Here is a 113,354-nt window from a genome sequence, read left to right as displayed (position 1 = left end):
GCGAGCAGCGCCTGCGCGGTCCGCTCGTCGCCGGACATGAACACCGACTGCGCGCGGTGGAAGCTGTCGAGCACCGCCTGGTGCAGCCGGCTCAGCTCGGCCGCGCCGTCGTGCGAGAAGCTCAGCTGGCCGCGCACCTTCTTGCCGGCCAGCTCCATCAGGTTCTTGTCGACGATGTCGCCGATGTGCTCCATGTTGATGACGAAGCCGATGATCGCCATCGCCCGTGCCGCATCCTGCGGCGACAGGCTTTCGCGGGTGATGTCGGTCACGTAGAGCTTGATCGCCTCGTGCAGCCGGTCGACGGCGTTGTCGCGACGGGCGATGTCGGCAATCCGCTGCCGGTCGTCGCCGAGCAGTGCCGGCATGCTGGCCCGCAGCATGTCTTCGACGATGTCGGCCATGTGCAGCGCTTCGCGCGTCGCGCAGGTCAGCGCCAGCGAGGGTGTGGCGATGGCCGACGGGTCGAGGTAGTGCGGCGCATCGGGCTGGTCGGCGGTGCCGTGCTGGTCCGGAAACACGCGTTCGAGCAGTTTCGACACCGGCTTGAGCAGGCCGATGAAGACCAGCGCGATGCCGAGGTTGAGCAGGGTGTGGAAATCGGCCACCAGCGCGCCCGGGTCGGGCCACAGCCGCCCCAGCGCGTGCGCAAGGGGGCCGACCGCCGTCAGCAGCACCAGGCAGCTGCCGCCGCGCAGCAGCAGGTTGCCGGCCGGCAGCCGGCGGCGCAGGTTGTCGTTGCCCTTGTTGCCCTCGAACCACGGATTGAGCGCACTGCCGATGTTGGCGCCGAGCACCATGGCCAGCGCGGTGCTGGCCGGGATCGCGTGCGAGCCGGCGAGCGACATCACCAGCAGCACGGTCGGGATGCTCGAATGCGCCAGCCAGGTCAGCAGCGCGGCGATGAATGCGTTCGGCAGCGGCTGGTCGGCCAGCACGTCGAGGATGGCGCGCATCGCCGGCGCGGCTTCGGCCGGCTGCATGGTTTCGACCAGCAGCCGCAGCGCCAGCAGCATCAGGCCGATGCCGATGAAGGCGCGGCCGAAATCGCGCGTCTGCGAGCCCTTGCCCCGCTCGAACATGAACAGCCCGGCGATCAGGCACAGCGGCGAAACCCAGCCCAGATGCAGCGAGAAGGCCTGGACGATCAGCGTCGAACCGAGATTGGCACCGAGCATGATCGCCAGTCCGGCAATCGGCGTCAGCACCCGGCGCGCGGCAAACGAGGTCGCCAGCAGGCCGGTGGCGGTGCTGCTCTGCAGTACCGTGGTGATCGCCATCCCGGCGAACAGCGCACGCCAGCGGCTGCCGAGACTGCGGCCCATCAGCTGTCGCAACGACGCGCCGAGGGCGCGCATGAAGCCGGTTTCGACCATGTGCAGCCCCCAGGTCAGGAGGGCGACACCACCGGCAAGATGAAGCAGAACGGTCATCATGCTCGTTCTCCCCAGCCCGGAATGCGGCATCCCGGAAGGGCAGCCCGGCCTTTGTCCTGCCCGGCCGGTGCTGCGTTCTAATTGCGCTTATGTCACCAGTCTTGACCATGGCCGCCGGTTTGGTCGCCCGGCAGCGTCAATTCGGCCAGACGGACGTCGGCGGCTGCGGCACCTGCGCAACACGTCCTGCCGGGCGAGCGGGATTCAGGCCGGGCGGCGGGACCATCCGAACGGCTGCTTCCAGCGCTCGCTGAGCAGTACGCCGGCCAGCGTCAGCACGCCGCCGACAAGGTGATACCACGCCAGCCTTTCGTGCAGGACCGGCGTCGCGGCGATCAGCGCGGTGAACACCGGCGACAGGTTGAACAGCAGGGTAGTGCGGCTGGGACCGGCCTTCGCGACGCCGGTCATCCACAGCAGCGGTGCCAGCATCGACGCGAACAGCCCGGCGTACAGCACCAGCGGAATGTTGGCGGCCGAGAGCCCGGCCTTGGGCGAGGCGAGGTAGAGCGGGAACAGCAGCACCACGGCGACCAGCACCTGCAGGTACAGCAGCAGCAGCGACGGCAGCCGGATCTGCCACTTCTTCAGCAGCACGCTGTAGAGCGCGTACGCCAGCGTGGCGATCAGCATCAGCGCGTCGCCGCTGCCGACGCCGTGGTGCAGCAGCGCCGCGCTGCTGCCGCCGGAAACGACGATCAGCACGCCGGCGAACGAAACCACCGAGCCGGTGATCGCGCCCAGCGTCAGCTGCTGGCCGAGCAGGGCGATCGCCAGCGCCAGCGCCATCATCGGCATCAGCGACAGGATGATGCCCATATTCGTTGCCGAGGTACTGTGCGCGGCATAGTAGGCGAGGCTCTGGTAAACGACCATGCCCAGTAGCCCGAGCACGACGATGCGCCCGGCCTGCGCCCGGACCGCTGCGCGGTGCTGGAGCAGCGGGCGCAGCATGAAGGGCGTGAACAGCAGCGCGGCGAGCAGCCAGCGGTAGAAACCGATTTCGGCCGGCATGATCGCGCCGGCTGCGAGCTTGTTGACCACGGTGTTGGCGGCCCAGATCAGCACGGCCAGAACGGGGAGGAGGAGGGGCATGGCTTCACCTTGCGACGTATTGCCATGGATTGTCCGCCTGTCTGCCTGTCCGCATATACTGAGAACCGGACAGATCATCCGCGTATCCGGACAGCATGGCCCACCAGTATTCACCCCGCCGCGATTTCGACCATTTGCCGTATCCGGTGTGCTTCCGCTTCGATGCGCTGGCCGCCGATACCGAATGCGAGCTGCATCACCATGCCTGGGGGCAGCTCAACTACGCCGAGCGCGGCGTGATGCAGATCGACGTCGGCGGGCAGCGCTTCATCTCGCCGCCGCAGTACACCGTGTGGCTGCCGCCCGGCGTCGTGCACGGCACCTACAACCAGCAGCCGGTGCTGTACCGCGCGCTCGATCTCGATCCGTCGCTGTGCGGCGCCTTGCCGGCGCAGCCGTGCATGCTGGCGATCAGCGCGGTACTGCGGGCCATCCTCATCGACTTCGCCGAACGCCAGGTTGCCGTGCCGGACAGCGACGCCGACCGCCGGCTGGCGCAGGTTGTCGTCGACCAGCTTGGCCGCGCGCGGGTCGAGCCGCGCTACCTGCCGCTGGCCAGCACGCCGTCGCTGCAGCAGGTGCTCGCCGCGCTGCAGCGCGAGCCCGGCGACAACCGCACTGCCTCGGAATGGGCCGAAACGGTCCACCTGACCGAGCGCACGCTGGCGCGGTACTGCCAGCGCGAACTGGGAATGAGTCTGGGCGAGTGGCGGCAGCGCCTGCGCTTCCTGCACGCGATCGAGCTGCTCGACAAGGGGCGCAGCGTTCAGGCGATCGCGCTCGACCTCGGCTACAGCACGAGTTCGGCGTTCATCGCGATGTTCCAGCGTCAGGCCGGTACCACGCCCGAGCAGTACCGGCGCGAATTGCCGGGCACATGAAAAACGGCCCCGTCCGGGGCCGCTGGTGTACGAGGTGGGGCGGGCTCAGAAACCGAGTCGCTGGCAGATCGTGCTGACCGCGCCGGCGGCGTTCAGCGTGTAGAAGTGCAGCCCCGGCGCGCCTTGCGACAGCACCCGGTCGGACAGCTCGGTGACGAAATCGAGGCCGAAGGCGCGGATCGACGCCGAATCGTCGCCGAACGAGGCCAGCCGCAGCTTGAGCCAGCGCGGGATTTCCGCGCCGCACATGTCGGAGAAGCGCGACAGCTGGCTGAAGTTCTGGATCGGCATGATGCCGGGGACGATGGGGATGGTGACGCCGCGGCTCTGCACTTCGTCGACGAAGCGGAAGTAGGCGTCGGCGTTGAAGAAGTACTGGGTGATCGCCGCGTCGGCGCCGGCGTTGACCTTGCCGACGAAGGCGCGCAGGTCGGCCTCGGCGCTTTGCGCCTGCGGGTGGTACTCCGGGTAGGCGGCAACTTCGATGTGAAACCAGTCACCGTGCTGTTCGCGGATGAAGGCGACGAGTTCGTTGGCGTAGCGGAATTCGCCGACGTCGACCATGCCCGACGGAATGTCGCCGCGCAGCGCGACGATGCGGCGGATGCCGTGTTCGCGGTAGCTCGTCAGCAGCTCGGCAATGGTCGCGCGGGTCGAGCCGATGCACGACAGGTGCGGCGCGGCCTGATGGCCTTCGGACTGGATTTCGAATACCGCGTTGCGCGTGCCGTCCTGCGTGGTGCCGCCGGCGCCGAAGGTCACCGAGAAGAACTCGGGCTTGAACTGGGCGAGCTGGCGGCGGGTGTTGCGCAGTTTCTCGACGCCTTCGGGCGTCTTGGACGGGAAGAATTCGAAGCTGATCGGCGGGCGGGTCATGGCATGGTTTCGGTAAACGGTCCCGGCCATCTTACCATTGCCCCGCCGGCCTTTACCTGCCGGGTACGTGCATTCGGCTCATGTCGGCGTGAGCTTGACGGGCGGTGGCGCGAGTTCCCCGGTCGTCCCGCCGACGGCATCGGCACGTTGCGGCGTACGCTTGGGTTGCTGCCGCAGCCGTGCGCGCCGCCGCGCACAGCACCAGGGTAAGGGACGCTTCATATCCATGCTCCGAGCAGGGGAGAGATCAACACCATGGCGATGCCGGCCATCGTCATGGTCAGGCTGGCGACGACCCCTTCTTCGTCGCCGATTTCACGTGCTTTGGCCGTGCCGGCGCCGTGGCTGGCGGCGCCGAACATTGCACCGCGTGCCATGCGGGAGCGCAGCGGCAAGAACCGCATCACCGTTTCGCCGATCGCCATGCCGAACACGCCGGTGACGACGACGAAGAGCGAGGTCAGCTCGCGCGAGCCGCCGAAGGCATCGGTGGCGACGACGGCGAACGGCGTCGAGACCGAACGCGACAGCAGGCTGTGGGTGACTTCGTCGGGCAGCCGGAACAGCCTTGAAAGCAGATACGACGAGCCGATGCCGAGCACGATGCCGGCGATCACGCCGATCGTCAGCGTCAGCGGATTGCGGCGGATGATCTCGCGCTGGTCGTAGATCGGTACGGCGAAGGCGATCGTCGTCGGCCCGAGCAGCCAGACCAGCCAGCGGGCGTCGGCGTTGTAGACCGGATAGGGGATGCCGGCGAGCAGCACGATGGCGCCGAGGATCAGCGGCGCGAGCAGGATCGGCGCGAACCAGATCCTGCGGTGGCGGCGGTACAGCCATTTGCAGCCGTAATAGACGGCAATGGTCAGGACGAAACTGATCAGCGCGAGGGGCGAGGAGGACATCACAGGACTCCGGCCAGTTCGCGGCGGCGCGATTTGGCCCGGATGCGGCGGCGGTGCTCCCAGCGGAACACGATGTCGACGACCAGCGCGGTACCGGCCATGACGATCAGTGTACCGAGGCCGATCACCGCAATCAGCGGCAGGCCTTCGGCCTTGAACAGCGTGCCGAACTGGACCACGGCGATGCACGGCGGAATGAAGAACAGCAGCATCTCGGCCAGCAGCCATTCGGCGCCGCGGCGGACGGTGTCGGCCCGCATCAGGCCGCTCATCAGCAGCGCCAGCACCACGCCGAGCCCGATCACGCTGCCCGGAATCGGCGAATGCACGGCGCGGGCAAACCAGTCGGTGGCGAACCAGATGGCAAAGATCAGCAACAGTTGGGCCAGCAGCCGGAACAGGCTGGCGGCGCGCGAGGTAGCCATGACGGCCTCCCTGAGTACACAGCCCGCAGTGTAGGCCTGCGCGTTGATTACAAGGATGAATTATCCTTATGAAATCAATGCCGATTTGGAATGATCTGCGATGGAACTGCGAACCCTGCGCGCCTTTGCCGAAGTCGCCCGTTGCGCCAGCTTCACCCTCGCGGCTGAAAAGCTGTGCGTGACGCAGCCGACAGTGAGCAAGCTGGTGCGCCAGCTCGAGGACGAACTGGGCCAGACGCTGCTGGTGCGCGACGGCAAGCGGCCGCGGCTGACCGACGCCGGCAGCGTGGTGCTCGGTTATGCCGAACGGCTGCTCGGCGACGCCGCGCAGTTGCGCGCCGAACTCGACGGGCTGTCGGGGCTGGCGCGCGGCGAGCTGCGCATCGGCGTGCCGTCGCTCGGCGGCCGGGTGTTCGTCGCGCTGATCAGCGAGTTCAAACGCAAGTATCCGGGGGTCGAGCTCAAGCTGTTCGAGGACGGCGCGATCGCGATCGAGGCCGCGCTGCTGGCCGGTGAACTCGAACTCGGCGGCCTGCTGCATCCGATCGACGATCCGCGCTACCGGACGCTGACGCTGGTGCGCGACCGGCTGGCGCTGATTGCGCCCGAGCGCTCGGCGTGGGCACACCGGCCGGTGGTGGCGCTGGCCGACCTCGCCGACGAACCGTTCATCCTGTTCACGCCGGGTTTTGCGCTCAACGACCGCATCACCGGCGCGTGCGCCGCGGCGGGTTTCGCGCCGCAGGTCGCCGGCCGCAGTGGTCAGCCCGGGCTGATCGCGGCAATGGTGCGCGGTGGCATCGGCATCGCGCTGCTGCCGGCGTCCGAAATCGCCGCGTCGGCCCAGGAAGGGCTGACCGTCTGCACGCTCGAAGCCGATATCCCGTGGGAGATCGCGCTGGCGTGGCCGCGCGATGCCTACCTGTCGCACGCTGCACGTGCCTGGCTGGCGCTGGCGCAGGCGCGTTACGGCTGACGCACGTCGGTCAGAGCGAGGTTGACCGGGGCATCGGAGAAGCGCGCGGCGCGGGCATCGCGCAGCCCCGGCCGGACCTCGGTCAGCACGCCGTAGAGCTCGGGGCGCCGGCCCTGCATCCAGCGCCGGCCCGAACACAGCGGCAGCAGGCCGAGGTCGAGCTCGGCTTCGACCAGTGCATCGGCGGCGGCCCACGTCTCGGCAAGGATGCGGCCGTACGGGTCGAGCACCATCGCGTTGCCGGTCCGCACCTCGTCGTCGTCCTCGCCGACGCCGTTGGCGAACACGATGAACAGGCCGTTGTCGTGCGCGCGTGCCGGCAGCCAGCGCAGCAGCCATTCGCGCCCGTTCGGGCCGCGGAATGCCGCCTCGATCGCGGCCGGATCGGCGTGGCGGTTGCGCCAGACCGGCAATGGAATCTTCTTCATCGCATGCGGGCTGCGCGAATCGGTGCCGCCGGTCTGGTGCGGTGCGAGCAGTACCGTCGCGCCGAGCAGCGCGGTGGCGCGGGCGTTCTCGACCAGATTGTTGTCCCAGCAGATCAGCACGCCGACGCGCACGCCCCACGGCGTATCGAACACCGTGTAGCGGTCGCCGCTGGCGATCGCCGGATGCTCGAACGCGTGCAGCTTGCGGTGGCAGTGCACCTGGCCGTCGGGCAGGCAGACCGCGTAGGCGTTGTAGAGCCGGCCGTCGTCGCCGCGCTCGATGAAGCCGGCGCCGATGCCGATGCCGTGCCGGAGCGCCAGCGCCCGGACGGCGGAGACCGACGGGCCGTCCAGCGGTTCGGCCAGCGCGGCGACGGCTGCTGCGTCGAGCCTGGGCACGTGCCAGTAGCCGGTGATGCACATTTCCGGCAGGGCGAGCAGCTGCACGCCGCGGCGGGCGGCCTCAAGCGCGAAGTCGGCAATGCGGCCGAGGTTGTAGGTCTTGTCGTTGGCGCGATGCTGGAACTGCACCGCGGCGACGCACAGCGTTTCGGTCATGGTGGGGACTCCGGTACATGCCGGCGGGCCGGCGACACCGACGATTTAAGCACCGTGCGCGCGCGCCGGATAATGATGGATTTTCCGGTTGGTGATAACCTGAAGGAATGGAAATCCGTCTGCTTCGCGCCTTTGTCGTTCTCGCCGACTGCCTGCATTACGGTCAGGCCGCGAGCCGGCTGTGCCTGACCCAGCCGGCGCTGACCAAGCAGATCCGCGTGCTCGAAGACCGGCTCGGCGCGCCGCTCCTCGTTCGCGGCCGGCACGGTGCGGCGCTGACCGGTTTTGGCGCCGACTTCCTCGGCGAAGCGCGCGAGCTGCTGGGCCGTGCCGATGCGCTCGACGAACGTGCTCGGCGGATGGTCCGTGGCGAAGCGGGGCGGCTGGCCATCGGTTTCGGTCTGTCCAGCCTGCAACTGGCGCCGCAGCACATCGCCGCCTTCCGCCGTCATCATCCGGACGTCGAGATCGGTCTCGAGGACATGTCGTCGGCCGAGCAGGTCGAGCGCTTGCTGGACGGCCGCCTGCAGCTCGGCTTCGTGCGGCTGCCGGTCGTCGCACCGCTGGCCAGCCTGCCGCTGCTGACCGACAGGCTGGTGCTGGCCGTCGGCGACGGCGTCGATCCGCTGCGACCGCCAACCCTGTTGCGGCTGGCACGCCATCGGGGCCCGGGGCTCGCCGGCGAGGTCGACCGTCTGCTCGACCACTGGGCCGGGCAGGGCTACGTGCCATCGGCCGTCCATGAAGCCGGCGACATCCAGACCCTGCTGGCGCTCGCCGCGGCCGGCATCGGTGCCGCGCTGGTACCCGAGAGCGCGGTGCGCATCCTGCCGCCGGGCGTACGCATCGTACGGCCGGGCACCGACCTGGTCTGGCAGACCGGTCTGGCCTGGCTGCCGCAGGCCGGCAGCCCGTTGCGTGACCGTTTCATCGCGCTGCTGCGCTAGCCGCCGGCCTGCCTATACTGCAGGGCAACAAGTACAGGGGGAGATTGCCATGTCGCTGCCGGATGGTTCGTCCCGCGGAATGCGGGCCAGTGCGCCGTCGGTGCCCCACTTCGTCGGTGCCGGCCTGCGCAGCGAAGAAATCGCCGACCATGCGCAACTGGCGCTGCAGAGCCTGCCGACGCTGGTGACGCTGGTGGCGCGCTCGACCGACCCGCTCGGTTACAAGTACGGCCTCGGTGCACTGAACCTGCCCGAGCCGCTGTCGCGCCAGCTCGGCCGCATGGCCGCGGAAAACCCCGAGCTCTACCAGCACCACCTGATCATCGTCATCCTTGCCGACTATCTGGCGAACGGGTTGCAGCTGTCGGCGTCCGACCGCGCGGCGCTGATGATTGCAGCGCTGTTCCACGACGTCGGCCTGATCGGCCTCGACAGCCTGATTCCGGCGGCCGGCGATCCGGAAGCGATGCGCGTCATCGACGATCACCCGCAGATGGCCGCACTGCTGCTGCGCCGCAGCCCCGAGGTGCCCGAGGCCGCGGTGCTGGCGGTGCTGCAGCATCATGAGCGCGTCGACGGCAGCGGCTATCCGGCGCACGGCACGCACCGGGCGCTGCATCCGCTGGGCGAGTTGCTGGCGGTGGCCGAGGCCGTCGGTTCGGTGCTGCCCAAGCGCCGGCCGGCCGCGATGCTGATCTGGTTGCGGCTGATCCGGAACAGCTTCCGGACCGAGGCCATCGACCTGCTGGCCCGCAGCCTGCAGGGCATCGTCGTGCCGGGGCACAGCCAGCCGTCCGAGGCACGGCTGCTGGTGCTGTCAGAGCAGCTGGGCGGTCAGGCGGCCCTGTTCGACAACTGGCTGGTTCAGCGCAGCCGTCTGGAGGCGCTGACGCTGCCCGACTTCGTCATCGACCGTCTCGACCGCATCTACGGCATGCTGGCGCAGCTGGGGATCGACCTGCACCGGATCGAGCTGGCGCTCGACTACGCGATCGACGATGAACAGGTCGCGCAGGAGCTGCTGGCGCTGGCGCAGGAGGTCGACTGGCAGCTCGGCGACCTGTTGCGCGACATCCAGCGCCACGACCTGCCGCAGGCGGCGAGCTGGCCGGCATGGCGGATCGAACTCGAGGCACTGACGCAGCGCGTCCGCACCGCGCGCGGCGACCACACCGCGCGCCCCTGATCTAGCGCCGGCCGAAGCGGCGCCGTCCGTCGCCCTTGCCGGGCTGCTGGCGGCGGTGCTGCTGGTTCTGCTGCTGCAGCATCAGGTCGATCTTCTCCGACGTCGTCTTCATCAGCGACTGTGCCAGTTCCTCGTGCGGGAAGGTATCGGCCATCCGGTAGCCGAGCCATGCGTACGCCGCATACAGCTTGCAGCTGTCCTCGAGGTACTGCAGCGCGTTGCGGCCGCCGATGCCTTCGATCCGCAGCAGCGGCGACGGTTTGCCGTCGGCGCGGTCGCGCGCCCAGTCCATCAGCGCGTTTTCCAGCATCGGAATCTTGGTCGACACCGGGCACAGGCTGAAGGTGTAGCGGTCTTCGAGCGACAGCTTGAGCGTATCGAGCCAGCGCGCCTTTTCCATCTGGTCGCTCAGGTTGGCCGGGACGAAGAACTCGTCGTGGACGTTGATGTGCTTGGTGAACAGCTCGAGCAGCGCGAACAGCCTGGTCTGGCCGGTGGCCTTGGAGATCTGCTGCAGGTAGTCGAGGTTGGGTGCGACGAAGAAACCGGTCGCCGGCAGCGGCTCGATCTTTTCGCGCAGCAGCTCGGCGATGACCTTGTGCGTGCGGGCGTCGAAACCGGCGACGAAACCGGCCTCGTGCGCGCCGAAGCGGCCGGCGCGGCCGGCGATCTGCTTGGCCAGCGCCGCGGTGATCGTGCCTTCGCTATAGCCGTCCCACTTGTTCGACGTGGTGAAGATCACCCGGCGCGCCGGCGTGTTCAGCCCCATGCCGATCGCGTCGGTACCGACGACGATCTTGGTGTCGCCGGACACGAAACGTTCGGCCTGCGCCTGCCGGACTTCCGGCGAGAGGTTGCCGTAGATCGCCGAAACGGCGAAACCCTCGGCGATCGCCTGGTCGCGCCAGTTCAGTACCTCGCGACGCGAGAACGCGATCAGCACGTCGCCGGGCTTGAGGTTCTTCAGCGAGCCGAGCGGCTGCGGGTCCATTTTCAGCGGCGACTTGCGCTCGAGCTTGCGGATTTCGAGCGTGCCGCCGATGCGGTGAACCAGCGATTCGATCGCCTGCTGCGCCTCGAGCGCGCCGAGCAGGTAGACGGTGTTGGCCGGCACGCCGCAGACGGCGGCGGTCCATGCCGCGCCCCGATCCGGGTCGTCGAGCAGCTGGATTTCGTCGATGACGGCGACGTCGATCGGCTTGTTCGGGTTGAACATCTCGACGGTGCTGGCGACGTGGGTCGCGCCCGGATGCAGTTTGCGCTGCTCGCCGGTGATCAGGCTGACAGCGACGCCGGCATCGAGCAGGCGCTGGTAGTTCTCCAGCGCCAGCAGCCGCAGCGGTGCGAGGTAGGCACCGGACTTCGCCTGGGCCAGATGCTCCATCGCCGCGTGCGTCTTGCCCGAGTTGGTCGGGCCGAGCACGGCGATGAAATGCCGCGGCATCGCCTGCGCCTTGGTGAACGACTCCGGGTACAGCGACAGGTTGACGGCGTTGCGGGTCTTTTCGGCCTGCCGCGTCGCCGCGTGCGTGCCCTGCTGGGCCTCGATCCGCGCCAGCGCGACCTTGCAGCGGTCGCTGGCGCGCTCGTACTTGGCCTGCAGTGCGTTCAGCGCCCCGGTCGGGTCGATCTCGCACTCGGTCGCGATGTCGATCACCGCATCGGCACACTCGATCAGCGCGGCTTCGAGCGTCTGCAGCGCGCCGGCGTTCCAGCGTTCCTGCAGCAGCGCGAGCTTGGCCGTCGTCGTCAGCTTGCGCCACTTGGCGGTCTTGCCGAGGAAGCCGGCGTCGGGTACCAGATGGTAGGGAATGCTGCGGTCGCCGACGACGATCTCGCCATGGACCGACACCGCGTAGCTGCCGTCGGTGGTCACCAGCGTGGCACGGCAGACGTGCAGGTAGTCGTTGAGGGCGTTGCTGCTGTCTTCGGTCGTTTCGATGTCGGTCATGAGTGTGTCGTTGGCCGACCCGTACGGGGTCGGTGATTCAAAAGGGACGGATCAGCGGCGCTTGCGCAGCACCACGCTGAGGTTGTTCGCGGGCATGGCGACCACGTCGTCGAGCACGAAGCCCGCGTCAAAGGCGGCGCCGATCACGGCTTCAAGGTCGCGAACGCCCCATTCAGGGTTGCGGGCGCGCAGTTGGGCGTCGAAGTCCGCGTTGCTTGGCGCGGTGTGCGCGCCGTCGCGGCGGTAGGGGCCGTACAGGTAGACCGGGCTGCCGGGATCGAGCACGCGGGCGGCACCGGCAAACAGCGCCAGCGTCGCCGGCCACGGCGAGATGTGGATCATGTTGATGCACACCAGCGCCTGCGCCCGAGCAATGCCCCAGTCGGCCGCCATCACGTCGAGTGCCAGCGGCGGTGGCAGCGCGACGCCGGCATGACCGGCCCACGCGGCGATCGAGGCACGCGACGGCGCGTCGGGGTCGCTGGTCTGCCAGCGCAGTTGCGGCAGCGCGGCGGCGAAGTGTACCGCGTGCTCGCCGCTGCCGCTGGCGATTTCCAGCACCGTGCCCGACGCCGGAAGCACGCGTTGCAGCACCGCAAGAATCGCGTCGCGGTTGCGGCCGGTGGCGGGGGCGTAAAGGCGGGCGTCGGAATCGGTCATCGAGTGTCCTTGGCAAGGTACCGGTTGGCCGGTATCGGGCATACTCGGCGCTTGATCATCAAAGGCGGTCGAGCGATGGATTTGTACCAGCAATTGCAGGATGTTACCGATCCGAATTCGTTTCTGGCCTTTGCCCGGGCCCTGCTGGCCGATCGTCAGGCCGATCCGGCGCAGTGGCAGCACCAGACGATCGAGGATTTCCTCGGTGCGGCGTTGAACTGGGCCGAGTCGACCCAGCTCGGCAGGATTCAGGGCCTTGCCGAGGTCTCGCCATGGAAGCGCTGCGCGGTGTTCCTCTACTCCGGCAAGGTCTGCGACTAGCCGGTCCGCTTACTGGAACGCGACCTCGGCGAAACTGCGCAGTTTGCGGCTGTGCAACTGGTCGACGCCCTGATCGCGCAACAGCTCCATCGCGCGGATGCCGATGCGCAGGTGCTGGTCGACGCGTTCGCGGTAGAAATGGTTGGCCATGCCCGGCAGCTTGATCTCGCCGTGCAGCGGTTTGTCCGACACGCACAGCAAGGTGCCGTACGGCACGCGGAAGCGGAAGCCGTTGGCGGCGATCGTCGCGCTTTCCATGTCGAGCGCGACGGCGCGGCTCTGGCTGAAACGGCGCTGCGGCGCATTGTCGGGCAGCAGCTCCCAGTTGCGATTGTCGGTGCTGGCGACGGTACCGGTGCGCATCACGCGTTTCAGCTCGGCACCGTGGATCTGCGTGACGTCGGAGACGGCCGCCTGCAGTGCAACCTGGATTTCGGCCAGCGCCGGAATCGGCACCCACAGCGGCAGGTCCTGGTCGAGCACGTGGTCCTCGCGCACATAGCCGTGGGCGAGGACGTAGTCGCCGAGCTGCTGCGTCTGCCGCAGGCCGGCGCAGTGGCCGAGCATGATCCACGCATGCGGGCGCAGCACGGCGATATGGTCGGTTGCAGTCTTGGCGTTGGCCGGGCCGACGCCGATATTGACCATGGTGATGCCGCTGTGGTCGGCGCGGATCAGGTGGTAGGCCGGCATCTGCGGCAGCCGCGGCGGCGCCACGCCGAGCGCGTCGGCGGCCTCGGCCGAGAGTCCGGTACGACGGGTAATCACGTTGCCGGGCTCGACGAAGGCGATGTATTCGCTGTCCGGGTCGCTCATCGCCTCGAGGCCGAGGCGGATGAATTCGTCGATGTAGAACTGGTAGTTGGTGAACAGCACGAAGTTCTGGAAATGCTCGGGCTGCGTGCCCGTGTAATGCCGGAGCCGGTGCAGCGAGTAATCGACGCGCGGCGCGGTGAACAGCGACAGCGGCTGCGGCTCGCCGGCGGCCGGCTCGTAGGTGCCGTTGGCGATGCCGTCGTCCATCGCCGACAGATCGGGCAGGTCGAACACGTCGCGCATCAGCTGGCGGCGCTCGAGCGTCAGGCTGCCTTCGATGTGGTCGTTTTCGGCAAACGAGAAATGCACCGGGATCGGCTGGTTGCTGACACCGATCTCGAGCTCGACACCGTGGTTCTGCAGCAGCAGCGCAAACTGCTCGTGATAGTAGTGATCGAACAGGTCCGGGCGGGTCAGCGTGGTTTCGTAACGACCCGGGCCGGCAACGAAACCGAAAGCCAGATGCAGTCCGTCCACCGGATGCAGGCGCGACACGGTGTCGGTCTGCAGCCGCACGTAGGGATAGCAGGCGCGGACGTGGCCCGGCAGCGTTTCGCCGGCGACGAAGCGCGCCATTGCGTCACGCAGGTGGGCAAGGCTGGATTCGTAGACCAGACGGACCTGCGCCAGCGCGGCGTCGGCGTCGGTATGGCGGGTCGGGGCGATGAATTCGGGCTGGTGGAACATGGGCGTTCGTCCGGTGCGGGGCGTAGGAATTCGGAATGCGTCTCTTCCCCGATTCTGGCACGGCTGCGTCGCAAGCGTGTGACGCGGACGCAGAAAAGGGGCCGAAGCCCCTTTTTGATTTTGCTCACGACGACGCCAGACAGCGTCGGGCGAGCGAGCCAAAGCAGCCCGTGTTCACCCGAAGCGCAGAAACCGGAGTGGACGTTAAGTCCATGAGGATTTCGAGCATCGGATGGACGCGAGATGCGCAGGCGCAGCCGCCCGGGATCAGTAGCGGTAGTGGGCCGGCTTGAACGGGCCGTTCTTCGGTACGTTGATGTACGCGGCCTGCTCGTCGGTCAGCACCGTCAGCTTGGCGCCGATGCGGCCCAGGTGCAGGCGGGCGACCATTTCGTCGAGGTGCTTCGGCAGCACGTAGACGCCGACCGGATACTGCTCGCGCTTGGTGAACAGTTCGATCTGTGCCAGCACCTGGTTGGCGAACGAGTTCGACATCACGAAGCTCGGGTGGCCGGTGGCGCAACCGAGGTTCACGAGGCGGCCTTCGGCCAGCAGGATGATGCGCTTGCCGTCTTCGAACTCGATGTGGTCGACCTGCGGCTTGATGTTGTCCCAGTTGTACTGGCGCAGCGACGCGACTTCGATTTCCGAATCGAAGTGGCCGATGTTGCAGACGATGGCGTTGTGCTTCATCGCCTTCATGTGGCCGTGGGTGATCACGCCGACGTTGCCGGTGGTGGTGACGAAGATGTCGCCCTGCGACGCAACTTCGTCCATCAGCACGACGCGGTAGCCTTCCATGGCCGCCTGCAGCGCGCAGATCGGGTCGACTTCGGTGACCCATACGGTGGCGCCGAGGCCGCGCAGCGATTGCGCGCAGCCCTTGCCCACGTCGCCGTAGCCCAGCACGATCGCGACCTTGCCGGCGATCATCACGTCGGTGGCGCGCTTGATGCCGTCGACCAGCGATTCGCGGCAGCCGTACAGGTTGTCGAACTTGGACTTGGTGACCGAGTCGTTGACGTTGATTGCCGGGAAGGCCAGCTGGCCCTTCTCGTGCATCTGGTACAGGCGATGCACGCCGGTGGTGGTTTCCTCGGTCACGCCCTGGATGTGCGCCAGACGGGTCGAGTACCACTTCGGATCCTTGGCGATCTGCGCCTTGATCGCCGCGTACAGCACGGTTTCTTCTTCGTTGGTCGGATTGGCGACCAGCGACAGGTCGCTCTCGGCGCGCGCGCCGAGGTGCAGCAGCAGCGTGGCATCGCCGCCGTCGTCGAGGATCATGTTGGCGTATTCACCGCCTTCGAAGTCGAAGATGCGGTGGGTGAAGTCCCAGTACTCTTCCAGCGTTTCACCCTTGTAGGCGAACACCGGTGTGCCGGCGGCGGCAATGGCAGCGGCGGCGTGGTCCTGGGTCGAGAAGATGTTGCACGACACCCAGCGGACCTTGGCGCCGAGCGCCTGCAGCGCTTCGATCAGCACGCCGGTCTGGATGGTCATGTGGATGCTGCCGGCGATGCGCGCACCCTTCAGCGGCTGCGCGGCACCGAACTGCTCGCGCACGGCCATCAGGCCCGGCATTTCGGTTTCGGCGATGTTCAGTTCCTTGCGGCCCCAGGCGGCAAGGGACAGGTCGGCAACGTGAAAGTCTTTGAATTCGGCCACGGTAGAGTCCTTCGTGTGGCCGGGAGGGATGCGGCTCACCCGCAATCCCCGTGCCCGGCACGGGTTGGTCAGGTGAGCGCCGTTGGATTCGTTCCGAGCCTGGCCCTGAACCCGTACATCAAGCGGCTGCGCCTTTGCGTTTTGTTTCCGTCCGGTGCTCGGAATCCGCATGGACCTCATGTCCATTCCGGTTCCTGCGCTTCGGGCGTGAACAAACCGCGTCGGCTCGCTCGCTTGCTGGATCGGGTTCCGCAGAGGGTCGCAGCGCTCCTCGGAAGGGCTTGAATTCTATCGGCTTTTGACGAACCCGTCAGCCGTCGGAGTTCGGTGCTGCGGGCGCGCTGCCCAGCGGCAGCCGGGTGACCAGCACCTGGTCGATCCGGTAATGGTCGATGTCGACGACCTCGAAACGGTAGCCGCGGCAGTCGATCGCCTCGGCCTTTTTGGGGATCTTCTTCAGCAGGTACATCAAGAGACCGGCGACGGTTTCGTAGTTTTCCTCGTCGGGCAGATCGTCGATTTCGAGCACGGCCTTGAGGTCGGTGATCGGCGTGACGCCGTCGACCAGCCACGAACTGTCGTCGCGGCGGACGATCTGGTCCTGCTGGCTGAGGTCGGTGACGCTGCCGATCAGGTGGCGGATCACGTCGTTGAGCGTGAAGATGCCGACCACCAGCGCGTACTCGTTGATGACGACGGCGAAGTCCTCGTGCGTTTCCTTGAAGCGGTCGAGTGCTTCGGACAGCGAAATCGTGTCGGGCACCAGCAGTACGCTTTTCACTGCAACCTGGCGCAGCCCGGCCTGCAGCGCCTCGGGCGCGCTCTTCAGCACGTGCTGCAGCAGGTCCTTGGCGTCGACATAGGCGTAGACGCTGTCGATGCCGTCCTTGCACAGCAGGAACTTGGCGTGCGGCTCGTCGGTGATCTTCTGGCGGATGACGTCGTTGCTGTCGGTATCGGTGAAAAAGATCACCTGTTCGCGCGCGGTCATCACCGACGTGACGAAGCGCTCGCCCAGTTCGAACATGTTTTCGATGAACAGGTGTTCCTTGCGCTGCAGGGTGCCGGCCTCCGCACCGGCGTCGACCAGTGCGACGATCTCGTCGGAGGTGATCGACTCGACCCGCTGCGTCGGCACCTTGAAGACCCGGAAAATCAGGTTGGCGATGCCGTCGAACAGCCAGACCAGCGGCCGCAGCACCGTCGTGCATACCAGCATGGGCCGGATGATGCGCACCGCCATCTGCTCGGGCTGGAGCATGCCGAGGCGCTTCGGGATCAGGTCGGCGAACTGGATGAACAGCCCGGTGGTGACGAGGAAGGACAGCAGGAAGGACAGCGTCGTCGACAGCTGTGCTTCGAGACCGAGCGTCAGGAACCACGCGTGCAGGTGCGGCGCGAACGTGGCGTCGCCGACGATACCGCCGAGGATGGCCACGGCGTTGACGCCGACCTGCACCACCGTGAAGAAGTCGCCGGGTTTCTCCTGCAGCGCCGTGACCAGCGCCGCGTTGCTGTCGCCTTCATCGGCCATCATCTGCAGCCGGAACTTGCGCGACGCGGCGAGGGCGATTTCGGAAATCGAGAAGAAGGCGCTGATGGTCACCAGCGCCAGCAGCAGGAAGAATCCGCTCGTCAAACTCATCGGTAGGTCCTGGTTGGCCCGGCGAACGCTCGCCGGTAACAGTATGCCGGTATTGTGCCGGCTTCATGACCGGGCCGCAGCCTTGCACCGGGCTTGTCGGCTGTGCTGTCCGGCGAATCTTGTCGGTAATTTTTCCGAAATATGGATTGCAGCCAGTCTATTGTTAAATTTCACCCACAGCTCAACAGGAGGCTCGATATGAAGCTCAAATGGTTGTTCCCGGTTGCACTCGTCGGCGCTTTGGTTGCTCAACCGGTGCTGGCCGAGGCGGTCAGCGACCAGGCCAAGCCGGAGGCCGATGCCAAGTCGCCGGCAGCGCAGCGCGCCAAGATCCGCGAGTTGGCCAACGACACGCTGGCTCAAATCTACAAGGCACACCCGGAAGCCGAGGCGACCATCGCCAAGTCCGCCGGTTATGCGGTGTTCGATACCGGTGGCGCGATGATCCTGTTCGCCGGCGCGGGCGGCGGCAGCGGCGTGGCAGTGAGCCTGCCGTCGAAGCATGAGACCTTCATGGGCGTTGCCCAGGCCAAGGCCGGTCTCGGCCTCGGCATCAAGAACTCGCGGCTGGTGCTGGTGTTCACGAGCCCGAAGGCATTCAACAAGTTCGTGACCTCGGGCTGGGCGTTCAGCGGTGATGCGACCGCGGCGGCCAAGGCCAACGACAAGGGACTCGGCCTGACCGGCGCGAGCATGATTGCGAAGGACGTCTTCGCCTACCAGTTCACCGAAAACGGCCTCACCGCCGAGGCGACGGTGGCGGGCAGCAAGTACTACGTCGACAAGAAACTGAACGCGGGCAAGTAAAGCGGACAGGTATTCATACCGCCGGCGGCCGTGAATTTGGCCAGCCGGCGGCGCATGCTGCTGCGATAGTATGGTTGCATTAATCAACCAATAAGGGTGAGAGATGCGCCGTATCCATATCGCTGCACTGTGCGGTCTGCTGATCGCCGGTCAGGCCAACGCGGGCCTGTTCGGGGACGACAAGAGTCCCGAAACGCAGCGCAGCGAACTCAAGCAGATGGCGTCGCAAACGCTGACGCAGCTTTACAAGACCTACCCCTCGTCGAAGGCGGTCATCGCGCGCAGCGCCGGTTACGCGGTCTTCGACAATTTCAGCGCCAAGATCATGCTGGCCGGCGGCAACAGCGGCCAAGGCATCGCCGTCAACCGCGGTACCGGCCACGTGACCTATATGGACATGCTTGGCGCGCAGGCCGGTTTGGGGCTGGGGGCCAAGAGCTATCGTCAGGTCTTCGTGTTCAAGAGCAAGAGCGCATTGAACGAATTCATCCGCTCCGGCTGGCAATTCGGTGCCCAGGCCAATGCGTCGGCCAAGGCCGACAATCAGGGCGCGGATGCCGCGGGCGCGACCAGCGTGGCGCCGGGAGTGTGGATGTACCAGATGACCGAGACCGGCCTCGCCGCCGAAGCGACGCTGACCGGGTCGAAGTATTCGGTCGATGACGAGCTGAACTGAGCCGTCGGACTCAAGGCGTCTCAGTAGCGTGCGCAGGCCGGGTCGACGTCGTCGGCCCAGGCGGCCATCCCGCCATCCAGATTGATCAGCTGGCTGAAGCCGTTGCGCTCGAGAAAGCCGGCAACCTGGTAGCTGCGCATGCCGTGATGGCAGATCACCACCGTCGGTGCGTCCGGATCGAGTTCGAGCTGGCGCGACGGAATCTCGCCCATCGGCATGTGCGTGATTCCGGCCAGACTGCAGATGCCGACCTCCCAGCCTTCGCGCACGTCGAGCAGCACCGGGCGGGCGCGGCTGTCGTCGGCGAGCCATTGGGCGAGTTGTTGCGGGGACAGGTGTTGCATGACGCGGATCTCGGTGCGGATTGAACCGGCCGATTCTGCCATAGCCGCCGCCACGCCGGGCGCCGTTTGGCGGCGCCGGCTCAGGTGCCGAGAAGGCGCCCGGCGGCCCGCCAGCCCCACCACGCCGCCTCCTCGAAAACCGAATAGCCCGACAGGTCGCTGTGCGCGAACAGGAGGCGGCCGTCGGCTGCGGCCAAAGCCTGTGTACCGGCGTTACCGAGAAAGCCCGGCCGCGGTGACGGCATCGCGTGACCGCGCAGCGTGATCTCGACCGCGCCGGCGTTGCGCGCCAGCTTCCAGCCGTAGACCTCCGCCAGATCGCTGGCGGCGAGGTCGTAAAGTTCGTCGGCACTGGCGCCGGCCAGCCAGCGTCGCACGTCGCGCGGCTCGCCATCGGCCAGCGCATGGTAGGCGGTGAACACGGTGCGTTCGGGGCGTGCTGCGCGGATCAGCTGGTGCGTTGCGACCACGTAGCCCAGGCCCTTGCCCTGATAGACGACATTGTCCCACGCCAGCGTCTCGCCGGTTTTCTCGGACGGGAAGTGGTCCATTGCGAAGTTGGCGACCAGCCACGGTGCATGCTCGGGCGTGTGGATGGACGGATCGAAGCCATCTCCGGCCAGGCCCTCGACAACGCGGCCGGCGACGAACAGCGGCATCGCGATCACCGCGCAGCGCGCGCGGATGCGGATTAGCCGGCCGTTCTGCCAGACCAGCGCTTCGACATGGTCACGCCGCTCTCTGACGCGCACGACGCTGCCGGCCAGGGTGCGCTGCGGTGTGACCGCGGCGAGCAGATGCCTTGCCGGCGTGTTCAGTCCGTCGGCCCACGTCAGCACTGCGGCATCGTCGCCGTTGCGCGCGCGGCCGGTGCGGCTTGCGAAATAGTGCAGTCCGGCCCACGCCGAAGTGTGGGCGAGACCGGTGCCGAAATCGTCGCGGCAACAGTAGTCGAGGTACCACAGCAAACTCGGCGCCGTGTAGCCGTTGCGTGCGAGCCAGTGTGCGAAGTTCTCGGCATCGAGTGCACGCCACTCCGCGTCCCGTGACGAGAGCGCCAGCGGGATCTCGAACAAGCGCCGGCCGTCGCGGCCCAGGTGGTGCTTCAGCGATTCGGTATAGGCGTAAAAGCGCTGCTGCTCGGCGATCTCGCTCGGCGGGATGCCGTGATGCGGCTGCACGCCCTCCTGCCAGCGGCCGTTGATCCACAGCCGCGATTCGGGCGCATGGACCAGTGCGGATTCGTCGTAGTCGGGCGCTGCGGCGAAGGCGTCGTCGGCGAGCTTCATCTCTGACAGCAGCGTGCGGACATGTATCGAGGCGGCGGTCGGCAGCGGCAGATAGTGCGCGCCGGTCGGGCACGGGACGTCACCGAACCGGCTGGCGGCGGCATTGCCGAACGGTTCGGGGCCGGTGACCAGGACGAAATCGCCGAAGCCTTCGCGCGCCAGCCGCCAGCCGGCGGTCAACCCGGCGATGCCGCTGCCGAGGATCGCCACTTCGGTACGGATTTCACCGGAAACGGGTTGACCGGGGGGCGGCAGCGCGCGGCGATCGCGCAGCGCGTGGCCGGTGTCCATGCCGGGCCGGGCGATGCGGATGTCGGGCCGGAAGAGCGAACGGCCATCGAAGCGGCAGCCTGGCAGACCGGCGGCCAGGCCGGCGGCGAGCCCGGCCTGCAGAAAGACGCGGCGCTTCATGGCCAGCCGGTCCTAGCGCTGCACATTGCGCCAGTCCTGCTCGAAGTAATGGACCAGCGACTGGGTGTTGAGCCGGTTCGGCTGGATGCCGGGCGGCGGCTGCATGTCGGGCGGGAAGTCGAACATCAGCCGGATCGCCGCCGGGTTCAGGTAGCGCGTCGGCACCGGAATCCGTTCGGGTGGCGCGTAACCGGGCTGCGCGCCGGCGATGATGAAGCCCCACTCGCCGAACGATGGCACGTAGGTGTGGTACGGCCAGGTGTGGAAACCAGCATCCTTCAGCGTCGCATCGATGCACCAGAAGCTGCGCGGCGCGAAGTACGGTGATGTCGACTGCACGACGATGGCGCCGTGTTCGGCAACGTGGCGCTTCAAGAGCCGGTAGAACGGCACCGAGTACAGCTTGCCGAGCGCGAAATTGCTCGGATCGGGGAAGTCGACGATCACTGCGTCATAGACCTGGTCGTGGTTTTCGAGCCAGCGGCCGGCGTCGTCGTTGACCACGTGGACGCGCGGATTTTTCAGCGCGCCCTGGTTCAGCGCGGTCAGCGCCGGCGCGGTGGCGAACAGCGTCGTCATCGCCGGATCGAGGTCGACCAGCGTGACGGATTCGATCTGCTTGTACTTGAGCAGCTCGCGCGCGGCCAGCCCGTCGCCGCCGCCGAGCACCAGCACGCGCTTCGCCCACGGCAGCGTGGCCATCAGTGGGTGGACCAGCGCTTCGTGGTAACGGAACTCGTCGCGGCTGGAGAACTGCAGGTTGCCGTTGATGTGCAGCCGCAGGTCGTCGTGCCAGCGGGTGATCACCAGCCGCTGGTAGGGCGTGGTTTCGGCGTGGACGATTTCGTCGCCGAACAGGCCTTTCTCCGACCACTGCACCAGCCGGTCGGCGACGGCGAAGCCCGCGACCAGCAGCGCCAGTACGACGAAGGCACGGGTGAGCTGCGCGCGCAGCCCCGGCAGTTCGCGCCGGAAGGCGTACGCGGTCCAGATCGCCACGCCGACGTTGCAGATGCCGAACAGCAGGCCGGCGCGCGCCAGCCCGAGCTTGGGCGCCAGCACCAGTGGAAACAGCAGCGACACCGCCAGCGCGCCGAGGTAGTCGAAGGTCAGTACCCGGCTGACGAGCTCGCGGAATTCGGCCTGACGCTGGTTGAGCACCCGCATCACCAGCGGGATTTCCATGCCGACCAGCGTGCCGATGATCAGCACCAGCGCGTACAGCACGGTGCGGAACGGCGCGGCCAGCCAGCTGAAGACGAGGAACAGCGCCAGTGCCGCGAGGCCGCCGATCAGGCCGACCAGAAGCTCGATGTCGATGAAGCGCGCCAGGCTGTCCTCGTCCTTCACATACTGGGAGAGGTGGGAGCCGATACCCATCGCGAACAGGTAGGCGCCGATGATCGACGAAAACTGCAGGATCGAATCGCCGAGCAGGTAGCTGGCGAGCGCGCCGGCGATCAGCTCGTAGGCGAGTCCGCACGAGGCGACGACGAAAACCGAAAGAATGAGCAGGCGATCCAACACGGCACCGGAATGATGATGAATTGCTTTGGTTTGACGTAAACTTCACGCCTGTTTCAGCAAGGATGCGCGCATGCTACCGCTGTACTCGTATTTGATCTATCTGCTCTCCGGGCTGGCGCTGGTGGCGCTGTTCGCAGCGATCTACGTGCGGGTGACGCCGTTCGCCGAAATCGCGCTGATCCGCCAGGGCTGTCTGGCCGCGGCGCTGTCGTTCGGCGGTGCGCTGCTCGGCTTCACGCTCACCGTCGCGGCCAGCGCGGTCATCCACGCCAGCTATCCGATGTTCCTGCTCTGGGCCGCGATGGCGGCGCTGGTGCAGCTGGTCGCCTACATCGCGCTCTCGAAACTGCTGCCGAACATGAACCAGGCGCTGATCGAAAACAACGTCGCCATGGGCGCCCTGATGGGTACCGTCTCGCTGGTGGTCGGCATTCTCAACGCCGCCTGCCTCTCGTAATCCACTTCCGCAACGAACCGTTCAACGAGGTCCGACCATGTCACTGGGCTCTTTCATCAAGAAGCAGTTTATCGACATCCTGCAGTGGAACGAGGACAGCGACGGCGTGCTGGCCTGGCGTTACCCGATGGCGGATTTCGAAATCCAGTACGGCGCCAGCCTGACGGTGCGCGAGTCGCAGGCGGCGGTGTTCGTCAACGAAGGCCAGATTGCCGACGTGTTCGCCGCCGGCATGTACAAGCTGACGACGCAGACGCTGCCGGTGCTGACCTACCTGAAGAACTGGGACAAGCTGTTCGAATCCCCGTTCAAGAGCGATGTCTACTTCTTCAGCACCCGCGTCCAGCTCGGCCGCAAATGGGGCACGCCGCAGCCGATCACGATCCGCGACGCGGATTTCGGCATGGTGCGGATGCGCGCCTTCGGCATCTATTCGTACAAGCTGGTCGACCCGAAGCTGTTCTTCACCGCGATCAGCGGCACGCGCGAAGCGTATACGCGCGACGAGCTGGAAACCCAGCTGCGCAACCTCGTCGTGTCGACGATGACCAGCACGCTCGGTGCCAGCGGCATTCCCTTCCTCGACATGGCGGCCAACCAGGCGCTGATGGGGCAGAAGATCGCCGAGGCACTGGCGCCGACGTTCGCGCAGTACGGCCTCGCGCTCGACAATTTCGCGGTCGAGAACGTCTCGCTGCCGGAAGAGCTGCAGAAGGCGATCGACACCCGGATCAGCATGGGCATGGTCGGCGACCTGCAGAAGTTCACCCAGTACCAGACCGCGCAGAGCATTCCGCTGGCGGCGCAGAACGAAGGCGGTCTGGCCGGCATCGGTGCCGGGCTGGCGGCCGGTGTCGGTGTCGGTCAGGTGATGACCGACGCGATGCGTGGCGCGCTCAACCCGCAGACCGGTGTCGCAGCAGGGGCCGTGGCCGGTGCCGCGACCGCAGGCGCGGCGGCTGCGGGTGTTGCGGCCGACGATCCGCAAGCCAAGCTCGCCAAGCTCAAGGGCCTGCTCGATCAGGGGCTGATTTCGCAGGCCGACTACGACAGCGCCAAGGCCGAAGTGCTGAAGAAACTGATCGGCTGATGTATCGCGTCGCTTGCCCCTCGTGCGGTGCCGAGGTCGTCTTCCGTTCGACGATCTCGGTGATGGCCGTCTGCGAGTATTGCCGCACCGTGGTGCTGCGCGATGCCGACGCCGTGCGCGAGCAGGGCAGACTGGCCAACGTGCTCGAAGATGCATCGCCGCTGCAGATCGGCAGCAGCGGCGTCTGGCAGGGCCGGCATTTCGCGCTGGTCGGCCGGATCCAGCTGCGTTACGACGCCGGTTTCTGGAACGAGTGGTACGCGCTGTTCGACGACGGCAGTGCCGGCTGGCTGGCCGAGGCCGGCGGGCAGTACGTGTTCACGTTGGCCGTCAGCGACGCGACCGACATCCCGAATTTCGAGAACCTGCGCGTCGGCGCGATCTACCGCTACGGCGGCAATAGCTACACGATGTCTGACGTGCGCGGTGCGCGCTGCACCGGCGGCCAAGGCGAGCTGCCCTTCGTCGTCGGTGACGGCTGGGAAGCCAGGGTCGCCGATGCACGCTGCCGCGAGCGTTTCCTGACACTCGACTATTCGGACGAAAAGCCGCAGGTTTACGTCGGCACCGCCGCGCCGCTCGACACGCTGAACATGCAGCTGCTGCGCGACGACGACACCATCGTTGCCGCCGCCGGACGCCTGCGCGGCACGCCGCAGACGCTGGCCTGCCCGAGCTGTGGCAGCCCGCTCGAATTCCCGGCCGGTATCGCGACCCAGCTCGTTTGTCCGGCGTGCCATGCCGAGGTCGACTGCAGCAGCGACACCGCGACCTTGATTGCCAAACGCGGCGAACTCGCCAGGGTGGTGACGACGCTGGCGATCGGCGACGTCGGCACCATCGCCGGCCGGAAATGGACCGTGATCGGCCTGCTGCGCTGTCGCGAGGCCGACGATGTGACGTCGGTATGGACCGAATACCTGCTCTACCACCCGAGCGCCGGGCTGCAGTGGCTGGTCGAGGCGGAAGAGGGCTGGGACCAGGTCCGGGTGATGGACATCTGGCCCGAATCGGCGAGCATGGAACAGGCGGTGTACAAGGGCGAGCATTTCCGTCACCTGTACGATTACGCATCGGTCGTGACCTTCGCTGCCGGTGCGTTCAACTGGCGCGCCGCCGTCGGCGACAAGACCTGGATTTCGGACTACGAGCGCAACGGCGTCAAGCTGACGCGCGAATCGGGCGCGAAGGAAATGGGCTGGTCGCGCAGCGAGCGCGTCACGGCCCAGCTCGTCGGCCAGTGGTTCGGCAAGCCGGCGCTGGCGAACCGGCCGCGCGCCGGCATGGCGACCGGCGCGGGTATGACGGTCGGTGACCGTGAGTCGCTGCGCCGCCCGGCCATCTGGGCGATGGCGATTTTTCTGCTGATCAATCTGCCCATCCTGATCACATCGGGTTTTGACGACGACGTGATCATGGTCGGCTTTGTCGCGATGATCCTGCTGTGGATCCCGGCCAACCAGGATTTCGACGGCTGACCCATGTCCCGATTCGCATACATCGTTTACTGCCTGATCGTCATCGCCGTGTCGACGCTGATCAACCTGTCGATGACCGACGAGGGCGGGCGCAGCAGCCGCGGCTGGGGCAGTGGCGGCTATTCCGGTGGTGGCTCGTCGTACAGCGGCGGGCACAAGTGAGCGCCGCGATTGGCCAGCATCTGCTGGCCGACCTGCACGGGGTGGTCCCGGCGCTGCTGAGCGATGCGACGAGGGTCGAGTCGGCGCTGCGTGAGGCCGCGCGGGCGGCCGGTGCAACGGTGCTGTTCGGCCATGTCCATCCGTTCGGCGACGGTCTCGGCGTGACCGGCGTGCTGCTGCTGATGGAGTCGCACATCTCGATCCACACCTGGCCCGAGCACGGTTTTGCCGCTGTCGACGTGTTCATGTGCGGCGACGCCCGGCCCGAGCTGGCGCTGGCGAGCCTGGCGGCGTCCTTCACCCCGGCCCGCTGCATCCGGCGGCTGGTGCCGCGCGGTCAGCCGCCGTCACCTTGATCCCGGTCGTGGCGGTTTCGCCGCCACGACGGATAATGTCGGCATGAACGTCAGCGCGTCCCCTCTCCCGACCGAAGCCGCCTCGCAGGCTGCGCGCCGCAGCACGCTGGCCAGCGTCGTCGTCAACATCGGCCTGAGTCTTGTCCAGATCGTGGTCGGCGTGTTCGCGCATTCGCAGGCGCTGATTGCCGACGGCCTGCACTCGCTGTCGGACCTCGTGTCCGACTTCGTCGTGCTGTTCGCCAACCGTTACAGCGGCAAGGCGCCCGATGCCGACCATCAGTACGGCCACCAGCGCTATGAAAACGCCGCATCCTTTGTCATCGGCGCGATCCTGCTCGCGGTCGGTGCCGGCATGCTCTGGTCGGCGCTGCAAAAGCTGCAGACGCCGGCACTGATTCCGCAGGTGCATCTGGTCGCGCTGTGGGTCGCGCTGGGGGCGCTCGCAGCCAAGGAGCTGCTGTTCCGCTACATGCTCGCCGTGGCTCAGCGGGTGCGTTCGAGCCTGCTGGCCGCCAACGCCTGGCATGCGCGCTCGGACGCGGCGTCATCGCTGGTCGTCGCGATCGGCATCGTCGGCAATCTGGCGGGCCTGAAGCTGCTCGACCCGATCGCTGCGCTGATCGTCGGTTTCATGGTCGGCCGGATGGGCTGGACGTTCGCGTGGCGGTCGCTGCACGAGCTGATGGACCACGCCGCCGACGCCGGCGACATCGAGCGGATCCGCGCCATCGCCGCCGCGACGCCCGGGGTGCAGGGCGTGCACGATCTGCGCACGCGCAAGATGGGTGACATGATCCTCGTCGACGTGCACCTCGAGATCGACGGGTCGATCAGCGTCAGTGCCGGCCATGCGATCGCCGTTGCCGCGCGCGAGCGGATCATGGCGGCGCTGCCGGTGCTCGACGTGATGACCCATGTCGATCCGGCCGGACCGGCTACAGCAACGATGCCAGCAACCCGACGGTAAGCGTCAGGCAGAGCAGGTCGAAATGCCGTCCGCCGCGCGTATACAGGGTCGGGGCGGGCAGGGCCGCAGGCAGCGGTGCCGAGACCGACGTGATCGCCGCCGTGCTGGCGGTTTCGGCCACGATGCGGCCGTACGGATCGCTGATCGTCAGCAGGCCGTTGCGGGCGCTGCGCAGTACCGGCAAGCCGCATTCGATCCCGCGCAGCACCGCGAGGCGCGCACGCACCCAGGCGTCGACATCGAAGTCCCAGGCCGGCACGACCAGCATTCTTGCGGTCGGTGGCGCGTAGCTGCGGGTGCTGGCGGCAAAGAAGACGTCACGGCAGACCGCCAGTGCGATGCCGTTGCCGGTGATCAGGGGCGTGCTACCGGGGTGCACTCCGTCTTCGAGCCCCGGAACCAGAAAGCGCTTGGCGTAATCGCGGACCTGCCCGTCGGCGGTATAGACGCGGGCAATGTTGCGAGTCCGGTGACCGTCCGATGCTTCAAGCCCGGCGACGATGACGCTGTGACGATCTGCAGCGAGGGCGAGCAAGATCCGGTCGACCTCGCCGGTTGCCGCAAACCGTTTTTCAGGGAGTACGACCAGACCGTGTGCCGGCATACCGGTAATCGCAGAAGTGTAGGAGTCCAGCATCCGTGCATCGTCGGCGTCGCTGGCCAACAGGGTGACCGCGGGTGCTTGCTGCGGCGAGGCGCGGCGCAAGCGGGCGATCCCGTAACCAGCGAGAGCGGCCAGAGTGGCCGACGACAGGAGCAGCCCCGTCGGCGTCGCGCCAAGGCAGAGCACCCGCAGCACCTCGACCAGCCAGGCCGAGCCGAGCCCCAGCGTGAACACGACGCCATGCAGGCCGGACAGCGCGGCGATCTGCAGCAAGGGGGTGGCAGCAGCCTGACTGGTCGCCAGCGTCAGTGCGTCGCCGTGAGGCGAGACGCGTGCAATCACCGCTTCGAGCGACACGAGCGCCAGCGGCCAGGCGAAGACCGCCAGCGGTGGAGGCAGTGCGGCGGCGAGTCCCCGGGTGATCCAGCACAGCAGGGCCAGACCGGCGGCCAGCACCAGCCAGGTCGTCGCAACCGCACGTGCGGGCAGGACCAGCCGGAAAAACCGGAGATGGCCGCCGTAACCGATCAAGCCGGTCAGCAGGCCGGCAAGCGTCAGCGTCCACGGATCGAGCCACGGCAGCAACAGCAGCAAGGGGACCGGTGCGCACCAGCCGAGCCAGACGACGGGACGAAGTCCCCATGCCCGGCGGATGGCCAGACCGCTGCCCGTGGCGGCAAGCAGCGCCAGTACCGGGGAAAGCGGGTAGAGGAGGTGGTGTGGCATCGCGGCACTCGGCGGGCGGGATGCGCCATCGTGGACCCGCGACGATCAGCCTGCCTGATCGCGCTTGCGCAAGCGGATGCAAAAACGGGATGGCGTTGCCATCCCGTTTTGCTGGGGCAGAGACCGGATCAGAGACCGGCGTCGGCGCGCAGGGCTTCGGCCTTGTCGGTGCGTTCCCAGGTGAAGTCCGGCTCTTCGCGGCCGAAGTGGCCGTAGGCGGCCGTACGGGTGTACACCGGGCGCAGCAGGTCGAGCATCTGCACGATGCCCTTCGGGCGCAGGTCGAAGTGGCGCTCGATCAGTTTGACGATCTGCTCGTTCGACAGCTTCGACGTGCCCCAGGTATCGACCATGATCGACACCGGCTTCGAAACGCCGATCGCGTACGACACCTGCACCATGCACTGCTTGGCAATGCCGGCGGCGACGATGTTCTTCGCGACGTAGCGGCCGGCGTAGGCGGCCGAGCGGTCGACCTTGGACGGATCCTTGCCGGAGAACGCGCCACCGCCGTGCGGTGCTGCGCCGCCGTAGGTGTCGACGATGATCTTGCGGCCGGTCAGGCCGCAGTCACCCATCGGGCCGCCGATGACGAAACGGCCGGTCGGGTTGACGAGGTACTTCGGGTTCTGCAGCCACTCGGACGGCATCACCGGCTTGATGATTTCCTCGATCACGGCTTCGGACAGCTGGGCGTGCGAGACATCCGGGTGATGCTGGGTCGACAGCACGATGGTGTCGACGCCGATGACGGCACCGGTTTCCGCGTCGTACTTCAGCGTGACCTGCGACTTGGCGTCCGGGCGCAGCCACGGCAGGCGGCCGTCCTTGCGCAGTTCGGACTGGCGCTGTACCAGACGGTGCGCGTAGTAGATCGACGCAGGCATCAGCTGCGGTGTTTCGTCGCAGGCGTAACCGAACATCAGGCCCTGGTCGCCGGCACCCTGGTCCAGGTCGAGGCCGGCCCCCTCGTCGACACCCTGGGCGATGTCCGGGCTCTGCTTGTCGTAGGCCACCAGCACGGCGCAGGTCTTGTAGTCGAAGCCGATGTCGCTGTGGTCGTAGCCGATGCGCTTGATCGTGTCGCGCGCGATCTGGATGTAGTCGATATTGGCGGTGGTGGTGATCTCGCCGGCGAGCACGACGAGGCCGGTGTTGACCAGCGTTTCGGCGGCGACACGGGCGTGCTTGTCCTGCGTCAGGATCGCGTCGAGGATCGAGTCGGAGATCTGGTCGGCGACCTTATCGGGATGGCCTTCAGAGACCGATTCGGATGTAAACAGGAATTCTTTCATGGGCCTCTGGGCTCCTAAGTCATGTCGGGCATGCAGCAAAGCCGATAAAATCGTTGCTGCAGATCATCAATGGACATTACATGCTGCTGAAATTGCTTCGCCCTCTTGCCTGGCTGCCTTTGTGGTTTTTTCACGGCATCGGCATGGTGGCCGGCTGGCTGGCCTGGGCGGCGGATTCGACGTACCGGCGGCGACTGGCGGAAAACCTGCGCCAGTCCGGGCTTTCGAAAAATGACAGACATTATAACCGATTACTTCGGTCAAGTATTGTGCAGCACGGCATGGCCGGCGCCGAGATGCTGGTGCACTGGTTGCGGCCGGCCGAGAAGGTTGCGCAGCTGGTGGTCGAGCGCCGCGGCTGGGACCATGTCGAGACCGCGCTCGCAAATCCCAAGCCCATCCTGTTCGTTTCGCCCCATCTGGGCGCGATCGAGGCCTGCGGCATCCATCTGGCAATGCGCATCCCGCGCCAGCTCGCCGCCTTGTACCGTCCACCGAAGATCAAGGTGCTCGAACCCTTGATGCTGGCATCGCGCGACCGGGAGAACGGCCTGGCCGCGCCGGCCAACGCCAAGGGCGTGCGGCTGCTGCTGAAGACGCTCAAGGCCGGCCAGACCGCGTACATGCTGCCTGATCAGGCGCCGGGCGCCGGTGACGGCGTGTGGGCGCCGTTCTTCGGCCAGCCGGCGTACACGATGACCCTGTTGCCGAAGCTGGCGCGCCAGTTCGATGCCACGGTGCTGATGTGTTTTGCCGAACGGCTGACCTGGGGGCGCGGCTACCGCATGCATGTCGTGCCGTTGCCGGCACTGAGCGGTGAACCGGTTGCGGATGCGACCACCGTCAACGCGGCGATCGAGGACCTGATCGCGCGTGCGCCGGCGCAATACCTGTGGAGCTACAACCGCTACAAGCGGCCGGCAGGTGCGCCGAAGCCGGGAGAGGAGAACGCATGAGCGAGCCGACCACCTGGCACACGCTGTCGCTGCCCGCCAAATTGCTGGCGGTACTGTTCTGGCTGCTGCGCTGGCTGCCGATGCCGCTGATCCGTCTCAAGGGCGCCGTGCTTGGCGAACTGATGTACTGGCTGATCCCGGGCCGGCGCAAGGTCGGGCTGATCAACCTGCGCCTGTGCTTCCCGGACTGGCCGGAAGCGCGCCGTCGCGCCACGCTGCGCGAGCACTACCGGGTGTTCTGTACCTGCCTGCTGGCCTACGGCAAGCTCTGGTTCGGCCCGGAAAAGCTGGTCCGCAATCTGGTCCGGCGCGAGGGTTACGAGCACTATCTGGCGGTGAAGGACCAGCCGGTGATCCTGCTGGCGCCGCACTTTCTGGGGCTCGACTACGGCGGCATCCTGCACACCGCGGACCACTGGGGGGCCAGCGTCTATACGTCGACGCACGACAATCCGTTCGACCAGCTGCTGCGGCTGGGGCGGTCGCGTTTCGGTGCGCCGCTCCTGATCCGTCGCAACGACGGCATCCGGCCCATCGTCAAGGCGCTGAAGCAGGGCGCGCCGCTGTACTACCTGCCGGACCAGGATCTCGGCCGCAAGGAGTCGATCTTCGTGCCGTTCTTCGGCATCCAGACCGCGACGGTCCCGGGCCTGCCGCGACTGGCGCAGCTCGGCAAGGCTGTGGTCGTGCCGATGGTGACCACGCTCGAAGGCAATCATTTCGTCACGCGTTATTACCCGGCCTGGACCGATTATCCCGGTGACGATGTCGAGGCCGATACCCGCCGGATGAACGCCTTCATCGAGCAGCGCATCCGCGACTTCCCGGCGCAGTACTACTGGCTGCACCGGCGCTTCAAGACCCGGCCGCGCGGCGAGCCCGACCTGTACGGCCGCAAGGGCCCGCAGGACTGAGCGCAACGAATGCCCCAAGGGCACTTCCTGCCGGGCGCAAATCCTGCTGGCTGCGTTGTGCTTGCTTGCCGTACCTGGTTGTACTGTCTGCGCTTCGCACGCCTTGCCTGTACCGCTGCGCCGGATTTTGTTCGCATGCCCTGCATGCTGTATTGCTGACTGATGTGACTGAGCCGCCACGGTCGGAGCGACCGCCGTCTGTCCGGTCGACGAACGCGTTATGCTGTCTTCCTTGTTCAGAGGAGAGGCAGCATGACAAAAGCAAACAAGACGGCGCTGGTGATCGGTGGCGGCGCACCGAACATGCCGCTGATGGCCGGCGCGCTGTGCGCGATGCTGCGGCAGCGGGTCGGTTTCGACGTGATCTCGACCTCGGGTGCCGGCGCGCTGGTCGGTCTGCTGTACGCTGCGCCCAAAGCGGCCTCGCCGATCGCCGCGCTCGCGGGCATGGTCGAGATGGGCATTTCCGATGCGCTGTACCGCGCTTTTCCGGTCAACTTCAAGGTCTTCAACAAGCCGGGCCAGCTCGCCGAACTGTTCCGCGAGGGATTGAAGGCCTCGCCGTATGCGCAGATGGTCGAGCGGATGGCCGACGTCAGTCCGGGTTTCCGGCTCTGGAGCGACTGGCAGCAACTGCTGTGGGCGACGGCGACGCCGAGCGATCTGAGCGCCGACAGTCTGGGCCTGTGCGCGCACGTGCCCTTCGTCGAGGATGTCGTCGATTTCAACCGCTTGCGCTCGTATGAAAAGCCGATCTACCTGAATGCTTACAACGTCGACCGGCACGAGATGGCGCAATGGCGCGGTCAGGAGATCGACGTGGCGCATTTCCGCGCTGCGCTGTCCTTTCCCTTCCTGTATCCGCCGACCGAAATCGACGGTGAACGCTATATCGAAGGTGCGGCGCTCGACACGCTGAATTTCAAGGCGCTGATCGGCGACGACGCCAGCGATCCGGACATCGACACCATCGTCGTGTTCGACGTGCTCGGGGCCGACCGGCTGCTGCGCGCACCGCGCGACCTCTACGACGCCTGGGTGATGTCGATCATCACGCCGCTGACCGAAATCGCCAAGGACGACCTGAAGCTGTTCGAACTGGTGCACAACCGCAATGCCGACGGCAGCGAGAAGCGCGCGCTGCTGCGGGTGCCGCTGTTGTCGCCGGATCTGCCGGCCGAACGCTGGGAGCGGATGTTCGACTGGTCGTATTCGAACATGCACACACTGTTCCGCATCGGCTTCGACGCCGGGCTGGGCTTCTGCCGGGAGCATGCGGTGCGGCTGGGTATCGATTACGACGACAGCGTGCCGTCGTTGCCGGAGGACTGGACGCTGGCCGATGTCGAAGGCGATGGCCAGCGCGTCACGCGGCAGGCGGCCGAGCAGCACTTGCGCGCCTGAAGCGCCTGATCCGTTTCAGTCGGTGAGCGAGCCAAAGCAGTTTGCCGTCGCCCGAAGCGCAGGAACCGGAATGGACATGTGGTCCATGAGGACGACCCGAAGGTAGCCCCTTGCGGGGTTCCGAGCGCCGGACGGCGGCAAAATGTGCAGGCGTAGCCACCGAATGAACTGGATTTCAGCTGCCGGCGATGAAGGTGCGTACCCCCGAACCGATGAACTGGATGCCGACGCAGATCAGCACGAACCCCATCAGCCGGGCCATCACCTCCTGGCCGGAGCGGCCCAGCCGCTCGGAAATCATCGTCGACGAGCGCAGCGTCATCCACATCACCAGGCTGGAGACCGCGATCGCGGCCAGCGTCAGCGCGAACGTCACCGCCTTGCCGGTCAATGTCGGTTTTTCGACGATTTCGGTCGACAGGCCGATGACGACGGCGATCGTCCCCGGGCCGGCGATCGCCGGCATCGCCAGCGGGAAGAAGGCGTAGTCGTTGCGGTTGCGCGTCCCGGCCGCTTTGGGTGCCATGCCCGGGTCCTGCAGGTGGTAGAGCATCCGGTATCCGAGCAGGCCGATGACGATGCCGCCGGCAACCCGCAGCGCGCCGTAGGAGATGCCGAAGACCGAGAGGATGACGTTGCCGGCGATCAGGCACACCGTCATGATCAGGAAGGCGATCCAGCTGGCGCGGATGGCCTGGTGCTGGCGGCGCGGTTCGCTCATGTTCTGCGTCAGCGAAATGAACATCGGGATTTTCGACAGCGGATTGGTCATCGTGACCAGGCTGATCAGCGCGCCGAAGAAGAACTGCCAGTGCAACTGCATGACCGGACTCGCGGGAGTGAGCTGACTGCATGATAGGGCGGTCCGCGACGACTGGCAGCCGGGGCAAACTACCTATTGCTTTGCATCAAGCCGTCAGCGCCGCATCAGGACGATCAGTCCGTCACCGAGCGGCAGGAAGGCGTGGGAAACGCGTTCGTCGTCGCGCAGCGCGGTGTTGAGGTCGCGGATGACGCCCGCGCCCGGCGCTTCGTCGTCGCGCACCGTGACCACGTCGCCACCGAGCAGCATGTTGTCGAGCAGGATCAGCCCGCCGGGTCGCACCAGCTGCAGCGCACGCGCGTAGTAGTCCGGATACGCGGGCTTGTCGGCGTCGATCAGCATGCAGTCGAATTGCCCGGCCTGGCCGTCCGCCAGCAGCGCGTCGAGCGTGCGCAGTGCCGGCTGCAGCACCAGCTCGATCCGTCCGGCGACGCCGGCGGCCTCCCAGTGCGTGCGGGCGATGCGCGTGAAGGTGTCGCTGACATCGCAGGCGGTGACATGTCCGGCTTCGCCCATCGCCAGTGCCGCGGCAAGCGCGCTGTAGCCGGTGAAGGTGCCGACTTCGAGATAGCGGCGTGCACCGATCAGCTGCAACAGCAGCATCAGCAATTGCCCCTGTTCGGGGGCGAGTTGCATCTTGGCCAACCGGTGTCCGGACGTGGCCTCGCGCAGCCGGGCCAGCGGCGCCGGCTCGCGCTGCATTGCGGTGACATAGCCGGCCAGTGCCGGGTCGAGCGACAGCGTCTGCCGGGTCATGCGCCGGGAGTCACGAATCCAGCTGAACGGCCAGCGCGCGCAGCTCGTCCGAGTCGCTGGTGTCGCACATCGCCTCGATCAGCGGCGCCAGTGCGGCGACGTCGGTACCCAGCACCTGCTGCTTCACCTTCAGCAACTGGGTCGGCAGCATCGAGAAACGCCGCAGGCCGAGCCCGAGCAGCAGTCGGGTCAACGCCGGGTCGCCGGCCATTTCGCCGCACATCGATACCGGCTTGCCGACGGCGTTGGCGGTGTCGATGATCAGCGACAGCAGCTTGACCACGGCCGGGTGCAGCGGGTCGTACAGGTGCGAGACGGTGTCATCGTTGCGGTCGACCGCCAGCGAGTACTGGATCAGGTCGTTGGTACCGATCGAGATGAAGTCGAGGTGCTTGAGCAGGCCGCGCACCGTCAGTGCGGCCGCCGGGACCTCGATCATGCCGCCGAGCTCGATCTCTTGGTCGAAGGCGACGCCCTCGGCACGCAACTGCGCCTTCACTTCCTCGAGATGGCGCCGGGTCTGCCTGACTTCGGCGATCGTCGAAATCATCGGGATCAGCAGCTTGATCTTGCCGAAGGCCGACGCCCGCAGCAGCGCCCTCAGCTGGATGCGGAACATCGACGGCTCGGCCATGCACAGCCGGATGCCGGTGAGCCCGAGCGCCGGGTTCGGTGCATCGGTGTCTTCCTGCCAGGTGGCGATCTTGTCCTTGCCGAGGTCGACCGTACGGATGATGACCGGCATGCCGGCCATGTTCTGCGCGACCGTCTTGTACGCCTCGAACTGTTCCTCTTCGCTCGGCAGCGTCTCTTCCTTGAGGAACAGGAATTCGGAGCGGAACAGGCCGATCCCGGTGGCGCCGTTGGTCAACGCCAGCCCGGTGTCTTCGGGCAGCTCGATATTGGCGAACAGTTCGACTTCGACGCCGTCGCGCGTTACCGGCACGCTGGCGCGGATGTCCTGCAGCGCCGACTGCTTCTGCAGCCATTCCTGCTGGCGGGTCCGGTATTCGGTGAGGATCAGCTCGTCCGGATCGACGATGACGAAGCCGTTGACGCCGTCGACGATCAGCATCTCGCCTTCGCGGATCAGCCCGCGTGCGTGCTTGAGCGCCAGCACCGACGGCAGGTCGAGGCTGCGGGCGAGAATGGCTGTGTGCGAGGTCGGGCCGCCGACGTCGGTGATGAAGGCGACGTAGCTGGTGTCCTTGAACAGCACCATGTCGGCCGGACTGAGGTCGTGTGCGACGAGGATGCTGTCCCGCGCTTGCGAGACCAGCAGGTGCGCGGCCGGATCGTGGCCGGCCAGCGCCTTGAAGATCCGTTCGGCGACCTGGATCACGTCGGTGCGCCGCTCGCGCAGGTATTCCTCTTCGATCTCGTCGAACTGTGCCAGCAAGGTGTCGAGCTGCTGCTTCAGCGCCCACTCGGCGTTGCAGCGCTGCGTCTCGATCAGCTCGCGCGGCTCCTTCGACAGGGTGTGGTCGTTCAGCAACATCAGGTGCAGCGACAGGAAGGCGCCCAGCTCGGTCGGGGCGTTCTCGGGGATGCTGCCCCAGAGCATTTCCAGCTCCTTGCGGGTCAGCCGGATCGCGTCGTCGAAGCGGGCCAGCTCGGCCGGCACCTGTGCGTCGTCGAGCAGGTACTGGGCGATCTCGATGTCGGTGTGCGACATCAGGTGGGCGTGACCGATGGCGATGCCACCGCCGATGCCGATGCCGTGTAGCGTGAGGCTCATGCTCGTCTCCAGCAGGCGGTTTATTCGCCCTCGCCGAACTTGTCGGCGATCAGCTCGGTCAGCGCGGTCATGGCTTCCATCTCGTCGGGGCCATTGCTGGTTTCCAGCGTCACGGTACTGCCCTTGGCGGCAGCGAGCATCATCACGCCCATGATCGACTTGGCATTGACGCGGCGGGCATTGCGGGTAATCCAGACTTCACACTGGAAACGGCTGGCAAGCTGGGTGAGCTTGCTGGAGGCGCGGGCATGCAGCCCGAGCTTGTTGACGATGAGCACGTCCTGAACCGGCATTTTTTCTTGCTCTCCTTGGGGGTCAGTGCGATTCGGGCAACATGTAGAGCACGCCTTCGAGGCCGCCGGTGATCGCCTTGCTGACGACGACTTCGAGGGGCTGGTGGCAGTAGGTGAGCGCGCGGACCAGCATCGGCAGGTTGACGCCGGCGACGGCTTCGATGCGGCCGGGCGTGATCAGCCGGTTGGCGACATTGGACGGCGTGCCGCCGTAGATGTCGGTCAGCAGCAGAACGCCCGAGCCGTCGTCGAGCTGTTCGATGATTTCGCGCGCGCGCAGTACGACGGTATCCGGATCGTCGGCCTTGCTGACTGCGAGCTGGGCCAGATTGGGCAGGGGGCGCCCCATGATGTGCTGGGCGCAGGCGTACAGGGCGTCGCCGAGCGTCACGTGGGTCACGATGATGATGCCGATCATGCGGAGCTGCTTCCTATCTTGGCGTCAGGCCGGACAATCCGATGTTATAACCCAAATCGGCATGCTGCCGCGATAGGGCCGGCCCGAATCAGCGCAGCCGGTACAGGTGCGGCGGTTTGACCAGCCAGTTGAGGCGGGCCTGCAGTTCCGGCGTGACATAGACGCTGCCGTCGCTGGCGACGATCAGCACGTCGCTGATGCCGAAGCGCTGCGCATAGTGGCGCGCGGTGGCAATGCCGCCGATGAAGACCGGTTTGGTCGCCACGTCCGAGATCGTCCCGGCGTCGCGCGACGCCGGCGCCAGCACCGTTGCGGCCTGCATCGTCTGCGCCGGCGCCCCGGTCCGCGGGTCGATCAGGTGGCTGTAGCGTTTGCCGTCCTTGAGGAAGTAACGCTGGTAGTCGCCCGAAGTGCCGATCGCCTCGCCGTCGCGCAAGGCCAGCGTCGCCATCGCCTGCGGTTCGCGCGGGTGCTGCAGGCCGATCGTCCACGGCGCATCGCCCTTCTTGCCGAGCGCGAGCACGTTGCCGCCGATGTTCAGCAGCGCGTTGTAGATCCGGTTCTTGCGCAGGTAGGCCGCTTCGCGGTCGAGCGCCCAGCCTTTGGCGAAGCCGCCAAGGTCGAGTGCGACGCCGGGATTGCGGCTGGCGACGACGCCGCCCTCAAGAAAGTCGACGTCGGCGAGCGACGGTTTGCGCTCGAGCAGCAGCGCCAGCGTGACCGGATCGGGGGTGACCGGCGAGAAGGTGTCGCGATGGAAGCCCCAGGCGGTGATCAGACCGCCGATGGCCGGATTGAACAGCCCGTCCGAGCGCGCTTCAAAGTCCCTGGCCTGCCTGAGGAGGGCGATCAGCTCGGCATCGGCCTCGCCGGGTTCGCCGCGGCCGAAGTGCGCGTTCAGCCGGGTGATTTCGGACGGCTGCCAAGCGTGCAGCTTGGCGTTGAGCCGGTCGAGGTCGGCCAGTACCGCGCCGGCGTGCCGGGCTGCGGTGTCGTGCGGCAGCCCCCAGATCGAAATCTCGACCCGGGTCCCGAAGACATAGCCTTCCTGCGTGTAGAGCGGGTCTTCGCCGCAGCCGCCGAGCAGCAGCGTGGCTGCCAGCAAGGCGAGTGCGGCGAGGCGGCGCATCAGCCGGCGACCCGCCGTTCGAGTGCGTCGATGAACAGCGCGCCGACGTCGATGCCACTCTGGTCGCTGATTTCGCGGAAGCAGGTCGGGCTGGTGACGTTGATCTCGGTGACATGCTTGCCGATCACGTCGAGACCAACGAGCAGCAGCCCCTGCGCCGCAAGCTTGGGGCCGAGCGCTTCGGCGATCTCGCGGTCGTGGCCCGAGAGCGGCCGGGCGACGCCGGTGCCGCCGACAGCGAGGTTGCCGCGGGTTTCGCCTTCCTTGGGAATGCGTGCCAGACACCAGTCGACCGGCTTGCCGTCGATCAGCAGGATGCGCTTGTCACCGTCCTTGATCGCCGGCAGGTAGCGCTGCGCCATGATGGTGCGGCGGCCGTTGTCGGTCAGCGTTTCGATGATGCTGCCGATGTTCGGATCCTCGCGGCGCAACCGGAAGATGCCCATGCCGCCCATGCCGTCGAGCGGCTTGAGGATGATGTCGTGCTGGTCGGCCAGAAACGCGCGCAGGTCGTCGTCGCGCTGGGTGACCAGCGTATCGATGGTGAACTCGGGGTGCTTGAGGATTGCGAGCTTTTCGTTGTAGTCGCGCAGCGTCTGGCCGGGATTGAACACCCGTGCACCCTGCGTTTCGGCCAGACTCAGCAGGTGCGTGTTGTACAGGTACTGCTGGTCGAACGGCGGATCCTTGCGCATGATCACTGCGTCGAATTCGCTCAGCCGCGCACGCACGGCTTCGCCCGAAACGAACCAGTGCTTGTATTCCTGGGTTGCGGAGAACGTGAACGGCTGTGCGGTGATCTCGACGTGACCGCGACTGACGCGCAGGTCGTCGGCGAGCGCGGTGTGGATTTCATAACCGCGCCGTGCCGCCTCGCGCAGCATCACGTAGGTCGAATCCTTGTGGATCTTGAACCCGGCGAGCGGATCGGCAATGACGAGCAGGCGCATGCTGGTTTCCTTTCAGACGGCGATAGCGACGGCGACTTCGGGAGCCGTGGTTTCCAGTTCGTGGGCGGCGGCGAGCAAGGCCAGCCGCGCGACGACGCCGTAGGCATAGAAGCGGTTGGCGGTGCAGTCGGGCGAGCCGTCGCAATCCGGGGTCGACAGCGCCTGGGCAAATGCCAGCGGCACGAAATGCGCGCCCGGTGCGTTGAGGTTCTCGTCGATGCCGCGTTCGGTATGCACGCGGTAGAAACCGCCGATGACGAAGCGGTCGAGCATGTAGACCACCGGTTCGGCGATCGCGTCGTCGATCTGCTCGAAGGTCGGCACGCCTTCCTGGACGATGACGTCGTGGACCTGCAGGCCTTCCTTGATCACCGACATCTTGTTGCGTGCCTTGCGGTTCAGGCCCAGCAGCTCTTCGCCCGACTTCACGCTCATGATGCCCATGCCGTAGGTGCCGGCATCGGCCTTGACGATGACGAACGGTGTCTGGTCGATGCCGTGCTCGGCGTACTTGGCGCGGATCTTCGCCAGCATCTCGTCGACGGCCGCAGCCAGCCGGTCCTCGCCTTCACGGGCCTGGAAGTCCAGGCCGCCGACACGGGCGAAGTAGGGGTTGATCACCCACGGATCGATGCCGATCAGCCTGGCGAATTCGTCGACGACGCGGTCGTACTCGGCGAAGTGCGCGGTCTTGCGCCGGGTGTACCAGCCGGCGTGCAGCGGCGGCAGCAGGGTCTGTTCGATGCCCTGCAGGATCGCCGGTACACCGGCCGACAGGTCGTTGTTCAGCAGCACCACACAGGGGTCGAAGTCGGCCAGGCCGATCCGGTCACCCTTGCGCACCAGCGGTTCGAGCACGATGCCGCTGCCGTTGGCGAGCTCGAACACCGTCGGTTCGGTGATTTCGGGGTTGAGCGTGCCGATGCGCACCTTCAACCCGGCCTGGCGCAGGATCTTGGCCAGCGCGGCGACGTTCTGCAGGTAGAACTGGTTGCGGGTATGGTTTTCCGGGATCAGCAGCAGGCGCTTGGCGTCGGGGCAGAAGCTCTCGAGCGCGCTCATCGCCGCCTGCACTGCCAGCGGGTGGAAATCGGGGTTCAGGTTGTTGAAGCCGCCGGGGTAGAGGTTCATGTCGACCGGGGCGAGCTTGTAGCCGGCGTTGCGCAGGTCGACCGAGCCGTAGAACGGCGGCGTGTACTCCTGCCACTGATTGCGGAACCAGTGTTCGATTTCGGACTGGGATTCGAGGATGCGGCGCTCGAGTTCCTGAAGCGGGCCGCTCAGCGCGGTCGTGAGGTGGGGGACGCTCATTGCGGCGACGAGTCCTGTGCAAGCATCATTCAGATGCCAGCATATGGGGACATTGATCGCAGAATCAACCACCCGTCGGTCATCCCGGCCGCCATCGGGGTGCTTGCCCCATCGTTCAGGGCCGGCGAGCCGGTCCGGCCTGCCGCGTGCGGCGGGTGGAGGCCGCCGCCGTCCGCTCGCGGATGCGGCCGGAGGTCGTTGCGACGTTCTCCGGTGGCGCCTTGCCCCCGCCCGCCGGCGCCTTCAGCGCCTGCGCGTAGAAACACAACGGGTCCATGACCTGCCGGGTCTTCGGTGTCTCCCAGCTGCAGGCGCTGATGCCGTGCAGCCCGGTACAGGACATGCCGCGGCGATCACGCCGGGATTACAGCCAGCCCTTGCGCTTGAAGAACCAGTAAGGGGCGATGCCCGAGAGGATCATCAGCGCGATCGCGAACGGGTAGCCGAGCTCCCAGTTCAGCTCGGGCATCATCTGGAAGTTCATCCCGTAGGTCGACGCGATCACTGTCGGCGGCAGGAACACGACCGCGGCGATCGAGAAGATCTTGATGATCTTGCTCTGCGCCAGATTGATCAGCCCCATCACCGCGTCCATCAGGAAGTTGATCTTGTCGAACAGGAAGGCGGTGTGGTTGTTCAGCGATTCAAGGTCACGCAGGATCTCGCGCAGGTCGGTTTCCTGCTCGTGGTTGAGCGAGCGGCTGCGCAGCAGGAAGGACAGCGAGCGGCGGGTATCCATCAGGTCCAGCCGCACCTTGCCGTTGATGTCTTCCTGCTGGGCGATGTCGGACACCGTTTCGGCCATGCCCTCGTCGTTGAGCGCGTCGCTGCCCTTGAGCACGCGGGCGCTGACGCTCTCGAGCCGGGTGTAGACGCCTTCGAGCACGTCGGCGTCGTATTCGACCGCGACCGCATAGATGCCGAGCAGCACGTCCTCGGCATTTTCGACAAAGCCCGGCTGGACGCGTGCGCGCAGCCGGAACAGCCGGAACACCGCGAGTTCTTCCTGACGCATCGTCAGCAGGCGGCCGCGGTTGAGCAGGAAGGACACGGTGACGTTGGCCGCGCCTTCGCTGTCCTGGTGCAGGAAGTAGGAATTGAGGTGCAGGCCGGCGTGGTCGACATAGCAGCGCGCCGATTCCTCGATGTCCTCGAGATCTTCGTCCTCGGGCAGCTCGTAACGGAACACCGATTCGACCAGATCGCGTTCGGCATCGGACGGATCGACGAGGTCGACCCAGAACACTTCGGGGCGGGCGAGGTCGGCCGCGGACTCGATCGGAACCTGGATCAGGCGGCCTTGCGACAGTACGAAAGCAGACAGCACGGCGGCTCCCTCCGGTTGAATCGACAAGCCGCGCGATTATAAGCGTACTGGCGCAGCTGCATGGCGTTTTCGCCTGCGTGCCGGCGTGGAAAAAGTGCGGCTGCGCGGCCGCGCCGACGCGTCGGCCGGCCTCGGCAGGACGGGACATGCCGATCTGCTACACTCGGCGCGCGGATTCCCGGACTACTGTCGCATGAGTAACGTCAGCCGAAAGACACAGGAAAATTTTCAGGAAACGCTGCAGCAGATCGAACGGCTGCTGCAACGGCACCGGCTGATCGAGGGCATGGTGCACAAGCAGTCGATGGCCAAGCACGATCTGGTCGAACAGCTGGTGCACAAGCAGAACCTCGCCGAGCTGTCGCTCAGGCTCGACCGGCTGCACCCGGCCGACATCGCCAAGGTGCTCGAGGCGCTGCCGCGCGCCGACCGGCTGACGGTGTGGGAGCTGGTGCGCGCCGAACGCGACGGCGAGATCCTGCTCGAAGTCTCCGACGCGGTGCGCGAGTCGCTGCTCGAGGGCATGGACAGCGGCGAGATCATCGCCGCTGCCGGCACGCTTGACGCCGACGACCTCGCCGATCTCGCGCCCGACCTGCCCGAGCACGTGCTGTCCGAAGTCATGGGCGCACTCGAACCGGCCGAGCGCGCGCAGGTGCAGAGCGCGCTGTCCTACCGCGACGACGAGGTCGGCTCGGTGATGGACTTCGACATGGTGACGATCCGCGCCGACGTCAGTCTGGCGGCGGTGCTCCGTTATCTGCGCCGCTTTGCCGCGCTGCCGGAGAACACCGACAAGCTCTTCGTCGTCGACCGCGAACGCACGCTGCTCGGCGTGCTGTCGCTGGAAAAACTGCTGCTCAATCCGCCACGTCGCCAGGTCGGCGAGGTGATGGCGCGCGACGTCGTCAGCTTCAGCCCGGACAACCGCGTCGACGATGCGGTCAACGCCTTCGACCGCTACGACCTCGTGTCGGCGCCGGTGCTCGACGCCAACCGCCGGGTGATCGCGCGACTGACCGTCGACGACATGCTCGACGCGGTGCGCGAGGACTCCGAATCGCTGTCGCTGGCCGGCCTCAAGGACGAGGACCTGTTCTCGAGCATCTGGAAGTCGGCGCAGAACCGCTGGCCGTGGCTGGCGGTGAACATCTGCACCGCCTTTCTCGCCAGCCGGGTGATCGGCGCGTTCGAGGCGACGATCGCCCACCTCGTCGCGCTCGCCACGCTGATGCCCATCGTCTCGGGCATCGGCGGCAATACCGGCACGCAGACGATCACGCTGATCATCCGCGGCCTGGCGCTCGGCCACATCACGCCCGGCAATTCGGCGCGGCTGATCGTCAAGGAGCTCGGCATCGCGCTGCTCAACGGCGTGGTCTGGGGCGGCGTGCTCGGCCTGATCGCGTTCGCGCTGTACGGCCAGTGGGCGCTGGGTGCGGTGATGATGGCGGCGATGGTGCTCAACCTGCAGGTGGCGGCGCTGGTCGGCATCCTCGTCCCGATCACGATGCAGAAACTCGGCCGCGATCCGGCCTACGGGTCGAGCGTGCTGCTCACCGCAATGACCGACAGCATGGGCTTCTTCATTTTCCTCGGGCTGGCGACAGTCTTCCTGACCTGATCGCCGTCCCGGAACGGCGCAGCCGGTAATAAGACCGGGAACGCCCGCGCGAAGCGCCGGGTCATCCAGAGGATGAGCCGCGATGACCGAGGGAGGAAGCATGGCCGATAGCGCCGTCTGGCAATGGATGCAGACGATCTACCGCAACGACACGTGGGTCTACGAGGTGTTCGCCGTCGTCCTCGTCACCGTGTTTGCCAACGCGCTGGTCCGGCTTGCGCTGACCCGACTGACCACCCGGCTGGCGCAGCGCACGCAGACCTACTGGGACGATGCACTGATCGGTGCCGCACAGCGGCCGCTGGCGTGGCTGGTGTGGGTGCTGGGCCTGTCGGTGGCGGCCGGTCTGGCCGAACCGCATGCGGTGTCCGAGGTGTTCCAGTACGTGCCGCCATTGCGGGTGCTGGCGGTGATCGTGCTGATCAGCTGGTTCCTGGTCGGCTTCATCGACCGCGCCGCGCAGGCGCTGCTGGCCAGCCGGCCCGGCGCCGATCCGACCACGACGATGGCGGTGAGCCGGCTGCTGCGCGTGTCGGTACTGGTGACGGCGTCACTGGTCGCACTGCAGTCGCTGGGGTTTTCGATCTCGGGCGTGCTGGCGTTCGGCGGCGTCGGCGGGATCGCGGTCGGCTTTGCCGCCAAGGACCTGCTGGCCAATTTCTTCGGCGGCGTGATGATCCATCTGGACCGGCCGTTCGGCGTCGGCGACTGGGTCCGCTCGCCCGACCGCGACATCGAGGGCGTGGTCGAGGAGATCGGCTGGCGGCTGACGACGATCCGCACCTTTGACAAGCGGCCGCTGTACGTGCCCAATTCGGCCTTCGCGACCATCAGTGTCGAGAACCCGTCGCGCATGAGCCATCGCCGCATCCGTGAAACGATCGGCCTGCGCTATGACGATATCGACGTGGTACCGGCGCTGCTCGACGACGTCCGCGCGATGCTGATCGCGCATGCGGACATCGACGACAGCCAGACGCTGATGGTCAATTTCGATACTTTCGGCGAATCGTCGCTGCAGTTCTTCGTCTACTGTTTCACGCACACGACCAACTGGGTCGAGTTCCATCGCGTCAAGCAGGCGGTGCTGGTCGACATCATGGCCATCATTGCCCGGCATGGCGCGCGCGTGGCGCAGCCGACCCGGCGGCTGCAGCTCGATCCCGCCGCACCGGCCACCCCTGATGACCACACCCCAACAACTGCTCGCTGATGCCCGACTCGATGCCGTCGATGCCCGCGTGCTGCTGCAGCATGCGCTGCAGGTCAGCCGCGCGTGGCTGATCGGCCACGGCGACGACGTGCTGCCGGCGGAACGGATCGCCGCGTTCGAGGCGCTGGCGGCACGACGCCGCAACGGCGAGCCGGTGGCGTATCTGGTCGGCGCACGCGAATTCTACGGCCGCGATTTTGCCGTCAGCCCGGCCGTGCTGATCCCGCGCCCGGAAACCGAGCTGCTGGTCGAACTGGCGCTCGAACGTGCCGGGCAGGGCGTGCGCGTCGTCGATCTCGGCACCGGCTCGGGCTGCATTCCGGTGACGCTGAAGCTCGAACGCCCCGACCTCGACGTCAGCGCCGTCGACATCAGCGATGATGCACTGGCAGTGGCACGGGGTAACGCGACGACGCTCGGCGCGAGCGTCATGTTTCACCCGTCGGACTGGTACACCGCGCTGGCGGGGCAGAGCTTCGGCCTCATCGTCTCGAACCCGCCGTACATCGTCGCCGGCGATGCGCATCTGGCACAGGGCGATTTGCGCTTCGAGCCGCAGGGTGCGCTGACCGATTTTGCCGACGGCCTCAAGCACATCCGCAGCATCGTCGCAGGTGCGGGTGAGCATCTGGTGTCGGGCGGCTGGCTGCTGTTCGAGCACGGCTTCGATCAGGGCCCGGCGAGCCGGTCGCTGCTGGCCGAAGCCGGTTTCGTCGAGGTGCAGACGTGGACCGATCTGGCCGGGCTCGACCGGGTCAGCGGCGGTCGTCTTGCCTGAGCGCGAGCCGAGACCGTAAAATATCCGAGTAAATCAATCGACCTTTGTCGCCACCGACCGGTCGATCCCAACGTCGACCCTAAGAGATTGCCATGAGCGTACAAGACACCATCCGCCAGACCGTGACCAGCAACCCGGTCGTGCTCTACATGAAGGGCACCCCGCAATTCCCGATGTGCGGTTTCTCCGCCGGCGCCGTGCAGATACTCAAGAACTGCGGCGTGTCGTTCGCCGCGGTGAACGTGCTCGAGGACCCGGAAGTCCGCCAGGGCATCAAGGAATTCGCCAACTGGCCGACGATTCCGCAGCTCTACGTCAAGGGCGAGTTCGTCGGTGGTTCGGACATCATGAAAGAGCTGTTCGCCTCGGGCGAACTGCAGAAGATGCTCGAAGGCATCGAAGGCTGAGCGAAAAGTCGGTCAACAAAAAACCCGCCAGCCGGCGGGTTTTTTCATGGGCACGGAACGGCGGCATCAGCCGTTGTCGATCGCCCACGGTTTGCCGGCTTCCTGCTTGTAATCGGTGCCCCGATGCGCCGCGATCCAGTCGGCCGCCGACGCGAGCTGGGTGTCGCTGAGCTTGATCGCGGCATCCTGCAGCACCGGCGGGCGGGTGACGAGCTCGTGCCGTGCGATGTTCAGCAGGCCGACCGCAAGCAGGGTGGCGACAGTGATGCCGGCGAGCGGGGCAAGCGCGCTGCCGAGGCGCTGGGTAGTCGTGTTCATGCCGACGATGATCGCGTAAGGCAAGGCGAAAAGCCCGGCAGTTTTGCCGTTTCGTGGCGCGTGAAAAATGACGTCGGTCTAACGCGGCAGGCGGTCGCCGAAGTTGACCAGCGCAACGCCGACAACAACCAGCAGGGCGCCGAGCAGCCGCCAGCTGCCGACCTCGCGCAACGGCATGCCGAGCAGACCGAAGCGGTCGAACAGCAGCGACGCGCAGACCTGGCCGGCGATGATCAGCGAAATCATCGCCGCGACGCCGATGCGCGGGGCGATCAGCGTCGAGCCGAACACGAAGAAGGCCCCGAGCACGCCACCGCCGAGCTGCCAGGCGCTGGCCTGCGACAGGTTGGCGAGTCCGGCCCAGCGCTGGCCGGTGAGCAGCGCGGCCAGGCCCAGCGTCACCGTACCGACACCGAACGACACCAGCGCCGCCAGCACCGTGCTGCCGCCGATCAGCAGCCTGACATGATTGTTGACGGCCGCCTGCAGCGGAATGACAAGTCCGATCGCCGTCGCCAGCAGGAAATACACCAGTTGCATGATGGCCCTCCTTTCCCATACTTTAACGAGCACCCCGCAACGCGGGCGCCATTGATTTTCATCCGCTCAGTACGGTTTGGGCCATTTTGATCAGGAGGGCAACAATGTCGGGCAAATACGAACTCAAACTGGCCAAGGACGGCCAGCACATGTTCAACCTCAAGGCCGCCAACGGCCAGGTGATTCTGACCAGCGAGCTGTACCGCTCCAAGGCGGCGGCCGAGAACGGCATCGAGTCGGTCAAGACCAACTCGCCGCTGGACGAGCGCTACGAGCGCCGCGAGAACAAGAACGGCGAACCGTACTTCATCCTCAAGGCGGCCAACCATCAGGAAATCGGCCGCAGCGAGTACTACAGCAGCAAGGCCGCGATGGAAAACGGCATCGAGTCGGTCAAGAAGAACGGCCCGGATTCGCCGACCGTCGAAGTCTGACCGGACATCCGCCCGAAGAAAAAGCGCCGCATTGCGGCGCTTTTGTTTTACGGCAGGGCATCTGCCGCCGTTTGCGTACCGACGGCATCCGGCGGCGGACAGGGATCGCGGAAAGTGAACGCATCCGGTGTCGGACCGAGCCGCTGCAGCAAGGCCAGCTTCCCGGCCGCTTCGGCCAGTGTCGGCACGTGACCGGCGGGAACCCACCACAGCACCATGTAGGCATCAGCCATCCTGGCGAACCACTCGCGCCGGCGCTTGAAGATCTGCGCGTGGTCCGAGCGGTAGACGTAGTCGTGCAGGGCGTCGATGCCCTTCCAGACCGACATGTTGACGATGACGTCGTCGCCGAAGTGGCGGATCGCGGTGGCGTCGCCACCTTCGTCCTTCAGCCGCCACACGAAGCCCGGTGTCGCTTCGGCCAGCGCGTTGATCCGGTCGAGCGCGTCGACGAAGCCGGCGAGCTGGGGCGAATCGAGCGGGGCCAGCAGTGTGGCGATGTTGAGTTGGGCAAGCTGGTACGTCGACACGGTCTCTCCGAAAGCGGGGGGGAGCAGCAAACTTAGCTGCTGGCCCGGGCGGCCTGCAAGGTGGCGATGTCGATTTTGGTCATCGTCATCAGCGCCTGCATCGCCCGGCCGGCGGCGGCCGGATCGTCGCCGCCGAGCAGCGCGGCGATGTCGCGCGGCACCACCTGCCAGGTGACGCCGAATCGGTCGGTCAGCCAGCCGCATTGCTGGATCCGGCCGCCGTCGCCGAGGGCCGCCCAGTAGCGGTCGATGTCGGCCTGATCATCGCAATGGATGACGAAGGACGTGGCCGGCGAAAAGGTGTACTGCGGGCCGCCGTTGAGCGCGGTGAAGCGCTGGCCGTCGAGCTCGAAGCCGACCGTCAGTGCCGTACCCGCCGGGAAGTGCATGCCTTCGCCGTAACGCAGCGTTTCGGTGATGCGCGAGTCCGGGAAGACCGACACGTAGAACTCGGCCGCAGCCTCGGCGTTGCCGTCGAACCACAGGAAGGGGGTGATCGTGTGCATCGTACGTCTCCTGATACCGATCGCGCCGGGCGCGCGTTACCCGGCTTAGCGCATCAGCGGCGGCTTGCCTGCAGCGGCCGACCGGTGGCCGGCCCCGGCCGGTTACCGACGCTGCAATGCGTTTGTCATGCCTGCGTCGCCGGCGTGTCATCCGTGCTTGGTCGAATACGTGCTTTCCCTAATGTCTGCATTGGACGGCGCTGCCGCAAAAGCAGAAACCACCGGAGTGAGCCCGTGCACTACAAGTCCTTCGTTCTTGCCCTGACCCTGGCCGTTCCGGCCGCCTTTGCCGCGACGTCGCGTCCGTCCTTCGTCACCACCGAAATCTACAACTACAACCATCCGTATGCGGCGCAGGCCAGCGCCGAGCTGGCGACCAAGATGAGCAAGATGAACGGCAGCGCGTTCTACTTCTATCGCGGCACCAACCACATCTTCTTCAAGGACACGACGACGCTGCCGGCATCCAGCTACACCAGCAGCAAAACCGCCTTCACCTGGCTCGGCGGCGACACGCATCTGGCCAACGTCGGCGCGCAGCGCGACAGCAGCGGCAAGTCGGTCTTTTCCGTCAACGATTTCGACGAAGGCTATCTGGGCCAGTACGTGTGGGACCTGCGCCGGATGGCGACCAGCGTCGTGCTCGTCGGCCGCGAGAACGGCATTTCGGACAGCAACATCACCACGGCGATCAACACCCTCGTCGGTGCCTATGTCGACAAGCTGGCCGCATTCAAGGGCAACGACGACGAAAAGACCTTCCAGCTCGTCAGCGGCGGCACCAGCGGCTACGTGAAGACCAATATCGACGACGCCAACGGCAATACCCGCGCCGACCTGCTGTCGAAGTACACCAGCGTTTCGGGCAGCACGCGCACCTTCCAGAACAAGTCGGATCTGGTCGCCGTCGACAGCGGCACCTACAGCATGATCGCCGGCGCGGTACCGGCCTACATCGCGTCGATCGCCGCCGGCAAGCAGTACGCGGCCGGTTACTACACGGTGAAGGACATCCACCAGAAGCTCGGTTCGGGCACCGGCAGCCTCGGCCGTTTGCGCTACTACATCCTGATCGAAGGCCCGACCACCTCGACCAGCGACGACGTGATCCTCGAAGTGAAGCAGGAAGCGACCAGCGCGGTCGCCACGGTGCTGCCGGGCCAGCTGCCGTCGTCGGCGTACGCCGGCAACGAGGGCAACCGCGTCGCCCGGACCGCCAAGGCGCAGGTGCTGAACGCCGACGTGCTGGTCGGCTCGACGACGATCAACGGCCAGCCTTACTTCATCCGCGAGAAGTCGCCGTTCCAGGAGGATTTCGACACTACGCAGCTGTCGTCGAGCAGCAAGCTCAACACCGCCATGACCTATGTCGGCCAGGCGCTGGCGAGTGCGCATGCGCTGGCGGACAAGGACTACGACAGCACCGTGGTGCCGTACGGCATCGACGCCGAAATCAGCAACGCGATCACCAGCAAGAGCGGGCTGCAGGCCGAGATCGTGTCGTTCGCGTTCGGCTACGCCGATCAGGTCGCGCTGGACTGGGCATCGTTCAAGTCGGCCTACAGCGCCGGTACGCCGCTGTACTGATCCGCGTTTGACCGGCGCGGTGGCCTGGTACGCCGCGCCGGCTGTCACATTCGCCGTTTACGCTGCCGGTTTTGTCCCGCGGTGGCGCCGATGCTGTCGATCCTGCTGTCCTCGTTTTTCGAAGTGGCGCGCCAGGGCAGCGTCACCATCGCCGCCAAACGGCTGAACGTCAGCCAGCCGACGGTGACCAGCCGGATCCGCCAGCTGGAAGAGGCCTACGGTGTGGCGCTGTTCCACCGGCGCGGCAGCCGGCTGGATCTGACCGAGACCGGTGCCAGCCTGCTGCCGATGGCCGAAGGGCTGATGCGCCATCTTGGCGACGCGGATTTCGCGCTGCGCAACGCCGGGGATCTGCGCACCGGCCATTTGCGCGTCGGCGTTACCGGCCCGCACTACATCCTGTCGAGCATCGATGCCTTCGGCCGGGCGAATCCGCAGCTGCGCATCACGCTCGACGTCGGCAACTCGCAGCAGATCATCGACATGCTCGTCGACCACCGGCTCGACATCGCCGTGTCGTCGCACGCGATCGACGACGCGCGGCTGACCCGCGTGCTGCTGGCCCGTGATCCGCTGCTGCTGGTGGTGCACCGCAATCACCCGCTGGCACGCAGTGCCTCGGTCACGCTCGACGCGCTGCGTGCGGTGCGGCTGCTGCTGCGCGAGGAAGGCTCGATGACGCGCAAGGCGACCGAAGCGGCGCTGGCCACGGCCGGCATCGTGCCGGCACCGGCAATGGTGATCGGCAGCCGCGAGGCGATCATCGCGGCCATCCACCGGGAAATGGGCTGCAGCCTGCTGCCGCAGTCGGAGGTGCCGCAACACCCCGAGCTGCGGGCGATTCCCTTTGCCGCCGCCGCGCCGCAACTGTCCGAATACCTGTACCACCTGAAGGAGCGGGCCGGCTCCCGGCTGCTGCAGGCCTTCCTCGAACACGTGCATCCGGCCGGCGGCTGAGCCCGAGTTTTGCCAATACCGGCATCAGTCCATCTTCGGCGATGGCAATGATGCTGAAGTGCTGCCTCCCTAAGCTGGGGCGCAAGCGGAGTCGCTCGACTCCATCACTTGCGGACCGGTCTGCGGGCGCGTCGAAGGGAGCAGCACATGTTGTGGAAGAAACAGGTTCGTGCCGGGTGCGCGCTGGCGCTGGTGGCCGCGCTGGCGGCGTGTGGCGGCGGGGACGAGGGCCAGAACGGCGGGACGACGATGCCCGATGGTCGCCCGACACCGGCGCCGACGCCCGTCCCGACTCCGGCACCTTCGGTCGCGGCGCGGAAGGTGCTGCTGGTCGAGCTGGACGGGCTGACCTATCCGCAACTGAAGGACGGCATCGCACAGGGGCGCCTGCCCAACCTCGCCACGCTCAGGGCGCGGCCTGCCTACAGCGGCGGCGTGAACGGCACGCTGACGCAGCAGCCCACGCTCGATGCGCCGGGCTGGGCGACCCTGCTGACCGGCAGCTGGGCCAACCGCCATCAGGTCCGCTCGGATGCACCGGGGCAGGCGATGCAGGCCGACAGCGTCTTCAAGCTGCTGAAGGACGGCCGCAGCGCGAAAACGGCCGGCGTGACCGGATCACCGGCGCTGGCGCAGTTGCTGGCGCGCGAGCAGAACGCCGGCCGGCTGGACAGCCTCACCGATTGCGCCGGGGTAGACAGCTGTGTCGCCGACGGCGCCAGCGCCCGGATCCGCGACGGTTACGATCTGGTTTACGCGCAGTTCCATTCACCGGCCGATGCGGCTGCCAGCAGCGGCTTCCAGCAGGGCTACCGCAACGTGCTCGGCAATCTGGACGCGGCCGTCGGGCGCCTGCAGGCCGCGGTGGCGCAACGGACCGCGGCGAATCCGGGTGAAGACTGGCTGATCGTCGTCACCGCGGCGCACGGCTTGGCCAAAACCGGCAGCAGCGACGGCTTGCCGGTGCTCGACAACGCGCTGACCTTCATCGCGCTCAACCGCGACGGCAACGCGCTGCTCGGCAGCGACGATGCGGCGCCGGACAGTTTCGACGCGCTCTACGCCCGCGCCAGCCTGGCCGACATCACCCCGACGGTGCTGGCCTTTGCCGGCGCGCAGCCGGGGCTGGCCGGCCACGCCATCGACGGCGCCCCGCTGCTCGCCGATCCGGCGGTGGCGCAACTGCGCAGCAAGGCTGGCAGCGATCACGCGAGTGTGCAACTGAGCTGGCGCTCGTTTTCCGACGCCAGCCGCAGCATTGAAATCTGGCGCGACGGCCGGAAGCTGCAAACGCTGCCCGGCGATGCGACGGCCTACACCGACAGCAGCGTCGCGCAGGCGACGTCGGGGCTGTACCGCTTCAACTACACGGTGGTGGCGAACGGGATTCCGGTCTCCCTGCTGGCACAGCTCGATTATGTCAAACCGGTGGTGCTCGAACGCTCGCTCACCAACGGCCTGCTGTACTTCTACGGCTTCGACGGCGGCATCACCGATGCCCGCAACGGATCGGTGCTGCAGAACTGGGCCACCGGTGTCGACAGCGGCAGCCTCGTCGCCGATGCGTTCGGTGCCAAGGCACTCCGGGTCGACGGGACGATCGCCGATGCCGGTGGCAGTACCGGCTACAAGCTGGCGCAGAACGGTGCCGATTTCGCCGGGTTGCCGCAGTTCACCATCGGTTTCTGGCTGCGGACCGACTGCGTCATGGGCACCGGCAACGGCGCGGCCATCGTGTCCAACAAGAACTACGACAGCGGCTCGAATCCCGGCATTGCGCTGGGCATGTTCACCGGCTGCGAGGTGCGCTTCAACATCGGCAGCGGCGGCGTGCGCGACGAAATCGGCGGCTCCCGCTTCAGCGCCAACCAGTGGGTGTATCTGGCGCTGAGCGTCGATGCCGCCAACAGGAAAATGAGCGCCTATCTGTTCGACCCGGTCATCGGCGAGCAGAAGACCGAGAACAAGGCCATTGCCAATACCGACATCAGCAAGCTCAAGGGTCTGGGCGTACTGGGCCTGAACGAGGACGGCACCGGCCAGTACTACAAGCGGAACTGCGGCACGCCGAGCTGCGCCACCCCGCGCGGCCGGATGGAGTTCAACGACTTCGCGGTGTGGTCGCGCGTGCTGACGCTGACCGAATTGCGGTCGATCTACGCATCGAACCGCTCGCTGACCACGCTCAACCCCTAAGCGGAACACAAGATGACCCCCACGCCCTTTTTCCCGAGCGCGGGCCGCCTGCTGGCGGCAACCACCCTGAGCCTGTCGCTGGCCGCGTGCGGCGGCAATGACGACAGCGCAGGGGCCACGCCGTCCCCCGCACCGTCGCCGGCGCCGACGGCGGTGCCGATTCCGGTGACTCCGACGCCGGTGCCGCCGAATGCATCGCAGCCGCAGAAGCACTGCGCCCCCTGAACTTGCAGGGCAGGCGACCGTCCTGCCCGCCGCCATCCAAAGCAGACCATGACGACCTTCAATCGACGCAAATTCCTTCAGGCCGCGGCCATCGGTTCGACGATGGCGATGTTTCCGCCGGCGATCCGCCGGGCGCTGGCGATTCCCGCCAACAACGCTACCGGCACGATCAACGACGTCATGCACGTGGTGATCCTGACGCAGGAAAACCGCTCGTTCGACAATTACTTCGGCACCTTGCCGGGCGTGCGCGGCTTCGGCGACCGTTTCAGCATTCCCCTGGCCGGCGGCAAGTCGGTCTGGGAGCAGAGCAACGGCACGCGGGTGGTGATGCCGTATCACCTCGACAGCAGCAAGGGCAACGCGCAGCGCGTCAGCGGCACGCCGCATTCGTGGGGTGATGCCCACACGGCGTGGGACGACGGGCGCATGAACCAGTGGCCGCGTTACAAGACCAATGCGTCCATGGGGTATTACAAGGAGGCGGAACTGGGCTTCCAGTTTGCCCTCGCCAACGCGTTCACGCTGTGCGATGCCTACCATTGCAGCGTGCATGCCGGCACCAATCCGAACCGGCTCTTCCTCTGGACCGGTACCAACGGCCCGACCGGTGCCGGCGTGGCGGCAGTGGTGAACGAGTGGGACGATCTCGGCCCGTCGGGCACCGGCTACACCTGGACGACATACCCGGAGCGCCTGCAGCAGGCCGGCGTCCGCTGGAAGGTGTACCAGAACCTGCCGGAGAACTTCGGCGACAACCCGCTGGCGGGCTTCCGCCAGTACCGCAAGGCCAACGAGGCGATCGGCAACACGTCCGCCGGCAGCCCCTACATTCCGTATGCGGCGGGGCATGACGCGATCGATCCGCTCTACAAGGGTGTGGGCAACACGATGCCCGACGGCGGCTTTCTCGACAGCCTGCGTGCCGACGTCGCCGCCGGCAGGCTGCCGCAGGTGTCGTGGATCGTCGCACCGGCCACGTATTCCGAGCACCCCGGCCCGTCCAGCCCGATCCAGGGCGCGTGGTACATCCAGCAGGTGCTCGAGGCGCTGACGGCGAATCCGGAGGTGTGGAGCCGCACGGTGCTGCTGGTCAATTTCGACGAGAACGACGGCTTCTTCGACCACGTGCCGTCGCCGTCGGCGCCGTCGCTGAATCCGGACGGCAGCAGTGCAGGGCTGTCGACGGTCGACGACGCCTTCGAGCGTTATGTCCATCCGGTTGCGCCGGGCACGACGTCGCAACCGGCGCCGGACAAGCGCGTGTACGGCCCCGGGCCGCGGGTGCCGATGTACGTGATTTCGCCGTGGAGCCGCGGCGGCTGGGTGAACTCGCAGGTATTCGACCACACTTCGGTGATCCGCTTCCTCGAGCAGCGTTTCGGCGTGTTCGAGCCGAATATTTCCGCCTGGCGCCGCGCCGTGTGCGGCGATCTGACCTCGGCGTTCAACTTCGTCAATCCGAACACCGAAAAGCTGCCGGCCATGCCGGCACTGACCCGCAGCCAGGCGGACACGATCCGCGCCCAGCAGCAGGCACTGGCGCAGGTCGCCTTGCCGGCCGAAGCGCAGCAGCAACGTCCGGTGCAGCCACCGGGCGTGCGGCCGTCACGCGCGCTGCCGTACGAGCTGCATGTCAGCGCCCGTGCCGACACGGCGGTGGGCGGCGTGCGGCTGATCTTCAGCAATACCGGGACCGCCGGCGCGGTGTTCCATGTGTACGACCGGCTGCATCTGGACCGGATACCGCGTCGCTATACGGTGGAGGCGGGCAAACAGCTCGACGACCTGTGGGACACGCTGCGCAACGACGTCGGCAAGTACGACCTGTGGGTGCTCGGGCCGAACGGTTTTCACCGCGGTTTCCAGGGCGATACCGCTGCGGTTGCCGCCGGCGGCGCGAATCCGGAAATCCGGGTCTGTTACGAGGTGGCCGGCAACGCGGTGTACCTGACCATGCTGAACACCGGCACGGCCGCGTGCACGTTCACGGTCAAGCCCAATGCCTACCGGCAGGACGGCCCGTGGGTGTTCGAGGTGCCGGCCGGCATGCAGATCGAACAGCACTGGCAGCTGGCGTGGACGGGCGGCTGGTACGACTTCAGCGTCAGCGCGGCGGGCGGCTTCACCCGGCGCTTTGCCGGCCGGATTGAAACCGGCAGGCACAGCAACAGCGATCCGGCGATGGGCATGCCGGGCTGAGCGATGCACCCGGTCCGTCCACGGCGGACGGGCCGGGTGGACCGGTCAGTGCTTGCGTACGGTGTCGGCGTCCTGGCCGAAGAGGATCTTCTTCTCGGCTTCGTCCATCGGCTTGGGCGGGTTGATCGCCTCGGCCTTCGCGTAGGCGCGCTGCACTGCCGGGCGCGCGGCGATCGCGTCGAACCAGCGCTTCAGGTTCGGGAAGTTCGCCAGATCCTGCCCCTGGCGCTCGTACGGCACCACCCACGGGTAGGCAGCGATGTCGGCGATGCTGTACTCGTCGCCGGCCAGGTAGGCTGCCTCACCGAGGCGCTTGTCCATCACCGCGTACAGGCGGGCGGTTTCCTTCACGTAGCGTTCGATCGCGTACGGCAGCTTTTCCGGCGCGTACTGGCTGAAGTGGTGGTTCTGCCCGGCCATCGGGCCGAGGCCGCCCATCTGCCAGAACAGCCACTGCAGCGCGGCGTTGCGGCCGCGCAGGTCCTGCGGGATCAGCTTGCCGGTCTTGTCGGCCAGATACAGCAGGATCGCACCCGATTCGAACAGCGGCACCGGTGCGCCGCCGTCGACCGGATTCCGGTCGACGATGGCCGGAATGCGGTTGTTCGGGGCGATTTTCAGGAAGGCCGGGTCGAACTGCTCGCCCTTGCCGATGTTGACCGGGTGGATCGTGTAATCGAGGCCGGTCTCTTCGAGAAAAATGCTGACCTTGTGGCCGTTGGGCGTGGTCCAGTAGTACAGGTCGATCATGGTGCGCTCCTGCCGTCCCGCGCGGGACGGGCTGTTACACTGCAGTGGGGATGCCAACCGGATCGAGATGATGCCGTTTACGCTGGATAACAAGCTGGTCGTGGCAATTTCTTCGCGCGCGCTGTTCGACTTCGAGGAAGAGAACCGTGTATTCGAGTCGGGCGAGGCCGCGGCCTACATGGCATTGCAACTGGAGCGGCTGGAAACCGCCGCTGCAGCCGGCGTGGCGCTGCCGCTGGTGAAGAAATTGCTGGCGTTCAATGCCGACGGCGAGCACCGGGTCGAAGTGGTGATCCTGTCGCGCAACGATCCGGTCAGCGGGCTGCGGGTCTTCCACTCGGCCGGCGCGCACGGTCTCAAGCTCGAGCGCGGCGTGTTCACCCAGGGGCGGGAGCCTTACCGCTATCTCGGCCCGCTCAAGGCCAATCTGTTCCTGTCGGCCAATACCGACGACGTCCGCGCGGCGCTCGACGCCGGTTTTCCGGCTGCGCACGTTTATCCGGATTCGGTACGCGCGGCCGAACATCCCGACGAAATCCGCATCGCTTTCGACGGTGACGCGGTACTGTTCTCCGATGAAGCCGAACGTGTCTTCCAGGCCGACGGTCTGCCGGCATTCCATGCCCACGAAGCCGCCCTCTCGCGCGAGCCGCTGGCCGCCGGGCCGTTCAAGGCGTTCCTCGAGGCACTGCACCGGCTGCAGTCGGCCGAGTCGCCGATGAAGATCCGTACCGCGCTGGTCACCGCGCGCAGCGCACCGGCGCATGAGCGCGCGATCCGTACGCTGATGGACTGGCACATCCAGATCGACGAGGCGATGTTCCTTGGCGGGCTCGAGAAGGGGCCGTTTCTTGCCGCGCTCGGGCCGGACTTCTTCTTCGACGATCAGGCCGGCCACTGCCGCTCGGCCGCGCTGGCCGGGCCGACCGGACAGGTGCTCGTCGGCATCGCAAACGGCTAGCGCGTCGCCGGCAACGGACATTCGTTGCAGCACCGCATCGGCGGCGTATCAGGTCGAGGGTGCGCGGAAGGCCGGCGGCAAAGGTCCGTCGGTGCGGGATGTGTTTACCCGCGAACCGGGAAGCATCTTCATGGGCAGCAACGGCGATATCGCGGTCGACCACTTCCACCAATTACTGCGCCGGCTACGAAGGGATGGCCTCTTCTGGTCCCGCGATCCGATCGCGCGCCATGGCGAAACCTTGCCGTAGATCAGCGTAATTGCTCCGCTTACACAAAGTCTTTGCCCGGATTGCTGGGGTTTTATGTGATTGACTTACAGCTGTGATAAATTGTCCGAATCCCCTGTTTTTGCACGACAAAAATCACATGCTTCTGAGTCAAAACGGCCGGATCCGGTCACGTGCCGAGGCCGGCTTTACCCTGATCGAACTGATGATCACGATCGCGATCATCGGCATTCTCGCCAGCATCGCACTGCCCGCTTACTCAAACTATGTGAAGCGCGCCAAGGCCAAGACGGCCGGTGCAGATCTGGTGAGCCTGTCGCTGGGTTTGGAAAACTACTACCAGAAACAGCTTGGGTATCCGCCCGCGTCATCGAACACAACGACGACGGCCGGTACGCAGAGCCTGATTACCACCTGGAGTCCGGCTCAAGGCGCGGACTTCGATTACAAGTACACCTTTACTGCGGCCTCCGGCTCGACCAAGGCGTATTACACGCTTGCCGCGACGGGTAAAGGCGGCATGAACGGCTGCAGCCTCTCGTTCAAAAGCGACAACACCCGAAGCGTAAGTGGTGGCTCGGCCTGTGGCGCTCTCTCCGCATGGTAAGGCAGTGCGGCTTCACGCTCATCGAACTGATCATCACCATCGCCATTCTTGCGCTGCTGCTGGCGGTCGGGGTCCCGTTCACCCAGCGCTGGGGCCAGAGTGCGCGCGTCCAGCAGGTCGAAAGCACCCTGAAGCAGGGTTTCGCCCACGCCAAGGCCATTGCCTTGCGCAACCCGAACGGCGTCAAGGACGGGACGGCGACTGCCGCCGTGCTGACGCTCACCGGTGACAGCTTTTTCGTCTGCGAAGGCGCGCCGTCGAGCTGCGGTGCCAGCAACGCGGTCTGGCAGGCGAGCAAATCAGCAAACACATCGATCACGATCGGTGCGAACACCGCATGGTCGCTTGGCCTGACCGCACAGGGGCTGGCGGCTTCGTCAAACTACACGGTGAGTGACGGCAATGAATCGGCAACCGGCAATCTGCACTGAACGTGCCCATCCGAACCGCCAGGGTGGCGAGGCGCTGCTGGAAGCGCTGATCGGCATCCTCCTGATGGCAGCCATCGGGCTGGGGCTGACCTACGCGGCCTCGCGCGCGGCGGTCGGGCAACGCCTGACGAATACCCAGAACATGGCGGTGTCGGACATTCGCGAGAAACTGGCCACGACCGGCGTCGACGCCCTGTGCGGCACCAGCCCCAGCATTGCCGTCGGGAGCAATGCGCTGCCGTCCACGGTCAACTGCAGCAAGGCTGCGGTGACCGTGAGCGCGCCGGGCGTGAGTTCGGTCACGCTGAGTGCCAACAGCGTCCTGACCGGCGTATCGGTCTCGATCGATTCGGGAACGGCCTCGCAGGAACTGCTGGGCGGCAACGGCCAGATCGTCATCAGCACGACCCCGGTGCCGGCATCATGATGCCGGCCATGCGCCCCCAGCGCGGGATCTCGATCATCAGCATGATGGTCGGCCTGACGATCTCCATGATCATCGTGCTGGCGATGATGTCGCTGTACAAAACCACCCTGAAGACCACGGTCACCGGCAAGATCGGCGCCGCGCAGGACGGCAACCGGACCACCGGCTTCCTGTCGGCCCAGTCCTCGCTGCAAGGTGCCGGCTATGGCATCGATCCGGTCGATCTGAGCAAGGATCTGATGCTCTACGACAGCGTCGCCGACAGCAGCAGCACCCCGCCGACGGCCAAGACACTGTCGACGACGGCTTCGACCGGCAACGCACTGTTCTGGCGCATGAATGACGGCGCAATGAGCTGTGCGCTGCTGTATGCGCCGAGCGGTGGCGGGCTGAAGTATTTCACCGCGAGCGGCGCCAACTGCAACAGCGCTTCCACTGCGTGGAGCACCTTCACGCTCAATTCGGGTGATGCCTGGCTGATCCCGCCGAACCTGCCTTCGGGTGCCACGGCGCCCGACGGCGTGCTTGCCAACGTGGTGAGCATCAGCGTCAGCAAGACGGGCGCTGCCGGCTGCACGCCCTTCGGCATCCAGGCGCCCACGCCGACACCGGCGACGGCCGACCCCAATCCGGTCCGGCTGACCGTCCAGCTGTCGATGCAAAGCAGCAATGCAACGACGGCGGGCACCGACTTCAAGATGAACAGCACCACCTGCCTCGCCAACATCCACCTGGCCTCGTGAGCTTCGCCATGACCTCCATGCTTCGAACCCGACCCGCATCGCAACGTGGTATCGCGACGATCCTGATCCTGCTGCTGACCGGCCTGTCGCTGACGGCTGCGGTACTGGGGACGGTGTACTACGTGCGCGGCACCCAGGAGCAGGGAGTCTCAGCGCATGCAATGACGCAGGCGCAAGTGAAGGCCTGGACCGGTGTGGAGGTGGTCAAGACGTATCTGACCAATCTCGATGCTGCCGGAATCAAGACGCTGGCCGCCGCGACGACGTCAACGCCGATTGCATTGACGCTGAGCGGGGTGGATGGCGTGAGCGCCAAGGTGGTCAGCTCCGATAGCGCGACCAATCCGACACGTTTGACGGTGCAGGTGACCGGCTCTACAGCGACAGGAACGCGCGCAGCGTCTACATCGACGGTACAGGTGGTTTATGCTGTCGTTCCCGGTACTACAGGTGGCCCGGCTAACAATCCTAATACAGTAAATATTAAAGGAGATACCACCACCGGTGGAGCAATTAGTGCAACCGGAAGTAATGCAATATTTAACGTCGATGGAAATTTCACCTCTAATGGGAGTATGACTGGATTCAAGGTTATTTTTGCAACTGGTAATCTTAATCTCAATGCGGCAGGAAATTCGGCGGAAACAGTTTCTGCGCAAGGTAATGTCAATATTACAAATAGCGGCTCGTATAATAAAGTTCTGGCTATGGGTGATATTGTTGCTTCGGGAAAGATTAGTGTTTCTGTCCTGATGCAGTCAAATAAGTCGGTCACGATTAGTAATTCTTCGGATATTCAGCGGATTGATGCGATTGGTAATGTTACGCTTTCGAGCCAAGCCAACGTTGTCACAGTACGCAGCCAAGGGAGCGTTGATGGTCGAGGCGGCAATATTGGCGATTTGCTTGCGGAAGGCGGGTATCAGGGAAGTTGGAGCGGTAGTGCGACAGGTAGCGTTGGCGGAACCGTCTCTAACGGTGGTAACACTACCTTAAAGGTTACGCAGCAGGCAGGGCTCAAGGTGCCGGTTGCACCGTTGACGCTAGACAGCTTGCAGGCCAACAAGGTAGACGCAAATGAATTGCGGGATTCGGCAAACTATATTTTTGAGCCAGATGCCAGCAATGCAATGACGGTGACTGTGAAAAGCGTTTCCGGCATAACCGACGGGAAGTACTATCTTTATCAGGGAAAGATAAATAATCAGCCTTTCTATGACTGGCTGTGCACGGTGGCTCAGCCGTCAAAAGCGGCCGATTGCGTGGTCAAAATAGGGCGCGGTAATTCGGACTACAACTCGCTGGTTTCATACAATGCGACGCAGAAGAAATGGACACTGACGACATCGGTTTCCGGAGCGGCATTGCCGCCGGGTATTGCTTGGTTCAAGGGCGACGTAAGTTTTGCTGGCGGGACATACATCAATACAATGATCGCGACCGGTAATATGAGTACGGGCGGTAACCTGTTTGTGTATGGAGTCAATGCCGCCAGTTTCAGCGACGTATGCAATAACGGCAATTTCCCGGGGCTGAAGCCCGCCAATTTCTGTGCAGCTGGTGCCAGCAAGCTGACGTCGGTACCGCTGGGCAATATTGGCCTGCTTGCCGGCAGTTACGAGGCGGGTTACAGCGATGCGGCTCACTTCTCGGGTGGAACCATCGCACTGGGTGCTGGTAACGAAATCCATGGGAACATCGTGGCAGGCGACGTGCTGCAAACGAGCGGCAGTACCACAATCTACGGTTATGTAACTACGGCGCATCAAAGTAACGATGCCTCGCACCAGAACAAGTTCTCTGCATCGACGACGATCCGCCTTGATGGTCTGCCCGACAGCTTCAACCCCGGACTGACTCCGCCTGGAGCGGGCGGGAGTACGGGTACTGGCGGCAGTACTTCAACCCAGGCGCGCGTGTTGTGGAGCAGGTATTTGTAGTTTCCGTCTTGGGACGGCGCAGACTCGGTGGGAGAATGGCGGTTTGGCCTGATCCGATACTCGCATGTCTACCGCTGACCACGTCCTTCGCAACTTCGTCGTCCACCAACTGATCAAGGCACCGCAAGGGCCGGCGTCGATGCTGCTGCGCGACGCCGAAATTCCGGTTTCGCCTGCCGCGCTGCAACTGGTCGACCAGCTGGTCGACCGCTACAGCGAGCGCAGCGGCAAGGGCTTCGGCCGTTTCGAGGATGACGAGGACAGCTTTCCGATGCCGCGGCTGCTGCGCCAGCACGTGGTCGACGGCGCGATCGATTTCCTCACGCTGTCCAGACTGATGATGCAGCAGCTGCTGGCCAGCATCGAAGCCGAGCCGCTCGCCGCCGGCGGCTATGTGCTGATTGCCCGCGTCGAGCACGCCGACAACGACTACCTGTTCGTCGCGCTCGCCAGCGAAGCGCTGGGCACCGCGATCGGCGACGGACTCTCGATCGTCGACAGCCCCTATCTCGATCTGGCCAACCTGCGCGTCGCCGGCCGTATCGATCTGTCGGCATGGCAGCGCGGCGTCGAGCGCTGCATCAGCTTCCTCAAGGGACGTGGCGATGTCGCCAACTACTTCAAGCGCTTCCTCGGCTGCAACGACGTCGTCATTGCCCTGAAGGAAACCCAGAAACTGGTGCAGGGGCTGGCGGAGTTTGCCGAGCGCCAGGCGATGCCGACCGAAACCCGCGATGCGCTGTTCGAGCGCGCGCACGGCTATCTGGACGAGCGGGGCGATGCGGGCGAGCCGGTCAGCCTCGACACGCTGGTCGAACAGGCGTGGCCCGATGCGCCGGGCCTGCTGCGCGAGGCGCTGAACGATGACGAGAGCAGGATCGCCAGGGATTTCGTCCCCGACCGCCGCGCGATCCGGCCGCTGACGCACTTCAAGGCCGCCGCCGACCACTGGAAGATCGAATTCGACCGCAACAGCCTGCGCAGCGGGCAGGTGATCTACGACCGCGACAACGGCACGCTGATCCTGACCGAGATCCCCGAAGGGCTGCGACGGGCGCTGCTGGGCGATCGTGAATGAAACGGCGTTCGCTGCGCAGCTGGCCGCCTGGTTGCGCGCCGATGCGCAACGCCTTGCAGCGCTGCAAGCCGCGGCCAGCCTGAATCTGCCGGACTGGTGTCTGGCCGCCGGCTTCGTGCGCAATCTGGTCTGGGACCGGTTGCACGATCATCCGGTGGCGACACCGCTGGCCGATATCGATCTGATCTACTGGAATCCGGACTGCCTCGATCCCGACACCGACGCGGTGCTGGAACAACGGCTTCGGCGGATGTTGCCGCTGCCGTGGTCGGTGAAGAACCAGGCGCGCATGCACGTACGCAACGGCGATGCGCCGTACCAGAGCAGCTGCGACGCCATGTCGTACTGGGTCGAGCGCGAGACTGCGGTCGGCGCATGGCTGCGGCCGGATGGCGAACTGCGATTGCTTGCTCCGTTCGGGCTGGCACCGCTGCAGAACCTGAACATCACCTTGAATGCCAAGCGCCCGAAGCCGGAGGCGTTCGCTGCGCGGATCGCGACCAAACGCTGGCTGGCCATCTGGCCGCGCCTGCGCGTCGTCGGTCCGGACGATGTCGCGCAGGTACCGAAGACTTAAGCCGGACGGGCCTTGTGGAAGGTGATCGGCGACACCGGCACGCTCGACGGCGGTGCCGACTTGAAGATGTGCGGTTTCATCTTGCCGATCACGTGCATCTCGCACGGCTTGCAGTCGAACTTCAGCGTATAGGTCTCGCTGCCGGACTTCAGCGTCATCGGTTCGGCGCGGATCTGGCCCTTCACGCCGATCACGCCCTTGGCCTGCTTCGGACACAGGTTGTACGAAAAGCGCAGGCAGTGCTTGGTGATCATCACGCTGACTTCGCCCGGTTCCTCGTGCGCCTCGTACGCGGCAGCGATCAGCTGCACGCCGTGCTTGGTGTAGAAGGTCCGCGCCGCGTCGTTGTACACGTTGGCCAGATAACTGAGCGACGTTTCCGGATAGGCGACCGGCGGTTCGACCGGCGTCTTGCGCTCGGGGCGGGCCCACGCAGCCACGCGCGCGGCTTCGAGCTGTTCGATCGCGTCGCGTCGCAGCGCGTTGATCACCGAGTTCGGTACGAACCATGGCTGGGCCAGCCGCAGCGATACGTCGTGTGCGCTGAACATCGTATTGCCGAGCTTGGCGAGGCTGTCCTTCAGGCCCGCTTCGGCCCGGGCGGCATCCTTGGCCGGCTCGAGCGCCAGGGAGGTACAGGCGTTGGCGCTGATGCCGTCCTCGTCGGTCACCGTCAGCGCCAAGCCGTCGGCGGTATCGGCCAGATCCAGCCATGCGCCGATACGGCGATCCGACGACTTCTGCGCCAGCGCCTTTTCCCAGCCGTGGTCGCGGTTGCGGTGAATGCGGCTGCCGGCCTTCAGGCCCTTGAGACTGGCCATCGCTTCGTTCGGGAACACGCGCCAGATTGTGCCGCCGTCTTCGCCGGCGCCGATCTTCTCGACGGTGTTCGCCTGTACGCCGAACACCTCGCGTTTCTGCATGTAGTTGAGGCCGTCGCCGTTCGATAGCGGCGCATTGGCTTCGAGCTCGAACCAGTTCGGTCCTATCTTGCAGACCGTGCCGAGTTCGACGCCGACGTATTTCGGCGAGTCGAACGCGCCGATATCGCCGTCTTCACGGCCGTTGACGAAGTAGTCGGTGTGGCCGCGATGGAAGTTCTTGTCGACATCGGGTGCGAAGTACAGCTCGGTGCTGCCGCTGGACGCGCGGATCAGCTCGGGCCGGCGTTCGAGGATCTCGTCGAGCAGTACGCGGTAGTGGCCGGTGATGTTCTTCACATAGCCCATGTCCTTGTAGCGCCCTTCGATCTTGAAGCTGCGCACGCCAGCGTCGATCAGCGCTTCGAGGTTGGCGCTCTGGTCGTTGTCCTTCATCGACAGCAGGTGCTTGTCGAACGCGACGACGCGCCCGGCGCTGTCGGTCAGCGTGTACGGCAGCCGGCAGGCCTGCGAGCAGTCGCCACGGTTGGCGCTGCGGCCGGTATCGGCGTGGCTGATGTTGCACTGGCCCGAATAGGCGACGCACAGCGCGCCGTGGATGAAGAACTCGATCGTCGTATCCAGCGGCAGATTGTCGCGGACCCTGGCGATCTGCTGCAGCGTCAGCTCGCGTGCGAGCACCACCTGCGAGAAACCGGCGTCGGCGAGGAAGCGCGCCTTTTCCGGCGTGCGGATGTCGCACTGCGTGCTGGCGTGGATCTGGATCGGCGGCAGGTCGAGTTCGAGCAGGCCCATGTCCTGAACGATCAGTGCATCGACGCCGGCGTCGTACAGCTGGTGCACCAGCTTGCGCGCCGGCTCCAGCTCGGCGTCGTGCAGGATGGTGTTGAGCGTGACGAAGATCCGGCTGTGATAGCGGTGCGCGAAATCGACCAGTCCGGCAATCTCGCTGACGTCGTTGCAGGCATTGTGCCGTGCGCCGAAGCCCGGCCCGCCGATATACACCGCATCCGCCCCGTGCAGGATCGCCTCGCGACCGATTTCGGCGGTCTTGGCGGGAGCAAGGAGTTCGAGGTGATTCAGCGGCAGGCTCATGATCGGCGGTTCGGTAAAGCGGGAAAGGGCGGAAGTATAGCGGAATCAATGACTTGCTGTATCGCGGCCGCAGCCCGGATCAGACGGACTGCGTTTCGTGAATGCGCCAGGCGTGGCTGTAAACCGTCAGCCGCGCATCCCGGGCAAAGCCGATCAGCGCGATGCCGGCGGCGTCGGCCATGTCGATCGCCAGTTTCGTCGGTCCGGAGATCGCTGCGATCACCGGGATGCCGGCGGCGGCGGCCTTGTGGACGATTTCGTACGAGGCGCGCGAGGTGACCAGCAGCGCGCCATCGTTGCCGTGCCGTTGCATGTGCAGCGCGCCGACGAGCTTGTCGACGGCGTTGTGGCGGCCGATGTCTTCGCGCACCAGCAAGGGCCCGGTACCGAGCCAGCCGGCGGCGTGGACCGAGCCGGTTGCCCGGTTAAGCGGCTGTGCGGCCGTCATCGCGGTCAGTCCGGCGAGCAGCGCATCGGCGCTGGTCGTGTAGTCGTTGTGGACCCGGGCAATCGGCCGCAGCGCGCTTTGCAGATGCTCGGCGCCGCACAGGCCGCAGCCGCTGCGGCCGGTCAGCTGGCGGCGCTGCGTCTTCAGTCGTTGCCATGGGTGCTGCGCCAGCGTGATCCGTGCCTCGATGCCGGCGTGGACGTCGGCGAGTTCGACGTCGACAATGTCGGCGTAGCGGTCGGCGATGCCCTCGGTCAGCGTGAAGCCGATCGCCAGTTCTTCCAGATCGCAAGGGCTGGCCATCATCACCGCGTGCGAGACGCCGTTGTAGACCAGTGCAACCGGCACTTCGTCGGCGACGGTTTCGTCGCAGGCGCCCATCGTGCCGTCGGCCCAGCGAACGGCAGTGTGGCTTGCTGTACCGTTCATCGCGCTACCAGATAAACCGGGATCGCCTTGCTCGCCGGCGTGCGTGCGCCATCGGCGTGGTGTTCGAGCGGGACCAGCGGGTTGGTTTCGGGGAAATAGGCGGCGAGGCTGCCCTGCGGGATGTCGTAGGCCTGCACGCGGAAATCCTCGATACGGCGTTCGCCGTCGAACCAGACCGACACTATGTCGACGCGTGATCCGTCGGCGAGGCCGCGCTCGGCGAGGTCATCCGGGTGGGCGAACAGCACCCGGCGCTCGTCATGGATACCGCGATAGCGGTCGTTGCGGGCGTAGATCGTCGTGTTGTACTGGTCGTGGCTGCGCACGGTCATCAGTGTCAGCAGTGGCGCCGGGGAGAGCGCCTGCAGCTGTGCCAGCAGGTCGGTGCCGGCGGCGTGATTGATGAAGCGCGCCTTGCCGCAGTCGGTGCGCCATTCGCGTCGGCGCGCGCTGTTGCCGAAGTAGAAACCACCGGGCTGGCGCACGCGGGTGTTGAAGTCGTCGAAGCCGGTGACGACCTTTGCGATCAGGTCGCGGATTTGGTCGTAATCGCCGGCGAGCGCGGCGAAATCGACCGGGCTGTGCTTCAGCGTCGCCAGTGCGATGCCGGCGACGATCTGCGGTTCGGATCGCAGCAGCAGTGACGCAGGCTCCTTCACACCGCGCGTCAGGTGCACCATGCTCATCGAATCCTCGACCGAAATCTGCTGTGCAGCACCGTTCTGCACGTCAAACTCGGTGCGGCCCAGGCACGGCAGGATCAGCGCATCGCGGCCGGTGATCAGGTGGGAGCGGTTCAGCGTGGTGCTGATGTGCACGGTCAGTGCCTGCGTGCGCAAGGCCGCGTGGGTGCGCTCGGTATCCGGTGTCGCGGCGGCGAAGTTGCCGCCGAGCGCGATGAATACCTTCGCGCGTCCGGCTTCCATTGCGGCGATGCTCTCGACCACGCTGTTGCCGTGCTTCGTTGGCGGGGCGAAGCCGCAGGCGTCGCCGAGTCGCTGCAAAAAGGTCGCGGTCGGGCGCTCGTTGATGCCCATGGTCCGGTCGCCCTGTACGTTCGAGTGGCCGCGCACCGGGCAGGCGCCGGTGCCGGGCTTGCCGATGTTGCCGCGCACCAGTAGCGCGTTGCACAGCGTCTGGATCGTCGCGACCGCATGCTTGTGCTGGGTGATGCCCATGCCCCAGGTGAACATGATCGCCTTGCTGGTGGTGTAGAGCGCGCCGATCTCGTCGAGCTCGGCGCGGCTCAGCCCGCTGGCGTCGACGAGCTCGTCCCAGCCGGTCGCGGCGACGTCGGCTGCGACCGCGGCAAAGCCGTCGGTGTGTGCGGCGATGAAGTCGTGGTCCTCGGCACCGTGTTCGAGCGTGTACTTGATCAGCGCCCTGGCGATCGCCATGTCGCCGCCGATGCGCGGCTGGTAGTAATGGCTGGCCAGATCGCTGGCGCGGTTGGTCAGCATCTCGGCCGGACTTTGCGGGTCCTGGAAGCGCAGCAGCCCGCGCTCGCGCAACGGGTTGAAGACCACGATCTTGCAGCCGCGATGCGCTGCCTCGCGCAGTTCGCCCAGCATGCGCGGATGATTGGTCCCCGGGTTCTGGCCGAAGATGAAGATCGCCTCGGCCCTCGAGAAATCTTCGAGCGTCACCGTGCCCTTGCCGGTGCCGAGGCTCTCGAGCAGCGCCTGGCCGCTCGGCTCGTGGCACATGTTCGAGCAGTCGGGCAGGTTGTTGGTCCCGTACAGCCGGACGAACAGCTGATAGAGGAAGGCCGTTTCGTTGCCGGTGCGGCCCGACGTATAGAAGTGTGCTTCGTCCGGCGCGATCGCGTTCAGGTGCGAGGCGATCAGCGCGAAGGCGTCGTCCCAGTCGATCGGGACGTAACGGTCGCTGCTGCTGTCGTAGCGCATCGGTTCGGTCAGCCGGCCCTGCTGCTCGAGCGTGTAGTCGTCCCAGGTTTCGAGTTCGCTCACGGTATGCGCGGCAAAGAACCCGGGCGTCACGCGTTTGCCGGTGATTTCGTGGGTGATCGCCTTGGCGCCGTTCTCGCAGAACTGTACCGCCGCGCTCGGTTTGTCCGGCCATGCGCAGCCGGGACAGTCGAAGCCCTGCGGCTGGTTGGCGCGGATCAAGGCCTTGAGCGTCGTGCCGGTGTTGCCCGGCTCGATCCGCTGCAAGGTCGCCTTGAGCGCACCCCAGCCGCCAGCCGGGGGAGTATTGTCTTTTGAAGTAGTCACGACCGTGGCCCGATGACGCGTTGATTGAGTTTCGCGTTGCGGCTATCGCTTGGCAAGTCGTGATCGGTGCCGGGGCGTGACCTACCTGCCGGACGAACAAAACGGGCCCGCAGGCCCGTTTTGTTCGTCGATGATGATCGTTTACGCCTTGTGATACACCTCGGCGCCGGTCTTCACGAACTCGATCGACTTCACTTCCATCCCCTTGGCCAGCGCTTCGGCCTCGGCGATACCCTGCTTCTCGGCGAAGTCGCGTACGTCCTGGGTGATCTTCATCGAGCAGAAGTGCGGGCCGCACATCGAGCAGAAGTGCGCGACCTTGGCGCCCTGCTGCGGCAGCGTTTCGTCGTGGAACTCACGCGCGCGATCCGGGTCGAGGCCGAGGTTGAACTGGTCTTCCCAGCGGAACTCGAACCGTGCCTTCGACAGCGCGTTGTCGCGGATCTGCGCGCCCGGGTGGCCCTTGGCGAGGTCGGCGGCGTGGGCGGCGAGCTTGTAGGTGATGATGCCTTCCTTGACGTCATCCTTGTTCGGCAGGCCGAGGTGCTCCTTCGGCGTGACGTAGCAGAGCATCGCGGTGCCGTACCAGCCGATCTGCGCGGCGCCGATCGCCGAGGTGATGTGGTCGTAGCCGGGGGCGATGTCGGTGGTCAGGGGGCCGAGCGTGTAGAACGGCGCTTCGTCGCACCACTCGAGCTGCAGGTCCATGTTTTCCTTGATCAGCTGCATCGGCACGTGGCCGGGGCCTTCGATCATCACCTGCACGTCGTGCTTCCAGGCGATCTGCGTCAGCTCACCCAGCGTCTTCAGCTCGCCGAGCTGGGCTTCGTCGTTGGCGTCCCAGACCGAGCCAGGGCGCAGGCCGTCGCCGAGACTGAACGACACGTCGTAGGCCTTCATGATTTCGCAGATGTCCTCGAAATGCGTGTAGAGGAAATTCTCCTTGTGGTGCGCCAGACACCACTTGGCCATGATCGAACCGCCGCGCGAGACGATGCCGGTCATCCGGTTGGCGGTCATGGGCACGTAGCGCAGCAGCACGCCGGCGTGGATCGTGAAATAGTCGACGCCCTGTTCAGCCTGCTCGATCAAGGTGTCGCGGAACAGCTCCCACGTCAGGTCCTCGGCCTTGCCGTTGACCTTCTCCAGCGCCTGATAGATCGGCACGGTGCCGATCGGTACCGGGCTATTGCGCAGGATCCATTCGCGCGTTTCATGGATGTTCTTGCCGGTGCTCAGGTCCATGATGGTGTCGGCGCCCCAGCGGATGCCCCAAGTCATCTTGTCGACTTCCTCGTTGATCGACGAGGTGACGGCGCTGTTGCCGATATTGCCGTTGATCTTCACCAGGAAGTTGCGGCCGATGATCATCGGCTCGACTTCCGGGTGGTTGATGTTGGCGGGAATGATGGCGCGGCCGCGGGCGACTTCGTCGCGGACGAATTCGGGGGTGATCGTGGCCGGGATGCTGGCGCCGAAGCTCTGGCCCGGGTGCTGGCGCAGCATCATCGCCGCCATCTTCTCGCCCTTGGGCCCCAATGCCTTGAGGCTGGCGATGTACTCCTCGCGCCGGAGGTTTTCGCGGATGGCCACGTATTCCATTTCCGGCGTGACGATGCCGCGACGTGCGTAGTGCATCTGGCTGACGTTACCACCGGCGCGGGCCTTGCGCGGCTGGCGGGTGAGTTCGAAGCGCAGCGGGTCCAGGCTGGTGTCCGCCTCGCGCATCCGGCCGTATTCACTGGTCATGCCGTCCAGCAGCTCGGTATCGTTGCGCTCTGTGATCCAGGCCGCGCGCAGCGGCGCCAGCCCTTTACGTACATCGATGGACGCTTGCGGGTCGGTGTAAGGGCCGGAGCAGTCGTAGACGTAGATCGGTGGGTTCTGCTCGCCGCCGAAGCTGGTCGGTGTATCGGTCTGGGTGATCTCGCGCATCGGCACGCGGATGTCGGCGCGCGAGCCTTCGACGTAGACCTTGCGCGAGTTCGGCAAAGGCTGGATTGCCGCGCTGTCGACGTGGGCGTCGCTGGCGAGGAATTCGACGGACTTGTTCATGGATTTGCCTCCTGCAAAGACGTAGAGGCGCAGGAGAACGGACAGACGGACGGCACGATTGCGCCGACCGATTCGCTTCCCTACGCCGGTGTGAACCGGATCAGGTGCTGAGGGACTCTCTCATTCGCCCATGTTGGATGGACGAAACCCCTAGCGAACTACGGCTGTGACCGTACCGAGATTGTGGGATAATTACAAGTTATTCAGAAAACTTGGACCGCCCGTATCGGGCCCGACTTGAGGTGAAGCAAACATGGATTGGGAACGCGCCCGCTACTTTCTCGTAGAACAACAGATCCGCCCGTGGCACGTGCTCGACCAGAAGGTGCTCGGCCGTGTGCTGGCGGTCAAGCGCGAGGACTTCGTCCCGCAGGACAAGCGCGCACTGGCCTTCGTCGATACCGAACTGCCGCTGCCCTGTGGCGGCCAGATGCTTGCGCCGAAGATCGAGGCGCGTTTCGCCCAGGAAGCCCTGCTGGAACCGACCGACAAGGTGCTGGTGATCGGTGCCGCGAGCGGCGCCTATCTGATCGGCCTTATCGCCGGCCTGTGCGAGCAGGTGTACGGTATCGACGATACGGCAGAGAAGGTCGCGTTTGCGCAGGCGGGTGTGCAGCGTGCGGGGATCAAGAACGTTCGGATCGAGCAGGCGAGCGATTTGCTCAACTACGCCGCGCAGGCGCCGTACGATGCGGTCATCGTCTGTGGCTCGTTCGCTGCCTTCCCCGAGTCGCTGAAAGCACTGCTCGCTCACGGTGGCCGTTTGATCAGTGTGATCGGCCAGTTGCCGATCATGGATGCGGTCCGCGCGAGTGCCGGCGCCGAGACCTCGCTGTTCGAGTACAACCTGCCGCGCTTGCAGCAAACGGCGGAGCTGCAGAGCTTCGTGCTCTGACGCGAACTGCGATGCCGAGTTTTGCCCCTGCACGCATCAGCGTCGGGCTGGTCGTATACCGAACTCCCGTTGACGCGCTGCTCCCGCTGTTTGATCTGCTCGTCGCCACCCCACAAGTCGGGCCGGTGCTGGTCTTCGATAATGGTAATGACGCCGGGTTGCGCCTTGCCGTCGAGCGGCGCGGCTGGCGCTACCTGAGCGAAGGCCGGAATATCGGCTTCGGGTCGGGGCATAACCGCCTCGTGGCGGCATTGGGGGAGTCTGGCTGCGAATTTCATCTGCTGGTCAATCCGGACATCGAGTGGCACCAGAATCCGTTCCCGGCGCTATTGGCGTTTCTGGACGCCCAGCCTCGCGTGGCTGCGGTGATGCCTGATGTGATCAATGCCGCTGGTCAGCGACAATACCTTGCGAAAGCGCAGCCAACACCGGGGCTTTTGCTCGGCCGACGTTTCCTGCCCCGGCGATGGCTGCAAGCAGCCGTCGCACGATATGAACTGCAGGACTGGGACTTCGCTGCGCCCCGTTGTGTACCTGTGATATCGGGTTGTTTCATGCTGTTAAGAGGCACGGCATTTGCCGACGTCGGCGGGTTCGATGAGCGTTATTTCCTCTATCTGGAGGACTATGATCTGTGCCGGCGTTTGCAGGCTCAAAGCAATGAGGTCGCAATCGTACCCGCTGCTCGGGTGATTCACGGGCATCAGCGGGCATCCTATCGATGGGGGTGGCCATTGATCTGGCATTTGCGTTCCGCAATTCGCTATTTTTGGGGTTGGTAACTCAGGTTTTACCCGGCCAGAAAGTATCTGTGCCGTTTTTATCCTGTTCCAACTGATCCAGGTAAATTCTAGTGTCGCTTCTTTATCTGTTTGTTTCGCTGTCGGTGAGTTTTATCGTCTGCTTGTTGCTGGTTCGGTATGCAAGCACGCACAGCCATTTGACCGGTGATAACGATCTGAATAGCGCACAGAAATTTCATGATTTACCGGTGCCTCGGGTAGGGGGGGTCGCGTTGATTATGGGGCTGTTGACAGCCCTCCCACTCATCAACGTAATAGAGGGAGAACGCACGGGGCAATTGACTAGCTACGCAGTGCTGGCTTTGTTGCCGATATTTCTCGGTGGCTTGCTTGAAGACGTGTTGAAAATCGGGTTGATCAAAACTCGGCTTTTCGCCATGGTTGTAGGGGTCGGTTTGATGATCTGGCTGCTCGATTGGCGGGTGCTACGGGTTGACGTGAGATGGCTGGATTCATTTCTGCAATGGCACTGGTTGTCGGTCACCTTAACGTTGTTTGCGGTGACCGGTGTCATCAACGCGGTTAATTTGATCGATGGTTACAATGGTCTGGCCAGTGCCGTTGGTATGATCATACTCGCCTCTCTGGCCTATGTCGGGCTGAAAGTAGGTGATCGGCAGGTCATGGTTCTGGCCATTACCTTGCTTGGCGCATGTGCAGGATTCATGTTCTGGAACTGGCCTCGCGGATTGATTTTTCTTGGAGACAGTGGTGCTTATACCATCGGGTTTTGTATCGCGTCGTTGGCGATTGCGCTGGTCATGCGCAATCCGCAGGTTTCAGCTTGGTATGCGCTGGTGCTGATGCTTTATCCAATTGTTGAAACGGTTTTCACGATCAATCGTCGCTTGCGCCGTAAAGATGACCCAAGCCTGCCGGATGCTGCGCATCTGCATCAGTTGATTTACAAGCGAATGATGCGCTGGGCGGTCGGCAGCGTTGATATCGGCGACCGGAAAATGCGCAACTCTATGACGTCGCCGTATCTGTGGTTGTTTTCGTCGCTCTCAGTTATTCCTGCCAGTATCTGGTGGCATGATGCATTTCTGCTTCAAGTGATTGCTATGATGTTTGTTCTTGGCTATTTATGGTTGTATCGGAGCATTACCCGTTTTCGTACACCAAAATGGCTAATCGTGCGTAGATCAATAAAGCGTTAGGCTTGGGAAATGATACTTGTAACTGGCGGAGCCGGCTTTATTGGTGGCAATTTCGTTATTGATTGGCTTGCGCAGTCGGTAGAGCCACTCATCAATCTGGATAAGCTGACCTACGCTGGTAACTTAAATACGCTAAAGCTGCTGGAAGGGGACGCACGACACCACTTTGTGCATGGCGATATCAGCGACCGTGGATTGCTTGGAAGGTTGTTGGCCGAGCACAGGCCACGCGCTGTGATCAATTTTGCTGCCGAATCCCACGTCGATCGCTCAATCCATGGCCCGGATGACTTCATCCAGACCAACGTCGTCGGCACCTTCAATCTGCTCGAGGCGGTACGCGCTTACTGGCAGAATTTGCCGGCCGACGACAAAGCCGCGTTCCGCCTCCTGCATGTGTCGACCGACGAGGTCTACGGCACGCTCGCGGCCGACGATGCGCCGTTTGCCGAAATCCATGCTTACGCACCGAATAGCCCGTATTCAGCGTCGAAGGCGGCGTCCGACCATCTGGTTCGTGCCTGGCACCACACCTACGGCTTGCCGGTGTTGACGACTAATTGTTCGAACAACTACGGCCCTTACCACTTCCCGGAAAAATTGATTCCGCTGGTGATTCTCAATGCGCTCGCCGGCAAACCGCTACCGATCTATGGCGATGGCCAACAGATCCGCGACTGGCTGTATGTAAAGGACCACTGCAGTGCCATTCGCCGGGTGCTCGAGGCGGGCCAGTTGGGCGAGACGTATAACGTCGGCGGCTGGAATGAAAAAGCCAATCTCGAAGTCGTCCACACGATCTGCGCCTTGCTCGACGAGCTGCAACCACGCGCCGATGGTCTGTCGTACGCTGAGCAGATCACCTTCGTGCAGGATCGGCTTGGCCATGATCGTCGTTATGCGATCGATGCGCGCAAGCTCGAACGCGAGCTGGGCTGGAAGCCGACCGAGACGTTCGAAACTGGCGTTCGCAAGACGGTCGAGTGGTATCTGGGCAATAGTGGCTGGATCGCAAACGTGACCTCGGGCGCGTATCGCGATTGGGTGCAACAGCAGTACGGAGTGTGAGATGACGCTGCCTGTGATTCTGTTGACCGGCAAGAACGGCCAGGTCGGTTTCGAGCTGCAACGCAGCTTAGCGATCCTCGGCCAAGTCGTTGCCGTCGATCGTGCCGATTGTGACCTCAGCAACGCTGCGGCGGTGGCTGCGCTGCTTGAACGGGTTTGTCCCGACATTATCGTCAACCCCGCCGCGCATACCGCGGTCGACCAAGCCGAAACCGAGGCGGATTTGGCGCAGACGATCAATACCGCCGCGCCGGCGGCCATGGCGCAGTGGGCCAAGGCCCACCAGGCCTTGCTGCTGCATTTCTCAACCGACTACGTGTTCGATGGACGCAAGGAAGGTTGGTATGGCGAAGACGACGCGCCGAATCCGCAGTCGGTTTATGGCAAAACCAAGCTGGCTGGCGAGGCGGCGATCCGCGCCAGCGGCTGCCGCCACCTGATCTTGCGCACCAGCTGGGTTTTCGGCGCGCACGGCGGCAACTTTCTCAAGAGCATGCTGAAATTGATGGCCGAGCGCGATTCTCTGCGGGTCATTGCCGATCAGATCGGCAGCCCGACCAGCGCCGCCTTGCTGGCCGACGTTAGTGCGCAGTTGCTGGCGCAATACTGGCGCGCACCGCAACGCGCCGACTTTGCCTATGGCACGTACCATACCGTCGCGGCCGGTGAAACCAGTTGGCATGGCTATGCACAGGAAATCAATTGCCAAGCGGGCGACATGGGCTGGGTGTTCAAGCTGAACGCCGATGCCATCGTCGCGATTCCCGCCAGCGACTACCCGCTACCGGCGCCTCGACCCACCAACTCGCGCTTGGCTACGGCCAAGTTGCAAACGGCCTTCGGACTGACGCTGCCCGACTGGCGGCAAGGCCTGCGTCAGACACTGACGCTGCTCAAGGCTTAACGAGTAACCATCATGACCAAACAACGCAAAGGTATCATCCTCGCCGGTGGCTCCGGCACCCGGCTGTACCCGGCCACCATCGCCGTTAGCAAACAGCTGCTGCCGATCTACGACAAGCCGATGATCTACTACCCGCTAAGCACGCTGATGCTTGCTGGTATTCGCGACATCCTGATCATCTCCACCCCGCAGGACACGCCGCGCTTCGAGCAACTGCTCGGCGACGGCAGTCAGTGGGGCATTTCGTTGCACTACGCAGTGCAACCTAGCCCAGATGGGCTGGCGCAAGCCTTCATCATTGGTGAGGATTTCATCGGCAATGACAACGTTGCACTGGTACTCGGCGACAATATTTTCTACGGTCACGAATTCGCCGAGTTGCTGCAAGAGGCAGCAGCGAAAGAACTGGGGGCCAGTGTCTTCGCTTATCACGTTCACGATCCGGAGCGTTATGGCGTCATCGAATTCGACGATGTTGGCAACGCGCTGTCGATCGAGGAAAAGCCGATCAAGCCTAAGTCCAATTACGTGGTGACCGGGCTGTACTTCTACGATAACGACGTCGCTGCCATTGCCAGGGACATCAAGCCGTCTCCGCGTGGTGAGTTGGAGATTACCGACGTCAACCGCGAGTACCTGCGTCGTGGCGCACTTGACGTTAAGACCATGGGGCGCGGTTATGCGTGGCTGGATACTGGTACGCATGAGTCGATGCTCGACGCTAGTCTATTTATCCGGACGATCGAGTCACGGCAAGGATTGAAAGTCTGTTGCCCTGAAGAAGTGTCTTTTAGGCAAGGATGGATTTCGATCGATCAGCTGGATAAACTGGCCCAATTATTTCCGCGAAGCGGATACGGTAACTATCTAGCCAGCATTGTATTTGAAGGAAAGAAAAGTGCGAGTTGCTGATGTATTTATTCCCGGTGTAAAAATCATTGAGCCTGAGCTATTTGTTGACGGGAGAGGCACTTTTTTTGAGAGTTTTAATCACAAGCAATTTGAGCTGCTTATAGGTAGCCCCATTTCCTTCGTGCAAGATAACCAGTCCTTCTCGAAGAAAGGGGTGTTGCGTGGTCTGCATTATCAAAAACAACCCCGCGAACAAGGAAAACTTGTGCGTTGCGTTCATGGGCGAGTATTTGATGTTGTCGTTGATTTGAGGGAAAAGTCGCCGACCTTTCAAAAATGGTTCGGGATTGAGCTTAGTGCCGAAAATTGCAAACAAATGTGGGTGCCGGAAGGACTCGCACATGGTTTTTTTGCCATTACTGATGCTGTGTTTCTTTATAAGGTTACTGATTATTGGTGCGCAGAGTCGGAGCGAGTTTTGATGTGGAACGATAGAGATTTAGCCATTGAATGGCCTGTCGGAAATTTGAGTCCTACCATGTCAGATAAAGATTTAAAAATTGCAAAGAGTATTCGGGAGGTTTTGAATTGAACATGACAGTAGGAAAGAGAGGTTTAATTGGCCTGCTTGTTAGTGTTGCCAGAAATAGAAATCTGATAAAAACGTTAGCGAAGCGAGACGTGGTTGGCCGATACAAAGGTTCGGCTGGTGGGGTTCTTTGGAGTTTTTTGACGCCATTGATGATGCTGGCTGTATATACGTTTGTTTTTAGTGTCGTATTCAAGGCGAGGTGGTCTGGAGGTACGGGGTCAAAAACTGAGTTCGCATTGATACTATTTTCAGGATTGATGATATTTAACGTATTTTCAGAATGTATTTCTAGAGCTCCGTCCTTAATATTGAGTAATGTGAGTTATGTGAAAAAAGTGGTGTTTCCGCTTGAGATTTTACCTGTCGTCTCGCTGCTCTCGGCTTTGTTTCACTTTGTGATTGCGATGGTGGTTTGGGTTATGTTTTATACCGTGTTTTTTGGTATTCCGACTGCTAAACTAATTGTTGTTCCTGTTGTGATATTGCCTTTGCTGCTTGTTACATTAGGGTTGAGCTATTTCCTTGCTTCAATGGGCGTTTACTTGCGAGACGTTGCTCAAGTTGTGGGTGTTTTTATTACGATGCTGATGTTTCTTTCGCCGATATTTTATCCTGTGTCTGCGTTGCCGCAGGCATTCCAGTTTTTTATGAATATTAATCCAATTACATTTGCAGTAGAGGAGACGCGTGGCTTACTGGTACACAATGCCAGTGTTCACTGGTTTGCGTGGTTTCTGCATCTGCTTGCTGGAGTTGGAGTGCTGATGTTGGGCAAAGCCTGGTTCGATAAAACCAAGGGTGGGTTTGCAGATGTCCTCTAACTGCGTGATTGAAGTAAAAATGCTCAGTAAGCACTACGACGTATATGACAGCCCACTGCATAGAATGTGGGTGAGTTTTTTTCCTAAGCTTGCCGGGAATAGCAAAAAATTTCATGCTTTAGATGATGTTAATTTTACTATTAAAAAAGGCGAAACCGTAGGGATCATAGGTCGTAATGGTTCTGGTAAGTCGACGTTGCTTCAATTAATTTGTGGGACATTAACTCCGAGTCTAGGTGGCGTGTCCGTAAATGGTCGCATCGCAGCGTTGCTTGAATTGGGGTCAGGATTCAATCCGGAATTTTCCGGTAGAGAAAATGTATATTTGAATGCGGCCATCCTTGGTTTGACTCCCAAGGAAATTGAACAGAAATTCTCAGATATTGAACGATTTGCGGATATTGGTGATTTCATCGATCAGCCGATTAAGACATATTCCAGTGGTATGGTGGTTCGGCTCGCATTTGCTACAGCTATTCACGTAAGTCCCGATATTCTGGTGGTTGACGAAGCGCTCGCCGTTGGTGATACCGCATTTCAACAGAAGTGCTTGAACCGTATCCGAGATATGCAACGGCAAGGAGTATCAATATTGCTGGTTACGCACTCCAGTAATACCCTGATTGAGTATTGTGACCGTGGAATTTATTTGAAAAAAGGTCGTTTGATCATGGATGCCGCTTGTCGCGATGTTGTTCGGCGTTATGCCGACGATTTGGTTGAACAAGAAGGGGGAATGGTTGTTGAAATTGATCAGGCCTCGGAAGTCGGAGTCGCCAATGCTACCTCTGTCTCGCAACCGATGCAGATTAGGCAGGATGACGGCCAAGGTCGTTTGAGCGTGCAATCTGTTGAGCTGCGTAACGCAAAAGGAGAGCTTTCAGCAAATTACCAGTTTGGCGAGGCGTTTGCCGTACAGATCAAAGTCAAGGCCGAAGGTGCAGTAGACATTCCCTGCTTTGGCGTACAGCTGTCGAGTGTTGATGGAATCGTGTTATGGAGTGGGACGACACAATCGATGAATCTCGAACTTCCTGTCATGGTCGATGGCATTTATACCGTCAAGTGGAATATGCAAGCCAATTTTTCAGGAAACAGGTATATCTTGGCTGTCGGGGTCGGTCGAATTGAATCTGGCGATTATCTCCGTACCCACAGAGTTGATTATGCAGGTCACTTTGATATTATTCCCGTTGCCCACTCTGGGGGGGGGTGGCTAGCCCCCTGTCCGGTGTTTGAAGTGATTTGATCCAATGAGTAAAAAACTACTTGTTGTCGGCTGGTATGGCGCTGGCAATCTGGGCGATGAGCTTATTTTGGCCTCCATTTGTAAATGGAGCGCTGAACTTTCAACAACGGTAACTGCTACGAGTGTTGATCCAGCGTATACGACCAAAACTCATGGAATTGGCAGCGTAGATCTTTTTGAAATTAATGCGTTGGTGCATGCTGTGCGTAGCGCAGACTATGTACTAATTGGTGGTGGTGGCCTGTTTCAAACTCATCAAGAATTTACGTATGAAGGATTATTTGATGCAACAAAAAATGATATTGCATCATATTTGCGGCCGGCAGTACTCGCATTCCAATTTGGAAAACCCGTCATTATGTGGGCTCAAGGAGTGGGGCCGCTGGATACACACGAGAGTCGCAAAATCATTGCTGAAGTATTTGGCACCGTAGATTCGATCACTGTCCGAGATCAAGGATCGGCAGAGCTGCTACGTGCCGCTGGGTGCAATAAAGAAATCATCGTCGGTGCGGACCCGGTTTGGGCGATGCCATTGCCGGTAACTTCTGCAATGACGTTGGCCAGCCCTGCTCGTTTGCGGATAGCGTTAGTTATCCGCCCATGGGATTTTGTTCCGGATTGGCCGAACCGCTTGATTGAAGCGATACGTACCAGCTTCGTTGCGAACGATGTTGAACTTATATGGTTGCCCTTCCAAACCCATGAAGTGCCTAACCGTTCTGGGTCAGACGTACCGTTTATAAAAGGGATGATGCAGCAACTCGGCGAGTATAGCCAAGAATTGTGCATTGGCAAGAATATAGCGCAATGTGTGGAAGTACTCCAAAGCTGCGATAGAGTAGTTGCTATGCGGCTTCATGCTCAAGTTCTGGCATTTCGTTTTGGAAAACCGACATTGTGCATCGAATATGATCAGAAAATGTCGGTTCAATCCGAACTGGTTGCGCTTGTCGATGATAAAAGGCTACGGCTTGACGATAGCCAGAAGCGCTGGAACCACGCATTCTCGGCGCTCACACTTACCGCAGAAAGTGGTCTATTGAGCGAACGCCTACCCGAGCTATTTGACAGTGCGTTACACCATCGCGATGCGTTGCACCAATTTCTGATGACTGAGGTGCGTCAAACAAACGCATTGGCCGCAGAAAATTGGATGTCGGTTTGGCGGGAACAAAAAATGTTGGGTATGTTGAGTGAAATGCAGTCTGCATTTTCCTTCAGCATGCGCGAGCAGACTGTGCGGATTTCAGCTTTGCAAGCGGAACTCATGGAATTGGCACAAAAAAATGAACTTAGGCTGAAAGAGATTGCCGAGTGCAAACTTGACAATGCATCTTTGATTGCCGAAAAACAAAATTTATCTAATCAGTTAACTGTGCAAGAACATGAGAATGCTTTGTTGAAAGATCGGGTGGCCGAACAAATTGTTGCAGTGAATGAGTATTCCGCTTATAAAAAAACTTTTGGGTATAGGTTACAGAAAAAAATGCGAAAAATAGTCAAATTCGCTTATCGAGGTATCAAAGCGATTTATTGGATGCTGCCTCAAGTTGTGCGTAATGTACTTCATGGCCCACGCCATAAATTCGTACGTTTTGTGCGCGGCCTTCCTGCTCCGGAAGTTACGCTATCTGAAGCGGCAAGCGATTTGCCATGGGTGCGCTTCCAAGACGAAGTACTGAAAGCGCGCATTTACAAAGGCATATTTGTCCAAGAGTTGGTCATTGACTGGAATGTGCCACTCTATCAGCGGCCGCAGCATATCTCAACAGCATTGGGTCAACTTGGTTATTTGGTGATTTATCGAACCGACAACTGGGCTGGTGATGACGTAGAGGGGTTCCGTGAGGTAGAACCAAACGTCTGGATCACCAATAGGCATGAAATTAGCTCGCTTCATGGGGTGGCGCGTTCATTCTATTCGACAGCCTATGCAAATACGCCTGAGCTAATAATGGAGAATGGCAAGCGAGGCCTGCTTGTGTATGAATACATTGATCATATAGATCCGCAGATCAGCGGCGATGCTGAAAACATCAAAAGGTTGTTGCGACTTAAGGAATTTGCAGTGGGTGGTGGGGCTGATTTCATCATTGCTTCGGCGAAGCGATTGTATGATGAAATGGCCCAATTCGTTCCGCATGAAAAGTTACTTCTCGTCCCGAACGGCGTTGATACCAAGCATTATCGGGACCCAAAGCATGAGCAATACAAACTGCCTGAAGAGCTAGTGCTTTTCCATGAAAATCACCCAAATATTGTTGGCTATTTTGGCGCACTTGCTCCGTGGCTTTGGTATTCGATCATTCGCGATCTTGCGCTGCTTCGACCTGATTTGGGCTTTGTTTTTATCGGGCCAGATTACTATGGAGGGGTGAGTAATTTGCCCAAGTTGGATAACGTTCTGTATTTGGGGACAGTGGATTATAAAGTACTGCCTGCTTATGCAAAGCTATTCAGTATCTGTTTTATCCCATTTTCGCCTGGTGAAATTGCCAAAACCACCTCACCATTGAAGTTGTTTGAATATTTTGCCCTTGAAAAACCCGTTGTTGTTACGAGTGACATGCTTGAATGTGTTTCGTTTTCAGAGGTTTTGCACGGTGACGACGTCAATACATTAAGCATTGCCTTTGATAAGGCCCTCGAGCTTAAAGACCGTCCCGAATTTAAGGCAAGACTGGCCTTTTTGGCTGACCAAAATTCATGGGCTGAAAGAGCTCGGTCCATGGAAGTGATTTTCAATCGGGAAATAAAATGATGAAGAAGAAAGTGTTGGTGGTTGTCGGAACTCGTCCAGAAGCCATCAAAATGGCACCGTTAATCAACCTGTTGAAAAAGCAGGATTGGGTAGACTGTCGAGTGCTAGCCACTGCACAGCATCGCCAATTACTTGATCAAGTATTCGAGATTTTTGGTATTGAGGCCGATATTGATTTGGATGTGATGCGGCCAAATCAAAGCTTGCCTGAGCTGACTTCTAGGCTTCTTACGCTGTTGGATGTTGTTCTGAAGGATGAACAGCCAGATGTTGTGCTAGCCCAAGGTGACACCACAACAGTAATGGCTGTCGCTATGGCATGCTTTTACCGTCGCATAAAATTTGGACATGTCGAAGCGGGTTTGCGGACAGGGGATATGGATAATCCATTTCCAGAAGAAATGAATCGTATCGTGGCTGGGCGTTTAGCTAACTGGCACTTTGCACCAACGGAAAACTCACGTCAAAATTTGATCAATGAAGGATTTGCGACGGAAGAGATTCATGTCACAGGCAATACCGTAATTGATGCCCTGCTGGACGTTGTGCAGCGCTGTGATGAAGATGCTCCTTCCGTAGGGGTTGGTCGTCGTTTAGTTTTGGTGACCTCGCATCGAAGAGAAAATTTTGGTGCCCCGTTTCGTGAAATTTGCCAAGCGGTACGTGCTCTCGTTGAAAATAATTCGGATATCGAGGTGCTTTATCCTGTTCATCCGAATCCGAATGTAAGAGAGGTTGCCTATGAGTTGCTGGGTGGGGTTGAACGCGTAACCTTGTGCGAGCCACTTGACTATTTGCCTTTCGTAGCCGCTATGAAGAGCGCATACCTGATCATGAGTGATTCAGGTGGCGTGCAGGAGGAGGCTCCCGCACTTGGGAAACCGGTGTTGGTTTTACGCAATGAGACAGAACGCCCGGAAGCGGTGAAGGAAGGTGTCGTGAAACTTGTTGGTCCAAACTCGGATGCCATCTTACTTGAAGCCCAGCGGCTATTGGATGATCCTGATTATTATCAATCCATTGCTAGGGGAGTATCCCCTTACGGTGACGGCTATGCTAGCCAGCGTATTGTTGAGATTCTTAGGGGGGCGACTAAGGTCTGATTCAATTGAACCTCCTTTACTTTGCACCTGTGCCGTTTGCCAGTTATTGGCAGCGGCCACATTACATGGTGGACTACCTGCTTCAACAAGGGGCTGTTACCCATGTTTTGTGGGTTGATCCGTATCCGACACGCCTACCAAAATTGCGAGACTTGAGTATTCGTTTTTCGTCAGAGAAGCATGTCTGTGAATCAATTGATGGAGTAAAAATTAGTCAGCCCAAAGCGCTGCCTATTGAGCCGCTTCCTGTTTTGCATACGATAAACCGATGGGGATGGCGAAATACCAGAGCAGAAATTAGCAGTTTCGTTGAGATTGCGCCTTCGATTATTGGTGTGGGCCGTCCTTCTCGACTAGCTGTTGACATACTTTCTAGATATCCGCAGGCATTAAAATTTATGGATATCATGGACGATTTTTCTGCCTTTTATTCTGGACTATCTCGCTTTTCAATGTTTTTGCGAGAGCAAGAAGTGGCTAAGCTGGCCGATCATTTGTTTTGCTCCGCTCCAGCTTTGATGGAGCGGCTGCCTGACTTTACTTTCGTAAGGCGTTGCAGATTGATGCCTAACGGATACCCAATGAAACGGCTTCTTAACTTGCCGGATATAAAAAGAGAATCAGACTTGATCGGCTTTGTGGGAACAATTGCAGATTGGTTTGATTGGCCATTGGTGATAGAAATTGCCAAAGCTTTACCAACAAAACGGATTCGTCTGGTAGGGCCCGTGCGTTGTGCCGTTCCAAGTAACCTGCCAATGAATATTCAGATGCTGCCCGAGTGCTCTTTAAGTGAGGCTATTCAGCACACCTTGAAATTTGCCGTTGGCCTTATTCCGTTTAAAAAAAATCGCCTGACAAAATCAGTGGATCCAATAAAATTTTATGAAATGCGAGCATTAGGGGTCCCGATTTGGTCAACCAGCTTCGGAACCATGGAGGATAGAATAAAAGCAGGGGATGTGTTAGGTATTTCTTCCGGGTGTGATTGGGAGGCTCTGTATGGACGGAGTAATCAATTCAGGCTAAGGGGCAAAGAGTTGGATCGATTCAGATCTGAGAATGATTGGTCTAGTCGATTTAAACCGCTTAATGAACTATTCAAAAAATTTCACCCTGATGACCCATCAGGGCGATATTAAAAGTGCATGCTCTGATGTGTGCACAACAATTGATTGGTACAACGTTTCAGGACACTGCTCGTGGATGATGCAATATCCGTTGTTGATAGGAAGTCATGCTTTTCCTATCGGCTTTCATTTTTTTTTCTTTCATTTTTTTTCTTTTGTTCATTGTTAGGTCTCCTGAATCAGTTTGCCGGGATAGATGCGTGGACACGGAAGTTTGCATTTGTAGCGGCATTGCTTCTTTCTGTGCTTATTACAAATAGATTCTTTGTTGATGGAACGCTTTTCCGCTCACTGTTTTATTCGATTTTATGTGTCGCAGTCCTATCTTTTTTGATATGCATTTCTGGGTTCTATTTTGATCTCAGTTATGACGGTAATGCATATCATCAAAAAGCAATTGTCAATATTCTGAATGGGGCAAATTGGTTTACTCACGCCGACGCATCAAGGGATGTTTGGGTTGATAACTATGCAAAAGCAACTTGGTTTTATGCGGCAACCATGATTTCATGGTTTACTAGCCCTGAGTATGGTACGTCATACCATTTCATATTGGGCGCTTCTGCATCACTATATCTATATTCTTTTTGTCGCCGTATAGGTCGAGGCCGGTACATTTCTTCGCTGCTTTCGTTGATTGTATTGCTCAATCCAGTCAGTCTGTCGCAAATGTATACTTACTATAATGATGCAGCGATTGGTGCTCTTTCATTGATTTTGTTTCTATCTGCGATCATGATCGTTCGTGAAGCGTGTCGCCTTGACAGGATTATTTTTATAATCGCTTCGGTATGCATTATCAATGTTAAAGCTTCCGGGTTTATTTCGATTGGTGCTGCTTTTCTTTATATGTCTTTAGCGTATTTTCATCGTAATGGACTTTTTCTTTCCATAAGAAAAATAGTGCCCTTGTGTGCCGTTTTTTTTGCATTTGGCGTGGGTATATTCGGGTATAGTCCTTATGTGCAAAATCTGCTGCATGAGCGAAACTTGTTTTTCCCGCTCGCGGGAGCTGGGGCGAAAGACATCATGACTTCCAATGCGCCGGTAGGATTCACACAACAGAACCGCATTTACAATTTTGTGCTTTCTACATTTTCAAAAACAGAGAATTTAGCAAGTGCTTTTGATGATAGACCGCCAACTTTGAAATTTCCCGGCCTTATTGAAGAAGGGGAATTAAAGGTCTTGCTATATCCTGATGTACGAGTTGCTGGATTCGGTCCGCTATTTTCTTTGATGCTTTTGGTGAGTGTTTTTTTACTATTTGGTTTTATTTTGGATTGGAGAGTTGTTGGCGGGCTGTACTTTATGATTTTAATTTCTATGCTTGTCAATCCACATGCGTGGTGGGCGCGTTATTCTCCCGTGACATGGGTGCTGCCGCTTATTCCTCTTCTTGGGGTTGTGTCTACGCGAATTCGATTTGCCTGGATAGGAGGCGTTGCATTGGTGGTGGTTGCGATCATAAATGTAGCGCTGCAGTTATGTACATGGCTTGATTCCTATCCAAGCCGAAATGAGTTTATAAAACTTCAAGCACGAGCACTAATTGGGCATGTGGTTAAAATCTACCCAGGGTCGTTTACGCCTGATTTGATCGCAAAACGATTGGCGCTGAATTATGTATTGGTTGATCATGATTACTACCGTGCACATAAAGAAAAATTCATAACATTGCTCCCAGGTATCGAGTATGAGGATATTTTGCCAACGAAATAGTGGGTTGATGCACGATTTGTCGACTATTCGAAGAATTTAATGGAAGTGAAGGTGAGTTAGGTGAAGGCTTTTTTCAGTCTGATGCGTGTTCATCAGTGGGTAAAAAATTTATTCGTTTTTGTTGGCTTGCTTTTCTCATTTCGGTGGGATGGGTATATTCTTATGTCAGCGATCGGAGCTTTTTTTTCCTTTTGCTGTGCGGCGAGTTCGGTTTACATTTTAAATGATTTCAAAGATATTGAGTCTGATCGGCTTCATCCAAAGAAACGCTACCGCCCGTTGGCGGCAGGGACGGTGTCCAAAGGTAGTGCCCTTGCATTCTCGTTGTTTTTAATTGTCGTCGCCTGCATGATTGCATGGATTGCTTCCATACAAGTGCTATTTTTTGTGATTGGCTATTTCGTAATCAATATCGCATATACTTTGTGGTTGAAAAATGAAGTAATTTTGGACGTTTTCTGTATTTTTAGCGGCTTCATGATGCGGTTGCTTGCCGGTACGGTTGGAATTGGAATCGTGCCGTCAAAATGGTTGCTGATTACAGGGATGATGATTACGCTATTTTTGGGGTTCGGAAAGCGTCGGGCGGAGCTGGCTGGTGGCACAAAATCGAGGAAAATCTTATCCTTGTATTCTATTCCGTTGTTAGATAAGTACATTGCAATCTGCGCTACGGCGACCATTCTCACTTATGGTCTTTATACCGTTGATTCAACCACCATTGCAATTCATGGGACGTCGAACTTGATTTGGACTATGCCGATAGTCGCATTTGGTATTTTTAGATATATTTATCTAATTCACCTGCAAGGTGGTGGTGAAGATACAAGTCGTGATTTGATTGAAGATATTCCAATGCTGTTGTCGGTCGGTTTGTGGATGGTGAGTGTTCTATTTATCATGGTTAGGCAGCACTAACACTACGATAAACTTCCTTTTTCTTCCTACGCTTTTTTATGTAGCTAAAGAGATTTCGTATGTCAGCTACTGTCTTTGGGATGTTCTAAATGATGACTGTCGCTGCTTTTGATTTTGATGGAACATTGACTCGTCGCGATACACTTTTACCATTCATTCTTAATGTGATTGGTATTAAAGGGTTTGCTAAAGCACTATTTTTGGCCTTCCCCTCCTTGCTGCTGTATAGCGTTGGAGCGCTCTCGAACGAAAGAGCGAAGGAGCAGTTGGTTAAGCATGCGCTGGCTGGCCGCTGTCGCGCTTCATTGCGGCATCGTATCGCAAGGTGGCTTCCGAGCGTTGCAATGAACTTAGCAACTCTCGAAAAGCTCAAGTGGCATCAGGAGGCTGGGCATTATTGTGTATTGATCAGCGCATCCTTGAACGTTTATTTGGAGGAGTTCGCTCAGCGCTTAGGTTTTGATGCGCTAATATGCACTGGGCTTGAAGAGGATGAATATGGTGTATTAACAGGGAAATTCTCCACTCCAAATTGCTGGGGAGCGGAAAAAGTGCGCCGATTAAGCAAGGAGATTGGAATCCTTTCCAACGTGGAACTCTATGCTTATGGAGATAGTCGGGGGGATGCCGAGCTACTGGAAAGTGCTCAATATGCCTGGCTTAAGGGGGAGAAAATTAAATGATATGAAAGATAATATGAGCTCGTTAAAAGTGTGGTCGGGGTCCTTGCTTCGGGGGGAGGGGATATACGGTTTGCGAGGTTTTTATGAGCCGACTCGTCAAAACGGCTAATGCTCAATTTGATAAATATTTTTGCTGTGATGCTTATGCCCTATTTTTGGTTGTTGTTGAGTTCATTTTTTGGCGTTGTTGCAAGCATTGCACTCAAGCTGGCTGCGGTAGCAAATTCACCCTATGGGCCAAGTTTATTTGCTACCGAACGCATTCCATACTATATAGCTGCTATTTCCGCTTACGGAGCAGGTTTTTTTTTCTATGCTGTTGCGCTTCGCAATTTGGACTTGTCCATCGCATACCCGCTTATGGTTGCAATTTCAATCATCGGTGTTGTTATCTATGGCGTTTTTTTTGGCGGGGAAGCGATCGGTGCTGCTAGATATATAGGCGTGATTTTCATCGCGGTCGGTATAGTATTGCTCAATCGTTAAAGAATATTTGTGCGTAAAGTGTGAGTCACGATAAGTAAACGTTAGTAGCGTGACCCCATGGCTAGGTCAAGCCGGTTTTGAAATTTATGCTTGGTGGTCAGGAATGGTTTTTGTTGATTTTTACAAAAATTGAATCAAGTATGATGACATAGGGGCGGCGTTATTGGTAAGTTCGAGGGAAAATGTAATCGAGGCATGCCTGCCGTAGGAGAATGTATGCCAAGGAACGCTTGGAGGCAAATGGGGGGCCGCCAAAATAAGATTGTTGGATTGACTTGTCGATGTGATGGCTAAGCGATCTGAAATGGATCAGACACACCGTGTAGCGAGTGAGTTCGCACATCACTTGGTGCGCTAATGGTTCCGGAATGCACTACCGCCTCATTGTAGGGGGTGGAATCGTGCAGGGATGTGATACCAACTAAGTCTAGAAAAAATACTAAATCCAGCGAGCGATAGGCAGCAGTACGCTCTGGTGTTCTAACCCGCCTATCCTAGGAGTTGTTGCTGAGATTCAGGATTGGGACGTAAATCGGCTGTGATCCTGGAAAAACTGTGTCGGCGGCATCACTCTTTGAACAGTAAGCTCGCGCGCCTCGTGTTGAAAGTTGATGATTTGTTTGCTGAACACGTATTCATTTTATGCCTGAGCTTCAAGATGGAGGTGATTTTGGGATCTGCACCTCCGTTGCATTCAGTCTTGGAGATGTTTTGCAGTTTCATCTTTCCTTAGAGCGAGAAGCAAATACCCCGCCATTGGGAAAATCACTCCCAGGAGATATCTGGTCTGAAATTCGAGTATTGTTAATACGGCGATGCTCGAAATCAAGAAGGAAAGCCCCAGCATGAATTCGATTAAGCGATTTCTGAAAAATAGAGCGCACAAAGATACAATGATGAATAATTCGAGTGCGAGTGATATCAAAAATTCGATGCTGTAGTAAATACGTACTAACTCCCCAGGGAGTCTGTTGGCCTCCATTATGGATGCGGTACGCCAATATGCGGCACTGAATTCATGGGAGGAGGAAATGCGTCTTAATTTGCATGAGAATAATTGAAATATGTCTATTGTGGTATGTGTTGTTAAGAAATTTTGAAGTATGGTCGTCATTGGAGTGTCTAATTCAGACCTCGTCAAGTTAATCGCATGTTTGGTCCAGTCTCCGCAATTTGGATATGTGCTACCACTAGCAATAAATCCCGTGTATAACGTCACCCTGGAATGTATGGCACGGTCGACAGATCTGTCGGATATTTTTCCTAAAAAGCTGTCGACCCCAATCGCCGCCAAAGGAATGATGAGTGAAATAAGGATGACTTTCGATATGCTTTTTTTATTGTATAAGAATGCTGATATTTTTGCAGTTTCTTGACTGGCGAATGTGTTTTGATTATGAATTATCTTCAGGAATGGGAGCGTGGTGATAAACACAAAAGGAGTTAGAATAAAAAATAATGCCCCTTGCGCTCGCATTGTTAATGAAAGAAAAAGTGCAAGCAAGGCGAGTGATTTATATTTAGATGTGAACAGTCGCACGGCTAAGGTTGTTGCAGCCGCAAAAGGAATGTCAGTATTGACTAAGTAGCAATATCCCAAAAAGATGATGCCAAATGCAATCAGCAGTGCGATAGAAAATAATCGGTGACAGTGTTTTATCGTTGAGGAGGGGACGTATATTGCCAAGGAAAAAACAAGAAGGAACAGGTTGTTGACGATAAGGGCTGACAGAGTCGCCGATAGACCCAGTAATGCAAATGGTCTGTAAATCCATATCAGAACCCCACCTTTCAGGTATGCAGAAGGATTCAGGCTGGCATCCCAATACGAGGCAAAATCTGAATATGGTGGTATTGGGGTTTGTATGTTGAGTGTATAGGATGAGTAGGTTATTATTAAAAGTATACTGGTAAAGAATAATAAATATAATTTTTGAAGGTTGGGTTGCATTTTTATTTCGGTGATGGTTGGGTTTTATTAGTTGTATTGCTGTATTTGTTCCGATTGAGTAAATCGTGTAACGATGATCACACTTCTATATAGGTCGGGCATAAACCTACGGTTTGGATGAATTGGGTATATTGAGGTGTTGAGTGGCTTGGGGTAGTGAAGTGAAAGAAGACCATTGATGAGTGTTGCTGCGCACGTAAATGGCAATCCTGTTTTGGATGGTCAGTAAAATACAAAGGTAAATCTCTAAACCAGCACCACATCAAACTGCTCTTGAGAGTAAGCAGTCTCCACCTGTAGGTAAATCGGTTTCTTGATGAAATCGGCAAGCATTGCCAAGTTGGTCGATTCTTCATCAAGAAAGCGATCGATCACGGTTTGCGAGGCTAAAATTCGGTATTCACGGGCCGCGAACTGACGTTCTTCACGCAGAATTTCCCGCAAGATTTCATAGCAAACTGATTCGGCGGTCTTGATCTCTCCACGTCCCTGGCAGGTCGGGCAGGGCTCGCACAGCACGTGTGCCAGCGATTCACGAGTGCGCTTACGAGTAATTTCAATCAGGCCGAGGCTGGTGAAGGTCGAGACGGTGATTTTGGTACGGTCGCGCGCCAGCGCCTTCCTCAGCTCGTCGAGCACCGCGGTCTGGTGCTCTTCGTTGTCCATGTCGATGAAGTCGACGATGATGATGCCGCCGAGGTTGCGCAGTCGCAGTTGCCGGGCGATGACATGGGTGGCTTCGAGGTTGGTCTTGAAGATGGTGTCGTCGAAATTGCGCGTACCGACGAATCCGCCGGTGTTGACGTCGATCGTCGTCATTGCTTCGGTTTGGTCGATGATCAAATAGCCGCCAAACTTGAGGTTGACGCGCCGGCTCAGCGCGCGCTCGATCTCGGCCTCGATGCCGTAAAGCTCGAACAGAGGCCGCTCGCCGCTGTAGTGCTGGACGCGGGGGGCGACGTCGGCAACGAATCGGCCGGCGAACTCTGCCATCTTCAGGTAGTTTTCGCGGCTGTCGACCAACACGGCTTCGGTATCGGCATTGACCATGTCGCGTAGCGCCCGCAGCTGCAGCGACAGGTCCTGGAACAGTAACGATTTGGCCGGCAGCTTCTGCGACTTTTGCAGGATGTCGGCCCAGATCAGGTCAAGGTAGTCGATGTCGGCCTTGAGTTCGTCGTCCGTAGCGTGATCGGCGCTGGTGCGGATGATGTAGCCGTGGTGTTCTTTCGGCAGCAGCCTGTTCAGACGTTCGCGCAACTGTTCGCGCTCGTCGCCGTTCTCGATCCGCTGGCTGATTCCGATGTGGTGTTCCTGTGGCAGGAAGACGAGAAAGCGACCGGCAATGCTGATTTGCGTCGACAACCGTGCGCCCTTGGTACCGATCGGGTCCTTGATCACCTGCACCATCAGTGGCTGGCCTTCGTGGACCAGTTTTTCGATCCGGAAGGTTTCGTTCGGATTCTGTCGCTGCTCGATCACGTCGGCAATGTGCAGGAAGGCGGCGCGTTCGAGACCGATTTCGACGAAGGCCGATTGCATGCCCGGCAGCACCCGTTTGACCATGCCCAGATAAATGTTGCCGACCAAACCGAGATGCGCGCTGCGCTCGATATGGATGTCCTGGACGATGCCGTCCTCGATCGTGGCGACGCGGGTTTCCTGCGGGGTGACGTTGACCAGAATTTCTTCTTTCATCGAGGGCATGCGGGTCTGAAACTGGGTCGTCGAGCTTAACAGAAAGCCCGGTAATTCGGCGCTTAGCGGCTGCGACCTATGAGCGTCAGGCCGAGCATTTGCAGCTCGTCCCAGGCGTCACCGTCGCCGATGCCCTTGACCAGCCGGTCGATGCGGGCGGCGTGACCCAGGGCATCGCGCAGCGTACTGCCACGGACGCGTGACAACGCACCGTCAACCAGGCGCTGCTTGTTGCCCCAGATGCGGTTTTCCTTGAAGAGCTGCGGCATCGGCGTACCGCGGGCACGACCCTGACCGATCCGGTACAGCGCACGGATTTCCTCGCTCATGGCCCACAGTACCAGATGCGGGGCCTCGCCTTCGGCCTTCAGTCCGTCGAGCATGCGGCAGAAGCGCTTGGCATCGCCGCCCAGCAGGGCCTCGCCCAACTGGAACACGTCATAGCGGGCGACGTCGGCAATGGTCTGCGTCAGCATGGCCAGCGTGATGTCGCCCTTCGGGTACAGCAGGCCGAGCTTGAGGATTTCCTGGTGCGCGGCAAACAGGTTGCCCTCGACCCGGTCGGCGAGAAAGTCGAGCGCGTCGGGAGCCAGCGTCTGTTGCTGCGCGGCAAAGCGCTCGCGCATCCAGCCTGGCAGCGCGGTGCGGTCGATGCTCTTGGCTTCGACGACTTCGCCGTGCGTTGCCAGCGCCTGGAACCACTTGGCGTTCTGTGCAGTACGGTCGAGCTTAGGGCATTGGACCAGCGTGACCGTGTCGGGCGGCAGGTCGGCGCAGTAGGCCTCGATCGCCTTGCCGCCTTCGACGCCGGGCTTGCCGGTCGGAATGCGCAGCTCGATCAGCTTCTTGTCGGCGAACAGCGAGAACGAATTGCCGAGCAGCGCCAGCCGGCTCCACGAAAAGCCGGCTTCGACCGTCAGCACCTCGCGCTCGGTGTGGCCGGCGCTGCGGGCGGCGTCGCGGATTGTCTGCGCGGCTTCCTGCGCCAGGAAAGCTTCGTCGCCGTGGATCGTATAAAGGGGCGCCAGCCTGGTTCCGAGCTGGCGCGCGAGCTGCTCGCTGCGCATTACTGCAGCGATTTGAGCATCTGTTCGGTCGGCGTCGGCTTCGGCGGTGGCGGATTGGCCTTGGCCTTCTCGGCATTTCGCGCCGCCGCGGCGATCCGGCGCAGGATGTTCTGGCTGGCATCGCGTTGCATGCCCTCGACCAGCTGCGCCTTCTCGGCATCCTCGCCGAGCGGGTTGTTTTCGTCGTACGTGTAGTCGCGGAACAGCTGGACCTTGCCGTCGTCGATCAGGTAGCTGTCACCGACGCGGAAGCGGAAGGTCACCGTGTAATAGACGCGGTATTCGCTGACACGCCCCGAGCTGTTGACGGTCAGCACCTTCTGGTTGTCGCCCTCGCCGGTAATGTCGATCTGCGGCGTGTCCTTGACCGGCTTGTCGAGCAGCTTCACGTCGGGCAGCACCGACAGGTACTCGCGCAATGCGTTGGCCGTACCGCCACCGCCGGTAACGATTGCCGTGGTGTACGGGAAGGCGCCGCCGGCGCCCTGGCCGCGCAGGTGGAAGCCGCAGGCGGTGAGCAACAGGGTGGCGACGATCAGCAGGTAACGCATTGCATACTCCGGTGAACAGGCCGGGCGTGTGCCCGGCCCGCGATCAGGCGACGATGTTGACGAGTCGGCCCGGGACGATGATGACCTTCTTCGGTGCGCCGTCGAGGAAGCGCTGCACGCCTTCCTGCGCCAGCGCGGCGGCTTCGATCACGTCCTTGGCGGCATCCTTGGCAACAAGGATCTCGCCGCGCAGCTTGCCGTTGACCTGGACCATCAGCTTGATCTCGTCCTGCGTCAGCGCATCGGCGGCCGGTTCGGGCCAAGCCGCGTCGGCGATTTCGTCGCCGTAACCGAGCTCGCGCCACAGCTGGTGGGCGATGTGCGGCGCGGCCGGATAGATCGCGCGCAGCAGGATGCCGAACGATTCGCGCAGCACGGCGGCGTTGTCGCCCTTGTAGGCTTCGAGTGCGTTCAGCAGCTTCATCACGCCGGACACGACGGTGTTGTACTGCAGCCGTTCGAAGTCGGCGTCGATCTGCTTGAGCGTGCTGTGGATCTCGAAGCGCAGCGCCTTGTCGTCCTTGGCCAGTGCTGCAGTGAGTTCACCTGCCGTGCGGATCGTCTCCGCGTGTTTGACACCAAACGCCCACAGCCGGCGCAGGTAGCGGTAGGCGCCTTCGACGCCGCTGTCGGACCATGCGGCACTCTGGTCGGGCGGGCCGGCGAACATCGTGAACAGCCGCGCGGTATCGGCCCCGTACTGCTCGATGATGTCCTTCGGTTCGACAACGTTGTTCTTCGACTTCGACATCTTCTCGATGCCGCCCATCACGACCGGCTGGCCGTCTTCCTTCGCAATCGCCGAAACCGGCCGGCCCTTGTCGTCGTGCAGGACGTCGACTTCGGACGGGTAGAACCAGCGCTTCTTGCCGTGCGTGTCTTCGCGGTAGTAGCAGTCGCGCAGCAGCATGCCCTGGGTGAACAGGTTCTTGAACGGTTCGCCGAACGAAACTAGGCCGGCGTCGCGCATTGCCTTGGTCCAGAAGCGGGCATACAGCAGGTGCAGTACGGCGTGCTCGATGCCGCCGATGTACTGGTCCATCGCCATCCAGTACTTGGTGCCTTCGCCGACCATCGCCTCGCCGTTTTTCGGGTCGCAATAGCGCATGAAGTACCAGCTCGAATCGACGAAGGTGTCCATCGTGTCGGTTTCGCGTTGCGCTGCTTCGCCGCACTTCGGGCAGGCGACGTTGAGGAAGTCCTCGCGGTGCTTGAGCGGATTGCCCGAGCCGTCCGGAATGCAGTCGGTCGGCAACACCACCGGCAGGTCTTCGTACGGTACCGGCACGTCGCCGCAGCACGGGCAGTGGATGATCGGGATCGGCGTGCCCCAGTAACGCTGGCGCGAAATGCCCCAGTCGCGCAGGCGCCAGGTGGTTTTCTTCTCGCCGGCATCCTTGGCGGCCAGATCGGCGGCAACGGCGTCAACCGCGGCCTTGTAGCCGAGGCCGTCGTACTTGCCGGAGTTGATCATCACGCCGCGCACCTTGTCGCCGTACCACTCGGCCCAGGTTTCGGCCGAATAAGTCTCGCCGTCGACGGCGACGACCTGCCTGATCGGCAGGCCGTACTTGTGGGCGAAGGCGAAGTCGCGCTCGTCGTGGCCCGGCACGGCCATCACCGCGCCGTCGCCGTAGCCCATCAGCACATAGTTGCCGATCCAGACTTCGAGCTGCGCACCGGTCAGCGGATGCGTGACGAACAGTCCGGTCGACACGCCCTTCTTGTCCTGCGTCGCCAGCTCGGCTTCGGTGGTGCCGCCGTGCTTGCATTCGTCGATGAAGGGCAGCAACGCCGGATTCAGCTCCGCCGCGCGCGTCGCCAGCGGGTGTTCGGCGGCGATGGCGCAGAAGGTCACGCCCATGATGGTGTCGGCGCGGGTGGTGAACACCCACAGCTTGCCGTCGTTGATCGGCGCGCCGTCGGCGTCCTTGACGTCGTGGTCGAAGGCGAATCGCACGCCCTCGGACTTGCCGATCCAGTTGCGCTGCATGGCGCGCACCATGTCGGGCCAGCCTTCCAGCTGGTCGATGTCGTCGAGCAGTTCATCGGCGTACTGGGTGATGCCGAAGTAGTAACCCGGAATCTCGCGTTTTTCGACGATCGCGCCCGAGCGCCAGCCGCGGCCATCGACGACCTGTTCGTTGGCAAGGACGGTCTGGTCGACCGGGTCCCAGTTGACGATCTGCGTCTTCTTGTAGGCGACGCCGGTTTCCAGCATCTTCAGGAAGAACCACTGGTTCCACTTGTAGTAGTCCGGGTCGCAGGTGGCGATCTCGCGCGACCAGTCGAATGCCAGACCCAGCGGCTGCATCTGCGACTTCATGTCGGCGATGTTGGCGTAGGTCCATTCGGCCGGCGACTTCTTGTACGCGATCGCGGCATTCTCGGCCGGCAGGCCGAAGGCATCCCAGCCCATCGGCATCAGCACGTTGAAGCCGCGCATCCGCAGCTGGCGCGCCAGCATGTCGTTGATCGTGTAGTTGCGCACATGGCCCATGTGCAGCTTGCCCGACGGGTAGGGCAGCATCGAGCACGCGTAATACTTGGGTTTGCTGACGTCTTCCACAGCCTGGAAGACCTTGTTGTTTTCCCATTGCGCCTGGGCGTCGGCCTCGATCTGGGCCGGGGTGTAATGCTCGTGCATGCCGGATACTCGGAAGGACGAATAGATAAACCGCAGATTATAAGCCATGCGGACGGGGCTGAGGACGCGACCGTCCGTAATCACCCTGTGCATCATTTGTAGAACGATCGTACAATTTGGTGTCGATGAAGGCCCGGTGCGGGAGGGGATGCGTGTCTGTCGAGCGCAAGATCATCCATATCGATTGCGACTGTTTCTATGCTGCGGTGGAAATGCGCGACCGGCCGGCGTTGCGCGATGTGCCGCTGGCCGTCGGCGGTGCGGCCGAGCGGCGCGGCGTGATTGCAACGTGCAACTACCCGGCGCGCCGTTTCGGCGTGCGCTCGGCCATGTCGACGCGCACGGCCCTGCAGCGTTGTCCGCGTCTGGTGCTGGTGCCGCCGGATTTTCAACGCTATCGCGAAGCGTCGCAGGCGATTCACGCGATCTTCCTGGATTACACCGACAGGATCGAGCCGCTGTCGCTTGACGAGGCCTATCTTGACGTCACCGGTCTGTCGCACTGTCGCGGCAGTGCCAGTCTGATGGCGCAGGAAATCCGCAGCCGGATTGCCGCCGAGGTCGGCATCACCGCGAGTGCGGGTATTGCGCCGAACAAGTTGCTTGCCAAAATCGCCAGCGACTGGCGCAAGCCGGATGGCCAGTTCGTGATCACGCCGGGCGAAATCGATGCCTTCATGTGCGAGCTGCCGGTCGCCAGGTTGTGGGGGGTCGGCAAGGCTACCGCGGCGCGGCTGGCCGACATGGGCGCGCAGACCTGCGCCGAACTGCAGCGCTGGCCGCTGGAGCGCCTGGTGCAACGTTTCGGCAAGATGGGGGCGTCACTGTACCGGCAGTGCCGCGGTATCGATGCGCGCGAGGTCGTCCGCGAGCGGATGCGCAAGTCGTTGTCGGTCGAGCAGACCTACGCGCAGGATCTTGCCGACCTCGAGGCCTGTCTGGCTGCGCTGCCGGTGCTGGTCGACGACTTTGCTGCACGCTTTGCCCGCAGCGGAGCGGTCGGCGAGCATGCCGAGCCGCTGGTCCGTGCCAAACCGGTCGTGAAGATCAAGTTCGACGACTTCACCCAGACCACCGTCGAGGCGGCTGGCGCGCCCACGTTGTCCACGTTCGCCGCCTTACTGCGGCAGGGGTGGGCGCGGGGCGCCCGGCCGGTGCGACTGCTCGGTGTTGGCGTCCGTCTGGACGAGGCCGGGCCGACACAGCCGGAGTTGTGGGACTGAGTCGCGGGACCGGGTCAGTGCAGCTGCACGCGCGGCCGGAACTGCAGTACCGTTGCGCCGGCATGCGGCGGCCGCTCGCCGTGGTGCAGTACGTAGTTCAGCGCCAGGAAGGACGTCCACATCATTTCATGGGCGATGACCGCCGCGTGCAGCGGATTTCTCGCACGCTGCCGGTGCAGGTCGATGCGGTTCAGCAGCGCCTCGATCCGCTGCCGGCGCGGTGCCTCGACGTCGTCGAGCGCCTGGTGCAGCAGGCTGCTGCGCAGCGCTTCGAATGCGCCGGGGTCCTGGCGGTACAGCGCTGCCAGCGTATCGAAATCGGGAAGGTCGACGTGCGCCATCATGCACCTCCGGGCCGGATCCGGCCGGTTATGTGGCGGTGCGAGGCGACTCTGCGAGGTCGGCTTGGCTGTCCGGTTCTGTTCGCCGGCCACTGACCGTTTCAGTGTAAGCAGCAAAAGCGCGCCGTGTGTCGGCTTGAGCTGGTGGCGCAGAAAACAAAAAACCGCACAGCAAGCTGTGCGGTTTTTCGTGAGATTCTGGTCGGGGTGAGAGGATTCGAACCTCCGGCCTCTACGTCCCGAACGTAGCGCTCTACCAGGCTAAGCTACACCCCGATCTCGAAAGAGAGCGCCATTATGGTAAGCCCTTATTGGGCTGTCAAGCGCTTTCGAAAAAAACGTCAGCTATTCCGTGCAACCGCCAGTTCGGCCAGGGCTTCGAGCGCGCGGCGGTCGTCGTTGTCGGGCAGGTCGACGAGCAGGTCGCGAGCCAGCGCGGCTTCGCGCTGGGCGATCTCGCGGGCATAGTCGAGCGCGCCGGTGGCGTGGACGGCGGCGAGCACCTGCGGCAGCAACGAGCGGTCGGCCTGTGTCAGGGCCTGCCGTACTGCGTCGGCATGCTCGGCGGTGCCGTGGCGCATGGCGTAGATCAGCGGCAGCGTGGCTTTGCCTTCGGCGAGGTCGTCGCCAAGGCTCTTGCCGATTTCGTCCTGCTTGCCCGAGTAGTCGAGCACGTCGTCGATGATCTGGAACGCGGTGCCCAGGTGCATGCCGTAGCGCGCCAGCCGGCCTTCGGTGCCGGCGTCCGATCCGGTAAGGATGGCGCCAAGACGGGCGGCGGCTTCGAACAGTTTGGCGGTCTTGTACTGGATGACGCGAACGTAGCCGGCTTCGTCGAGGTCGACGTTGCCGATGTTCATCAGCTGCAGCACTTCGCCTTCGGCGATGATGTTGGTCGCGTCGGCCAGCGTTTCCATCACGCGCATCGAGCCACAGCCGACCATCATCTGGAATGCACGGCTGTAGAGGAAATCGCCGACGAGGACCGATGCCGCGTTGCCGAACAGGGCGTTGGCGGTGTCCCGGCCACGGCGCAGCGCCGATTCGTCGACGACATCGTCGTGCAGGAGCGTGGCGGTATGGATGAATTCGATGACCGCGGCGAGTTCACGATGGTGTTCGCCGGTATAGCCGAGGGCACGGGCCGACAGCAGCACGATCATCGGCCGCAGGCGCTTGCCGCCCGAAGCGACGATGTATTCGGCGACCTGGCTGACCAGGGCGACGTCGGAGTGGAGCCGTTGCCGGATAAGGTGGTCGACCGCCTGCATCTCTGCACCGATGACCGATTGTACGAACGCGAGCGACACGCTGGTCTCGTCCTGCCGTCTATTCCATGAAGCCCGCGATCTTACCATTGAAAGGGGGGCGGCGCAGCCCGGCGTGCGCTAAGTGTTTGACTTGCAAGCAAGTTGCCGTTATAGTCCCGGGTTCCCCGTAATGGATGGGGTGCGTTCCGTCTCCGGGCGGGATGTTTTTTCGAGCGCAAACTCTTTGGAGCTTGTTATGTATGCAGTCGTAAAAACCGGTGGTAAGCAGTACAAAGTTACCGTCGGCGAAAAACTCAAAGTAGAACAGATTGCTGCAGACATCGACAGCCAGATCGTACTGAATGAAGTATTGATGGTGGCAAACGGTGATGCAGTGACGATCGGGACCCCTGTGGTTGCCGGCGCTGCCATCAAGGCAACGGTCATTTCGCAAGGTCGTCACGACAAGGTTCGCATCTTCAAGATGCGCCGTCGCAAGCACTACCAGAAGCGTCAGGGCCATCGCCAGAACTACACCGAAATCCGCATCGACTCGATCGACGCGTAATCAGGAGCTGACATACCATGGCACACAAAAAAGCTGGCGGTAGTTCCCGTAACGGCCGCGACTCCCAGGCGAAACGCCTTGGCATCAAAGTGTATGGCGGCGAGCTGATTCCGGCTGGTTCGATCATCGTGCGTCAGCGCGGTACCGAATTCCACCCGGGCGACAACGTTGGCATGGGCAAGGATCACACCCTGTTCGCCCTCGTTGACGGCTACGTCAAGTACGCGATCAAGGGCGCCGCTAAGCGTCGCACCGTGACCGTGCTGCCGTACACCGGCGAAGAAGCGTAAGCTTCGCAACTCGCGGTCATAAAGCCCTATCCTGCGGGATAGGGCTTTTTTCGCTTCTGGACAGGGCACCATGAAATTCATTGACGAAGCAAGAATCGAAGTCATCGCCGGCAAGGGCGGCAAAGGCTCGGCGAGCATGCGCCGGGAGAAATTCATACCGCGCGGCGGCCCCGACGGTGGTGACGGCGGCAAGGGCGGCACGGTCTGGGCCGTAGCCGACCAGAACATCAACACCCTGGTCGATTACCGCTTCGTCAAGAAATACAAGGCGCGCGACGGCGAGTCCGGCCGCGGTGCCGACTGCTATGGCGCCGCCGGTGACGACGTCACGCTGCGCTTCCCGGTCGGAACGCTGATCACCGACAGCGAGACCGGCGAAATCGTCGCCGACCTGACCCACGACGGCGAGCTGATCTGCCTCGCCAAGGGCGGCAAGGGCGGCTGGGGCAACATCCATTTCAAATCGTCGATCAACCGTGCGCCGCGCCAGACCACGTCGGGCGAAGAGGGCGAACGGCGCGAGCTGAAGCTCGAACTGAAGGTGCTGGCCGACGTCGGCCTGCTGGGCATGCCCAATGCCGGCAAATCGACCTTCATCGCCAGCGTGTCCGCGGCGCGGCCGAAGATCGCCGACTATCCGTTCACCACGCTGCATCCGAACCTCGGCGTCGTCCGCATCGACGAAAACCGCAGCTTCGTCATCGCCGACATTCCGGGGCTGATCGAAGGCGCGGCCGAAGGTGCCGGCCTTGGCCACCGCTTTCTCAAGCACCTGGCGCGCACGCGCGTGCTGCTGCACCTCGTCGATCTGGCGCCGTTCGACGAGAACGTCGATCCGGTCGCCGAGGCCAAGGCCATCGTCGAGGAGCTGCGCAAGTACGACGAGGCGCTGTACAACAAGCCGCGCTGGCTGGTGCTGAACAAGCTCGACATGATCCCCGAGGACGAGCGCGAACAACGGGTCGCCGATTTCCTCGCCGCCTACGGCTGGACACCGCCCGAGAACGAGTACGTGTTCGACCCGCAGGCGCTGCGCGTGTTCACGATCTCCGGCCTGACCGGCGAGAACACCCGCGAGCTGACTTACGCGATCATGGATTACCTCGACGCGGTGCGCCCGGATGCCGTGGCGCTCGAGCCGACGCCGGAGCCGGCGCTGAACGAGTCCGAGGCCGGGGCGCTCGACGCTTTTGACGGCGACGAGGACTGATCCGCGCGCGATGCGGCTGGCGTACCTGATTCTTGCCCACACCGCGCCGGCGCAGCTGGCGCGGCTGGTCGGCCGGCTGGCCGCGCCGGGCGTGCGCGTCTACGTGCATGTCGACGCCAACACGCCGGCCGACGTGTTCGCTGCGATGCAGGCTTCGGTCCCGGCGGGGACCGTCTTCATCGTCCGTCGTCCCTGTCGCTGGGGCGGTTTTTCGCTGGTTGCGGCGACGCTGGACCTGATGCGGGTCGCCTGCGCCGACGGTTGCGACTGGCAGGTGCTGCTGTCGGGGGCCGACTATCCGGTCAGGACGCACGCCGAGATCGTTGCGCGGCTGGCGCGGAACGACGACGTTGACGGCTATCTCGACCTGCGTGCCGAGTCCGAATTCGACGTCGGCTACCGATGGCAGGCCTGGCATCCCGAAACCCTGAACGGTCGTCCGGCCGGCCGCGCGCTGCAGAAGCTGCAGCGCGGTCTGCGTCATCTGGGCCTCCGTCGTCGTTTGCCGTCACCGCTGACAGCCGTCTGGGCCGGTTCGCAATGGTGGTGCCTCACCGGTGCCGCCGCCGACGCGGTGCTGCGCTTCTGTGACGAATACCCTAAGGTGGTCGACTTCTTTCGCGCTACCCTCGTGCCCGATGAAATGTTCATCCAGACCGTGCTGATGCACGCCGGACTGGCCGACCGGCTGGTCCGCGATCCCTTGCGGCATCTGGTCTGGACGCCCGGTGCCTGGTCGCCGGCGACGCTGAGCGATGCCGACCTGCCCGCGCTGCTGGCGAGCGATGCGCTGTTTGCCCGCAAGTTTGCGGCCGACGGCACGCTGACCGCCCAACTCGACGCTGCGCTGAATGCGCGCACCACGATGATCTAGACCCGATGGAATCGACGCTCGACGACTTCTTTGCTCCCGGCTACGTGCCCGCCGACCTCGGCCCGCTGGCCGGGCTCATGCGCGCCCGGCCGGTACTGAACGCCTTCATCACGCTGTTCCGTGGTGGCGAGGACGAAGTGCTGGTGCGGCTGCTGGTACTGCGCGAAATCGGCGCCCGCGCCAATGCGCCGCGCTGGTCGCCGCACGAACTGCAGTCGCACTTTGCCTACCTGAACCCGGTCAAGCTCGAAACCGTGCTGGCCCGTTTGCGCCAGAACGGCCTGCTGGTGTGGGACAGCGATGCGCAGCTGTATGCGCTGTCCGAGCCCGGGCGGATCGCGCTCGCGGCGGTGACGACGCTGACGCAGTTCGCCGGCGAGGATGCCGAACTCGGCTATCTGACCGGACAGGTCGCGGCCGGCCAGTCCGTCGGCGAGGTGTCGTCCGAGGCGCTGCAGCATCTGCTGGCGCGACTGAACGAGCTGTATGCCGACTTCGAGGCCGCGCTCGAATCACAATCGGAATTCCGCATCCGCAGTGCCCGCGACAAGCTCGACAGCGTCTGGCGCTGGGTCGAAAAGGGCACCGAAGTGATGCGCGATCTGCTGGCCGACGAAACGCTCGATCTGGCCGCGCTCAATCTGGCCCAGTCGATCGCCTACGCACAGAGCCGCATGCTGCGGCTGACCGGCGTGTTCCAGCGCCGGCTCTCCGAACTCGCGGCGCAGCGCGTCCATCTTGGCGAATCCGGACTGACCTCGACCAACGTTGCCGACTGGCTGCGCGGTCAGAGTCAGGCGTCGCTGGCATCGCTGGCCGACGGGCTGCTCGCCTTCCATCCCGAGCCGCTGTTCGCGACCAGCGACGAGCTGCTCGACGTCGCCGAGTTCGAGCTGACGGGCCGCGTGCGCACCGAGCACGTGGTCAGTGCGCTGCCGTCGTCCAGTGCCGCGCCGCTGGTCGGCGAACTCGAAGCCGAGCGGCTGCTCGCCGCCGAGGCGCTGTACGAAGAGCTGTCGGCGCTGGCCGCGCAGACGCTGCCGGCGTCGCTGACCGACTCGGTCGTCGCCGACAGCTATCCGGAAACGGCCTACCGGCTGTCCCTGCTGGCGCTGCTCGGCGATGCCGATGCGGCGCTCGAGCAGAGCGTCGTCGCCGACCTGGTCAAGCTGCCGCTGCGGCTCGAGACCGAACACGGTGTTGAAGAACTCGACCACGCCGAAGTGGCCACCATTTCCCGCGGCCGGCTCACGCCGCTGCGCAGCGAATAGAAATCATGGATCAAGCCCTCAATATCCTGACCGCGCGCCTGCTGGCGCACCGCTTCATTCCGCGTCGCGACCCGCTCGCACGCCGTGCCCTTGTCGACGAGGCCTTCCGTGAAAGCCTCGAACGCCGGCTCGGCGAGGTCGGCCTGCGGCTGCTGGAGAACCCGTACGCCGAACACATCGCCGTCGCGCTCCGCCCCGAGATGGAAGACTGGGTCTTCGGCGAAGGCGAGAACTGGCTGTCGAACAACATGGGCCTGCCGCGCGACGCGATCGCGCTGCTCGTTGTCGTCTGGGCGCTGATCATTCTGCCCAAGCGCGAGCGGCAGATCTCGCGCGCCGAAGAAATCGGCGATACCCAGGTCGACATGTTCGGCGCCGAGAAGCCGATCGCCCACGGTGACGACGTCTCGGTCGGCGTGCCCGAGGACGCGGTCTACGCCGACTTCGGCCGCCAGCTCGGCGGCAAGATGCGCTTTGCGACCAACCTCGGCCAGCTCGCCAAACTGGGTTTCGTCGTCCGCCGCAACCGGATGATCCAGGAAGGCCCGCTGCTCGACCTGATGATCGACTACGCCAAACTCGCGCCGCGCATCATCAACGGCGCGCTCGCCGAGGTGCTCAAGCTGTCGGGGACGCGCATCGCCGTCGACGAGCCGGTATCCGCGGCGGAGGATGGCACCGACGATGAGGCCGGTGACGAATGAAGGTTTCGCTGCGTGCCCCTGTCGCGGCGGATGCCACGTTCTGGGCTGACCTGCGCGCCGAACCGTCGGCGCGCGCGGTCATGCCGTTGGCTGCATTGAGCGAGGCACAACTGCGGGCCAGGCTGGTTGCTGCGTCCGGGCCGGTGTTCCTTGGTGATGAGGAAGAGTCGTTGCGCATCGTCTGTGCGGACGATGATCCGGTCGGTCTCGTCGGTGCGCGTCAGCGCTCGGCAATGATGCAGAGCGCCGAGCTGTCGGTGCAGATTGCCGGACCGTATCGCCGCCGCGGTATTGCGGCCGTGGCGCTGCAGGCGTGGACCGGCCTGCTGTTCGACGCCGGGTACCGGCGCCTGTGGGCGACGGTATCAGCCGACAATGCCGCGTCGCGGGCCTTGTGGTCGCGTCTGGGCTTCATGCAGGAAGGCGTGTTGCGGCAACACTATCTGATCGAAGGCCGGGCGGTCGATCAGCTGATCTATGGCCAGTTGCGCAGCGAGCGGACGATGCCGCCGCAACCGGCCGTTGTGTGCAAGGAAAACTGATGTTTCAGATTCGCGAACTCGAAATGGTCCACTGGGACTTCTGGCAGGCGATCAAGGTGCCGCTCGATGCCCAGATCGTCACCGTCGTCGGGCCGAACGGCTCGGGCAAGACGACCTTGCTCGATGCGCTGCGGACGATGCTGGCGCTCAAGTGCTCGGGCCGGCGCGACTACAAGCGCTATGTGCGCAACAACAAGGAAAACGTCGCCTGGCTGCGCGGCGTGGTCAGCAATCCGCGCCGTGATTCGGGGCTGTTTCCGACGCTGTTCTTCCCGGCGACCAGCGACGAGATCACGCTGTTTTGCCGGATCAGGAAGCAGGGCGGCGACTGGGTGCGCCAGTACGCGATCGCCGAAGGCCGGATCGAGCTGCAGCCGGGCACCGAGTCGCTGCTGAACTGGATCGGCGTCAACGAATACCGCCGCCGGCTCGAAGCCGCCGGGCTGACACCGGCGATCGCCGAGGTGCTGGCGCTCGAGCAGGGCGATACCGACAAGCTGTGCGAGTACAGCCCGAAGTCGCTGCTCGATCTGGTGTTCCAGGTGTTCGGCGACAAGCAGGTGCTCGACCATTACCACGAGGCCAAGCTGCGGCTGTCCGAGGCCGAGGACGAGCTCGGCAAGATGGAGCAGCAGTCCAGCCAGCTCGGTCTCGACGTCGAGCGGCTGAAGCTGCGCGCCAACAACCATCTCGAATGGCGCACGATGCAGGACAATGCCATCCGGCTCGAGAGCCGGGTGATGCCGGCGCTGCGTTATGTCGAGCAATGGGGTGCGCTGCGGGGCAACGTCGACGACTGGCGCGGTGCCCGGCGGGTATTGCGCGAGCGTCAGCAGGCACTGGCGGCGCTCGATGTCGGCTACCGCGAGCTGGAGACAAGTCTGGCCGGCTCGCGCGATACCGAGAAGGCGGCGCAGGCCGAAAACGACGCCGCCTACGCCGAATTCCAGGCCGCCCGCGATGCTGCCCGCGACACCGAGAAGCTGCTGCAGGAAGCCGACCGGCTGCGCCGTCTGGCCGAGGCCGAGGACGGCGCCGACGCGGTCAAGCTCAACGACCGGCTCGCCGGACTCAAGGACGACGAAGCTGCACTGCGCCAGTCGCTGCGCCAGGCGCGCGCCGAGCGCGACGAGCTCAACGATACCCAGTCGGCGCTGCAGTCTGGCCGCGCGCCGATGCTGCCCGACTTTGTCCGCAACATGCGCGCGGCGCTCGACGAGGCCGGCATCGGTCACCAGTTGCTGACCGAGATCGTCGAAGTGCGCGATCCGGCATGGCAGGAGGCGGTCGAGGCAATGCTGGCGCCGTCGCGCCACATCATTCTGCTCAACAAGGCTGGCGACCGGCAGCGTGCGTGGGAACTGGGCCAGAAGCTGCGCTACCGCCACTTCATCGTGCCCGACCGCGAGCCGGTGCCGCGCGCACGTACGGGCAGCGTGCTTGAGGTCGTCGACTTCAACGCCGATGTGCCCGACTGGCTCGCCAACCTGCTGAACCGGACCCAGCGCGCCAATTCGGTCGCCCACGGCCAGACGCTCGACGGCGACTGGATCACCCGCGATGCCTTCCACAAGGAGCGCCGTGGTGCACGCGATATCAGTGTTCGCAGCGGCGACTATGCCTTCGGCGAAGGCGCACGCCAGTCGCGGCGCAACGAAGCCGGCCGCCGTTTGCGCGAACTGAACGAACAGATGCTGGCCGACGAAGGCAGGCTGGTTGCGCTGACCCGGCAGATCACCGAGATCCAGCAGGCACTGATGGGCATGCAGGCCGTGGTCCAGCTGGCGGCACGTCAGGACGAGTTCGCCGCCGCCGCGGCGCGCTTCCACGACGAACAGACGCGGTTGCAGGAAGCCGGTGCGCGGCTCGCAGCGGCACAGTCGGCGTGGCAGGGACTGCGCGATGGCCGCGAGGAATCGCGCATCAGCTTCGAGACGCAACGTCGCCAGCGCGAAGCGCTCGAGGCGCAGATCGCCGAGTTGTCGGCACAACTGGCGCGGCAGCGCGACGACATCAAACGGCAGATCCGCAGCCTGCGTGCCGCGCGGACGCAACTGCCGGCCGAATACGTCGCCGCCGAGCATCTGCGCCGGCTGGCGGCACAGTACGACTCGGTGCGCGACGTGCAGCGCGAGATCGACCGCATCCGTTTCGCGCTCGACAACCAGGACTGGGAAACCGACGAGACCGTGCTGGCGCGCCGCGACAAGCTGGCCGCCGACTACGCCGGCATCGAGCGCGACACCGACCAGCACCGCCGCGATGTCGCCCGCACCCGCGAGCTGACCGACGACGCGCGTGCTGCCTACATCAACAAGCTGCGCGCGACGGTGCGCGCCTACGGCCGCAACGTCAAACGCCTCGGCGAGCTGGCCGGCATCGATGTCGAACTCGATACGCCGCATCTGGAGAACGACGACACGGTGCTGGCGCAGGCCGGCCTGACCGCGCGCTTCAACTTCGACCAGAAGGGGATGATGGGGCTGAACGACGGTGAAGCGTCGGGCGGCCAGCAGGTGATGAAGTCGCTGATCCTGCTGATCGGGCTGATGATGGACGATGCGAACACCTCGGGCTTCGTGTTCATCGACGAACCGTTCGCCCATCTGGACATCTTCAACATCGACCGCGTCGGCGGCTTCCTCAAGGCGACGCAGGCGCAATACCTGATCACCACGCCGCTGACGCACAACACCAATGTCTACGGCCCGTCCGAGCTGACGCTGACGACGCGCAAGAAGCAGCCGGGCCAGACGTGGGCGCCGCTGATCATGCAGACACGGCGCCGGGTGAACGCCGAGACCGCCGACGCCTGACGGAGCGGCGGTGCGGCGCTCCCGCCGCGCAGGGCTGCATCACTCAGGGGCGTGGCCGACCGGCCGGTCGCCGCGCGCCCGGCCTGCCCGCCAGGCTGGGTGGCGGCAAGCCGCGGCCGGTCCGTTGGGCCGCCGCAATCATCCATCGTCCGCACCCCGGCCGGTGGCGATCCGGCTCCGGCCCGGATCATGACCTACACTGGTGCAGCAGGCGGTACCGATGCCGCGTCAACGCTGGCAAGGCCGCCGGTTCCGCCCGCCCGGGCGGCTCCAGATGCGAGGTCCATCTCATGCAAAATCCAGCGTCACCGGAAAAACTGGACGGCTTGTTCGACTTGTTCATCAAGTTCGGCCTGTTCGTCGTGTTGGCGGTCTTCTGCTACGGCATCTTTGCCCCGTTCCTGACGCTGATGCTCTGGGCTCTCGTGCTGGCGGTGACGCTGTATCCGCTGCAAAGGAAGCTCGCGCACTCGCTCGGACGGCAGTGGCTGGCCGCAACGGTGCTGGTGCTGGCCGGGCTGCTCCTCGTTGCCGCGCCGACGGTGGCGTTCACCAGTTCGATCGGCGATTCGATCACCAGTCTGGTCATGTCGGTCCGCAACAACACCGTGCACGTTCCGCAGCCCCCGGAGCGCCTCGAGGCGGTGCCGATCATCGGCAAGAAGATCTACATCGTCTGGCAACGTGCGTCGACCGACCTGCCGGGTCTGATCCAGAGCCAGCAACCGAAGATCGGCAACATCTCAAGGCACCTGCTCAGTCTGGTCGCCAGCATGGGCGGCGACCTGCTCAAGTTCATCGTTTCCTTCATCGTGGCCGGCGTCATCATGTCGTTCGGCGAGGCTGGGGCGCGCATTTCGCTCGAGATCGCCAACCGCATCGCCGGACCGGCACGCGGCGAGCAGGTTGTCAGGCTGTGCACGGCGACGATACGCGCGGTCGCGCAGGGCGTGATCGGCGTCGCCTTCATCCAGGCCTTGCTCGTCGGGGTGATCTGCTACCTTGCAGGCGTTCCGGCGGTCGGGACCTTCTTCGTCGTCGCGCTGATCCTCGGCATCGCCCAAGTGCCGGTGATCCTGGCCACGGCGCCGGCCATTGCCTGGCTGTGGCTGTCCGGCGACGGCGGCACCGTCGGCAACGTGCTGTTCACGATTGCGCTGCTGGTCGCGGGCATGTCCGACAACGTACTCAAGCCGCTGCTGCTGGGGCGGGGCGTCGATGCACCGATGCCGGTGATCCTGCTCGGTGCGCTCGGCGGCATGGTCGGCGCGGGCATTCTCGGCATGTTCGTCGGTGCGACGGCACTGGCGATCGGGTACCAGCTGTTCATGGCATGGGTCCGCAACGGGGCCGCACCGGTCGTGGCGCAAAACCCGGATGATGCCGGCTAGGGGGCGCTGGGCTGCGCTGGGCGTGTCGCTGCTGGTCTGCGCCTGCACGACACTGGGCCCGGATTACCGCCGCCCGGAGGTGCCGGCACTCGACGATTGGCACGCCGAGCCGTTGCGGGCGCTGCCGGCGGCCCGGCTCGAAGCCGACGCGCGCTGGTGGGCCAAGTTCAACGATCCGGCGCTGACCCGGCTGGTCGAAGCGGCCCTCGAGCGCAATGCCAGCGTCCGGATCGCCGGTCTGCGTATTCTCGAGGCGCGCGCGCAGCAGGGCATCGCCGAGAGTTTCCTTTGGCCACAGTTGCAGCAGGTGAGTGGCCAGGCACTCGGCGTCGGCCAGCAGAGCGGCGGCAAACGCGACTGGTATACCAGTGTCGGTGCGGGATTCAATCTGGGCTGGGAGCCCGACTTCTGGGGGCGGTTCCAGCGCAGTATCGAATCGGCCGATGCCGGTTATTTCGCAACGCTGGCGCAGTATGACGACATCCAGGTACTGCTCGCGGCGCAGGTCGCGCAACTCTACGTCGCGGTCCGCACTTTCGAGGCGCAATTGCAGATCACCCGCGACAACGCCGCGCTGCAAAAGCGCAGCCTCGAGATTACCGAGCATCTGTTCAGGAGCGGCAACAGCGCCGAACTCGACCTGCAACAGGCGCGAACGCAGTACCTCGGCACGCTGTCGGGCATTCCGCAGCTGGAAACCGGCCTGCGCCAGAGCCGCAACGCGCTGTGCACCTTGCTGGGCCGGGCCCCGGGTGTGTTGCCGGAAATCGCAGGCGGGACCGGGATCATTCCGCAAGGCGAGCTGGCGCTGGTCGACGAACTCCCGGCCGATCTGGTCCGCCGCCGTCCGGACGTGCGCGTGGCCGAACGGCAGTTGGCAGCACAGTCCGCGCTGATCGGCGTGAGCGAGGCCGAGTTGTACCCGTCGATTGCGCTGATCGGTTCGATCGGGGTGTCGGCGACGTCGCTGGTCGGCGGCGGTTCGACCCTGACACTCGGCAGTTTCACCGCGTCACCACCGAACAGCCGCACTACGGTGACGATGGGGCTGGGGCCGGCGATCAGCTGGAATGTGTTCGACCATGGCCGGCTCGGCAATCAGGTGCTGGTACAGGACGCCCGCTTCATGCAACTGCGGGAAAACTACGTCAACGCGGTGCTGAGCGCCGCGCGCGAGATCGACGACGCGGCGACGGCCTACGCAGGACGGCATGACGAGATCCGGCTGCTGACCGAAACCGGCAAGGCGGCGAAGCGCGCGCTCGAGATCGCCAACATCCAGTATCGGGAAGGCATGGCCGACTTCCAGCGCGTGCTCGATTCGCAGCGCGCACTGTTCAACCAGCAGGCACTGCTGGTCGTCAGCCGCGGCAGCATGATGCGTGACCTGATCACGCTGTACAAGGCGATGGGCGGCGGCTGGCAGAATGGCCGCGAACGGCCGCTCGTCGACGCGCAAACCGACGCCTACCTGCGGCGGCGCAGCGAATGGGGCCCGCTACTGGATACACCGTTGCCGCCGGCGTCGGCCGATCGGGCCGCGCAAACCAGGAGTGGACCATGACCGAGGAAGCCGGATCGCCGGGAAAGGCCAGCCGTATCGGCGCGTGGGTGGTGCTGGCACTGATTGCGGTTTCGCTGCTGTGGTATCTGGCCGCCGACCGGATCACGCCGTACACGTCGCAGGCGAGGGTCCAGACCTTCGTCGTGCCGGTGGCCGCGGAGCTCGTCGGCACGGTCACGCGGGTCTATGTGCACGACAACAGCCGCGTGAGCGTTGGCCAGCCGCTGTTCGATGTCGATCCGGCCCCGTACGAAATCGCGCTGGCGCGGGCGCGGGCCGATTACCGTTCGGTCGAGAGCAGCGTCAACGCCGGCGGCGAAGCGGTCAGGGTGGCCGAAGCCGCGATGCTCGCGGCACAGGCCAACGCCAGGAACGCCGCCAAGGACGCGGAACGCCAGGAGCGGCTGTACGCCGAGGACCCGGGTGCGATTTCGGTCCGGCGGCTCGAAATCGCCCAGGCCACGCGCGATACCGCCCACAGCCAGTTCGTCGCCGCGCAGGCCGATCTGCGCCGGGCGATCGAAGTCGCCGGCGAGCCGGGCGAGCGCAACTCGCAACTGGCCAGTGCGCGGGCGCTGAAGGAAAAGGCCGAGCTGGATCTGGGCAAAGCGCGCGTTACCGCACCGATCGGCGGCGTCGTGACCGACCTGCGCACCGACACCGGCCAGTTCGTCAGCACCGGCGCGCCGGTGATGGCGATCGTCGTCAGTCACGACATCTGGATCAGCGCCGATTTCACCGAAAACAATCTCGGCCGGATGCAGCCGGGCAACGAAGTCGACATCCTGCTGGACGTGCTGCCGGGTCGTATCCTCAAGGGGCGGGTGCGCAGCATCGGCAACGGGGTCAGCACCGGTCAGCCGCAGCCGTCGGGGGCGCTGCCAACGGTGCAGAACAACCGCGACTGGTTGCGTCAGGCACAGCGTTTTCCGGTCAAGATCGAGTTCGATCCCAAGGAGCGGCCGGGCCTGCAAGGGCTGCGTGTCGGCGGGCAGGCCGACGTCCTTGCGTATACCGGCAACAACGTCCTGATGAACGCGCTGGGCTGGATCCACATCCGGTTGATGAGCGTGATGTCCTATCTCTACTGATCCGGCCGGAGACGCGACATGCATCGGGGCGACAGGGCGGTATTGCGGCTGGCGGCCGGTCTGGGGCTGACCGTGCTGGTGGCCTACGGCATGGCGCTGGCGCAGCCTTATGTCGTCTGTCTGCTGGCGGTGCTGTTGCTGTGCAAACCGGGCCCGCCGATGCCGCTGCTCAAGGCGGCATTCGCCGGCCTCTTTGTTGCCGCGCTGATGGCGGCCGGCGTGTTGATGGTGCCGCTGCTCGAACACTACCCGGCCAGCGCCGCCGTACTGACCGCGCTGACGCTGTACGTGCTGTTTCTCGGCGGGCTCCGGCGCCGCAACCCGCTGCTGCTGCTGCCGGTGATTGCCGTGGCGCTGATTCCGATTGCCGGCGTCACCGACCAGGCCAGCGCACTCCAGCTGGCCAAGTCGCTGGGCGCGGGCATTGCGCTTGGCGCAACGATCAACCTGTTTTCGCACGCACTGATTCCGGATACCGCTACGGTCGTGCCGGAGGCGCCGGCAGCCGCGGACGTGACGGGGCTGACGTGGATCGCCGCGCGCGCAGTGCTGATCGTGATGCCGATGTGGCTGCTGGCGCTGAGCAATCCGTCGTTGTACATCGCCGGGCTGATGAAAACGGTGACGCTGGGCCAGCAGGCGTGCGCGGTGTCGGCAAGGCAGGCCGGGCGCGAGCTGGTCGGCTCGACCCTGCTCGGGGCGCTGCTCGCGGCACTGTTGTGGGCCGGACTGGGGCTGCACGCCAGCCTGTGGATGCTGGGACTGTGGCTGGCGGCTGCGGCACTGTGGATTGGCCGGCGCTTGTACCGGCTGGTCGCCAGTCGCTATCCGCCGTCGTTCTGGAGCAATGCGCTGATGACGGCACTGATCCTGCTGGGGCCGGCGATCGAAGATAGCGCCACAGGCAAGGACGTCATGCAGGCATCGCTGACGCGCTTGGCGCTGTTCGTCGCCGTTGCCGGCTATGCGTCGCTGACGGTGCTCGTGCTCGAGCGCTGGCATGCCCGGCGTGCCGGTACGAGCGGAACCTGATCGAAAGGAGGTATCGATGCTGAGAAACCTGCTGGTGGGCGGCCTGGTCATTCTGCTGTGCATGATGCTGCAGTCGTGGATCAGCGCGCTGAGCGTGAACTTCTACCGGCGCCACGCCGGCAGGACGCCGCTGTTCCGGGGCGGCTTCCTGATTTTCGGCGTGATGACCCTGCTGCTGTTCGGCAACTTCCTGCAGGTCAGCGTGTGGGGCGGCGTCTTTCTGCTGCTCGGCGAGTTCGGCTCGCTGTACGACGCGGTCTACCACTCGGCGGTCAACTTCGCGACGCTCGGTTACGGTGACGTCGTAATGAGTCCGCGCTGGAAGTTGCTCGGGCCGATCGAGGCCATCAACGGCGCCATGATGATCGCCCTGTCGGGGGCCGTCGTGCTGCAGGTCCTGCAACTGCAGCTCAAGGCGCTGGCGGACGACGAGGACTGATTGCACAAGCCCGCTCGCCGGCACCGGGCGCAACTTGTGCCCAAACTGCTGGCTGTATACTGCGTGCTACGGGGGTGCTCCGCACCCCGATTCATTTGGATTGTTGTCGTGCAGAATTTCTCTTTCTTTGCCTCCTGCCCGCGCGGGCTCGAGCAGGTGTTGACCGCGGAGCTCACCGCACTCGGTGCGTTGCAGCTCGTGCCCACCGACGGCGGTGTCGTGTTTGCCGGCCCGTGGTCCCTGTTGATGAAGGCGAATCTGCAATCGCGCATTGCCAGCCGCATCCTGTGGAAGCTCGAAGAGCGCCCTTATGTGCGCGAAGACGACCTGTATCGGCTGGCACTGAAAATCGACTGGCCGGCACTGTTCTCGGTCGACAATACGATCAAGGTCGGCGTGACTGCGGTGAAGAGCCCGCTGCGCAGCACCAACCTCGCCGCGCTCAAGGTCAAGGATGCAATCTGCGACCGCTTCCGTCAGGCCGGCGGGACGCGTCCGTCGGTCGATACGCAGGAACCGGACATGCGCATCCAGCTGTTCCTGACCGACCGGATGGCGACGATCTATCTGGATACCTCGGGCGAGGCGCTGTTCAAGCGCGGCTATCGCGTCGAGGCGGTCGACGCACCGCTGCGCGAAAACCTCGCTGCCGGCATTCTGGCGCTGAGCGGCTGGCAGGCCAGCGAGCCGCTGTATGATCCGATGTGCGGTTCGGGAACATTCCTGATTGAGGCGGTGCTGAAGGCGCGCAATATCGCCCCCGGCAGCCGCCGGACCTTCGCGTTCCAGTATCTGCGCCAGCACGACGAAAAGGCTTGGCAGGCACTGCGCGATGAGGCCAGAAACGCCGAACGTCATGATCAGGCACTGCAGATCAGCGGCAGCGACGTGTCGTCGACCGCATTGATGCATGCGCAGGCCAACCTGCTTGCGGCCAAACTCGATGGCGTGGTCAGCCTCAAACAACTGAACATGCTCGACGCGAAAGCGCCGGCGGTCGAAGGCGTGCTGTTGACCAACCCGCCATACGGCATCCGTCTCGACGAACAGGACAAGCTGCTTGCCGCCTATCCGGAGTGGGGCAATGTACTGAAGCAGCGTTTCGCTGGCTGGCGCGCCTACTTCTTTACCGCCGACCCGGCGCTGGCGAAGGCGATCCGCCTCAAGCCGTCGAAGAAGACGCCCTTGTTCAATGGCGCACTCGAATGCCGGCTGCTCGAATTCAAAATGATCGCTGGCGGCAACCGCGGTCACGACTGAGCGGGCTTCCACCTATATACATATATGCGTCGCAACGCCGCCTTCGGGTGGCGTTGTCGTTTTCGGACTGCCTGACTGTGATCGGGTTCGACTTATACGAGACAACGGGCGGCCTTTGGCCGCCCGTTGTGCTTTTCCGGCGCGGTGGAACGGGGACTGCGGGGTGTTTGACGGGCCGGCGGCGGTGTTCTGGCCGGTTGGGTGGGGCCGACGGGGCCGAAACTGACGGTTTTGATACCATTGGCATGGATTTGTCAGCTTCGCCGCCGGGTCTGGGGCGGCGTTGCGGTTAGGGCTGAAATCGGGGTGACGAAATTTCGCTGTCCGATCAGGGGTTTATCGGTTCGGTG

At 62.9% G+C, this 113,354-nt stretch carries 109 protein-coding genes, 1 tRNA gene and 2 riboswitches (1 of these 112 running past the window's edge); of the genes, 66 read left to right on the top strand and 44 right to left on the bottom strand.

Annotation, left to right across the window (positions count from 1 at the left end; translation table 11 throughout):
- Together IE097_RS16225 and IE097_RS16220 are read right to left on the bottom strand one after the other, a co-directional pair.
- On the bottom strand, positions 1-1,436 hold the 5' portion of the coding sequence (locus tag IE097_RS16225) for a Na/Pi cotransporter family protein (RefSeq protein WP_189461909.1). 253 nt of this gene lie to the left of the window's left edge; 1,436 of the gene's 1,689 nt are visible here — the first part of the coding sequence; the start codon lies at positions 1,434-1,436; the stop codon falls past the left edge of the window.
- A gap of 204 nt (positions 1,437-1,640) precedes the next feature.
- Complete coding sequence (locus tag IE097_RS16220) at positions 1,641-2,531, bottom strand: DMT family transporter (RefSeq protein WP_189461908.1); 891 nt, start codon at positions 2,529-2,531, stop codon at positions 1,641-1,643.
- Between the two features lie 95 nt (positions 2,532-2,626).
- Here IE097_RS16220 and IE097_RS16215 point away from each other — a divergent pair, with 95 nt between their 5' ends.
- Complete coding sequence (locus IE097_RS16215) at positions 2,627-3,412, top strand: AraC family transcriptional regulator (protein ID WP_189461907.1); 786 nt, start codon at positions 2,627-2,629, stop codon at positions 3,410-3,412.
- Positions 3,413-3,457: 45 nt separating this feature from the next.
- Here IE097_RS16215 and metF read toward each other — a convergent pair whose 3' ends face one another.
- The 4 genes from metF to IE097_RS16200 all read right to left on the bottom strand — a co-directional run bounded on the left by metF (position 3,458) and on the right by IE097_RS16200 (position 5,618).
- Entirely contained in the window at positions 3,458-4,288 is an 831-nt protein-coding gene (metF, locus tag IE097_RS16210; RefSeq protein WP_189461906.1) for a methylenetetrahydrofolate reductase [NAD(P)H], read from the bottom strand.
- A 78-nt stretch (positions 4,289-4,366) separates the two neighbouring features.
- The gene (locus IE097_RS19410; protein WP_203539690.1) at positions 4,367-4,510 is read right to left on the bottom strand and encodes a hypothetical protein; all 144 of its coding nucleotides are present in this window, start codon (positions 4,508-4,510) and stop codon (positions 4,367-4,369) included.
- Positions 4,507-5,193, bottom strand: a complete 687-nt coding sequence (locus IE097_RS16205) for an LrgB family protein (RefSeq protein WP_189461905.1) — start codon at positions 5,191-5,193, stop codon at positions 4,507-4,509. Before IE097_RS16205 ends, IE097_RS19410 begins: the two co-directional genes overlap by 4 nt.
- Positions 5,193-5,618, bottom strand: a complete 426-nt coding sequence (locus tag IE097_RS16200; protein WP_189461904.1) for a CidA/LrgA family protein — start codon at positions 5,616-5,618, stop codon at positions 5,193-5,195. The genes IE097_RS16205 and IE097_RS16200 overlap by 1 nt, the downstream gene beginning before the upstream one ends.
- Positions 5,619-5,718: 100 nt before the next feature.
- Between IE097_RS16200 and IE097_RS16195 the strand changes: the two genes are divergently transcribed.
- Positions 5,719-6,594 carry a LysR family transcriptional regulator gene (locus tag IE097_RS16195; RefSeq protein ID WP_189461903.1) on the top strand — a complete coding sequence of 292 codons (876 nt, stop codon included), beginning with the start codon at positions 5,719-5,721 and terminating at the stop codon, positions 6,592-6,594.
- Here IE097_RS16195 and IE097_RS16190 read toward each other — a convergent pair.
- Complete coding sequence (locus tag IE097_RS16190; protein ID WP_189461902.1) at positions 6,585-7,580, bottom strand: nitrilase family protein; 996 nt, start codon at positions 7,578-7,580, stop codon at positions 6,585-6,587. The two genes, IE097_RS16195 and IE097_RS16190, sit on opposite strands and share 10 nt — an antisense overlap.
- Positions 7,581-7,687: 107 nt before the next feature.
- On the opposite strand from IE097_RS16190, the gene IE097_RS16185 reads away from it, so the two are divergent.
- Both IE097_RS16185 and IE097_RS16180 read left to right on the top strand, forming a co-directional pair.
- Positions 7,688-8,527, top strand: a complete 840-nt coding sequence (locus IE097_RS16185; protein ID WP_189461901.1) for a LysR family transcriptional regulator — start codon at positions 7,688-7,690, stop codon at positions 8,525-8,527.
- A 49-nt stretch (positions 8,528-8,576) separates the two neighbouring features.
- Positions 8,577-9,713 carry an HD-GYP domain-containing protein gene (locus tag IE097_RS16180; RefSeq protein ID WP_189461900.1) on the top strand — a complete coding sequence of 379 codons (1,137 nt, stop codon included), beginning with the start codon at positions 8,577-8,579 and terminating at the stop codon, positions 9,711-9,713.
- A gap of 1 nt (position 9,714) precedes the next feature.
- Here IE097_RS16180 and IE097_RS16175 read toward each other — a convergent pair whose 3' ends face one another.
- Both IE097_RS16175 and IE097_RS16170 read right to left on the bottom strand, forming a co-directional pair.
- On the bottom strand, positions 9,715-11,664 hold the full coding sequence (locus IE097_RS16175) for a helicase-related protein (protein ID WP_189461899.1): 1,950 nt from the start codon (positions 11,662-11,664) through the stop codon (positions 9,715-9,717).
- 51 nt (positions 11,665-11,715) lie between these two features.
- Positions 11,716-12,324: a DUF938 domain-containing protein gene (locus tag IE097_RS16170; RefSeq protein ID WP_189461898.1), complete on the bottom strand. Its 609-nt coding sequence runs from the start codon at positions 12,322-12,324 to the stop codon at positions 11,716-11,718.
- A gap of 75 nt (positions 12,325-12,399) precedes the next feature.
- Between IE097_RS16170 and IE097_RS16165 the strand changes: the two genes are divergently transcribed.
- Positions 12,400-12,645: a DUF7660 family protein gene (locus tag IE097_RS16165; protein ID WP_189461897.1), complete on the top strand. Its 246-nt coding sequence runs from the start codon at positions 12,400-12,402 to the stop codon at positions 12,643-12,645.
- 9 nt (positions 12,646-12,654) lie between these two features.
- On the opposite strand, the gene IE097_RS16160 is transcribed toward IE097_RS16165, so the two are convergent.
- The 3 genes from IE097_RS16160 to paeA all read right to left on the bottom strand — a co-directional run bounded on the left by IE097_RS16160 (position 12,655) and on the right by paeA (position 17,461).
- Positions 12,655-14,148, bottom strand: a complete 1,494-nt coding sequence (locus tag IE097_RS16160) for an AMP nucleosidase (RefSeq protein ID WP_189461896.1) — start codon at positions 14,146-14,148, stop codon at positions 12,655-12,657.
- A gap of 267 nt (positions 14,149-14,415) precedes the next feature.
- Complete coding sequence (gene ahcY / locus IE097_RS16155; RefSeq protein WP_189461895.1) at positions 14,416-15,816, bottom strand: adenosylhomocysteinase; 1,401 nt, start codon at positions 15,814-15,816, stop codon at positions 14,416-14,418.
- Positions 15,817-15,883: 67 nt separating this feature from the next.
- Positions 15,884-16,095, bottom strand: a riboswitch (S-adenosyl-L-homocysteine riboswitch).
- A 31-nt stretch (positions 16,096-16,126) separates the two neighbouring features.
- The gene (gene paeA / locus IE097_RS16150) at positions 16,127-17,461 is read right to left on the bottom strand and encodes a polyamine export protein PaeA (protein ID WP_189461894.1); all 1,335 of its coding nucleotides are present in this window, start codon (positions 17,459-17,461) and stop codon (positions 16,127-16,129) included.
- A 198-nt stretch (positions 17,462-17,659) separates the two neighbouring features.
- Between paeA and IE097_RS16145 the strand changes: the two genes are divergently transcribed.
- Together IE097_RS16145 and IE097_RS16140 are read left to right on the top strand one after the other, a co-directional pair.
- Entirely contained in the window at positions 17,660-18,268 is a 609-nt protein-coding gene (locus IE097_RS16145) for a lipid-binding SYLF domain-containing protein (protein ID WP_189461893.1), read from the top strand.
- Between the two features lie 103 nt (positions 18,269-18,371).
- A complete protein-coding gene (locus IE097_RS16140) occupies positions 18,372-18,944 on the top strand; it encodes a lipid-binding SYLF domain-containing protein (protein WP_189461892.1) in 573 nt (190 codons plus the stop codon).
- Positions 18,945-18,964: 20 nt separating this feature from the next.
- Here IE097_RS16140 and IE097_RS16135 read toward each other — a convergent pair whose 3' ends face one another.
- From IE097_RS16135 to IE097_RS16125, 3 genes are all read right to left on the bottom strand, one after another.
- A complete protein-coding gene (locus IE097_RS16135) occupies positions 18,965-19,288 on the bottom strand; it encodes a rhodanese-like domain-containing protein (protein WP_189461891.1) in 324 nt (107 codons plus the stop codon).
- A gap of 80 nt (positions 19,289-19,368) precedes the next feature.
- Positions 19,369-20,988 carry an NAD(P)-binding protein gene (locus IE097_RS16130; RefSeq protein ID WP_189461890.1) on the bottom strand — a complete coding sequence of 540 codons (1,620 nt, stop codon included), beginning with the start codon at positions 20,986-20,988 and terminating at the stop codon, positions 19,369-19,371.
- Positions 20,989-21,000: 12 nt separating this feature from the next.
- Positions 21,001-22,512: a polyamine aminopropyltransferase gene (locus tag IE097_RS16125; protein WP_308429728.1), complete on the bottom strand. Its 1,512-nt coding sequence runs from the start codon at positions 22,510-22,512 to the stop codon at positions 21,001-21,003.
- Between the two features lie 73 nt (positions 22,513-22,585).
- Between IE097_RS16125 and IE097_RS16120 the strand changes: the two genes are divergently transcribed.
- Genes IE097_RS16120 through IE097_RS16095 form a run of 6 tightly spaced genes read left to right on the top strand, consistent with a single transcriptional unit; the run spans position 22,586 to position 27,028 of the window.
- A complete protein-coding gene (locus IE097_RS16120; protein ID WP_189461888.1) occupies positions 22,586-22,972 on the top strand; it encodes a DUF350 domain-containing protein in 387 nt (128 codons plus the stop codon).
- Between the two features lie 43 nt (positions 22,973-23,015).
- Positions 23,016-24,062, top strand: a complete 1,047-nt coding sequence (locus IE097_RS16115) for an SPFH domain-containing protein (protein WP_229797640.1) — start codon at positions 23,016-23,018, stop codon at positions 24,060-24,062.
- Entirely contained in the window at positions 24,062-25,540 is a 1,479-nt protein-coding gene (locus IE097_RS16110; protein ID WP_189461886.1) for a DUF4178 domain-containing protein, read from the top strand. The genes IE097_RS16115 and IE097_RS16110 overlap by 1 nt, the downstream gene beginning before the upstream one ends.
- Positions 25,541-25,543: 3 nt before the next feature.
- Positions 25,544-25,702 (top strand): hypothetical protein, encoded by a 159-nt coding sequence (locus tag IE097_RS16105; protein ID WP_189461885.1) that lies wholly within the window; start codon positions 25,544-25,546, stop codon positions 25,700-25,702.
- Positions 25,699-26,058 (top strand): adenosylmethionine decarboxylase, encoded by a 360-nt coding sequence (gene speD / locus IE097_RS16100; protein ID WP_189461884.1) that lies wholly within the window; start codon positions 25,699-25,701, stop codon positions 26,056-26,058. The genes IE097_RS16105 and speD overlap by 4 nt, the downstream gene beginning before the upstream one ends.
- A 43-nt stretch (positions 26,059-26,101) precedes the next feature.
- Complete coding sequence (locus tag IE097_RS16095) at positions 26,102-27,028, top strand: cation diffusion facilitator family transporter (RefSeq protein WP_189461883.1); 927 nt, start codon at positions 26,102-26,104, stop codon at positions 27,026-27,028.
- On the opposite strand, the gene IE097_RS16090 is transcribed toward IE097_RS16095, so the two are convergent.
- Both IE097_RS16090 and metK read right to left on the bottom strand, forming a co-directional pair.
- Positions 26,997-28,358: a hypothetical protein gene (locus IE097_RS16090; protein ID WP_189461882.1), complete on the bottom strand. Its 1,362-nt coding sequence runs from the start codon at positions 28,356-28,358 to the stop codon at positions 26,997-26,999. The two genes, IE097_RS16095 and IE097_RS16090, sit on opposite strands and share 32 nt — an antisense overlap.
- Before the next feature lie 128 nt (positions 28,359-28,486).
- Positions 28,487-29,653, bottom strand: a complete 1,167-nt coding sequence (metK, locus tag IE097_RS16085) for a methionine adenosyltransferase (RefSeq protein WP_189461881.1) — start codon at positions 29,651-29,653, stop codon at positions 28,487-28,489.
- Positions 29,654-29,733: 80 nt separating this feature from the next.
- On the opposite strand from metK, the gene IE097_RS16080 reads away from it, so the two are divergent.
- The 3 genes from IE097_RS16080 to IE097_RS16070 all read left to right on the top strand — a co-directional run bounded on the left by IE097_RS16080 (position 29,734) and on the right by IE097_RS16070 (position 32,927).
- The gene (locus IE097_RS16080) at positions 29,734-30,609 is read left to right on the top strand and encodes a lysophospholipid acyltransferase family protein (protein ID WP_189461880.1); all 876 of its coding nucleotides are present in this window, start codon (positions 29,734-29,736) and stop codon (positions 30,607-30,609) included.
- The gene (locus tag IE097_RS16075) at positions 30,606-31,523 is read left to right on the top strand and encodes an LpxL/LpxP family acyltransferase (RefSeq protein ID WP_189461879.1); all 918 of its coding nucleotides are present in this window, start codon (positions 30,606-30,608) and stop codon (positions 31,521-31,523) included. Before IE097_RS16080 ends, IE097_RS16075 begins: the two co-directional genes overlap by 4 nt.
- 252 nt (positions 31,524-31,775) lie before the next feature.
- On the top strand, positions 31,776-32,927 hold the full coding sequence (locus IE097_RS16070; RefSeq protein ID WP_189461878.1) for a patatin-like phospholipase family protein: 1,152 nt from the start codon (positions 31,776-31,778) through the stop codon (positions 32,925-32,927).
- Positions 32,928-33,102: 175 nt separating this feature from the next.
- Here IE097_RS16070 and IE097_RS16065 read toward each other — a convergent pair whose 3' ends face one another.
- The 10 genes from IE097_RS16065 to corA form a co-directional block, all read right to left on the bottom strand.
- On the bottom strand, positions 33,103-33,750 hold the full coding sequence (locus IE097_RS16065; protein WP_189461877.1) for a MarC family NAAT transporter: 648 nt from the start codon (positions 33,748-33,750) through the stop codon (positions 33,103-33,105).
- Positions 33,751-33,843: 93 nt separating this feature from the next.
- Positions 33,844-34,506 carry an O-methyltransferase gene (locus IE097_RS16060; protein ID WP_189461876.1) on the bottom strand — a complete coding sequence of 221 codons (663 nt, stop codon included), beginning with the start codon at positions 34,504-34,506 and terminating at the stop codon, positions 33,844-33,846.
- 10 nt (positions 34,507-34,516) lie between these two features.
- Positions 34,517-36,244 (bottom strand): phosphoenolpyruvate--protein phosphotransferase, encoded by a 1,728-nt coding sequence (gene ptsP / locus IE097_RS16055; RefSeq protein ID WP_189461875.1) that lies wholly within the window; start codon positions 36,242-36,244, stop codon positions 34,517-34,519.
- 20 nt (positions 36,245-36,264) lie between these two features.
- On the bottom strand, positions 36,265-36,537 hold the full coding sequence (locus IE097_RS16050) for an HPr family phosphocarrier protein (RefSeq protein ID WP_189461874.1): 273 nt from the start codon (positions 36,535-36,537) through the stop codon (positions 36,265-36,267).
- Between the two features lie 22 nt (positions 36,538-36,559).
- Positions 36,560-36,955 (bottom strand): PTS sugar transporter subunit IIA, encoded by a 396-nt coding sequence (locus IE097_RS16045; protein WP_189461873.1) that lies wholly within the window; start codon positions 36,953-36,955, stop codon positions 36,560-36,562.
- Between the two features lie 88 nt (positions 36,956-37,043).
- Positions 37,044-38,084 carry an FAD:protein FMN transferase gene (locus tag IE097_RS16040; RefSeq protein WP_189461872.1) on the bottom strand — a complete coding sequence of 347 codons (1,041 nt, stop codon included), beginning with the start codon at positions 38,082-38,084 and terminating at the stop codon, positions 37,044-37,046.
- A complete protein-coding gene (gene gshB, locus IE097_RS16035; RefSeq protein ID WP_189461871.1) occupies positions 38,084-39,034 on the bottom strand; it encodes a glutathione synthase in 951 nt (316 codons plus the stop codon). The genes IE097_RS16040 and gshB overlap by 1 nt, the downstream gene beginning before the upstream one ends.
- Positions 39,035-39,046: 12 nt before the next feature.
- Positions 39,047-40,345 (bottom strand): glutamate--cysteine ligase, encoded by a 1,299-nt coding sequence (gene gshA / locus IE097_RS16030; RefSeq protein WP_189461870.1) that lies wholly within the window; start codon positions 40,343-40,345, stop codon positions 39,047-39,049.
- Positions 40,346-40,460: 115 nt separating this feature from the next.
- Positions 40,461-40,688 carry a hypothetical protein gene (locus IE097_RS16025; protein ID WP_189461869.1) on the bottom strand — a complete coding sequence of 76 codons (228 nt, stop codon included), beginning with the start codon at positions 40,686-40,688 and terminating at the stop codon, positions 40,461-40,463.
- 21 nt (positions 40,689-40,709) lie between these two features.
- Positions 40,710-41,672 (bottom strand): magnesium/cobalt transporter CorA, encoded by a 963-nt coding sequence (corA, locus tag IE097_RS16020; RefSeq protein ID WP_189461868.1) that lies wholly within the window; start codon positions 41,670-41,672, stop codon positions 40,710-40,712.
- A 193-nt stretch (positions 41,673-41,865) separates the two neighbouring features.
- Between corA and mgtE the strand changes: the two genes are divergently transcribed.
- From mgtE to grxD, 4 genes are all read left to right on the top strand, one after another.
- A complete protein-coding gene (mgtE, locus tag IE097_RS16015; protein ID WP_189461867.1) occupies positions 41,866-43,296 on the top strand; it encodes a magnesium transporter in 1,431 nt (476 codons plus the stop codon).
- Positions 43,297-43,396: 100 nt separating this feature from the next.
- On the top strand, positions 43,397-44,509 hold the full coding sequence (locus IE097_RS16010; RefSeq protein WP_189461866.1) for a mechanosensitive ion channel family protein: 1,113 nt from the start codon (positions 43,397-43,399) through the stop codon (positions 44,507-44,509).
- Entirely contained in the window at positions 44,481-45,287 is an 807-nt protein-coding gene (gene prmC, locus IE097_RS16005; RefSeq protein WP_189461865.1) for a peptide chain release factor N(5)-glutamine methyltransferase, read from the top strand. The genes IE097_RS16010 and prmC overlap by 29 nt, the downstream gene beginning before the upstream one ends.
- 92 nt (positions 45,288-45,379) lie before the next feature.
- On the top strand, positions 45,380-45,694 hold the full coding sequence (grxD, locus tag IE097_RS16000; protein ID WP_189461864.1) for a Grx4 family monothiol glutaredoxin: 315 nt from the start codon (positions 45,380-45,382) through the stop codon (positions 45,692-45,694).
- Between the two features lie 66 nt (positions 45,695-45,760).
- Here the strand turns inward: grxD and IE097_RS15995 are convergent, their stop codons facing one another.
- Complete coding sequence (locus IE097_RS15995; RefSeq protein WP_189461863.1) at positions 45,761-46,012, bottom strand: hypothetical protein; 252 nt, start codon at positions 46,010-46,012, stop codon at positions 45,761-45,763.
- Positions 46,013-46,090: 78 nt separating this feature from the next.
- Positions 46,091-46,552 carry a DMT family transporter gene (locus IE097_RS15990; RefSeq protein WP_189461862.1) on the bottom strand — a complete coding sequence of 154 codons (462 nt, stop codon included), beginning with the start codon at positions 46,550-46,552 and terminating at the stop codon, positions 46,091-46,093.
- 104 nt (positions 46,553-46,656) lie between these two features.
- Between IE097_RS15990 and IE097_RS15985 the strand changes: the two genes are divergently transcribed.
- Positions 46,657-46,986 (top strand): YegP family protein, encoded by a 330-nt coding sequence (locus IE097_RS15985; protein ID WP_189461861.1) that lies wholly within the window; start codon positions 46,657-46,659, stop codon positions 46,984-46,986.
- A gap of 47 nt (positions 46,987-47,033) precedes the next feature.
- Here the strand turns inward: IE097_RS15985 and IE097_RS15980 are convergent, their stop codons facing one another.
- The gene (locus IE097_RS15980; RefSeq protein WP_189461860.1) at positions 47,034-47,516 is read right to left on the bottom strand and encodes a DUF3291 domain-containing protein; all 483 of its coding nucleotides are present in this window, start codon (positions 47,514-47,516) and stop codon (positions 47,034-47,036) included.
- 32 nt (positions 47,517-47,548) lie between these two features.
- Positions 47,549-48,022, bottom strand: coding sequence for a VOC family protein (locus IE097_RS15975; RefSeq protein WP_189461859.1), 474 nt, complete (start codon positions 48,020-48,022; stop codon positions 47,549-47,551).
- 234 nt (positions 48,023-48,256) lie between these two features.
- On the opposite strand from IE097_RS15975, the gene IE097_RS15970 reads away from it, so the two are divergent.
- From IE097_RS15970 to IE097_RS15950, 5 genes are all read left to right on the top strand, one after another.
- Positions 48,257-49,609 (top strand): DUF2252 domain-containing protein, encoded by a 1,353-nt coding sequence (locus tag IE097_RS15970; protein WP_189461858.1) that lies wholly within the window; start codon positions 48,257-48,259, stop codon positions 49,607-49,609.
- Between the two features lie 90 nt (positions 49,610-49,699).
- Complete coding sequence (locus tag IE097_RS15965) at positions 49,700-50,566, top strand: LysR substrate-binding domain-containing protein (RefSeq protein ID WP_189461857.1); 867 nt, start codon at positions 49,700-49,702, stop codon at positions 50,564-50,566.
- Between the two features lie 147 nt (positions 50,567-50,713).
- The gene (locus IE097_RS15960; protein ID WP_189461856.1) at positions 50,714-52,762 is read left to right on the top strand and encodes an alkaline phosphatase family protein; all 2,049 of its coding nucleotides are present in this window, start codon (positions 50,714-50,716) and stop codon (positions 52,760-52,762) included.
- 12 nt (positions 52,763-52,774) lie between these two features.
- Complete coding sequence (locus IE097_RS15955) at positions 52,775-52,987, top strand: hypothetical protein (RefSeq protein WP_189461855.1); 213 nt, start codon at positions 52,775-52,777, stop codon at positions 52,985-52,987.
- Between the two features lie 48 nt (positions 52,988-53,035).
- On the top strand, positions 53,036-55,189 hold the full coding sequence (locus IE097_RS15950) for a phosphocholine-specific phospholipase C (RefSeq protein ID WP_189461854.1): 2,154 nt from the start codon (positions 53,036-53,038) through the stop codon (positions 55,187-55,189).
- A 45-nt stretch (positions 55,190-55,234) separates the two neighbouring features.
- Here the strand turns inward: IE097_RS15950 and IE097_RS15945 are convergent, their stop codons facing one another.
- Entirely contained in the window at positions 55,235-55,939 is a 705-nt protein-coding gene (locus IE097_RS15945) for a glutathione binding-like protein (RefSeq protein ID WP_189461853.1), read from the bottom strand.
- Between the two features lie 70 nt (positions 55,940-56,009).
- On the opposite strand from IE097_RS15945, the gene IE097_RS15940 reads away from it, so the two are divergent.
- The 9 genes from IE097_RS15940 (at position 56,010) to IE097_RS15900 (ending at position 62,932) form a co-directional block, all read left to right on the top strand.
- Positions 56,010-56,900, top strand: coding sequence for a 5'-nucleotidase (locus tag IE097_RS15940; RefSeq protein ID WP_189462007.1), 891 nt, complete (start codon positions 56,010-56,012; stop codon positions 56,898-56,900).
- The gene (locus IE097_RS19550) at positions 56,791-57,150 is read left to right on the top strand and encodes a family 1 glycosylhydrolase (RefSeq protein ID WP_308429727.1); all 360 of its coding nucleotides are present in this window, start codon (positions 56,791-56,793) and stop codon (positions 57,148-57,150) included. Before IE097_RS15940 ends, IE097_RS19550 begins: the two co-directional genes overlap by 110 nt.
- Before the next feature lie 118 nt (positions 57,151-57,268).
- Positions 57,269-57,736: a type IV pilin protein gene (locus tag IE097_RS15930; RefSeq protein WP_189461852.1), complete on the top strand. Its 468-nt coding sequence runs from the start codon at positions 57,269-57,271 to the stop codon at positions 57,734-57,736.
- Positions 57,730-58,167: a pilus assembly FimT family protein gene (locus IE097_RS15925; protein ID WP_189461851.1), complete on the top strand. Its 438-nt coding sequence runs from the start codon at positions 57,730-57,732 to the stop codon at positions 58,165-58,167. Before IE097_RS15930 ends, IE097_RS15925 begins: the two co-directional genes overlap by 7 nt.
- A complete protein-coding gene (locus IE097_RS15920; RefSeq protein WP_189461850.1) occupies positions 58,139-58,594 on the top strand; it encodes a hypothetical protein in 456 nt (151 codons plus the stop codon). Before IE097_RS15925 ends, IE097_RS15920 begins: the two co-directional genes overlap by 29 nt.
- 8 nt (positions 58,595-58,602) lie before the next feature.
- Positions 58,603-59,337, top strand: coding sequence for a PilW family protein (locus IE097_RS15915; RefSeq protein ID WP_189461849.1), 735 nt, complete (start codon positions 58,603-58,605; stop codon positions 59,335-59,337).
- Positions 59,338-59,345: 8 nt separating this feature from the next.
- Positions 59,346-61,277: a hypothetical protein gene (locus tag IE097_RS15910; protein ID WP_189461848.1), complete on the top strand. Its 1,932-nt coding sequence runs from the start codon at positions 59,346-59,348 to the stop codon at positions 61,275-61,277.
- A gap of 64 nt (positions 61,278-61,341) precedes the next feature.
- Positions 61,342-62,355, top strand: coding sequence for a nucleoid-associated protein (locus IE097_RS15905; RefSeq protein ID WP_189461847.1), 1,014 nt, complete (start codon positions 61,342-61,344; stop codon positions 62,353-62,355).
- On the top strand, positions 62,348-62,932 hold the full coding sequence (locus IE097_RS15900) for a nucleotidyltransferase family protein (protein WP_189461846.1): 585 nt from the start codon (positions 62,348-62,350) through the stop codon (positions 62,930-62,932). Before IE097_RS15905 ends, IE097_RS15900 begins: the two co-directional genes overlap by 8 nt.
- Here IE097_RS15900 and IE097_RS15895 read toward each other — a convergent pair.
- The 4 genes from IE097_RS15895 to thiC all read right to left on the bottom strand — a co-directional run bounded on the left by IE097_RS15895 (position 62,929) and on the right by thiC (position 70,074).
- The gene (locus tag IE097_RS15895) at positions 62,929-64,908 is read right to left on the bottom strand and encodes a peptidase U32 family protein (RefSeq protein ID WP_189461845.1); all 1,980 of its coding nucleotides are present in this window, start codon (positions 64,906-64,908) and stop codon (positions 62,929-62,931) included. The two genes, IE097_RS15900 and IE097_RS15895, sit on opposite strands and share 4 nt — an antisense overlap.
- A 79-nt stretch (positions 64,909-64,987) precedes the next feature.
- Complete coding sequence (gene fdhD / locus IE097_RS15890; protein ID WP_189461844.1) at positions 64,988-65,785, bottom strand: formate dehydrogenase accessory sulfurtransferase FdhD; 798 nt, start codon at positions 65,783-65,785, stop codon at positions 64,988-64,990.
- Positions 65,782-68,019, bottom strand: coding sequence for an FdhF/YdeP family oxidoreductase (locus IE097_RS15885; protein WP_189461843.1), 2,238 nt, complete (start codon positions 68,017-68,019; stop codon positions 65,782-65,784). Before IE097_RS15885 ends, fdhD begins: the two co-directional genes overlap by 4 nt.
- A gap of 141 nt (positions 68,020-68,160) precedes the next feature.
- Positions 68,161-70,074, bottom strand: coding sequence for a phosphomethylpyrimidine synthase ThiC (gene thiC / locus IE097_RS15880; RefSeq protein ID WP_189461842.1), 1,914 nt, complete (start codon positions 70,072-70,074; stop codon positions 68,161-68,163).
- Between the two features lie 60 nt (positions 70,075-70,134).
- A riboswitch (TPP riboswitch) is annotated at positions 70,135-70,236 on the bottom strand.
- 91 nt (positions 70,237-70,327) lie between these two features.
- On the opposite strand from thiC, the gene IE097_RS15875 reads away from it, so the two are divergent.
- The 16 genes from IE097_RS15875 to IE097_RS15800 all read left to right on the top strand — a co-directional run bounded on the left by IE097_RS15875 (position 70,328) and on the right by IE097_RS15800 (position 87,224).
- The gene (locus IE097_RS15875) at positions 70,328-70,969 is read left to right on the top strand and encodes a protein-L-isoaspartate O-methyltransferase family protein (protein ID WP_189461841.1); all 642 of its coding nucleotides are present in this window, start codon (positions 70,328-70,330) and stop codon (positions 70,967-70,969) included.
- Positions 70,970-70,980: 11 nt separating this feature from the next.
- Positions 70,981-71,751: a glycosyltransferase gene (locus IE097_RS15870; protein ID WP_189461840.1), complete on the top strand. Its 771-nt coding sequence runs from the start codon at positions 70,981-70,983 to the stop codon at positions 71,749-71,751.
- A 71-nt stretch (positions 71,752-71,822) separates the two neighbouring features.
- Complete coding sequence (locus IE097_RS15865; protein WP_189461839.1) at positions 71,823-72,932, top strand: glycosyltransferase family 4 protein; 1,110 nt, start codon at positions 71,823-71,825, stop codon at positions 72,930-72,932.
- Between the two features lie 9 nt (positions 72,933-72,941).
- Positions 72,942-74,000: a dTDP-glucose 4,6-dehydratase gene (rfbB, locus tag IE097_RS15860; protein WP_189461838.1), complete on the top strand. Its 1,059-nt coding sequence runs from the start codon at positions 72,942-72,944 to the stop codon at positions 73,998-74,000.
- A gap of 1 nt (position 74,001) precedes the next feature.
- The gene (gene rfbD / locus IE097_RS15855) at positions 74,002-74,904 is read left to right on the top strand and encodes a dTDP-4-dehydrorhamnose reductase (RefSeq protein ID WP_189461837.1); all 903 of its coding nucleotides are present in this window, start codon (positions 74,002-74,004) and stop codon (positions 74,902-74,904) included.
- A gap of 12 nt (positions 74,905-74,916) precedes the next feature.
- Entirely contained in the window at positions 74,917-75,816 is a 900-nt protein-coding gene (rfbA, locus tag IE097_RS15850) for a glucose-1-phosphate thymidylyltransferase RfbA (RefSeq protein WP_189461836.1), read from the top strand.
- Entirely contained in the window at positions 75,788-76,348 is a 561-nt protein-coding gene (rfbC, locus tag IE097_RS15845; protein ID WP_229797628.1) for a dTDP-4-dehydrorhamnose 3,5-epimerase, read from the top strand. Before rfbA ends, rfbC begins: the two co-directional genes overlap by 29 nt.
- Positions 76,349-76,350: 2 nt before the next feature.
- Positions 76,351-77,169 carry an ABC transporter permease gene (locus tag IE097_RS15840; protein ID WP_189462005.1) on the top strand — a complete coding sequence of 273 codons (819 nt, stop codon included), beginning with the start codon at positions 76,351-76,353 and terminating at the stop codon, positions 77,167-77,169.
- On the top strand, positions 77,159-78,418 hold the full coding sequence (locus tag IE097_RS15835; RefSeq protein WP_189461834.1) for an ABC transporter ATP-binding protein: 1,260 nt from the start codon (positions 77,159-77,161) through the stop codon (positions 78,416-78,418). Before IE097_RS15840 ends, IE097_RS15835 begins: the two co-directional genes overlap by 11 nt.
- Positions 78,419-78,422: 4 nt before the next feature.
- Positions 78,423-81,182, top strand: a complete 2,760-nt coding sequence (locus IE097_RS15830) for a polysaccharide pyruvyl transferase family protein (protein WP_189461833.1) — start codon at positions 78,423-78,425, stop codon at positions 81,180-81,182.
- Entirely contained in the window at positions 81,179-82,285 is a 1,107-nt protein-coding gene (gene wecB, locus IE097_RS15825; RefSeq protein WP_189461832.1) for a non-hydrolyzing UDP-N-acetylglucosamine 2-epimerase, read from the top strand. The genes IE097_RS15830 and wecB overlap by 4 nt, the downstream gene beginning before the upstream one ends.
- 65 nt (positions 82,286-82,350) lie before the next feature.
- Positions 82,351-83,427: a glycosyltransferase family protein gene (locus tag IE097_RS15820; RefSeq protein WP_229797627.1), complete on the top strand. Its 1,077-nt coding sequence runs from the start codon at positions 82,351-82,353 to the stop codon at positions 83,425-83,427.
- Between the two features lie 60 nt (positions 83,428-83,487).
- Positions 83,488-85,137 carry a hypothetical protein gene (locus IE097_RS15815; protein ID WP_189461830.1) on the top strand — a complete coding sequence of 550 codons (1,650 nt, stop codon included), beginning with the start codon at positions 83,488-83,490 and terminating at the stop codon, positions 85,135-85,137.
- Positions 85,138-85,197: 60 nt separating this feature from the next.
- Complete coding sequence (locus IE097_RS15810; protein ID WP_229797626.1) at positions 85,198-86,055, top strand: decaprenyl-phosphate phosphoribosyltransferase; 858 nt, start codon at positions 85,198-85,200, stop codon at positions 86,053-86,055.
- An 89-nt stretch (positions 86,056-86,144) separates the two neighbouring features.
- Positions 86,145-86,738, top strand: coding sequence for an HAD-IB family hydrolase (locus IE097_RS15805; protein WP_189461829.1), 594 nt, complete (start codon positions 86,145-86,147; stop codon positions 86,736-86,738).
- A gap of 108 nt (positions 86,739-86,846) precedes the next feature.
- Positions 86,847-87,224 carry a DMT family transporter gene (locus IE097_RS15800; RefSeq protein ID WP_189461828.1) on the top strand — a complete coding sequence of 126 codons (378 nt, stop codon included), beginning with the start codon at positions 86,847-86,849 and terminating at the stop codon, positions 87,222-87,224.
- Positions 87,225-87,918: 694 nt separating this feature from the next.
- Here the strand turns inward: IE097_RS15800 and IE097_RS15795 are convergent.
- From IE097_RS15795 to leuS, 5 genes are all read right to left on the bottom strand, one after another.
- Positions 87,919-89,175 (bottom strand): hypothetical protein, encoded by a 1,257-nt coding sequence (locus IE097_RS15795; protein WP_189461827.1) that lies wholly within the window; start codon positions 89,173-89,175, stop codon positions 87,919-87,921.
- Positions 89,176-89,421: 246 nt separating this feature from the next.
- The gene (rng, locus tag IE097_RS15790) at positions 89,422-90,873 is read right to left on the bottom strand and encodes a ribonuclease G (protein ID WP_189461826.1); all 1,452 of its coding nucleotides are present in this window, start codon (positions 90,871-90,873) and stop codon (positions 89,422-89,424) included.
- A gap of 62 nt (positions 90,874-90,935) precedes the next feature.
- Complete coding sequence (gene holA / locus IE097_RS15785) at positions 90,936-91,940, bottom strand: DNA polymerase III subunit delta (RefSeq protein WP_189461825.1); 1,005 nt, start codon at positions 91,938-91,940, stop codon at positions 90,936-90,938.
- Positions 91,940-92,491 (bottom strand): LPS-assembly lipoprotein LptE, encoded by a 552-nt coding sequence (locus tag IE097_RS15780; protein WP_189461824.1) that lies wholly within the window; start codon positions 92,489-92,491, stop codon positions 91,940-91,942. The genes holA and IE097_RS15780 overlap by 1 nt, the downstream gene beginning before the upstream one ends.
- A gap of 43 nt (positions 92,492-92,534) precedes the next feature.
- Positions 92,535-95,138 carry a leucine--tRNA ligase gene (gene leuS, locus IE097_RS15775; protein WP_189461823.1) on the bottom strand — a complete coding sequence of 868 codons (2,604 nt, stop codon included), beginning with the start codon at positions 95,136-95,138 and terminating at the stop codon, positions 92,535-92,537.
- A 152-nt stretch (positions 95,139-95,290) separates the two neighbouring features.
- Here leuS and dinB point away from each other — a divergent pair, with 152 nt between their 5' ends.
- Positions 95,291-96,361: a DNA polymerase IV gene (gene dinB, locus IE097_RS15770; RefSeq protein WP_229797625.1), complete on the top strand. Its 1,071-nt coding sequence runs from the start codon at positions 95,291-95,293 to the stop codon at positions 96,359-96,361.
- A gap of 14 nt (positions 96,362-96,375) precedes the next feature.
- Here the strand turns inward: dinB and IE097_RS15765 are convergent, their stop codons facing one another.
- The 3 genes from IE097_RS15765 to IE097_RS15755 all read right to left on the bottom strand — a co-directional run bounded on the left by IE097_RS15765 (position 96,376) and on the right by IE097_RS15755 (position 97,973).
- Entirely contained in the window at positions 96,376-96,702 is a 327-nt protein-coding gene (locus IE097_RS15765) for a DUF3135 domain-containing protein (protein ID WP_229797624.1), read from the bottom strand.
- Positions 96,703-96,901: 199 nt separating this feature from the next.
- A tRNA-Pro gene (locus IE097_RS15760) sits at positions 96,902-96,978 on the bottom strand.
- Positions 96,979-97,043: 65 nt separating this feature from the next.
- On the bottom strand, positions 97,044-97,973 hold the full coding sequence (locus IE097_RS15755; protein WP_189462002.1) for a polyprenyl synthetase family protein: 930 nt from the start codon (positions 97,971-97,973) through the stop codon (positions 97,044-97,046).
- A 235-nt stretch (positions 97,974-98,208) separates the two neighbouring features.
- Here IE097_RS15755 and rplU point away from each other — a divergent pair, with 235 nt between their 5' ends.
- The 14 genes from rplU to IE097_RS15685 all read left to right on the top strand — a co-directional run bounded on the left by rplU (position 98,209) and on the right by IE097_RS15685 (position 113,004).
- On the top strand, positions 98,209-98,520 hold the full coding sequence (gene rplU, locus IE097_RS15750; RefSeq protein WP_189461821.1) for a 50S ribosomal protein L21: 312 nt from the start codon (positions 98,209-98,211) through the stop codon (positions 98,518-98,520).
- A gap of 17 nt (positions 98,521-98,537) precedes the next feature.
- Positions 98,538-98,810 (top strand): 50S ribosomal protein L27, encoded by a 273-nt coding sequence (gene rpmA, locus IE097_RS15745; RefSeq protein ID WP_189461820.1) that lies wholly within the window; start codon positions 98,538-98,540, stop codon positions 98,808-98,810.
- 70 nt (positions 98,811-98,880) lie between these two features.
- Positions 98,881-100,020 carry a GTPase ObgE gene (obgE, locus tag IE097_RS15740; RefSeq protein WP_189461819.1) on the top strand — a complete coding sequence of 380 codons (1,140 nt, stop codon included), beginning with the start codon at positions 98,881-98,883 and terminating at the stop codon, positions 100,018-100,020.
- A gap of 10 nt (positions 100,021-100,030) precedes the next feature.
- Positions 100,031-100,894, top strand: a complete 864-nt coding sequence (locus tag IE097_RS15735; protein ID WP_189461818.1) for a beta-1,6-N-acetylglucosaminyltransferase — start codon at positions 100,031-100,033, stop codon at positions 100,892-100,894.
- A gap of 5 nt (positions 100,895-100,899) precedes the next feature.
- Positions 100,900-102,165, top strand: coding sequence for a hypothetical protein (locus IE097_RS15730; protein WP_189461817.1), 1,266 nt, complete (start codon positions 100,900-100,902; stop codon positions 102,163-102,165).
- 5 nt (positions 102,166-102,170) lie between these two features.
- On the top strand, positions 102,171-102,869 hold the full coding sequence (locus tag IE097_RS15725) for a hypothetical protein (RefSeq protein WP_189461816.1): 699 nt from the start codon (positions 102,171-102,173) through the stop codon (positions 102,867-102,869).
- Positions 102,866-103,411, top strand: coding sequence for a GNAT family N-acetyltransferase (locus tag IE097_RS15720; protein ID WP_189461815.1), 546 nt, complete (start codon positions 102,866-102,868; stop codon positions 103,409-103,411). The genes IE097_RS15725 and IE097_RS15720 overlap by 4 nt, the downstream gene beginning before the upstream one ends.
- On the top strand, positions 103,411-106,227 hold the full coding sequence (locus IE097_RS15715) for an ATP-binding protein (protein WP_189461814.1): 2,817 nt from the start codon (positions 103,411-103,413) through the stop codon (positions 106,225-106,227). The genes IE097_RS15720 and IE097_RS15715 overlap by 1 nt, the downstream gene beginning before the upstream one ends.
- Before the next feature lie 290 nt (positions 106,228-106,517).
- Positions 106,518-107,618 carry an AI-2E family transporter gene (locus IE097_RS15710; protein ID WP_189461813.1) on the top strand — a complete coding sequence of 367 codons (1,101 nt, stop codon included), beginning with the start codon at positions 106,518-106,520 and terminating at the stop codon, positions 107,616-107,618.
- Positions 107,605-109,182, top strand: a complete 1,578-nt coding sequence (locus IE097_RS15705; protein ID WP_189461812.1) for an efflux transporter outer membrane subunit — start codon at positions 107,605-107,607, stop codon at positions 109,180-109,182. The genes IE097_RS15710 and IE097_RS15705 overlap by 14 nt, the downstream gene beginning before the upstream one ends.
- The gene (locus tag IE097_RS15700) at positions 109,179-110,273 is read left to right on the top strand and encodes an HlyD family secretion protein (protein WP_189461811.1); all 1,095 of its coding nucleotides are present in this window, start codon (positions 109,179-109,181) and stop codon (positions 110,271-110,273) included. The genes IE097_RS15705 and IE097_RS15700 overlap by 4 nt, the downstream gene beginning before the upstream one ends.
- An 18-nt stretch (positions 110,274-110,291) precedes the next feature.
- Positions 110,292-111,305: a DUF2955 domain-containing protein gene (locus IE097_RS15695; protein ID WP_189461810.1), complete on the top strand. Its 1,014-nt coding sequence runs from the start codon at positions 110,292-110,294 to the stop codon at positions 111,303-111,305.
- Between the two features lie 16 nt (positions 111,306-111,321).
- Positions 111,322-111,744: an ion channel gene (locus IE097_RS15690; RefSeq protein ID WP_189461809.1), complete on the top strand. Its 423-nt coding sequence runs from the start codon at positions 111,322-111,324 to the stop codon at positions 111,742-111,744.
- Between the two features lie 108 nt (positions 111,745-111,852).
- The gene (locus tag IE097_RS15685) at positions 111,853-113,004 is read left to right on the top strand and encodes a THUMP domain-containing class I SAM-dependent RNA methyltransferase (RefSeq protein ID WP_229797623.1); all 1,152 of its coding nucleotides are present in this window, start codon (positions 111,853-111,855) and stop codon (positions 113,002-113,004) included.
- Positions 113,005-113,354: the final 350 nt, after the last annotated feature.

The sequence above is a fragment of the Jeongeupia chitinilytica genome (genome assembly GCF_014652315.1).
GTDB classification, from domain to species: domain Bacteria; phylum Pseudomonadota; class Gammaproteobacteria; order Burkholderiales; family Chitinibacteraceae; genus Jeongeupia; species Jeongeupia chitinilytica.
Note: the sequence above shows the minus strand (reverse complement) of the source record. Positions and strands in the feature narration are given on the sequence as shown.

Bases quoted from the DNA above. Each gene is read 5' to 3' on its own strand.
- IE097_RS16220 (WP_189461908.1), bottom strand. From the start codon at position 2,531: ATGCCCCTCCTCCTCCCCGTTCTGGCCGTGCTGATCTGGGCCGCCAAC.
- IE097_RS16215 (WP_189461907.1), top strand. From the start codon at position 2,627: ATGGCCCACCAGTATTCACCCCGCCGCGATTTCGACCATTTGCCGTAT.
- metF (WP_189461906.1), bottom strand. From the start codon at position 4,288: ATGACCCGCCCGCCGATCAGCTTCGAATTCTTCCCGTCCAAGACGCCC.
- IE097_RS19410 (WP_203539690.1), bottom strand. From the start codon at position 4,510: ATGAAGCGTCCCTTACCCTGGTGCTGTGCGCGGCGGCGCGCACGGCTG.
- IE097_RS16205 (WP_189461905.1), bottom strand. From the start codon at position 5,193: ATGTCCTCCTCGCCCCTCGCGCTGATCAGTTTCGTCCTGACCATTGCC.
- IE097_RS16200 (WP_189461904.1), bottom strand. From the start codon at position 5,618: ATGGCTACCTCGCGCGCCGCCAGCCTGTTCCGGCTGCTGGCCCAACTG.
- IE097_RS16195 (WP_189461903.1), top strand. From the start codon at position 5,719: ATGGAACTGCGAACCCTGCGCGCCTTTGCCGAAGTCGCCCGTTGCGCC.
- IE097_RS16190 (WP_189461902.1), bottom strand. From the start codon at position 7,580: ATGACCGAAACGCTGTGCGTCGCCGCGGTGCAGTTCCAGCATCGCGCC.
- IE097_RS16185 (WP_189461901.1), top strand. From the start codon at position 7,688: ATGGAAATCCGTCTGCTTCGCGCCTTTGTCGTTCTCGCCGACTGCCTG.
- IE097_RS16180 (WP_189461900.1), top strand. From the start codon at position 8,577: ATGTCGCTGCCGGATGGTTCGTCCCGCGGAATGCGGGCCAGTGCGCCG.
- IE097_RS16175 (WP_189461899.1), bottom strand. From the start codon at position 11,664: ATGACCGACATCGAAACGACCGAAGACAGCAGCAACGCCCTCAACGAC.
- IE097_RS16170 (WP_189461898.1), bottom strand. From the start codon at position 12,324: ATGACCGATTCCGACGCCCGCCTTTACGCCCCCGCCACCGGCCGCAAC.
- IE097_RS16165 (WP_189461897.1), top strand. From the start codon at position 12,400: ATGGATTTGTACCAGCAATTGCAGGATGTTACCGATCCGAATTCGTTT.
- IE097_RS16160 (WP_189461896.1), bottom strand. From the start codon at position 14,148: ATGTTCCACCAGCCCGAATTCATCGCCCCGACCCGCCATACCGACGCC.
- paeA (WP_189461894.1), bottom strand. From the start codon at position 17,461: ATGAGTTTGACGAGCGGATTCTTCCTGCTGCTGGCGCTGGTGACCATC.
- IE097_RS16145 (WP_189461893.1), top strand. From the start codon at position 17,660: ATGAAGCTCAAATGGTTGTTCCCGGTTGCACTCGTCGGCGCTTTGGTT.
- IE097_RS16140 (WP_189461892.1), top strand. From the start codon at position 18,372: ATGCGCCGTATCCATATCGCTGCACTGTGCGGTCTGCTGATCGCCGGT.
- IE097_RS16135 (WP_189461891.1), bottom strand. From the start codon at position 19,288: ATGCAACACCTGTCCCCGCAACAACTCGCCCAATGGCTCGCCGACGAC.
- IE097_RS16130 (WP_189461890.1), bottom strand. From the start codon at position 20,988: ATGAAGCGCCGCGTCTTTCTGCAGGCCGGGCTCGCCGCCGGCCTGGCC.
- IE097_RS16120 (WP_189461888.1), top strand. From the start codon at position 22,586: ATGCTACCGCTGTACTCGTATTTGATCTATCTGCTCTCCGGGCTGGCG.
- IE097_RS16110 (WP_189461886.1), top strand. From the start codon at position 24,062: ATGTATCGCGTCGCTTGCCCCTCGTGCGGTGCCGAGGTCGTCTTCCGT.
- IE097_RS16105 (WP_189461885.1), top strand. From the start codon at position 25,544: ATGTCCCGATTCGCATACATCGTTTACTGCCTGATCGTCATCGCCGTG.
- IE097_RS16095 (WP_189461883.1), top strand. From the start codon at position 26,102: ATGAACGTCAGCGCGTCCCCTCTCCCGACCGAAGCCGCCTCGCAGGCT.
- IE097_RS16090 (WP_189461882.1), bottom strand. From the start codon at position 28,358: ATGCCACACCACCTCCTCTACCCGCTTTCCCCGGTACTGGCGCTGCTT.
- metK (WP_189461881.1), bottom strand. From the start codon at position 29,653: ATGAAAGAATTCCTGTTTACATCCGAATCGGTCTCTGAAGGCCATCCC.
- IE097_RS16080 (WP_189461880.1), top strand. From the start codon at position 29,734: ATGCTGCTGAAATTGCTTCGCCCTCTTGCCTGGCTGCCTTTGTGGTTT.
- IE097_RS16075 (WP_189461879.1), top strand. From the start codon at position 30,606: ATGAGCGAGCCGACCACCTGGCACACGCTGTCGCTGCCCGCCAAATTG.
- IE097_RS16070 (WP_189461878.1), top strand. From the start codon at position 31,776: ATGACAAAAGCAAACAAGACGGCGCTGGTGATCGGTGGCGGCGCACCG.
- IE097_RS16065 (WP_189461877.1), bottom strand. From the start codon at position 33,750: ATGCAGTTGCACTGGCAGTTCTTCTTCGGCGCGCTGATCAGCCTGGTC.
- IE097_RS16060 (WP_189461876.1), bottom strand. From the start codon at position 34,506: ATGACCCGGCAGACGCTGTCGCTCGACCCGGCACTGGCCGGCTATGTC.
- ptsP (WP_189461875.1), bottom strand. From the start codon at position 36,244: ATGAGCCTCACGCTACACGGCATCGGCATCGGCGGTGGCATCGCCATC.
- IE097_RS16050 (WP_189461874.1), bottom strand. From the start codon at position 36,537: ATGCCGGTTCAGGACGTGCTCATCGTCAACAAGCTCGGGCTGCATGCC.
- IE097_RS16045 (WP_189461873.1), bottom strand. From the start codon at position 36,955: ATGATCGGCATCATCATCGTGACCCACGTGACGCTCGGCGACGCCCTG.
- IE097_RS16040 (WP_189461872.1), bottom strand. From the start codon at position 38,084: ATGCGCCGCCTCGCCGCACTCGCCTTGCTGGCAGCCACGCTGCTGCTC.
- gshB (WP_189461871.1), bottom strand. From the start codon at position 39,034: ATGCGCCTGCTCGTCATTGCCGATCCGCTCGCCGGGTTCAAGATCCAC.
- gshA (WP_189461870.1), bottom strand. From the start codon at position 40,345: ATGAGCGTCCCCCACCTCACGACCGCGCTGAGCGGCCCGCTTCAGGAA.
- IE097_RS16025 (WP_189461869.1), bottom strand. From the start codon at position 40,688: ATGTCCTGTACCGGGCTGCACGGCATCAGCGCCTGCAGCTGGGAGACA.
- mgtE (WP_189461867.1), top strand. From the start codon at position 41,866: ATGAGTAACGTCAGCCGAAAGACACAGGAAAATTTTCAGGAAACGCTG.
- IE097_RS16010 (WP_189461866.1), top strand. From the start codon at position 43,397: ATGGCCGATAGCGCCGTCTGGCAATGGATGCAGACGATCTACCGCAAC.
- prmC (WP_189461865.1), top strand. From the start codon at position 44,481: ATGACCACACCCCAACAACTGCTCGCTGATGCCCGACTCGATGCCGTC.
- grxD (WP_189461864.1), top strand. From the start codon at position 45,380: ATGAGCGTACAAGACACCATCCGCCAGACCGTGACCAGCAACCCGGTC.
- IE097_RS15995 (WP_189461863.1), bottom strand. From the start codon at position 46,012: ATGAACACGACTACCCAGCGCCTCGGCAGCGCGCTTGCCCCGCTCGCC.
- IE097_RS15990 (WP_189461862.1), bottom strand. From the start codon at position 46,552: ATGCAACTGGTGTATTTCCTGCTGGCGACGGCGATCGGACTTGTCATT.
- IE097_RS15985 (WP_189461861.1), top strand. From the start codon at position 46,657: ATGTCGGGCAAATACGAACTCAAACTGGCCAAGGACGGCCAGCACATG.
- IE097_RS15975 (WP_189461859.1), bottom strand. From the start codon at position 48,022: ATGCACACGATCACCCCCTTCCTGTGGTTCGACGGCAACGCCGAGGCT.
- IE097_RS15965 (WP_189461857.1), top strand. From the start codon at position 49,700: ATGCTGTCGATCCTGCTGTCCTCGTTTTTCGAAGTGGCGCGCCAGGGC.
- IE097_RS15960 (WP_189461856.1), top strand. From the start codon at position 50,714: ATGTTGTGGAAGAAACAGGTTCGTGCCGGGTGCGCGCTGGCGCTGGTG.
- IE097_RS15955 (WP_189461855.1), top strand. From the start codon at position 52,775: ATGACCCCCACGCCCTTTTTCCCGAGCGCGGGCCGCCTGCTGGCGGCA.
- IE097_RS15950 (WP_189461854.1), top strand. From the start codon at position 53,036: ATGACGACCTTCAATCGACGCAAATTCCTTCAGGCCGCGGCCATCGGT.
- IE097_RS15945 (WP_189461853.1), bottom strand. From the start codon at position 55,939: ATGATCGACCTGTACTACTGGACCACGCCCAACGGCCACAAGGTCAGC.
- IE097_RS15940 (WP_189462007.1), top strand. From the start codon at position 56,010: ATGCCGTTTACGCTGGATAACAAGCTGGTCGTGGCAATTTCTTCGCGC.
- IE097_RS15930 (WP_189461852.1), top strand. From the start codon at position 57,269: ATGCTTCTGAGTCAAAACGGCCGGATCCGGTCACGTGCCGAGGCCGGC.
- IE097_RS15925 (WP_189461851.1), top strand. From the start codon at position 57,730: ATGGTAAGGCAGTGCGGCTTCACGCTCATCGAACTGATCATCACCATC.
- IE097_RS15920 (WP_189461850.1), top strand. From the start codon at position 58,139: ATGAATCGGCAACCGGCAATCTGCACTGAACGTGCCCATCCGAACCGC.
- IE097_RS15915 (WP_189461849.1), top strand. From the start codon at position 58,603: ATGCGCCCCCAGCGCGGGATCTCGATCATCAGCATGATGGTCGGCCTG.
- IE097_RS15910 (WP_189461848.1), top strand. From the start codon at position 59,346: ATGACCTCCATGCTTCGAACCCGACCCGCATCGCAACGTGGTATCGCG.
- IE097_RS15905 (WP_189461847.1), top strand. From the start codon at position 61,342: ATGTCTACCGCTGACCACGTCCTTCGCAACTTCGTCGTCCACCAACTG.
- IE097_RS15895 (WP_189461845.1), bottom strand. From the start codon at position 64,908: ATGAGCCTGCCGCTGAATCACCTCGAACTCCTTGCTCCCGCCAAGACC.
- fdhD (WP_189461844.1), bottom strand. From the start codon at position 65,785: ATGAACGGTACAGCAAGCCACACTGCCGTTCGCTGGGCCGACGGCACG.
- thiC (WP_189461842.1), bottom strand. From the start codon at position 70,074: ATGAACAAGTCCGTCGAATTCCTCGCCAGCGACGCCCACGTCGACAGC.
- IE097_RS15875 (WP_189461841.1), top strand. From the start codon at position 70,328: ATGGATTGGGAACGCGCCCGCTACTTTCTCGTAGAACAACAGATCCGC.
- IE097_RS15870 (WP_189461840.1), top strand. From the start codon at position 70,981: ATGCCGAGTTTTGCCCCTGCACGCATCAGCGTCGGGCTGGTCGTATAC.
- rfbB (WP_189461838.1), top strand. From the start codon at position 72,942: ATGATACTTGTAACTGGCGGAGCCGGCTTTATTGGTGGCAATTTCGTT.
- rfbD (WP_189461837.1), top strand. From the start codon at position 74,002: ATGACGCTGCCTGTGATTCTGTTGACCGGCAAGAACGGCCAGGTCGGT.
- rfbA (WP_189461836.1), top strand. From the start codon at position 74,917: ATGACCAAACAACGCAAAGGTATCATCCTCGCCGGTGGCTCCGGCACC.
- IE097_RS15840 (WP_189462005.1), top strand. From the start codon at position 76,351: ATGACAGTAGGAAAGAGAGGTTTAATTGGCCTGCTTGTTAGTGTTGCC.
- IE097_RS15835 (WP_189461834.1), top strand. From the start codon at position 77,159: ATGTCCTCTAACTGCGTGATTGAAGTAAAAATGCTCAGTAAGCACTAC.
- IE097_RS15830 (WP_189461833.1), top strand. From the start codon at position 78,423: ATGAGTAAAAAACTACTTGTTGTCGGCTGGTATGGCGCTGGCAATCTG.
- wecB (WP_189461832.1), top strand. From the start codon at position 81,179: ATGATGAAGAAGAAAGTGTTGGTGGTTGTCGGAACTCGTCCAGAAGCC.
- IE097_RS15820 (WP_229797627.1), top strand. From the start codon at position 82,351: ATGGTGGACTACCTGCTTCAACAAGGGGCTGTTACCCATGTTTTGTGG.
- IE097_RS15805 (WP_189461829.1), top strand. From the start codon at position 86,145: ATGATGACTGTCGCTGCTTTTGATTTTGATGGAACATTGACTCGTCGC.
- IE097_RS15800 (WP_189461828.1), top strand. From the start codon at position 86,847: ATGCTCAATTTGATAAATATTTTTGCTGTGATGCTTATGCCCTATTTT.
- IE097_RS15795 (WP_189461827.1), bottom strand. From the start codon at position 89,175: ATGCAACCCAACCTTCAAAAATTATATTTATTATTCTTTACCAGTATA.
- rng (WP_189461826.1), bottom strand. From the start codon at position 90,873: ATGAAAGAAGAAATTCTGGTCAACGTCACCCCGCAGGAAACCCGCGTC.
- holA (WP_189461825.1), bottom strand. From the start codon at position 91,940: ATGCGCAGCGAGCAGCTCGCGCGCCAGCTCGGAACCAGGCTGGCGCCC.
- IE097_RS15780 (WP_189461824.1), bottom strand. From the start codon at position 92,491: ATGCGTTACCTGCTGATCGTCGCCACCCTGTTGCTCACCGCCTGCGGC.
- leuS (WP_189461823.1), bottom strand. From the start codon at position 95,138: ATGCACGAGCATTACACCCCGGCCCAGATCGAGGCCGACGCCCAGGCG.
- IE097_RS15765 (WP_229797624.1), bottom strand. From the start codon at position 96,702: ATGGCGCACGTCGACCTTCCCGATTTCGATACGCTGGCAGCGCTGTAC.
- IE097_RS15755 (WP_189462002.1), bottom strand. From the start codon at position 97,973: ATGCAGGCGGTCGACCACCTTATCCGGCAACGGCTCCACTCCGACGTC.
- rplU (WP_189461821.1), top strand. From the start codon at position 98,209: ATGTATGCAGTCGTAAAAACCGGTGGTAAGCAGTACAAAGTTACCGTC.
- rpmA (WP_189461820.1), top strand. From the start codon at position 98,538: ATGGCACACAAAAAAGCTGGCGGTAGTTCCCGTAACGGCCGCGACTCC.
- obgE (WP_189461819.1), top strand. From the start codon at position 98,881: ATGAAATTCATTGACGAAGCAAGAATCGAAGTCATCGCCGGCAAGGGC.
- IE097_RS15735 (WP_189461818.1), top strand. From the start codon at position 100,031: ATGCGGCTGGCGTACCTGATTCTTGCCCACACCGCGCCGGCGCAGCTG.
- IE097_RS15730 (WP_189461817.1), top strand. From the start codon at position 100,900: ATGGAATCGACGCTCGACGACTTCTTTGCTCCCGGCTACGTGCCCGCC.
- IE097_RS15725 (WP_189461816.1), top strand. From the start codon at position 102,171: ATGGATCAAGCCCTCAATATCCTGACCGCGCGCCTGCTGGCGCACCGC.
- IE097_RS15720 (WP_189461815.1), top strand. From the start codon at position 102,866: ATGAAGGTTTCGCTGCGTGCCCCTGTCGCGGCGGATGCCACGTTCTGG.
- IE097_RS15715 (WP_189461814.1), top strand. From the start codon at position 103,411: ATGTTTCAGATTCGCGAACTCGAAATGGTCCACTGGGACTTCTGGCAG.
- IE097_RS15710 (WP_189461813.1), top strand. From the start codon at position 106,518: ATGCAAAATCCAGCGTCACCGGAAAAACTGGACGGCTTGTTCGACTTG.
- IE097_RS15705 (WP_189461812.1), top strand. From the start codon at position 107,605: ATGATGCCGGCTAGGGGGCGCTGGGCTGCGCTGGGCGTGTCGCTGCTG.
- IE097_RS15700 (WP_189461811.1), top strand. From the start codon at position 109,179: ATGACCGAGGAAGCCGGATCGCCGGGAAAGGCCAGCCGTATCGGCGCG.
- IE097_RS15695 (WP_189461810.1), top strand. From the start codon at position 110,292: ATGCATCGGGGCGACAGGGCGGTATTGCGGCTGGCGGCCGGTCTGGGG.
- IE097_RS15690 (WP_189461809.1), top strand. From the start codon at position 111,322: ATGCTGAGAAACCTGCTGGTGGGCGGCCTGGTCATTCTGCTGTGCATG.